We start from the raw sequence: 115,343 nt of genomic DNA on the forward strand, positions 1-115,343 counted from the left end.
AGTGAAGCGGTAACTGGTTTAACTGCATCCGCATTTACCTTGCAGAACGCTACTGCTTCTACTTTGCAGAGCGCCGATGGTATTACTTATACCGTATTAATCACGCCTGCTGCGACGGGCCAGGTAACCATTTCCTTGCCAGCTGATGTAGCGGTTAATGTCGGACGCAATGGTAATACAGCAGCTCCGGCTGCGGTAAATGTTACTGCCGATCTGACGATACCCGCTGTAACACTGGTTGCCGTACCAGCCGATGGGTATTACAACGCCACCCAATCGCTGAGCTTTACCGTTACCTATAATAAAGTTGTAACGGTGGTGGGTACTCCTTCCCTTCGTATCACCATTGGTGCGAAGACTGCAGATGCAGTGTATACCGTAGGTTCAGGTACGAATACCCTTACGTTTGCCTATGCGATTCAGCCGGGAGATAACGATATGAATGGTATTGCACTTGCGGCGAGTATACAACTGAATACTGGTAGTATCCGCGACCAGTGGGCAAACGACGCCTTGCTTCCTTTGAATAATGTGGCCAGTACTGCCAATGTATTTGTTAATACACAACATCCGTCGGTGTCGTTATCTACTGCCGCTGCCGCCACGGTCGGTAAGCCATTTACGGTAACGGCGGTATTCAGTGAAGTGGTAACTGGTTTAACCGCATCCGCATTTACCTTGCAGAACGCAACTGCTTCTACTTTGCAGAGTGCCGATGGTATTACTTATACTGTATTAATCACACCTGCTGCGACCGGCCCGGTAACAGTTTCCTTACCAGCTGAGGTAGCGGTAAATATCGGACGCAATGGTAACTCGGCAGCTCCTGCTGCGGTAAATGTTACTGCCGATCTGACGATACCCGCTGTGACACAGGTATTGGTACCCACCGATGGATATTACAACGCCACCCAATCGCTGAGCTTTACCGTTACCTATAATAAAGTTGTAACGGTGGTGGGTACTCCTTCGCTTCGTGTAACCGTTGGCGTGAAGAACGTAGATGCAATTTATATCGGAGGTTCAGGCACGACTACCCTTACGTTTGTATATGCGATTCAGCCGGGAGATAATGATATGAATGGTGTTGCACTTGCGGCGAGCATACAACTGAATGCTGGTAGTATCCGCGACCAGTGGGCAAACGACGCCTTACTTCCTTTGAATAATGTAGCCAGTACCAATAGGGTATTTGTAAATACAACCCAGCCAGGCGTGGTATTATCTACGTTTGCCGGAGCTATTGTAAAGGCACCATTTACGGTGACCGCCACTTTTACAGAAGTAGTAACAGGAGTGACAACTACCGATTTTGTAACCAGCAATGCCACTGTAAGCGATCTGCTGACCACTGATCAGATTACTTATACGATATTGGTTTCCCCTGTGGCTGATGGTCCGCTGAGCATTACGCTGCCAGCCGCGATAGCAGTAAATATTGCACAGAATCCAAACACGGCGGCCAATACTATTCAGCTTTCCGTGAGCACTACGCCACCTGTGGTTAATCAGCCGCCGGTCATGGATCCGGTTCCTGCACAGCAGATTTGCAGCACAACAGAGGCACAGTCATTGCAACTCACAGGTGCTTCTCCGGTGGAAACAGGACAAACCTTGTCATACTTTATCGCTGCGGATCAGCCTTATTTCAATTCTCTCACAGTGAGTAATACTGGTCTGGTTTCCTACAGTCTGAAAACAGGAATAAGCGGCGCGGTAAACATCTCCATAATCATAAAAGATAATGGTGGTACTGCCAATGGCGGTGTAGATTCCTTGCAGCGCAACTTCACTCTCACGGTGAACCCGCTGCCGGTTATCAGCATCAGCAGTGATAAGGGAACGGCTACTTTTAAAGGAGATATTGTTCTCCTGACCGCTACCGGTGGAAATACCTATACCTGGGCGAATGCAGATGGCATCATCAGCGGGCAACAAGAGGCCGCGTTGAAAGTGAAGATGCTGGCCAACACCACTTTCCAGGTGGCTGCTGTAGACGCAAACGGATGTGGTAATACCGCGAAGATCAGTATCAGCGTTAATGATGACTTTAAAGTGAAAGCCACCAATATTCTCACACCTAATGGTGATGGTAAAAATGATAAATGGATCGTGCAATACCTGGAGGCATATCCGGATAATGAGGTGAGTATTTATGATCGCCTGGGTCGCCTGGTATATCAGCGCAGAAACTACAGCAACGACTGGGATGGTACGATGAACGGTACGCCACTGGCCGAAGGCACTTATTATTACATCATCAATATCAAAGAAAACAATAGGGTGGTGAAAGGATTTATCACCCTGCTGAGAGATAGATAAAAATACTTGAAAACCCGGAACTGCCTTGTTAGCATTGTGTCTGACAGGGCAGTTTTTTATTTAACGGACAGCTGAGGAGGCCGATCTCAAATGAAGAGGAATTAAGATTTCATGTTCCAGATAAAGAAGACCCCCTGGAAAATCCAGGAGGCCGTTCCTATTATTACAAATCCACGTTAATAAGCTGATTACCATTCTCAAAGGTGGCCTGCAACACAGGACAACGCTCTGCGGGAATCGAGAATCCTTGCGGATCAAAGCGGGATATAGGTGAAAGGAAAGAATAGCCGGTTGACTCTAACGTTAGCGGACTACCGTTGACGGTTATACTCTTTTGTTCCCCAAATCCGTGGAGTAGTAATTTAATGTGATGAAATTTGGATGCATAGCTACCACTCACTTTTTCCAGGATCATTTTTTTATCTGCCGGACGATAAGTGATAGCACGCTGGTAGAACACGCCTTTTTCGTTATCAAAACTTTCTCCGTCGTCTTCATAGTAAACAAAGGTGTTTTGCTGATCTCCCTTGTAGAGATGGAGGAAAAGCGTGTCTGTTGGCTGCTCTGCAGTCGATTGTACCAATGATTGCATCGGGATAATACTGCTTTCTTTTACATACACGGGCAGGGTTTTGATATTGAGTGGTGTGATTACTTCCTGCAGACCGTTGGTAAGGGCATCGTTGTAAAGGTTATACCATTTCCCTTCCGGGAAGTAAATGGAACCAAATTCTTTTGTACTCTCGAAAGGTGCTATCATAAAAGAGCTACCATATCCATACTGGTTCTGGAAGCGGGTATCGTATACATTGGCATCGAAGGTATTGTTGAGTGCCAGCGTGCGCATAACGGGGATGCCTGTACGTGTGGCTTCATTTAGCGTGCTGTAGAGGTAAGGCAGTAGGCGATAGCGCAGGTTCACGTAGTTGCGGGATATTTCCAGTACTTCTTCTCCGTAAGCCCATGGTTCAGAAGATTTGGTATTTACGCCGGTATGATTACGGTAGTAAGGAATAAAGGCGCCTATCTGCATCCAACGGGCATAGAGGCTCACGGTGCCATTGCCGGTAAAACCGCCTATATCCATACCGGAGAAGGGCATACCGCTCACGCCTAAACTATTCAGCAGGCGAACACCCAGCAGCATGTGATCTTCCTCGGCGCGGTTATCACCGGTCCAGATGGCGCTGTAGCGTTGAGAGCCTGCATAAGCTGCCCTGGTTAACAGGAACGGGCGTTTCTTCAACTCTTCCCGGGCGCCATCGTAGCTGGCGCGTACCATTTCCAGTCCGTATACATTGTGTGCCTGCTGATGTGTTACCGGGTGACCTTCAAAATCGAAGAGGACGTTATTAGGCATTTTCTGTCCCCAGGTAGCAATTTCATTCATATCGTTCCAGATGCCGCGCACACCGTCACGCATATACGATTTAATCTGACCTTTCCACCAGTCGCGGCCCTTTACGCTGGTAAAGTCGGGGAAGTGGCACCAGCCGGGCCATACCTGGCCAGTGTAGTTTTGCCCGTCACTGTATTTAATGAAGATGTTTTCTTTTTTGCCATTTTCGTAAGCCGCGTATCCATCTTCTACTTTAATACCCGGATCTACGATAACGGTGATTTTAAAACCCATGCTTTCCAGTTGTCTGGTGAGTTGGGATGGATGGGGGAAACGTTCTTTGTTCCAGGTAAACAGCTTGTAGGCATCCATATAATGAATGTCGAGCGTAATACCGTCGGCGGGAATTTTTTTCTCCCGCAGGGTTTGCGCAATGCGCAATACTTCTGTATCCGGATAATAGCTGTAGCGGTTTTGCTGGTAACCCAGACTCCACAACGGGGGCATGTGAATACGACCGGTAAGCGCGGTATAAGAAGTAATAATATTGGCCATCTGCGGATGATAGATGAAGTAGTAGTTCATCTCTCCTCCCCTGGCGCTAAAGGATGAAAAGCGGTTGTTACTGGCTCCGAAGTTAAAGTCGCTCTGAAAAGTATTGTCGAAAAAAATGCCGTAGTTAAGATGATGATGTATGCCTACATAAAAAGGAATAGTGGCGTAGATAGGATCCTGGTTGGTCGCATATCCGAACTTATCTGAATTCCAGTTCGTATAGCCTTCTCCTTTGCGATCCAGGTTACCGGTTTTTTCTCCGAGTCCGATAAACCGTTCACCTTCCTGCATTTTCTTGTAGGTAGTTACTTCCTCTCCTATCCAGGAGGTAGTTAGTCCTTCTTCATCTTCATTAATCACTTCTCCCGAAGGGGTTAGAAAATGAACAGAGAATGGATTTTTTGTGATGCGCAGTTGCAGGGAGTCTGTAGTAATATTGATTTCACTGCTGTTTTGCGTCGTCTGTAACCGGGTTGTTTCGGGTTTGGCAATAACGGCGTACGAGAAATCTGCGGCAAGTGGATGCTGATCCATTCGTACCCGTATTACAGACGGGCTGTACACGGTTATTTCTGCGAACGCATTTTCTGCGTTGATTTTGATCTGTTGTCCGGAGATATTGACCGTGTTTACTTTACCGATCTTTTTAACCTGGTTTTGTGCCTGGGCCGACAGGCAGGAAAGCAATAGCAGCCATCCTGAGTGCTTCAGCAGAGCTTTTGTATACATATAGACGATTGAATTGCTGCGCAAAAACCTCCCCTGCCGCATCAGTTATCTGATGCGTGGAAATGATAGAAGGTAATTTGGGAAGAGGTTTTGCCGCAAAGGCAGGACCACTGGGATCCTGCCTGCGACAAAAAAGGAATTATCAGTAACCTGGGTTTTGTTTCAGGTTTGGATTTACAGCGAGGTCACTGGTAGGAATTGGGTATACCAGGTATTTCGGATCGCTGACAGTTTTCAGCTGCCATGCATCCAGGAATTTGCCAAAGCGGATCAGGTCTTGTCTTCTCCAGCCTTCCCAGTACAGTTCCCGGCCTCTTTCAGCCAGGATCTGGGTGAGGTCGGTGCTGCCAATCTGAGATGCACCACGTTTGCCACGCAGGTCATTCACAATAAGGAGGGCGGCGCCTGCATTGTTGGTTCTGATCAGGGCTTCTGCTTTCATCAGCACTACGTCTGCATAGCGGAAGAAGATGAAGTCGTTGGAAGCATTGTTACCGCTGGAACCCATATCTGGGGGATATTTCACAACTCTGATACCGGCCATTTCCACCTGGTCGCCAGTAGCGCGGAGCTCTACCTCACGGGTGAAGATCAGCGGGCGGCCGCTTCTGTCCAGGATCTTATCACCATTCTGGTTGTATTGCTGGCCTACAAGAAAGCCTACTTTTAAACCGGATACATTGGTTACGCCTGGGTAGTCGCCACCTCTGCGGGTATCTGAACTTTCAAATGAATCGTAGAAGTTAGATAAGGTGGTAAAACCATTCCATCCGCTTGGATTCATGCTATAGTGCAGGGTACACATCCAGCGGCAGTATACGTTGTTACCGGCGCGGGCAGTGCTCAGTCCGGGTCCGTTCTGCTGGGTGAAAATGTTTTCGGTAGATTTCGCGTCGTTATCCTTAGCGAAAGTGTCGAAATATTTGGTCTGCAAAGTAAAGCCACTGGCAGTGATTTCGTCGGCCAGTGCAATTACTTTTTGCATATCTGCTGCGTCGAAAGTGGGTGCTTTTCTGTTAAGGAAGGCGCCTTTATTCAGGTATACCTTCATCAACAGGAAGCGTGCAGCATCTTTACTGGCAACAAACGCATCCTTGGCGGTTACCTTATCCGGCAGGTTAGGCAGGATGGCATTCAACTCAGATACAATGAAATCCAGTCCTTCTGCCGGCTGGTATACTTTAGGTGCTTCCAGCAGGTTTTCACCTGGTTTGCGGAAAGGTACCTGGCCATACAGGTCAAGTACTGCAAACATAGAGTAGGCGCGCAGAAAGCGGGCTTCTGCATCCTGTCTTGGAGTTGGATGGAAATTTAATACGTTGGTGGCACTGAACTGGTTCAGCAACAGGGCGCTGAAAGTTGCCTGTACGTGTGAATGGTCTGGTGTCCACTGGTGTTGGTGCAGGGCACGCCATACACCGTTATCATCCCAGTCGCCGCCACGTGTGGGCCCGAGCGCTTCGTCTGTACTGATTTCAGACATACCCCAGGTCTGGGAGAAGTCCTGGTAGGCAAACTGCAGGTTGTCATAAGCTGTTCCCAATAGCTGAGACGCTTTGATGAGTGAATCTGCCTGCTGCTGATTAAGATTACTTCCAAGGTCTTCTTTCAGACTGCACGCTGTGAAACCCAGGGTGCAGGCTATTACCAATGCTGATTTAAATATATGTTGAGTCGTCATTGTAGTCTTTTTTTAGCAATAGATTATAAAGTAAACTGTACACCAAACATGAAGGTCCTTGCAGTTGGGTATGGAGAATACTCGATACCGAAAGAGCTAACACCATTAACATTCTTATCTGTATTTACTTCTGGGTCAAATCCGGTAAACTTGGTGATTACAAACAGGTTTTGTCCGGTCAGGGAAACGGCGGCACCTCTGAATACTTTACCTACAGGTCCGATATTGTAAGAGAGCGTCAGGTTATCCAGTTTCAGGAAGTTACCGTTTTCCAGGTAGCGGGAAGAAGCAGCTGGTGAGTTGGTTTGCGCTTCTCCGTTACCCACCAGGGCTTTGGCGATATTGCGGGAACCGAGGTTACCGATAGGTAATACGGTGTTGGCGGTGTTGTTATACACCTGGAAGCCGAATGCACCATGTGAGCTGGCTGCCAGTGCCCATTTCTTGTAAAATACTTCTGTGTTGATACCCAGCAGTACTTTAGGATTCGGGTTGGTCATGTAATACAGGGTGTTGCCATTATCTGAATAAATGCTCATTCCTTTATCATCAAAGCCTTCAAATCTGCGGAGGTAGAAAGTGTTCAGCGGATAACCATTGGCGAGGCGTTGTGACGTTACGCCGGTTACACCTTGTCCGTCGATAGAGCCGGTGTTAACAGTAGGACCGGAATAGCCAGACATTTCGTTTTTCAGCCAGGTAGCGTTTACGCCCAGGTTCCAGGCCCAGTTTTTCTGCTGAATGATATTGCCTTTGAGGGACAATTCCACACCTGTGTTCATTACTTTACCTGGTAAGTTGATCCAGTAGCTGGAAGCTGGTGCCGGTTGAATGGCAGGGAAGCTGAATAACAGGTTAGTGGTATTTTTCAGGAAGTAATCTACTGTACCGCTCAACCTGTTTTTCAGGATGGCGAAGTCGATACCAACGTTCAGTTGTTTAGATTCTTCCCATTTCAGATCCGGGTTAGGTACGTTGATCAGGCTGGCTTTACCGCCGGTGGTCAGTCCGTACTGGGCTTGTGCCGCACCTGCAGGGAATTCCTGGTTACCGGTAATACCATAACCAGCTCTTAATGCCAGGTTATTGAAGAAAGTACCATCTTTCATGAAGTCTTCCTGAGAGATATTCCATTTGGCCGCGAAGGAAGGGAAATAACCATAGCGGTTGTTTGCACCGAATTTGCTGGAACCATCTGCTCTCATGGTAGCAGTGAGGATGTATTTATCTCTGGCATTGATGGTTACCCTGCCAAAGAACGACTGTAACTCAGAGCTGGGGTTACGGAAGGAATTGATATTGGTATTTACCTGGTCAGGCGCCTGGAAGATATCAGTATAATCTACGGCGTTTGTAGGGAAACCATTGGCGCCGATGCCTACACCTGAGTAAGCAAATTTCTGGTATTCATAACCCACCATTGCGTTCAGGCTCCATGCGCTGGAAAACTGTTTATTATAGCTCAAGGTGTTGTTGAATAACTGGGTGGTTAATTCAGCGGTATTGTAAGCGGCAACACCCCTTCCCTGTACCTGGTCGATATTGATGGAAGAATCCAGGGAAGCCCTTCTTTGTCCTACCTGGTGATTCACGCTGTACATCATGCGGTATTCCCAGTTGTCATTGAATTTAAAGTAAGGGGAGATGCTGGCCAGGATGTAGCTGATATTAGCCTTATCATTATAACCCTGCGACATGTTGATCGGGTTAATTGCCTGGTTTTTGGCCAGTACATTCGGAGATCCGTCGGGTTTGGTAAGCGATAAAGTAGGATTCCACTGCAGCGCCTGACCGATGAGGCTTCCTGTAAAGCCGGCGTTATTGGAAATTGGCGCCAGTTGTTCGCTGGTTTGTGCCGCCATAATGCTGTAATCAACACCCAATTGTTTGCTTTCCAGGAATTTGTTCTGACCGCTGAGGGAGGCAGTATATTTTTTCATGCCTGTTTTCTTAACAATACCCTGTTGGTCCTGTAAACCGAAGGAAGCTCTGTAACGGCTGGTTTCATTACCACCACTCATGGCTACCTGTACGTTTTGTGTAACGCCGGTTCTGAGGATAGAATTGAGTCCGTTGGAGTTGCTGCCGCCGTCGCCGGTGAGGTTGTATTGTTTTAAGGCAGCGCGGTATTCATCGCCGTCTAATACGTCCAGTCTGCGCATGATGTTACTCATACCTACGGAGTAGTTTACATCTACCACAGTAGGACCGGCAACGCCTTTTTTAGTATTGATGATGATTACACCATTGGAACCACGGGAACCATAGATCGCAGTGGCAGAAGCATCTTTCAGTACTTCCATGGTAGCAATATCATTGCTGTTGATAAAGTTGAGCGGGTTGGCATCCGGTGTTTGTCCCAGGCCGGTGAGGCTTAATGAGGGACGGGCTACACGGCCATCCAGGGGAACTCCATCCACTACATACAGTGGTTGGTTACCTGTACGAACGGAAGATACACCTCTGATTCTTACAGTGGCGGAAGCGCCGGGTGCGCCGTTGTTATTTAATATCATCAGACCGGATACTTTACCCTGGATCAGTTGATCAGGGGCAGAAGTGATCCCCTTGTTAAAATCAGCTGCTTTTACCTGGGCGATGGCGCCGGTGATGTCTTTCTTACGGGTGGTACCATAACCTACTACCACCACATCAGTGAGGGTCGTGTTTTCCTGTACCAGTTGTACATTGATTTCTGTTTTACTACCGATGCTCAGTTCCTGGGAGGTATACCCGATAAAGCTGAAAATCAGTGCGGAGGCTCCGGCGGGGGCATTTACCTTGAAAATCCCATCGGCATCAGCGGTGGTCCCGCTTTTTGTACCTTTTACCTGAACAGAGGCGCCTGGGATGGCAACGCCGCTCTTGTCAGTGATCTTTCCGGTAATGGTCTTGACCTGTGCGGCTACAATACCTTGTATTGCTAACAGCAACGAACACAGAAAAAGATGCTTGATGGATCTTGTTTTAAACATAAAGTGGATTTTTTGAGCAGCTATGTAGTACTGCTTCCGTGGATTAAATGTTTTTCATTAAATTTTAGTAACGGAAATAAGGCGTTGGGTGCAGGGGGTAACCCGGCATTTGTCAACGTGGATAATGTTTGTCTTTAAGATTTAGAATCGACTTTGGTCGTTTTGTCTTTTTTAGTGGTTTTAATTTTCCAGTTAGAATTTTGGTTTCTATCATTCTACTGAATCAAAGTAAAAAATGAATCAGCAGGGCAACAACTTATACAGTTAAAATATAGAAAATAAAGCGGAATAATCCAAAATTATCTCATGAAGTGAGGTGATAATCAATTGATTATCATTATATATAAATTTATTATATATTAATGTTGTGAGACAATTTTAAGCCGCTTTTACAGGGCTTTTATACTCATAATCTGGTTTTCAAACTCTTCGCTGGGGATTAAAGCGCGTTTTTTAATCCGGGTTTTATAGGCATAGATGGTATTAACGGAGTACTCCAGGATGCGGGCAATCTTCTCATTATCATTTACACCGATCCGGATAAGGGCAAAGATCCGGATATCTGTATTCAACAATTCATTTTCTTTGAGGACCACCTGGTTCTCTTTATCAAACAGTGCATTGAACTCCGCCACGAAATGCGGGAATATTTTAAGGAAGATCCGGTCAAAATTGGTAAACAATTCTTCCCGTTCCTGCCGGATATTAATATTATTGACGAGATATTTCAGGTCAGAGGGTTTATTGTCAGACAGTTTTTGTTCCAGTTGCTGCTTTAGCTTTTCTATTTTACCGATGTAGGTGGCGTTGATATTAAAACAGTAGCCTACATACTCCTCTTTTATTTTATTGGCTTCCACCAACTGGTTATTGATTTCCTGTTGCCGCAGATTCGCTGCGGTAATAATGCGTTGCGCGGTTTTTAGTTTCTGTACCTGCCGGAATACGGTAATGGCCAGAATGACCAGGGCTACCAGCAACAGGGTAACAATGGCTGCATAGATCAGCAACGATTTGGTTCTTTCTTCCGCCGTATTGATCCGTTCATGTTCAATAATGGGTAAAATACTACTTACCATCACCTTCCGTTGCCGTGCGCCATAAAATACGGCTTCTGAAATAGCCCGTTCAATACAATGGGATGCGTTCTTTACATCTCCCCGTTCAAAAAGCAGGGTGGCCAGGCTGTAACTGGCCATGGTTTCTTTGGTAGAAGTCCGGATATCGGCAATAGCCGACCGGATCATCAGCATAATGGCCGTGTCCTTTTTGCCGGCGGCATCGTAAATGGCGCCCAGTGTACAGGCGGATACCGCCAACTGCCGCCCCGTGATCCCCGGTTGATCGAGGTCGGGGAAAATAGCCAGTGCGGCGGGTACATTTCCCAGCTTTGACAACTGTAATCCTTTATTATACCGGTATTCAAAGGAGCCCGGCTGCATCAGGCGAAGTGCAGAATCTATATAGGTGCTGGCTTGTTGGATATAGGAAGGGGTAAAATACTTGTCCTGGTTATAATCTGCCAGGTCAAAGTATAACCGGCTTTTCATGAGGAAAAACTCGATCCGGATACTATCCGGCGCTCCGGTGGCATCGATGGCATTTACAAAGGCGGCCGTTTCTGTAAACATCCCGGAGGATAACAGCACATAACCCAGTTTTATCCGGGCCGCAGTGATCAGCACCGGGTCATGTAGCTGACCAGCCAGCTGCTGTAATTGCTGTGCATAAATAAAAGCGGAGTCGAAGCTGAATACCTTATAGGCATTGTACAATTGCTGGCAGAGCAGGTATTGATGTGCCGGATCGTTGCCGGCAGCCAGCCGTAACCGTTTTATACTATCAATACCACGAAGCTTAATGGAATCATAAGTGGCCGATTTCGCCATCTCCTTATTCAATTCCTTGAGGAGACTGTCCGTAGGAGTCTTGCCAAAGGCATTAACAGAGAATAGTAAACATAAAACCAGGTAGCCCAGAATTCGATTCATAGCACGATAGAATGATAAAAGATCACAGGTCACCGCTAAATTTAAGCGACTTTTTTGATATAACATCAGGAGCCGGTTTATTTTAAACCGGCTCCTGATGTTTTCCTTTTATCTGCTTCTTTAATATTACAACACCTTCTTCAGGGTATAGTTATTTCCACTTTGAATCGTTTTCTGGTCGGAATCAAGCAATTTCAGTTCGTTGTCATCAACCTGCTGGTAATAACGTTGTAGATTTTTATCCTTGTCGGGATTCAGCTGGATTACGGTAGCTGCCGGATCGGAAGGAGAGCCGTGTACAATTTTATAAGTGCCTTCGCTGGGAAAAGTCTGATTTTTTCCCTGGTAGGTTTCTTTTAGCGAAAAATGATGGTCAGGTCCTTTTTGCAGGGTCAGTTCCGTAACGATACCAGAACAATCGGCGCAAGGCAGGGTACCCGAATAAGTGACCGAGGTAGCGGTGTCTGCATTGGTGTCCAATGCGGTACTATCAGATCGACCGGCCTTACCGGTACTCTGACAGGCAGCAAAAACTATCAACAACAGCAATAGCGGCAAGTGTTTCATATAGCAGGGTTTTCTGTTCTTAACAACCAATGGTCGTTATTGTTTTTATGGGATAATTTCGAATACAAAAAACTGGCTTTCCTCCTTTTCGGAGAAATTATTATCAGCTACGAATACCAGGCTTTGGTGTCCGTTTGGTAAAACCGGTCCGAAGGTTACGCCTTCTATATTATCTATGTATTTGCCGAGACTGGCAAAATCCAGCAACAGCTTTTTGGTAGCGGGTTTAAAATGAGTGTCCGTTTGCAGGGAATTAATATGGCTGATGTCTGTGGCGCCATCCAGATCTGTCAGGAAAACCTTGATGGTACAATCTTTTCTCCCGGTTGAGAAGGATCGCTCGATACTCAGCAGGGTATGATCCGAGAGTACCATGATATCGGAGATACCGTTTACGTTAAACGCCTGTGCCGGGATGGCGGGGTAAGCCACCGGTTCCAGTTTGTAGGCATACTGTGCTACCGGTTGCCGGGTGTTGTTATCAAATTTAATAAGGCGGGTATACGATCCTGCATTTACGGCTGCTCTTGGGCCGTCTTCATAACGGGGTTCTTCCAGGCTTACAAACATATATTTGTAACTGGGGGTAAATCCAAGGCCTTCAAATACGCCGTTGCGGCGCGGCCCATTTTCGGTGGCATGCATGATGAACTGCGCCGGCAATGCAAATGAATCCAGGTATTGACCGTTCTTGTCTATTTCATAGATGCCCGGGTTGGAGAGGATGGTATCTTTTTCATTGACGATGCGCTCTCCCTCACTGCTCCATACCAGCCGTTGTTTTTTGGGATTATAACGCAGTGCTTCGGGGTCTGGTGTGAGGACCGGATTGGTTTTCGTATCCGGGTAGGCTTGCCCGTTAGCTTGCCGCAGTGTGGTGACTGCTGTAAACTGAACGCTGTCGAACGATTTATCGGTGAAGTGCAAGCGGGCTGTGTAAAACCTTGCCGGGTTGATGGCAGAGCGATCATCGGAGATAAGATAATATTGGCCGGAGGAAGCATCGTAATCTATGCCGGATAAGCCACCGGTGATAGTACCTCCAAAAGGAAAATTATAGGGAACGATGTATTCGCCAATGAATTTTAATTGACCGATGTTATTTGCGGTGGTAGCCGCCTTGCGGGAGGAGGTGCAACTAAAAAGGCCTGCCAGCAGTGGGAAGGCCAGAAAAAGCAGGTATTTTTTCATGTCGCCAAGTTAGGAAATCTCCTGCATACGGGCGGCAGTGGTACATGAAGGATTTGTTACGCGTTTGTTTCAAACGGGAGGAATTATCAGTGCATGAGTAAGGCCGGCCCGGAAGAGCCAGCCTTTTCTCCATCTGACCAACTATATAGCGTACTTAAGATTTTATAAATAATGACGCAATCGGTAACACCTGTTCCATGCTCAATGGTTCGTCAAATGCTTCAGAGGCGCTATTGGCGCCAATGTTACCACCTAACGCGGAAATATCCACGCCAGCCTGTGTTGTTAACTCCTCTCCTGCATACGAAGGGTTAACGGCAGTAGTGGCAATACCACTCTGGTTCAGTGTGATCCATGGTTTCAGTGCGCTGGTAGCGCCCAGTGTACCCAATGCCCGGCGCATACCACGGATATGCGACGCGTGGCGTGCTTCCACAGAGTGTATGTTCAGTGCTGCAGTTAATACGGTAGCATTGCCGGAAAGGTTTCCTGCCTGGCCTTTGTAGGCGCGTACACCGGTATCTTCAAAGGTTTGTGCAATGGCGAGAAACATGTTATAGTCACTGAAAACAGTTGGGAAAGTACCACCTGCTGTGAAGTCGAACGTAGGACTGGCAGGAGCGCCACCCATGCTGCTCAATACACTTTTCAGGAAGTTAACGTGTGCTGTTTCGTGATTTCTGATTGTAGTAATGGCAGCAGTAGCAGCAGCTGTAGGAATTAAGCCGGGAGTAGCTACGCCTTTTACATAGAAGGCTTCTTCGAGGTATTCCAGGGTGAGTGCGTATTTGAGTACGCCTGTTACCGTGGCGCTGGAAGCCTGACCGTAGGCTTTGTTGAACATGCTACCCAGTGCAAATGGAATGGCTGCCAGTGCAATTTTACCGCTGATGTTGGTAAATTGTTTCATGGCATTGCGCCGGGAGTCCAGCCGGTCATATACTTCGGGATCGATTTTTTCGATTTCCTTAAAAATATTTAACAGATCCATATAATCAGATTTTTAGCAGATGAAATAAATGAACAGCGATGCTTACTTAGGTAATGTGTTGGTATCGATCTTGGTCTTGATATACGTTTTAGCAATATTGTAAACGTCTATCGGTGCCCTGGCTTTGTCCAGTCCATTTGCATCTATTACATCACTGTCGGCGAAAGAGCCTGGGGTAATCAGATCGCGGATATAGGCCGCGTGACGGGCTTCCACGGAAACGATTTTGCCGGCTAATCCGAGGTAAACCAATCCGGTAGCAGAAGAAGAAATGTATTGTCCGGCGCCGTTGTAGGCAGAAACACCCAGATCTTCAAATGCTTTTGCAGTAGCGAGTACGCTATCTCTTTTCGTGAAATCGATAGAGCTGAAATTTACTTCCAGACCTGCTATCGCATTAGCGGCCAAAGCTGCTTTAAAGAATTCACGGTGTCCGATTTCGTGATTGCGGATATCTTTGAAGAAGTCTAATTCTGTATCAGAAATGCCTGCATAAGGAGTGAGTACTACCTGTGTGTAGAAGGCTGCTTCCAGTTGCTCCAGCGCGTAAGCATAGTTCAGTACCGCCACGTCGCCGGTGCCCAGGCTCACCCCATTTCCACCCATATTGTTGTTATCATCATCTTTATGACAGCTGGCTGCCATGGTAGCCGCAGTAACTAATGCAGAGCCCATGCCGAGGTATTTCAGAAAGTTGCGGCGCTGCAAATTGGGCATAACTTCCTTACCCTCCTCCTGAGAGGGGTTCTTTAGAATGTGCATAAGGTAAAATTTTACGTGAATAGATAATACGAGATCACAATGCCCTGTTTTGTTGAACAGTAGCGGGTTTCATAGATGCCGGCAGGTACGCTCGCGCTGACACCTGATGAGCATATACGGGGACTTATAAAAAGCGGTTTTAAAAAGAGAAAAATAATTTCGGGAGATATAAAACGCAAAAAAAATCCCTGTCTAATTGGAGCGTTATCACCAACTAAACAGGGAAGAATAAAGTGCAGCGTAATCCTATAAAGCTCTGCCTCTGATTATATTTACAAGGATAGCAATGATTGCCAGCACAAGCAAGGCATGTATTAAACCACCTGCGGAATAAACAAAGAAACCAAGTATCCATCCTATAATGAGAATTACTGCAATTAAATAAAGAAGGCTGTTCATGTCTTAAGGATTTGATTCGTGAAATACTACTTAAAAATTTATGCCAATAAGATAATTGCCTTGTTTACAGCACCATTGCCATTGCAGACGCTGCTTTGCTGTGGAAGCTTCTCCACCATCCGAGAAAAAAAAGGGCGGGGAAGGAAGCGGTCTCTTGTCCGTAAATACTTCATCATAAAGGGTTTTAAAGTATGGATGCATTTTTGAAAATGAAATAGTTATATCTCATAGCACTCTTTTTTTAACCATAAATTTTTTGACATGTTACAACAAGAGGAAAAATTAGTCACACTTTTAAGCGATCTCGTAAAAATAAATAATGACCGGATTGAAGGATACAGGCAAGCAAAGGATGCGACCGATGATGCAGATGTGAAAGCTCTGTTTCAGCATATGATCAATGAAAGCCTAAAGTATGTAAGTGATTTGAACGGGCAACTGAAAGCGCAAGGTGCAGAAGCCGAAACAGATACTACCGTAAGTGGTAAATTATACCGCACCTGGATGGCTATTAAAACCACTTTCGCCGGAAACGACAGGTACTCCCTGTTTTCTTCCTGCGAATATGGAGAGGATGCCGTGCAGCGTGCTTATGCGGATGCATTGAGCATTGATGTATCTATGCCGTATAGCGTGAGGGAACTCATTGGCAATCAACAGGCAAATCTCAAAGAAGCACATGATACTATTAAGAGCTATCGCGACGTGGTGAGTCAGTAATCATCTGTGCAGCAGGAAGGGGGCTGTTCTTTTTGTTCATCTCCCTACCCGGAGCGGTTGTTCAGGATAGCCATATTACATTTGAAGTCATGAGATTCCAATCATACTTATATTGATAAGTAATATGGCAACTACGGGATTTTCGGTACAGGGCTGCTTCTTCATCGTTTGAAGCAGCCCTTTTTAATACGCGTGGACCGGGTGTTTTTGCCCGTCAGAAAGTGCCGGAATTACTGAACAGATAACGCGTTTGTTCATAGAAATAGTGGCTGTTCATTTTGTTCAGTTTACTTTACCCCTTCTTCAGTTCTGAGTAGTTTGTTAACTTTAGTATGATTGAGAGAAGTATCTCTTGTATTACTTTTAACCTCCCCATGAAAAACAACAATAACTATCAGGTGGCCTAACCAACCACCTTTTTTTATTGCCTTGAAAAAGCAGGATCCCAATCTTTCCAAACCGGCTCATAGCCCTGCTGTTTAAGCATATCAGCTATTGCTGCCGCACTCCGGTCATCCGAAATTTCGAACTGCTCCAGCGACTGAGGATCCACAGTATACCCGCCGGGATTGGTTTTCGAAGCTGCACTCATCGCTGTAACGCCCAGGTGTACCATATGATTTCTGAATTTTTCCTCTTCCCGGGTAGAAAGACTTAATTCTATTTCCTGGTTAAACAGCCGGTAAGCACAGATCAGCTGTACCAGTTCCCGGTCGTTCATCACCACTTTAGGAGTGAGTCCGCCGGAAAATGGCCGCAACCGTGGAAAAGAGATGCTGTAGCGGGTTTGCCAGTACTTCTTTTCCAGGTAGGCCAGGTGAAGGGCGGTAAAGAAACTGTCCGTACGCCAGTCCTCCAGCCCGATAAGCACGCCCAGGCCCATTTTGTGGATGCCCGCACGTCCCAGTCTGTCGGGCGTATCCAGCCGGTAGTCGAAATTGGACTTCCGCCCTTTGGGATGATGTTTTTTATAGTCGTCCTGGTGATAGGTTTCCTGGTATACCAGTACGGCATGCAGCCCGAGTTCGGTGAGTTCCCGGTAATCCTGTTCATCCATGGGTTGTACTTCCATAGAGATATTTGCGAAATGCGGCTTCAGCAGTTGCAGCGTTTTTTTGAAATAGTCGGTGCCTACCAGCTGATTGGCTTCACCCGTAACCAGTAGCACGTGCTCAAATCCCATTTCCTTGATGGCAGCCGTTTCCATTAATATCTCCGCAGGGCTCAGGGTTTTACGCCGGATTTTGTTGTCAAGACTGAAACCGCAATAGGTGCAGATATTCTGGCACTCGTTCGACAAATACATGGGGATATATAGCTGCATGGTATTACCAAACCTTTGCCGGGTAAGGCTGTTGCTGATCGCGGCCATCTGGGAGAGATAAGGCGCTGCAGCCGGTGAAATAAGGGCGGCGAAATCTTCCAGTGACCGGCGCTGGTTGTGCAGGGCCTCTTCCACATCCCTGGCTGTTTTAGCATAGATACCGGCCTTTACCTCATTCCATTCATACTGATCAAATATGCTTTTAAACATATAGTAGGATTAATAAGATGATAAAATAATTAAGCTTCATCCAGGAAGGCGATCAACGGACTTGATGCCACTGCCTGCTGACTGCTCACAGGTAAACCGGCTTCATAAGCCATGCGGCCTGCTTCTACCCCGGCCTTAAAGGCTGCCGCCATTTGCACCGGGTTACGGGCAACGGCAATGGCCGTATTCACCAGCACCGCACTGGCGCCCATTTCCATGGCCTGTGCCGCGTGGGAAGGACTGCCGATCCCGGCATCCACAATTACGGGAATGTTGCTCTGGGCAATGATGATTTCCAGGAAATCGAAGGTTTTAAGACCCTTGTTACTGCCTATAGGCGCGCCCAGCGGCATAACGGCCGCAGTACCGGCGTCTTCCAGGCGTTTGCAGAGTACCGGATCGGCATGCACATACGGCAGCACCACAAAGCCGAGTTTCACCAGTTCCTGTGCTGCGAGTAATGTTTCCACGGGATCAGGCATCAGGTACCTCGGATCCGGATGTATTTCCAGCTTGATCCAGTTGGTTTCCAGCGCTTCGCGGGCTAACTGTGCCGCGTATACGGCTTCTTTGGCGGTACGCACACCGGATGTATTGGGGAGCAGGTTGATCCTGGGGTGCGACAGGTGCCGCAGCATATCATCTGCCTTGTTATCCATTTCCACCCGTTTCAGGGCCACGGTTACCAGTTCGCTGCCGGAGGCCAGCAGTGCGTTTTCCATCATCTCCGTAGAAGAAAATTTCCCGGTACCGGTAAATAAACGGGAATAAAATTCCCTACCCGCAATAATTAATGGTTCCATGTTGACAACTCGTTTAACTGGTGATAAATTTCACGGACTACGGCCGGCTTATCTGCCGCCTGTGTAATGAGTCCGCTGGCAGCAATGCCATGTACGCCGGCTTCCATCAATGCCGGGATGTCTTCCAGCAGGATGCCGCCGATAGCAATCAACGGGATCGTGATGCCTTTTTCCTTTAATGCCTGCAGGATGGATTGATAGCCGGCTAATCCCAGGATGGGACTCAGATTTTGCTTGGTAGTAGTAAACCGGAAGGGGCCTACGCCTACATAACTGGCGCCGTCCTGCACATGTTGCAGGATATCTTCCAATGTATTGGCAGTACCGCCTACGATCAGGTCCGGGCCGGTAATAGCCCTGGCTGCGGCTACTGTCATATCCAGTTTGCCTACATGCACGCCTGTGGCTTCCACCGCTACAGCTACCTGTGGATAATCGTTGATAATAAGTGATGCCTGGTAACGCTCACAGATTTTTTTTACTGCTTCGGCTACCGGTAATACCTGCTCTGCCGATTGGTTTTTAATACGCAGCTGAATCCATTTGCAGCCTGCATCACAGGCCGCCAGTATATTATCGGTATGTGAAGGTTGTGATATGTAGTGTAAGTTGCTGATCATTGTAATGATAAATTTATGGATGATGATACCCGGTTAAGGAAGAATGACTGGCCAGTAATTTTTCCGTATATGCCTTTCCGTTATCACATGCTTCTTCCAGTGAAAGCCCGTTGGCCAGTCCTGCAGTGATGGCGGCGGATAACACGCAACCAGAGCCGTGTTTGGGAAATACTTTTGTCAGTAACGGCGGATAGGTATGAACAACGTCGTTGATATAAAGTATGTCGTATCCTGGTTTGTTTTTATGGTGCCCGCCCTTTAACAATACTGCGCAACCGCTAGATAGTTGACGTGCGGCGGCTTCCCCGTCTGTCAGTCCGGTTAACAGTAACGCCTCATCGTAATTGGGTGTGAGCAGGTAGATTTCGGCCAGCAGTTCTTTCCATGCCAGTTGATGAATACTGTTGTGAAAAGAAAAGCCGGAAGAAGCTTTTAGCACCGGGTCCAGGATGATTCGGATACCTGGCGAAAATTGCTTTACCTGTCTTACCAACGCCAGCAATGATTGTATATCCGGCATGATGCCAATCTTGCAATAGCTGACAGGATTGCCTGTCAGTAATGGTTTTGACTGTGCCAGTATACAGGTGAGCGGCAGCCATTCCACCGATACAAACTGCGACGGTGTTTGCACGGTAAGCGCGGTGCAAACACCGAAACCGTTTACCCGGTGCTGCTCAAATGTTTTGATGTCTGCCAGCAAACCTGCGCCCCCGCTGGGGTCCAGGCCTGCGATGCTCATTGCGAAAGGGCGTTGCTGTTCCATAATTCCTGAATACGTTGATAGTTTTCTACGGCATGCGCCGGTGTTTGCCAGATGGCACCCAGTAAGGCGGCGCCATCAAATTGCCATTGTTTTACCAGGTGAATATTGTGTTGATCCACACCTCCCAAAGCCAGTACCTGTTGTTGCCTGCTATGTGGTAACGGCACCCCAAATTTGCCCTGGTAGCCTGGTTTGGAGATACTGTTGAATACTGGACTTAACAGTAAAGTTTGAAAGCGTTTGTTCGTTAGCGTTATTTCATCTGTTGAATGGATGCCGGTGCTGTTTTCCTGAAATTTTCCGTGAGATGTGTAATGCATGGAGCTATCTGCCGGGAAAACAGACGTGTCATTTCCATTTGCCCCGGCATAGTTCACCGTAATTGCGGTTAATTGCTTTCTCCCCTCCCCGCTCCAATGTACACCCGCCAGGCCGTATTCGGTGGCCAGTGATGGCTGGTCGCGGATCAGTAAACGGGTATAATAGTTGGCCGGCAGTTGATTCAGCAGCGCGGCATACTGTTCTGTGGACCAGCCCGGTTTTCTTAACAGGATACGACCCACACCTGCGTTGAGCAGCCCCGTTATTATTTTTTCCTCTTCGTATACCCGTTCAGGTGATGTGATAATCCAGATCACGGCTGTAAGTTTTGATTGTTACTGATGGCCTGGCTTTGTTTTTCACGCAGGTAGCAGACCGGCAAGGGTTATCCTTTATAAATAGATTTCCCCACCCTGTTCTGCAAACGCGGCGGCTTTCTCCTGCATACCTGCACTTACGGCATCTTCCTCACCCATGCCATGTTCTGCGGCGAAGTCTCTTACTTCCTGTGTAATTTTCATGGAACAGAAATTCGGTCCGCACATAGAGCAGAAGTGCGCCACTTTAGCGCCATCAGCGGGGAGTGTTTCATCGTGGTAAGCGCGTGCTGTTTCCGGATCCAGCGCGAGGTTGAACTGGTCTTCCCAGCGGAATTCAAACCTGGCTTTGCTGAGGGCATTATCGCGGTGTTGTGCTCCCGGATGGCCTTTGGCCAGATCGGCCGCATGAGCGGCGATTTTATAGGTGATCACGCCTTGCCTTACATCTTCCTTATCTGGTAAGCCGAGATGCTCTTTTGGCGTAACATAACAGAGCATGGCACAGCCAAACCAGCCGATCATGGCGGCGCCGATGCCGGAGGTGATGTGGTCGTAACCGGGAGCAATATCGGTAGTTAAAGGACCGAGTGTATAGAAGGGAGCTTCATGGCAGTGTTCCAGTTGCTTATCCATGTTTACTTTGATGAGATGCATGGGTACATGTCCCGGACCTTCAATCATGACCTGTACCTGGTGTTTCCATGCTATTTTGGTGAGTTCGCCGAGAGTTTCCAGTTCCGCGAACTGCGCGGCATCATTTGCATCAGCGATGCTGCCGGGGCGTAATCCATCTCCCAGGGAAAAAGAAACATCATAGGCCTTCATGATTTCGCAGATCTCCTCAAAGTGGGTATAGAGGAAGTTTTCCTTGTGATGGGCCAGGCACCATTTAGCCATGATGGAGCCTCCACGGGATACGATGCCGGTAACACGTTTAGCCGTTAACGGTATATATCTGAGCAATACGCCGGCATGAATGGTGAAGTAATCGACGCCTTGTTCTGCCTGTTCAATCAGTGTGTCGCGGAATATTTCCCAGGTAAGATTTTCTGCTTTCCCGTTTACTTTTTCCAGCGCCTGGTAAATGGGGACGGTACCAATGGGTACGGGGGAATTGCGGATGATCCATTCCCTGGTTTCGTGAATATTTTTACCGGTGCTCAGATCCATGATGGTGTCTGCTCCCCAGCGGCAGGCCCATACGGCTTTTTCCACTTCTTCTTCTATGCTGGAAGTAACGGCAGAGTTACCGATGTTGGCGTTGATCTTCACGAGGAAGTTGCGGCCAATGATCATGGGTTCTATTTCCGGGTGATTGATGTTGGCGGGGATGATGGCTCTGCCGGCGGCGATTTCCTGGCGTACAAATTCGGGCGTGATATATTTCACCGGTGTATTGGCGCCAAAGGATTGTCCTTTATGTTGATGCCAGAGTGCATTGTTTTGTTCATATAACTGATCGGCGCACTGGTTTTCACGGATGGCAATGTATTCCATTTCCGGGGTGATGATGCCTTGTTGTGCGTAATACAGCTGGCTTACATTTTGTCCGGCTTTTGCGCGGAGAGGCTGATGGGTGCGGCTCATCAGGGGCATTTTACCACCTTCTTTGAGCAGGCTTCTCACAAACGGGCTGGAATACTGGGGTAGTGTTTCCACGTCGTTCCGTTCGCTGATCCAGGTTTCGCGGATGCGGGGAATACCGGTGCTTACGTCGATATTGATATTGGGATCGGAGAAGGCGCCGCTGGTGTCGTATACAATCACGGGTGCGTTGGGTACGGCTTCGCCGTTCTTTCCGTGTATACGTGTATCCGTGAGCGTTATCTTGCGCATGGCTACTTTAACGGGATGGAGTGTGCCATCTACATAGATTTTTTCTGATGCAGGAAATGGTGTGCGGCTGAGTGCCACCGGCTGATTATGCATGATGTCAGTTTTTTTTAGAGATAGAAATGCCGGTTCCGTAATGACTATTACGGAAAAGACTATACGAAATAAAAATAGCGCAGCGTTTAGCCGCCCTGGGTAGCCCTGATAATGGTAATGTTATCGGCTGCAGTCAATGATTGGTTTTCCCAGGCGGCTTTTGGTATCACCTGGTTGTTAATGGCTACTGCAATGCCTTTTTGAGCAGAGATCTGAATAAACTGTAAGAGTGCAGCGATGGTTGTTCCCGGCTGCACCGCATAAAGTTTATTGTTTACATGCACTTCCATGTTTGTTGGAATTTAAGTGAAACAATAAACTTTAAGGATGTGGAAGATGAGAAAGGTTCAGTTACTTTTCCCTACGGCAGTATGAACTGCTTCAGGTACTGAGGGTATCATCTCAGTTTATCCATCTATGTTAATATTGGATAAACACCCCTAAAGTGTAGATGTAAAAGTAATGGAAATATTTAAAAATTGCACATTACGAATGATGAATTGTGTATTTTTAAATTATGGTAAGATTCAGTTTAGTGTGTTTTCTACTGATGGCGGTTGCCTGTAATGGGAATAAGCATACGGTGGAGCAGGAAGAATTGCAGCACGACAGCAGCCTGATAAGTATCGCAGACAGCAGTAATGCCGGCATTACTGACAGCATCGCTGCTGTTGCGGATACGCTGCAGATTGATGCAGCTAAGCTCATAGGTAGGTGGATACAGCCCGTAGCGGGCCTGGATAAAGAAACGCAGGGTTTCCTGCTAAGAAAGAACGGAACAGCTAAATCCATTAATATGTACACATTGGTATATGAGAAATGGTTGCTGACGCACGACACCTTACTGTTATGGAATCATTCCGAAGGTGTGAAAGATACTTCCACGATTGTGGATACAACTATTATAAAAGAACTGTCAGATACTTCACTGGTATTATTTCCTGTAAAAGCCGCAGAAGGCTATGTGGAAAAATACCACAAACAGAAATAATCAGTTATATAGCTGCCAGAGTCCTACCAGGCAGGCTACCACGGCCATAAAAATACCGGCAGCAGCGAGCTGCATATCATCAATATTCTTTCTGCCCATAAACAGGGAAATAAGACCTATCAGGATAGCTCCGGAACCAGCGGTAACTGCATAGGAAGGAGTGTGTGTGCTGAACGCGAAAGCGGCAGACAATACACCAATGATGAGCGCTGAGATACAGGCCGTTTTTGTTAATGTTGTTGAGTGTTGTTGCATATGTATTCGAATTTTAAAAAAAGAGGTGAAGGAATAAGTGTTTGCAAATAGGTTATTTATGTTGACTGCTGATATTTTCCTTTATCACGGTGGCATGTTCCCAGGGTACTTTTAGGAGGGAACCAATTTCCTGGTAGCGGGTGTCCTGGTATTCATCCAGTCCGTATCTGATCGCCAGGGTATCCGGTACTTTTACAAAAGTGCCGAAGAGACGATCCCATATAGAGAAAATATTGGCATAATTAGCGTCCGTTTCGGGTTGGTAATGGCTATGGTGCACCTTGTGCATATCCGGCGATACAATGACCCAGCTAAGCGCATTATCCAGCCATTTAGGAAGGTGGATATTGGCGTGGTTAAACTGCGACAGGAACGCGGACAGGCTCTGATACAGCATCACCATCCAGAAGGGTACGCCGAGCACGATAATGGCGGCGAAAAGGGCCAGTACCCTTAACAGGCTTTCCACCGGGTGATGTCTGAGCGCGGTGGTTGCATCTACTTCCTTGTCGATGTGATGTACGCGGTGAAATTGCCACATCCAGGCGATCTTATGTTGTACCCAGTGAATAAGCCAGGCGCCGATAAAATCCATTCCCATAATAGCCAGCAGTGCGTGCAGCCATACCGGTAGTGAAACGAGATAGAGCAGGCCGAATGACTGATCGCTCGTAAAGCGGGAAGCTTTCAGAATAAGAAATGCCAGTCCTGTATTTACAATCGCTGTGGTGAGTGTAAAGAAAAGGTTGGTACCGGCATGTTTATAGCGGTGGCCACCGAAACGGAACCGGGGCGCCATGCCCTCAATGATCCATAACAGGAGGAGTCCGCCAACTAATATGGCAGTACGGTATACTGACGGAATATGTTCAAAAAAGCTTACCATAACTGGTAAAATATATATAACGGTATAAATGACGCTATGCTGTGGTTCTCCTTAACCAGGCCAACAAAATCTCTGCAGTGGATATGGGGGGATGTGATCTTTTATTATAATACACAGTAATCATATATGCATTACTGTTATTACCCTTGCGTTACTGTTCTGAATCTTTTTGCAATGTTTCCACCGCTGATTCCGCTGAAAAATTACAACTATTTGGGGAATAATAAAAGGCTCTTTTGAGCCATGGGCAAAGAAAAAAGCAACCTCTTTGTTAGAGATTGCTTTATGTATAAGTTTTTAGCTATAAGTATTTATCTTTTAGCATTTAGCTAACAGAAACAACTAGTTATTCAGCATCAGCGGCATTACCAGCATGAGCAGATCTTCGTTTTCTTCTTTTTCAGAAGGTCTGAGGATACCTGCTTTAGTGGCGGTGGCCAGGTCGATGGAGATTTCGTCGCCTTCAGCAGCATTGAGCATTTCGATGAGGAACTTTGCGTTAAAGGCGATCTGCATATCGTCGCCGGTGTACTGGCAGTTCATGCGTTCGTTACCTTCAAAGGAGAAATCAACATCCTGTGCAGACAACTGTAATTCGCTACCGGTGATGCTCAGGGCAACCTGGTTGGTACTCTTGTTCGCGAACACGCCTACACGCTTTAACGCGTTCTGGAAGTCGCTTTTTACCACGGTGAGGCGGTAAGGATTATCTTTTGGTATAACTACCTTATAGTCAGGGAAACGGGCATCGATGAGGCGGCAGATCATCTGGGCGCCTTCGTGTTGCACGAAGAAGTGGTTCTGGCTATAAGCTACTTTAATTTCGCTATCGTTGTCCGGCAGTGCAGATTTCAGAAGGTTCAACGGTTTCTTAGGCACGATGAAGCTGTCTGCTTTCGGGCAGGCTACGTCTGTTCTTACATATTTCACCAGGCGGTGTGCATCGGTAGCAACAAAAGTAAGGCTGTCTGGCGCCAGTTCGAAGAATACGCCTGTCATAGCAGGGCGCAGGTCGTCGTTACTAACAGCGAACAGGGTTTTGTTGATGGCAGTTACCAGTCCGGTTGCGGCCATAGTGAAAGAGGTAGTGTCGTCGGCAGCTGGTTCTTTCGGGAAGTTTTCCGGATTTTCGCCCATTACCTTATACTTACCGTTGTCTGAAGTGATCTCCACTGCATAGGAGTTCAGGTCAATGTGGAAAGTAAGCGGCTGGTCAGGCAGATTCTTGAGGGAATCCATCAGGATTTTTGCCGGGATGCAGATCCGTCCGCTTTCCTTGGCTTCCACCTCCAGCTTCACCCGCATAACAGTTTCCAGGTCAGTTGCAACTACAGTCAGTTCGTTTTTGTCAATCAGGAACATGAAGTCCTCCAGTATAGGCAATACCGTGTTTGAATTGATAACCCCGCTGATCTGTTGTAATTGTTTTAATAAAGTAGAGGAAGAAACAATAAATTTCATGGTTTATACAAGTTTGCTTATCATTTTTTGTTGATGGGTAACCTATAACGCACATCTGTTCATTCACATGTCACCTCGCATAAAAGGTCAAATGTACTGTAAACAAAGATAGAAAGTTTCGTCATTCTCCCTAATTTGATCACATCTTATACACTAAGATAACGTGGTTTTACACAACGATTTGCAGTCCTTCATATATTTCTTTTTAGTATAATACTATGCAGAAAGAATAAAAAAACAGCTTTTGCTTAGATGAGATGCAATAACTTGGGTTGTTTATTGACGAATGCGAAAAGAATCTGGTCATTCTTTCAAATTATGTTCAAATCGGTTACTTTTGCCGCGCTGAAAAATTATTACAAACCAATAAAAAAAAGCAGGTTATGAAACTGTCTCATTTAGCCGAAACACTGATTGGATCCGAAATCATCAAGTTAGCAGCTGAAATAAAGGAGAAACAGGCCAAGGGTGAGAAGATCTACAACTTCACGATTGGCGATTTTGACCCGAAGGTATTTCCTATCCCGGTTGAATTTGAACAGGAAATCATAACAGCCTATAAGGAGCACCTGACTAATTATCCTCCTGCAGATGGTATCGCAGAGTTGAGAACAGCAGTAGGTGATTTTATAGCTGAGCGTGAGGGTCTCTCCTACGATCCTGCAAAGGAAATCGTTATTTCCTGCGGCGGTCGTCCTATCATTTACGCTACTTTCAGAACCATTCTGGACCGTGGCGAAAAAGTTGTTTACGCTACACCTTCCTGGAACAATAACCACTACACCCACTTCCTGGAAGCGGAACACGTAGTGCTGGAAACAAAGCCGGAAAATGATTTCATGCCTACTGCGGCTGAATTGAAACCACTCCTGAAAGGTGCTAACCTCCTGGCGCTTTGCTCTCCGCAAAACCCTACCGGTACTGCTTTCGGAAAACAACAGCTGGAAGAAATCTGCGACCTGGTACTGGCAGAAAACAAAAGCCGTGGCGCCGATGAAAAGCCGCTCTACGTGCTGTTCGACCAGATGTACTGGGTACTCACCTTCGGTGAAACGCACCACTACAACCCGGTAAGTCTCCGTCCTGAAATGAAAGACTACACCGTTTTCATCGATGGTATGAGTAAAGCATTTGCCGCTACCGGTGTTCGCGTTGGTTGGGCTTTAGGACCCGCACATGTGATCGCCAAAATGAAATCCATTCTTTCTCATGTAGGCGCCTGGAGCCCGATGGCAGAACAGAAAGCTGCTGCCCGCTACCTGGTACAGAAAGAGAATGTGGATAAATACCTGGTTCACTTTAAAGGTGAAATCGAAGAAAGACTGGTAAAAATCGCTGAAGGTTTCAATAAACTGAAAGCTGCCGGCCATCAGGTAGATGCTATTGCTCCGCAGGCTGCTATCTATCTCACCATTAAATTCGACCTGGTAGGTAAAACAACGGCTGACGGCACTGCGCTGGCAGATCAGGCGGCTGTTACCTCCTACATCCTGAATGAAGCGAAACTGGCACTGGTGCCGTTCTCTGCTTTCGGATCTTCTAAAAATTCTCCTTGGTACAGACTGAGCGTTGGTACCTGCGTAAAAGAAGAAATCCCTGCGATGTTTGAGAAATTACAGGCTGCACTCGAAAAGTTGAAATAAACTACTTTTTGTAGATCTTTATAAAGAGCGAAGAGGGACGCGGGTTACGCGGCCTTCTTCGCTCTTCTTTTTATCCAGTATCTGACTTTTTGACTTTTGTCATCGAAAAGTTAAATAGCTGTTAAAAGGTCAACTATCGCTACTAATTCAAAAAATGTCCCTAATTTTGACCTTGAAACTAAAAAAGTCAAAAAGTTAATGCACACAGAAGCTAAAGATGAAATGAGGGATAAGATCCTGGAGGCGGCTCTGAAGCGTTTTACTCATTATGGCGCTTCTAAAACAACGATGAACGAAATAGCAGATGATCTTCACTGCTCCAAAGCATCGTTGTATTATTATTTCCCCGACAAGAAAGCGATGCACCTCGCCGTACTGGAAAGGATTGCCGAAAGTTATTTCCAGCAGATGGAGAAAGAAGCCGCACAGGTAAAGTCGGCATCGAAAGCATTATATAATATTATCGATCTGCGGAAAGACTTTATCAGCAAATTCTGCAGGCTCGAAATATTTCAAATATTACAGGATAACTCCGCCCTTTTCCTGGAAGAAAAGAAAAAGGCAAAACAACGCGAGTTTAATATCCACACAGAAATTATCAAAGCGGGTATTGTTTCCGGAGAATTTAAAGTGAAGGACCCGGCACAAACCGCAGAACTACTGGTGCTGGCCACCATGGGACTTCGCTTCTCCGTTCCGGACCATATCCGCGAAGACATGGACATGGACGAAGAAATGATGGACCAGGTAATTGAAAAACAAAAACAATTACTGGACATCTTTATAAAAGGAATAAAAGCATAAATGATGGTAGTGAGAGAAAGGATACTGGAAACGGCGCTGAAAATGTTCAGAACCTACGGTGTGAAAGGAGTGACCATGTTTGATATTGCCCGCGACTGTGGCATTTCGAAGAAAACAGTATACGAGCATTTTGAAGATAAACAGGCGCTGATAGACGAAGGGATGCAGCAATTGCTGAATAACCACATCAACTACTTCACCCAATGTCTGCAAACCACCGATAACGCCATTGAAGAAATGGTGCGCAACATGAAGTATGTCACCAACATGGCTAAAACCCTGAACCCGGTTATGCTGCATGAAATTCAGAAGTATCATCCGGATACCTGGCGCAGCATCGAGAGTTTTAAGTCGGATGGCATGCTCGGCAACATCAAAGAGAATTTAAAAAGAGGAATGGCGGAAGGCCTATACCGTCAGAACCTCCACATAGATATTGTAGCACGTATGCGCCAGCTGCAGCTGGAGGCAGCTTTCGACCCGATTCAGTACCCTGCAGATCAATTTGAAATGCATGAAGTAATGGAACAGGTAACCGCCCACTTTGTACTGGGAATTGCCACTATACGGGGACATAAACTGGTAAACCAGTACCTGCAAATAAAAGAAGAAGAATAAACTACTACGCTAACTGAATTAATTTATGAAGCGATTAAAGTTAACGCTTATCCTCCTCATGGGGATAGGGGTCTATAACGGCTATGCCCAAACGCAGCTAACCTTACAAGAGGCCCTGAAGTTTGCATTGAACAATAACAAGCAATTGGCCAAAACCAAGATGGACGAGGAAATGAGTAAATACAAGATCCAGGAAGTCCGCTCCCAGGCTCTGCCTCAGCTGAATGGTAACGCATCCTACACGGATAACCTGATGCTGCAGAAATCACTCATTCCCGGCGCTGTATTTGGTAAACCAGACAGCTCTATCCTGGTAGCCTTTGGCGTAAAATACAATGCGACCGTAGGCGCTGAACTGAGTCAGCAGATCTACAACCAGTCAGTATTTACCGGTTTGAAAGCAGCTAAAGCAGGTACAGAATATTATGTACTGCAAACGGAGCAATCGGCCGAGAATGTGATCTACAATGTATCACAGATCTACTATCAGTTGCTGGTGACACAGGAAAAAATTATCACTATCAATGGTAATATCGAAAAGCTTACCCAACTGGTAAGCGCCACCAAATCACAGTTTGATAATGGCCTCGCAAAGAAAATTGACCTGGACCGTATCAAAGTGAATCTTATCAATAACATGACACAGCGCACGCAGCTGCTGAACCAGTATGCGACACAGACCAACAACCTGAAACGTGTAATGGGCATGCCATTGCAATCCAGCTTCCTGTTGCCGCCTGCTTCGCTGAAAGATATTGAAACCAAAGCTGCCGGCGTATTGCAGTATGATGATATCAATCTCGCTAACAGAACAGAATATAAATTGCTGAAGAAGCAGGAAGAACTGCAACTTTTTCAGAAGAAAGCTTACCAGGCAGATAACTACCCTTCCCTGTCTTTGTTCGGAAGATATTCCTATAATGGAATGAGCCAGCAATTCGCTTTCTCCAAAGATCCTTCCAACTCTACCAGCTGGTTTGGCGCTTCCGCCATCGGTATCTCGCTGAAAGTGCCCATCTTCGATGGTTTCGGCCGCCGCTCCAAAGTAAGTCAGGCGAATGTAACCCTGCGGCAGATCGGCAAACAACTGGAAGATACTGAGCTGGCACTGAACACCGACTATGAAAATGCCAAACTGATGGTACGTAGCAATTTATCTACCATCACTACCCAGAAGGAAAACATGGACCTCGCCAACGAAGTATATTATTCTACACAGAATAACTACAAGCTCGGTCTCGCTGGTTTAACCGACCTGCTGAATGCAGAAACCTCCCTGGCAGATGCACAAAACAGCTACAACGAAGCCCTGCTGCAATACAAATTGGCAGAGCTGGAAATTATAAAGAGTAAAGGAAGTCTGAAAGATCTTCTCAATTAATCGTATAAACGAAAACAAGGATAGAACACACAAACTATTTTGCAGATGAAAAAGTTTATAATCTGGGGCTTGGTGACAATAGGTGCAGTAGTACTGATCATGTGGAAACTCAACGCCAACAAGAAAGCGAATGAGGCCAAAACAGAATTCGTAAAACAAAGTAATATCGGCGATATCCCGGTGCTGGTACAGAAAGTAAACCGCAACGATTTTGCCAACGGCTTCCTGGCCAACGGTAATTTTGCACCGGTACGCGAACTGTCGTACCTCGCGGAAACTGCCGGCCGTATTACCAAACTGCTGGTAGATGAAGGCAGCGTGGTAAGACAGGGACAACCCATTGCCTATATAGATGGTCAGATCGTTAGCACCGACCTGGAATCTGCAAAAGCAAACCTCAACCAACTGAAAGTTGACAAAGAAAGATACGAAAGTGCTTTCCAGACAGGTGGTGTTACCCAGAAACAAATGGATGATGCCCGCTTACAGTACGACATCGCCAAAACCCGCTACGAGGCTGCCAGTCGCCGCGTAAGTGATACTTATGTTAAGGCGCCTATCTCCGGCATTATCAACAAAAAATATATCGAGCAGGGTGCTTATCTCTCTGTCGGCAATAAAATGTTCGACATCGTAGATGTATCTCACCTGAAACTCGCCGTATCTGTACCGGAAGGACAGGTAGTAACCCTGAAGAAAGGTCAGAAAGTGGAAGTTACTTCCAATGTATTCCCTGAAACCAAATATGAAGGTACCATCACCTTTATTGCTGCGAAAGGCGACAACTCCCTCAACTACCCGGTAGAAATGGAAGTCAATAACATTGCCGGTAAAGACCTGAAAGCAGGTATGTACGGCACCGCGCATTTCGTGGACCCTAATGCTTCCCAGACTATTTTCATCTCCCGTACAGCATTCGTGGGTGGTGTAAACAGTAATACCATTTATGTAATGGAAGGCAACGTAGCGAAGAAACGCACTGTTGTTGCCGGACGTATTGTAGGCGATAAAGTGGAAATACGGGAAGGCCTGAACGAAGGTGAAACCGTAATTACCAGTGGTCAGATTAACCTGACAGAAGGCGCTACAGTAGCGGTTCAAAGCGACAAGAAGTAAGCGAGGAAATGTATCTGGTGTTTGACCAAATTTTTGCAACATGAAGATTACTGAAGTATCAATTAAGCGACCTACGATTGTGGTGGTGGTGTTTACCATCCTCACCCTCCTGGGCGTGATGAGTTATAAATCGCTGAACTACGAGTTGTTACCGAAGTTCAGTTCCCCGATCGTCACCATTGCAACGGTGTACCCGGGCGCCTCTCCCAATGAGGTAGAAAGTACCATTACCAAGAAGATTGAAGATGCGGTAGCATCCATGGAAAAGATCAAGAAGATCATTTCCAAATCTTCTGAAAGTCTCTCTGTTATTACGGTGGAGCTGAACAACGATGCGAATGTGGATATTGCTTTGCAGGATGCACAACGTAAAGTAAATGCTATCCTGGCGGATCTGCCAGGTGATGCGAAGCCGCCATCTCTCAACAAATTCTCTATCGATGACCTGCCGATCATGACGCTGTCTGCCACTGCTAAAATGGACGACAAGCAGTTTTATGACCTGGTCGATAAGAAACTGCAGCCGTTATTATCCCGTTTACCGGGTGTGGCGCAGGTTTCCCTCATTGGTGGCCAGGAACGTGAGATACAGGTAAACGTAGATCCTAAGAAAATGCAGGCGTTTAACCTGTCTATTCTGCAACTGCGTCAGCTGATTACCAATGCCAACCTGGACTTCCCGACCGGTAAAGTAAAAACCGCCAACGAACAGATCCTGATCCGTTTGGCGGGTAAGTATAAGAACGTAGATCAACTGCGTAACCTCGTACTGAAAACCACTGAAAACGGCACCCAGGTACGTTTATCAGATGTAGCTGATGTACAGGATTCCCAGAAGGATGCAGAACGTATTGCCCGTGTAGATGGGGTGAATGCGATTGCCCTCCAGGTGCAGAAACAAACGGATGCCAACGCGGTAACCGTGAGTGAGGAGATGAAAAAAGCGATTGCTAAAATTGAAGCAGACTATAAAGCCAATGACCTGAAGATGCTGGTAGCGAACGATTCCTCCGACTTTACGCTGGAATCTGCCGACTCCGTAATTCATGACCTTATCCTGGCGGTAGCGCTGGTGGCGATTGTGATGTTGTTGTTCTTACACAGTATCCGTAGTGCGATCTTCGTAATGATCTCCATCCCGGCCTCCCTGATAGCCACTTTCATTGGTATGAAGATGATGGGCTTCTCGCTCAACCTCATGTCATTGCTGGGTTTATCACTGGTGGTAGGTATCCTTGTGGATGATGCGATTGTGGTACTGGAAAATATTTACCGTCACATGGAAATGGGTAAGAACCGTGTCCGTGCTGCATTCGACGGTGTAAAAGAGATAGGCTTTACCGTTACCTCCATTACGCTCGTAATTGTGGTGGTGTTCCTGCCGATCTCGTTAACCAATGAACTGGTATCAAAAATTCTGCGTGAATTCTGCGTGGTGGTAATGATTTCAACCATGTTGAGTTTGCTGTCGTCGTTCATGATCGTACCATTATTATCGTCCCGCTTTGGTAAGCTGGAACATATTACCGGTAAGAACCTGTTCGAAAAATTCATTCTCTGGTTTGAAGCACAGCTGCAGAAATTTACCGACTGGATGACCAGCATCCTGAAATGGGCGCTGACACACAAAAGATGGACACTGCTGGTATCTATCGGCTTACTGGTATTGTCTTTCATGCTGGTAGGTAAAGGCTACATCGGTGGGGAGTTTATTCCTAAAGGTGACCGTGGACAGTTTATCGTGATGCTGGAAATGCCGAAAGATGCGTCTGTAGAGCAAACCAACCTGGCTACACGTACTGCTGAAAAGTACCTGAACAAGAAACCGGAAGTAACCCGTTTGATCACTACAGTAGGTCAGACCAGTGAAGATGGTTTCGGTACTTCTCAATCCACTGCTTATAAATCTGAGATCACCGTTATGCTGGTAGGTCCGGAACACCGTCTGGATGCCTCCGATATCTACGCCGCTAAAATCAAGAAAGAATTAAAGAGCATTTTACCGGGTGTAAAAGTAAAAACCACGGATGTGAGTATCCTGGGTACTGCGGAAAGAGCGCCGGTAGAACTGATCGTGATGGGTACAGAACTCGACAGTGTAATGAACTACGCCAAGAGAGCCATGGATACCCTCAAAACCATCAGTGGTGCTACTGAGGTGAAGCTGTCTGTAGAAGATGGTAACCCGGAAATTAACGTGCAGGTAGACAGGGATAAAATGGCTGCACTGGGCCTCACCCTCGATGCCGTGGGTGGAACCATGCAAACCGCTTTCAGTGGTACGGCAGATGATTCCAAAGTGAAGTTCCGTCAGGGCGATTATGAATATGATATCAACATCCGCTTTGATGACTTCAGCCGTAAAAACGTAGAAGACGTATCCAATATACAGTTCATCAATGATAAAGGCCAGCTGATCAAACTGTCGCAGTTTGCAGCCGTAACAGAAGGTTCCGGACCGAGCCACCTGGAAAGAAGGGATAAAAATACCTCTGTGTCTGTACAGGCGCAGGTAATGGGTCGCCCTTCCGGTACAGTAACGCAGGAGTTCACAGAGAAACTGGCGAAGATGGGTAAACCCACCGGTATCAGCTACCTCTTTGGTGGTGATGCAGAAAACCAGGGTGATTCCTTTGGTACCATGGGTGCGGCGTTGCTGATCTCCATTGTACTGGTATACCTGATTATGGTGGCGCTGTACGACAACTATATCTATCCGTTTGTGGTATTGTTCTCTATTCCGTTGGCGATTATCGGAGCCTTGCTGGCCCTGGCGCTGACCAACAATACGCTGAACATCTTTACCATCCTGGGTATGATCATGTTGATCGGTCTGGTGGCGAAGAATGCGATCATCCTGGTGGACTTTACCAACCAGATGAAAGAACAGGGACAAAGTACTTACGAAGCGCTGATCCATGCGAACAACGCACGTTTACGTCCTATCCTGATGACCACCATCGCAATGGTGATCGGTATGTTGCCGATTGCATTGGCAACAGGTGGTGTGGCCTCCACTAAGAATGGTCTGGCCTGGGTAATCATCGGAGGATTGATCAGCTCCATGTTCCTGACCCTGATTGTGGTACCGGTGGTATACATGATTGTGGATAAGGGTATGGCTAAGCTGGGCATCGGTAAGTTGTCGACCAAACGCTATATCAGACAGCGTATGGTGGCTCCTTATGACGAGGTGTCGTTACATGATAAAGTTCATGCGAATTAAAGATATGTTACTAACAGTGTAACAGTTGTAGGTTTAGGTAATAGCCGGAGTAATCATACTCCGGCTTTTTTTGTCCGGTGTTCGCTGTTCGCGAATTGCGAGCACTAGGAATGCGGGTGAGGTTATCCGCACTTTTCTTTGAAATTAACAAGTCATTCTTTCCTTTTCACATTCCACATTCCCTTTCCGCTGATTACTTTTGCATCAAATACCCCCTCCCATGAAAATGTTGTTCCCTGTTTTGGCAATATTGTTTGCCCCCTGCGTACTTCATGCGCAAAAAACGATTAGTGGCTTAGCCTCTCCGGAGAGTGCAGTGGCCTACAAAGACGGTTATTTTGTTTCCAATATTGGCGTTAATCTGGATGCCATGGCGAAAGATGGAGATGGAAGTATCTCCTACATTAATAGTAAAGGAAAACTGGAAACGCTTAAATATTTTGATGATGTACTGCATGCTCCAAAGGGGCTGGATATTATCGGGAATGTAATTTATGTAGCGGACATCGATCATGTGAAAGGGTATAATATTGCCAGCAGGAAGAAGGTGTTTGATCTGAACCTCGAAGGGGGGAAAGCGGCGTTGCTCAATGATGTAACAGGGATCAATGATAGTTTGCTGGTAGTAACAGATTCCTTTAAGGATCATGCGTTACTGGTAAACGTGCAAACGGGAACCTACACAGAGCTGAAAGGCAATATGGTAGTGCCTAACGGCGTGGTGTACAACGCAAAAACGGATGAGATCTTTGTGTGTTCCATGGGAGCCAACCTGGACGGCACCGGTAAAATATTCTCAAAAAAGCTGCATGATCAAAACGCTGCTTTTACACCGCTGGAGAATACGCCTACCGGGGTGTTGGATGGAATAGTGTTGATAGATGATCACCGTTTGCTGGTATCTGACTGGATCGTGATTAAAGAACCTACGAAAGGTAATTTGTATGTGTACGATCTGGATAAAAAGCAATACAAAAAAATAGAAGTGGAACGGGCGCCGGCGGATATTGCTATTGATGTGAAACAGCGCACGCTGTTGATTCCACAGCTGTTGGATAACCGCCTGAAGATAGTTCCATTGAAAGAATATGGATTATAAAATGAGGCCGGAAAGTGATTTACAGCCGCTCTCCGGTGACATCTTTATTTTCTTGCTAAAAGCAGCATATGCGATACAGGAAAAGGAATGGGTAAGGGTACATTATTTTTGCACGGGCGCATCAGTTGTACCTTACCTTCCAACCTGTTATTCACAATCCATTCATTACGCCAGGTCGTAGAGAGCGCATCCAGCCGCAGGCCTGCTTCTTCCAGTGCCGATTTCCAGTCTTCATAATTCCAGAAACAGAACGTTTCATGCATTTCACTGAGCCAGTTGTCGTGGTAATCTTTTTTGAAAAGAAACTCGCAGGCATTTTGCATGGATAACTGTGCATAAGTTTTCCCTTCTATGGTTACCCATTCGTGCGGGAGCTGAAATCCTTCGTGGTGACGAAAATCCAATGCAAATCTTTTGAAGAGCGACAGGGTAGATAATTTGCCCAGGTACTCCGCCAGTTCGTGTGTAGTGGCGTTTTCCGGCATGGGCAGATCATTTTCTCCATCTGTATCATTGAGCCAGAGCAAAATTATTTCTTCTTTATTTTCCGGTCCTACTACATCGCGGTTAATCCATACGCCACCGGGGACGAGCTCGTTATAACGGTTATGTATAAACTGGATCAGGTCTTCCCGGCTGCCATAGGATTCTATTTCATGGGTGAGTGAAGATGTGTGAATGGTATTCATGCTGCCGGCTTCAAAAACGAGGCTGGTCACCGCATTTTTCTGGGAGAAGAATACCGAAGGATTGGCAAATTCACCATTATGTTTACGTTGCAGGCAGATATCGTAGAGATGGCGGGATACTTCGATGCCGTAGAAGTCGCACTCATGGAGGCGATCATCCTCACAGGCCATTTTGATCCAGGAGCCCACGGCGCAGCCGATGTCGCCGATATTGCCGGGCTGGATGTATGGCGCTGTTTCCTTGTACTTCTGGGCGGCGATATCGTCCATCTGTTTTACGTATACGTTATAGTCGCGGGTGGCGGTTAAGTCGCCATCAGCACCAATGATAGGATCTTTCAGGATGTGTTGCACCTTCTCTCCTACCCGGTACCGCGACCATATTTTAAAAGATGCCGGATGCATCTGGTCGAGCACGGTTTTATTTTTGCGCCATTCGCCGGTTTGCGCTACGAGTTTCACGATATCCCAGGGCATGGGTTGGGTGAACTGCTGGCTTGCAGGGTCCCACTCTGCCGGCAGGATGGTGTAGCCGTGCTGGAGATACATTTCCTTTACGCCGGTGGAGCAGATCACCAGGGTATTGGCCGGGGTGAGGGCGTGTACCCCTTCGCTGGAATGCCGTATAGTCTTTACCGTATATTCAGGAAAATCGGTGATTACACCTACATCGTCGATACCATATACGTACACCGGCACATCGAGGGAGTTGGAAAATTCCTGGATGATCATGGCGCGGAGATAAAATGGCACCGGATTTCGTTTGGTACCCAGGTGATTAGCCGAGGTAACGGCGAAGATCACGCCTTCTATTTCCTGTGCGGCTAACGGGTTGCCATATACGTCTTTTTCGCCTTCGAGTTTGCATTTGATAAGGCGGTTCAGGTATTTGAACTGGAAATCTGTGAGCAGGTGGTGCCGGCCGGGTATAAGTAAATACATATCATGAAGTTAAGGAATGCCGTGATTTTTTGTATGCGGGATGATACAAAAATAACAAAGGGTGTATCGTGGAATTGATACACCCTTTTTGAGGCAACAGGGTTGGAAGAAATAAGAATAATTTAAAGTGCTGCGGTTTTCCGGACTTCGTCAAACGTATAGCTGTGCACCACTTCACCGTTTTCAAAAACCGTGTGGAGTAAATCCGCTGATGCGGGCGCTTCTCCTTCACCGACAGTTTTGAAGGTGTTATTATCTTTTATCAGCCGGAGTTTACCGGCTTTTGATTTTTTGAAAGAAGTACGTAACTGGCCGGTGGCGTCCAGTTCAACGGGCATTTTCTGTACGTTGATGGCTTCACCATTTACCACGGCGTAGGCACATTTGAGAGCGAATTCCTGCGTGTCGCGGTTTACACGTTGCAGTAAGGCGCCGCCCATACCCAATACCAGGTTTTCTGCACTGATGCCGGCTTGTTTCAAAGCTTCGAATATACCGGGAATAGAAGAGTAGCTGATGCCATCGCCTTGTATAACGCGGACTTGTGGCGGCAATACTTTAAATCCTTTTTCATTGGTAGTGTATCCGAATTTATCCATGAGGATATTAAATATACGAAGCAAAGTCTGCACCGGATCTCCACTATCGGGACGAATTACTAAAGTTCCTTCTCTTTTTAAGATCTGTTCTTTTAATTCGGTGCCCCAGTATTGTTCGCAGGCCCGGAAAATATTGTAAGAGTCAGATACACAGGCAATGGTGCCGGTAGGGTAAGTATCCAGGATGTGCTTGAATATTTCAAGTTCTCCTTCTTCGCCGAGAAGCGTTACCACAGAGTGTTCTGTGGCGGGTATAGATAACCCGGGGGCAGTGGTTGCGCCATAGTATCTTTTGGCAAATACAGAACCGGGGATAGTATCGCTGCCCGCAAAGTTTACCAGGTGGGCGCTACCGCCGATGCCGGCGCTTTCTACAGAGCTGGCGCCCCGGAAACCAAAATCGTTCAGTACAAAGTCGATGCCTGTAAAGGCTTCCTGGCTGGCGGTTGCTTCATAATATTGCTTTACAACCTTTTTTATCTCCCGGGACACAGATGCTACGGTACACGGGTACCATACCTGCATGAGCAGTGTTTCGAGGAAGTTGGTGAGCCAGAAGCATTCAGGATCAGTGTTTTCGATTGTCATCAGTACATTTCGTACAGGCACTACCGTACCTTCTGCCACTGCTTTGATCCGAACGGGGAGCTTGCCGCCATATTTATCGATGATGTATTCAAAACGGCTGCGGTCAAATACGTCTGAGCGTCCAAAAACCTCTGTGAGCATGGTTTCTGCTTCGTCCAGTTTTTCTTTGGTGAACACTACGCCGCTCAGGTATTCTTTCAGGAAATATTGTAAGCCATAAAAAACGGTTTCTTCAAATTTGCCACCCCGGCTTTCCAGGTAGGAGTAAATGAATTGTGTGCCTGGGATATACAGTTTGTGGTGGGAATATTTATAAGCATCGGCGAGGAGGATGAGGTTTTCCTTTGTCATATCTCAATGTTTTAGTCTTAGTAAGAATATTTTTCAGTCAGTTTGGCCAGTAAAGGAATATGTGTATCGTTGATTTCTCCTTTGGCGATTAATGTGGGTATATCCGTTAACGTTACCCAGCGTACTTCTTCCAGATCGTCGCCGGCGGCGGGTTCACCATATACCAGGTCTGTGCTGAACAGCGTGGTAATGATTTTGTTTATTTCGCTGGCATAGCGCCAGTCGTTTACCCGGAGGGAAGCTACATATTCCATGGGGCCGGTTTCCACGGCGCCGCATTCTTCCTGTAACTCCCTGGCGGCGGCCATTTCGAAGTTATCATCTGTGGGGTCAGAAAATCCGCCTGGGAGCCGCCATACGTTTTCGTTAGGCTTGCGACCTAACAGCAATTCTTTCTTATCGTTTCTGAACAGCGCAATGTCGACGGTTGCGTAAACGGAAGGAAAGAGATTATAGGTATTGTAGATGATGCCGGCGCGGAATTCTTCCGTATCAAACACCTTATCGGAAATCGCTTCCCGCATGGCGGTGGCGTTGTAATCCTGTACTGGTGGCAGTGCTTCAGTTCTATATTTACCGGTGTAGGTATCCATGAAGCTGTTGCGGCTGCCGTATAATAAAAAGCTTTCGTGCGGAAAGTTGTTGCTGAGCAGTTCGTCCAGTTTCTGTGACCATACGGCATCGCTTTTCTGATCGCTCAGTGGCAGGACGATGATTTCCGGGAACTGTTGTTTGATCATCCGTTCGCGGGTGTAATAGTCCAGCGGATTTTTGCGGCTGCCTCTTACCGGGCTAACGCCTAGTATGATGAGCACGCGGTTGTGCTTTTGCTTCACCTGGCGGATCAGCTCCAGGTGGCCTTCGTGGAGGGAAGGTGTCTGGAATCTTGCGATAATAACTCCTGTGGGCTTTGTGTTTTGCATATCCGAGCTATTTTGTGTCATTGTTACACAAATGTATAAACCGTTTTTGTATCTGCCAAATATTTATTGTAAAAATTACACAAAATAAAAAAGCGGTGTTTATGGGATATTAATATAGGTAATATAAAAGGGAAAGTTGAGGGGCGGTGTTTGAATTTTAGAAATGAGGTGAAATGAGGCGATTGGTGAGACCGGTAAGGCTCAATTTCAGAAAGAGACGCTGAGAAAGGCTATGGGGTTACGTTTAGGAAGAATGTTTAACAATGAATATCGGTATCCTTTTTAAAAATGGCTGCTGAAATGGCTAAGGATTCACGTTTAGGAAGATTATACTTTAAAACAACGAATATGGGTGTCCCTTTGCCTTCTTATCTCAAGAAAGGATTAAAAACAGCTGTGGGTCTGCATTTGGGAAGAATGAGGTTTATATAAAGGACTTATAGAAGAGAATACCTGATTCTGTTGATCCCGCACCAGGGCAGGCAAGGCTACCGGAATATTAGTTCCATACTACAAAAAAGAACAGCAGGAAAACAAAGGGTGCACCTGTCCCTGATCAATCAACGAAGTAGCTTAAAAAGGCTTTATATCTATGATCAATAACGATTTGCGCTCATAGATATAAAGCCTTTTTTGTTAAAGCAAATCTTTCAGATCTTGTTGTACTTCCCAGGCCAGGTCTTTAATTTTTTCACTTTCAGCAATGCTGATCGTATTGATCATGCGTCCGGGACGATTAGGATCTTCGATCTTGCCCTGTCTCATTTTTCTATAAAAGGTGGATTCACTCCAGCCGCATTCTTCACATACTTTTTCACGGAACTTAACGCCACTGGCACAGAAGCCTTCAAAGAGGTTGCGGAGGGAAATAGAGCGTGAGGTTTCAATTGTTTGCATGGTGTACGGTTAAGGTTTTACAATGAATGTTTATGCAAAGGAAAAGATATATTCGCAATATGTTGACACCATATATGAAGTCAATTTAATTATGTTGAAGCATGGCTAAAAATAGAGATGAACTGTCATTGGAAAAGCTGGGAAAGAAGATACGCCAGCTAAAAGAAGCAAAAAATATTACGGATCGTGAACTAGCTAAATTGGCTGGGATTAGCTCTTCGCAAGTGTGGCGGTTACTGGATGGACAGGTAAACCCTACCTATTCCACATTAAAAGCAATTGCAGAAGTACTGGACGTACATCCTGGAATTTTCTTCGATATCTAAAAACAAACACAGGAAAAATCAGAATAATCCCCAAAATCATCTTAATCCTGCAAAAAGACAATCGCCGAAGGCGATCCCTCCGCTATATCTCAAATGTCATCCCTTCTTTCTTCAACTTAAAATACCGTGCCTCATCAAAGCTGAACAACTTCGCCGGTCTGCCCTGCGATACCTGTTTCTGCTTTTCATTATGGGCGATCAATATCCCCAGGTGATTGATCTTTTTCTGGAAATTGCGGCGGTCTATAGGCCGGTCCAGCAGCGTTTCGTAGAGCTTTTCCAGGTCGGCGATGGGGAATTTATTATCGAGTAGTTCGAAGCCGATGGGTTCGTAGCGGATCTTGCTGCGCAGTCGCTGTACAGCGAGGCCGATGATGGTAGCGTGATCGAAGGCCAGTGCGGGCAGGTCTTTGATATTGAACCATTTGGCGTCTTCGGCGTCGGAACTGGCTGCCAGTTTGAAGTTGGTAGGATTTACCAGTCCGAAGTAGGCGATAGATACTACCCTGCCGCGTGGATCACGACCGGGAAGCCCGAAGGTATACAACTGTTCGAGGTAGTTGATATTCACGCCTGCTTCGGTGAGCAGTTCCCTGGTAACGGCTGTTTCCAGGGATTCTTCGTCGAGTACAAAGCCGCCGGGCAGTGCCCAGCTATGCAGATAAGGTTCTATGGTACGCTTGATAAGCAGTACCACAATGCCTTCTTTGGGAATGTATCCAAATACTACCGCATCTACGGTAAGTCTGATGTTTTGTATGATCGGCAAATGCTTATCTGATTATTTTGTAAGGTAATGGTTTAACTGGGTAGTGTCTTTGTGCAAATTTACGAACAAAGGATTTTTCAGCGGATCAAAAACGATGATGCTGCTCCGCTCCCAGATATCCTGTGGGGCTGGCAGGTCGATGATCACTTCCTGGCCGTTTTCACGGTGAAAAAGGAGGCTGTCTTTACCGGCCATATGTCTTTTGAATCCTTGTCTGTCGAGGTAGTCGGTCATTTGTTGCCTGAGTTGCAGCACGGAGTCGGTGAGCGGATCGGAGGCTGGTTTGAACTCCCGGTATACATATACCTTTTCGGTGATCACGTCGTAGGCGGACCGGTCGGTTTTCTGTTCGTCGTTACGGGTAGGGTTACACGCAAACAGTAAGGAAGAAACAGTAAGGAGTGATAATATTTTTTTCATGATCTCATAGCTTTAATGTTCGTAGCAATCATAGTTTCTTTGCCGGTAAATTTTCCCGTCCCGGAATTCAATGATGGTGCAAATAAATGCTTTCATTACTTGTCCACGGCGGAATTGCCCGGCATCTACGCCGATTTCCCCGGTCCACTTGGCTTCTACCACAAGGGTATTTCCCGATTCCACCACCTTCAGCACACTGAAGTGCTGTGATTTCAAAATTATTTTATTGGTCACCATGCTTTCCAGCATGATGTCAAAATTTCGTTGTTTGATCTCGTTCGAGAGCTGATTGGGGTATTCAGTCTGGATGATATTCGGATGAAAGATCCTGGCAAATTCAACGGGATCTGCTGAAAAGCTCTCCAGCAGTTGGAAATACCGGTATATAAGCGCCAGTTTCTCGTCCATTTAAAGGGATAAATTGAAAATTTTACGAATGACGTATTTACGCGAAAATATACATTTCGCACTTATATGTAACCCGCAAATTTTGAAGCATCTTAATTCTGTACGCTGCTGAAGGCGAGTTTATCTTTATTATTTGTTTTATCAATGATGTTATATACCAGTTTGAGTACGTGCAGGGTGCCGTCGTAACTTACCTTGTAGGCGGCGGTGCTGGTGGGTTTGCAGAAATAGAGTACCGGTATATTTTTTCTATAGAAAGATGCATGATCAGAATTGCTGATGCCGCTGGAATCATATACCAGTGGCAGCTCTTTGGTAGCTGCTTGCTGGAGAATGGCCGACCATCCGGGCGAAGTGCCGGTGCCGCCTATCTGCAGTGCAGTGCCGGGAGGCAGTTGACCGATACCGTCCATATTAATCATGTAATTTACCTGGGAGAGGTCTACCGTGCTGTGGGCAGCGAAGTAGGAAGAGCCGGACAGGCCCTGTTCTTTCCCGGAGAAGGCAACAAGTACATAGTTGTTGTTCTGGAGACGGGAGCCGGCCAGTAAGCGGGCTATTTCCAGCATGGCGGCGGTGCCGCTGGCGTTATCGTCGCCGGTGTCGGTGGCTTCCCAGCCGCGATAGTCGTAGTGTGCGCCTATCACAATAGTGCGGGCGGCTTTATTATTGATATAGCCGATCACGTTGGTGCCTTTGCGTTGGATGGTGTTAAACGCTACCTGTACATGAATAGGAAATCCGTCGGCATCGTCTGCGCTTAGTTTCTGGCTGAGGGCTGCGTTGAGCCACACTGCCGGAATACCGGAGGCTTTGGGGTGAAGGTCCAGCCACTTCATCACTTCGGCGATAGATTCTTTCCCGTTATAAAATACCACGGCAGTAGCGCCGGATTTTTCGGCTACCTGGGTTTGATGTAAATATTGTTCGTACATGCTTTTCCGGCCGTCGCTGTCCAGTTCGGCCACGTTGATCAGCCAGATATTGTCTGGTTCGTTGACGCCGGGAATGGGTTCGCCTTTGGCGGATTTGTCGGCGCTGAAGGGAAGCGGCGCGAAATGTTTGCCAGGTTCCAGCTGGTGATCGCCGATGCTCATTTTGCAGGATGCGGCCGGTTCACGGATTTCTTTTACGGTAAATGCCTGTAAAAAGCCGGCTTCGCCCATAGGCGTTAAGCCCATCTGCTGCATTTGTGCAGCAATGTAAGCCGCGGCGAGTTGTTCGCCGGGAGCGCCGGTACTGCGGCCTTCCAGCTTATCGCTGCTCAGGTAACTGATGTGAGCTTGTAGGTTACCAAGGGTTTTTCTATCTTCTTTCTTCTGCGCTTGAACGTGTATGGTAACAATTACCAGTGGTAACAGCCAGGTTATCTTTTTCACAGCAAACTGATTTGGGTGTTGGGGCAAAATTACGAATTAGGACCGGCCCAAAGCGCATTGGCTCCCAATTCTTTTGACTATATCATTGTATTTTAAGTATTTATAATGTAACCCTTTCGTCTTAAAACAGTCATACGGCGGTTTATGTTTTCGGTTCATCCATCCCAATTCGCTATTTTTGCCCCGTTTTAAAAACAAAGTATGAAAAACACGCCTTTTACTGAGAAACACATTGCGCTGGGCGCCAAGATGGCCGCCTTTGCGGGTTACAACATGCCAATTTCCTATACCGGTATTAACGACGAGCACCAGGCGGTGCGTACCAACGCCGGCGTGTTTGATGTAAGCCACATGGGCGAATTTATTTTAAAAGGCGAAAACGCACTGGACCTGATCCAGCGTGTTACCAGCAACGATGCTTCCAAACTCACTGTAGGAAAAGCGCAATACAGCTGCTTACCAAACAATGAAGGCGGTATTGTAGACGACCTGCTCGTTTACTGCATTGAAGAAAACAACGTATACATGCTGGTAGTAAACGCCAGCAATATCGAAAAAGACTGGAACTGGATCAGCCAGTTCAACACCAAAAACGTGGAAATGCACAACATTTCCGATAAAACCTGTCTGCTGGCCATCCAGGGACCAAATGCTACCAGCATCCTGCAACCACTCACAGAAACAGACATCATCAACATGAAATACTACACTTTCACCAAAGGCACTTTTGCAGGTGTTCCTAATGTGGTGATCAGCGCAACCGGCTACACCGGCGCGGGTGGTATTGAAATTTATTTTGAAGATGTAGACGGCGCAGCAGATAAAATCTGGGATGCGATTTTCGCCGAAGGCGGACCTAAAGGCCTGAAACCTATTGGTTTGGGCGCCCGCGATACCCTTCGCCTGGAAATGGGCTTCTGTCTCTACGGTAATGATATCGACGACACTACTTCCCCGATGGAAGCGGGTCTTGGCTGGATCACCAAATTCACCAAACCATTTACTTCCAGCGAGTTATTCGCAAAACAGAAAGCAGAAGGCGTTAGCAAAAAGCTGGTTGGTTTTGAAATGATCGACAAAGGTATTCCGCGTCACGACTACGAAATCAAGGATGCAGCAGGTAATGTGATTGGCCGCGTAACTTCCGGTACACAATCGCCTTCCATGCAGAAAGCTATCGGTCTTGGCTATGTGAAAACAGCTTTCGCAGCGCAGGATTCAGAAATTTTTATTGCGGTGAGAGACAAGTCCCTCAAAGCAAAAGTGGTAAAAGTGCCTTTCCTGAGCTAGGAATATGTATGAATAGCCGGTTAAAGTTGTTAATTTCGGTGCCCGGAACGTATCCGGCGCACCGGAATTTTTATATTTTATTACCATATCTATGCCTACTATTCATTTAACTACCGTTATCTATGCTCCCCTGGAGCGGGTCTTCGACCTGAGCAGGAGCATCACGCTGCATAAGCGGAGTATGTCGCACAGACAGGAAGATGCGATAAAAGGCCGCACCAACGGACTGATATCCTATAATGAAACAGTAACCTGGAGAGCCAAGCACGTGGGGAAGATGAGAGAACTGACGACAAAGATCACGGCGATGCGTAAGAATGAGTTTTTCAGTGATGAAATGACCGAAGGGGATTTTACCCATATGAACCATGAACATCATTTCAAATCCATTGAGAATGCTACGGTGATGATCGATATTATGGATTTCGGTACGCCCTATGGCTGGTTCGGAAGAATGTTTGAGCGGTTTTATCTGCATAAATATATGATCAGTCTCCTGCAGGAAAGGAATAATACCATCAAGGATTATGCAGAGAGCGAAAAGTGGAGAGTTATCCTTGATTAAAGCAAAAAGCAACTAATGACAGAAAGCAACAAACCCAGCCTGGAAGTATGTTTATCCCCGGCTTTATTACACTTGTTTGATGTAAAAAACAGTATCGTAGTTATTATTGATGTGCTACGCGCCACCTCTACTATCTGCACCGCGTTGTACAATGGTGCTTCCCGGGTAATACCGGTGGCAAGTGTGGAAGAATGTGTGAATATCGGTCGCGCTATCGGTGGTATCACTGCCGGAGAAAGAGATGGCAGAGTAGCCGAAGGATTGGTACATGGCAATTCTCCGTTCGAATATCCCCGTGAGTTCGTGGAAAATAAAACGCTGGTACTCACTACTACCAACGGTACCAAATTACTGCACATGGCTAAGGATGCCATTCAGATTGTTACCGGCTCCTTTCCTAATATCAGTGCCGTTTGTGATTACCTGATCGCACAAAATCAAAATGTAATCCTGGGTTGCGCCGCCTGGAAAGACCGCGTAAACATGGAAGATACCCTGTTTGCCGGCGCTGTGGTAAACCGTATCAAAGCGCACTTTGATGTGAACTGCGACTCCGCCATTGCTGCGGAAACGCTTTACGAAACCGCTAAAGGCGACATCTATACTTTTATGACGCAGGCTTCTCACTACAAGCGCTTAGCGCAGTATGGCCTGGAAAAAGATATTCATTACTGTCTTACACCGGATGGCGCCAACGTGCTGCCGCTGTTTAAAGACGGAGAACTGATTGCAGGGTAAGCGGAGGGATCGCCTCCAGCGATTGTCTTTTTGCAGGATTAGACTGATGGAGATGATTGTACTGATTTTTCCTGCCGTTTGTTTTTATGATTTTGGGAGATAGAAAGCGGATATTTTCGCTGCTGTTTCCCAATTTTTTTTAGATGCTTTTTAAGCGGGCAGGTATTTATGAAGCATTTTACCGCTTTTGAAAGCAATGGAGTTTTCTAATTTTAATACTTTCCTTTCTTTAAAAATAGAAAGACCGCTTCCGATAGCAACGGGATTGCTGATAATGTAATATTCATCAACAAGGTTCTGGTTGATCAGTGAGGTGGCAAAATCGGCGCCGCCGTATACCAGAATGTCTTTACCGGATTCTTCTTTCAATGCCTTTACTACCGTTGCCAGGTCTCCATTTTCCACTTCCAGGTTCCTGCCGGCAATCGCTGTTTGTGTACGGCTGAAAACAATCTTGCGCATACTTACGATTTGTTTCGCCAAAGGATATGTAGGGTTTTCAGGAAGATTGTCGGCCGTATTTTCCCAGTGCTTAATGAAACTTTGGGTCATTTTGCGTCCCAGTAAAATAGTATCGCTGCTGTTGGCAAGATCCAGTATTTTCTGAAAGCCAACTTCATCCGGGCCGGCCAGCCATACCCAGTCCTGCTCGCCGTTGGGGCCTGCAACAAAGCCATCAAGGGTCATCTGCATCTGTAATTTCAATTTTCTCATAGAAGCTGTTTTTAAATGTGGTAGCGTTTTTTCTATCACAAATATCCGCAGGTTACTTAAGATTGGGAGGGTATAATCACGACAATCCGGAGGTGATTTGTGACATTATTGCAAAACAGGATGAAAAACTAGTTGGCTTCTATGGCGGTGCATAGGAAGTACCTGACCATAGCCACAAAAATTATTACACAGTATAAAAAAATATACGCGCTTCCATCTCCCCAAATCATAAAAACAAGCGGCAGGAAAAATCAGCATAATCATCTTCATCAGCCTAATCCTGCAAAAAGACAAAGGCCGAAGGCCTTCCTACCCTTTCGATGCAAGCTCCCGGAATTGCTGTGGTGCTATGCCTACATTCTTCTTAAAAAAGCGGTTAAAATAGGCGGGATCTTCAAACCCAATCTGGTAGCCTATTTCCTTGATGCTAAGCTTATCAGCGAAGAGCAACCGCCGCGCTTCCAGTAGTATCCGTTCTTTTATCAGCGTGCCGGCGGTTTTACCGGTGAATTGTTGAACGAGGGCATTGAGTTGCCGGGGTGTAATGTGTAATAATGCAGCGTAGTCCTGTACCTCATGATGTTTCACAAAATGTTGATGCAACAACTGTTTGAAGGCAAGTAGTTGCGACTGCCGCGCACCGGGTTGCAGATGGGATTCCTGCAATTGTTGTTTGCGGATACGCAGGATTTCCATGAGAATCACCCGGATGTAGGAAAACAGGATTTCCCCACTCCCACTGGCGGCACTGTCGTATTCTTCCAGTGCCAGTTGTATCAACGATTGCAGACGGTTAAAGGCGGCCGGTTCCAGATGAATAACCGGGTAGGACTGCAGGTTGTCGAACAGGAAGTGTGCGTATAGCTGCCGGTCCGGATCATTGCCACTACTAAAGAAGGACGGATTAAATTTTAGGGAGTAGCCATTGCTGCCCTGGTGGCGCTGCAATTCATGAACCTGTTCGGGCGACAGCAGGAATACTGCCGGCCCATTGAACGGGTAAGTGTTGAAATCAATATGATGAATGCCCTCTCCTTCCTCGATCAGTGTGATTTCGTAATAGTCATGCCGGTGAGGATATTGCCGGGGCATGATTTTTCCTTTATCATTCACACTGGCTACCAGTACATCCGGCAATTGCTGCGGTACCTTTGCAGTAACGCCGTCGGATATACGGTGAGAAGGAATGTGTTTAGGTTGCATGTCCAAATGTACAAGAAATAGGGTTGAATATCCATTGAGGCGGTCAGGCGGGTGGACTAGTTTTGTGGTCATAAATAACAGTATATGTCTACAGATACTACCCGGAGAAACTGGATAAAGCAGAGCAGTCTTGCGTTGATGGCCTTACCCGCTTTGGCCGGAAATGCCTATATTTTACCTGGCAAAAAAGATGTTGTTATGACCCACTATCTCTGCACCACCTGCGGGGTGCAATATGAAGCTTCCGAAAAAGCGCCGGCGCATTGCCCTATCTGTGAAGATGAGCGCCAATACGTGAATCCGGGCGGCCAGAGCTGGACTACCCTGGAACAGGTGCAGAAAACACATAAGAATATCATAGAACTGGTGGCGCCGGATCTGTATGCTATCTATACCACCCCGGATTTTGCGATCGGGCAGCGGGCGCATTTGCTGATCACTCCTTCGGGAAATATCCTGTGGGACTGCATTGCTAACCTGGACGCCTCTACGATTAATATTATCCAGCGGCTAGGAGGAATCAAGGCGATTGCCCTCTCCCATCCGCATTATTTTTCCACGATTGTTGAGTGGAGTCATGCCTTTGGTGAAGTGCCGGTATATGTGCACGAGGCAGATGCACAGTGGCTGCAACGCCGGGACCCGGTAATTAAATTATGGTCCGGGAAGGAACTGCCGCTATGGGATGGTATTAAGCTGGTGCTGTGTGGTGGCCACTTTGCGGGTGGCAATGTGTTGTATTCCCCGGCGGGTAAAGGATCTTTACTGGTGGGCGATGTGATCCAGGTATCTTCCGACCGGAAAACGGTATCGGTGATGTACAGTTACCCCAATAATATTCCGTTGTCGGCAAGAGAAATTGATACCCTGCATGCGGCGGTAAAACCATTACAATACGATGCGATGTATGGTGCTTTTGGAAAATATATCAAAACCGGTGCGAGGGAAGCAGTAGATTTTTCACTGGAAAGGTACCGGAATCGTATCCGATAAACAATTGATAAACAGGCATCTATATTTGAAAAAAAATAAGTTGAAAAATTGGGCCTACTCCGCCATGGCAAAAGGGAGCCGGTTAATGGCTTGTTAATGGGTGGCCTGCGGGTTATTAGAAATTTTCTGCTTACTTTTGTGGATTGCCTTTTTATCAGCTGTTAAGTTTTTTTGATATATCTATTAACCCTTTTGCTGATAATAAAAGCGGGCAACAACGTTAGTATGTCGCTACCCCATTTGCTAAAATATGTTTACAACAACGGCACTGATGAAGTGATCCGCAGGGGGAAGCGTATTTTTTCGGCCGGGGGCGTTGAACTCATCGAGGCAGACCCGGTGCTGAAAACAGCTACCTTCCGCGTTAAGAGCGACACACATGCCAATTATTACCGTGTTTCCATCAACAAGTATGGAGAAACAACCGGTATGTCCATCCGGTGTCAATGTCCTTACAATTTGGGAGACATCTGCCGGCACGAAGCCGCTGCACTGTTCCAGCTCCAGGAAATGCTGGATAAGAATCATTTCGAGAGCTTCGACACACAGTTTGATCAGCAACATACGCTGATTAAAATGAAGTCTATCGATATCAAATCCATTAAACTGCTTACTTCCGGAGCCATACTGGCCGAAGCAGAAGAAATTGCCAAAAAACATCCCGCTAAAATCAACCTGGCGAAAGATGAAAAGGTAGAAGCCCTGCTAAAGCTGAATGGAGAAGAGTTTCCGCTGATCATTCAACGGAATGAAGAACGGTTTTTTGACACGCATTGTACCTGCGACGAAACAGAACACGCGCTGTGTGTCCATAAAACCGCCCTGTTCCTGCAACTCCTGCAGAAAAACGGACCGTTTTATTTCGATACCCTCCGCAACTGGGACAAGGAAAAGAATAAGCTGCTCTCCTTATACGGCTATTCCCTTTCCGATGACCTGGACGGTAAGTTTGCCTTTTCCTATATGGACGGCAAACCATTTTTACGTGTACTGGACCCTACCATCAAACGGGTAGATGGCGCTGCTGCAGGCCGGCAGCCGGTTACGGCTCCCCCGCCTCCGGAAGAAACCATCACCATTACACAACGACTCGCAGCAGTATTCAATGCCAACGAATCGTTATACCCTTATTTTAAAATAGAACTGGTCAGCGGCGAAATCAACGAGGAACAGAATGCCTTCGTTTCCCTCGCCAGCAAACTGGATCTCACCAAATATGTTGACTTCTACCAGTTCAAGGAAAAAGACCGGGAACTGATAGCGCCTATACGAAAATTGCAGGGCAGCGAAGTCAGCAAATTCCTCAGCAAAAATTCTCCGTTCGCCGGTATCTGGGAAAATATCACGCATGAAAATGCGGAGGAACTGCCCACCGAAACAAAAGAACTGATGCTGGAATACCTGCATCCCAAACTGGCCAAACTGTTCCCACAGCTGGCAGAGCACGGACTGGTATTCGAACTGCCCAACAGGCAGGCATTTAAAACAAAGAACCTGCAATTACTGCAGATAGGCGCCGACAGGCTCAAACTGGTGATCAAAACCAATACCGGCGATACCCACGTAGAAATCAATTGCTATGTGAACATCGAAGGAGAACTGGTAAATGTGGCGGAGAATGAATGGGAAAGCCCGTTGTTATTCCTGCACAAACAAGTGATCTACCTGTTTGAAAGTCCGCAGGATGCCCTGCATGTAGAACTCTTCCGCCAGAATGGACAGTTGCGCGTTGCCAACAATGAATGGCCTACCTATCTGAAGGATTACCTGCTGCCGCTCAGCCGTCAGTATGATATCCAGTTCGACAGAGGCCTGCTGGCAGAACTGAAGGATGTAACGCCCGAACCACGCGTATTCCTGAAAGAACTAGGCGAAACCTTTATTATACAACCCGGCTTCGCTTACCGTGGCCAGGAAGTAGAGTGGAACGATGAGAGCAAGATCACTGTCCAGGAAGGCAATAAAGTGCTCATCATTCACCGGAATAAAGAAGCAGAGGAAGCCTTTGTTAATAAACTCCGCACCTTACATACCAACTTCTCGCAACACGATAACCACAACTATTTTTATCTGCGTGCAAAAGAAGCGCTGAAAAATAACTGGTTCTTCCTGTTCTTCGATGCACTGAAGGAAATGAATGTGCGCGTATTCGGATTTGATTCCCTGCGCAATTTCAAATTCAGTTCGCATAAGCCGGTCACTAATTTACAGATCAGTTCCGGCATCGACTGGTTCGACGCACAGATCGAAGTATTATACGGTGATCAGAAAGTAAGTATCAAGGATATTAAAAACGCGCTGGCCAACAAGCAGAACTATGTGCAGCTGGCAGACGGCTCCCTGGGCCTGCTGCCGGAAGAATGGCTGCGTAAATATTCCCTGCTCTTTAAAGTCGGTGAAGAAAAAGATAAAGGTCTTAAACTCAGCAAATATAACTTCAGTGTAATCGATGAACTCTACGAGTTTATTGATGATGAAGCAGTAGTACTGGAACTCGAACAAAAGCGCCGTAAGCTGCTCCAGTTCGATGAGATCCGCAATATTGCGCTGCCGGAAAACCTGCAGGCAACCCTGCGCCCGTACCAGGAAAGTGGCTTCCAGTGGCTCAACTACCTGGATGACATCAAATGGGGCGGTATCCTGGCGGATGACATGGGGTTGGGTAAAACCATCCAGGCCCTCACCTTCCTCCAGTATTACAAGAATAAGAACGGTGGTAAAACCATGGCGTTGATAGTTTGTCCTACCACGCTGATTTACAACTGGGAAAATGAAATCAGGAAATTCACACCGGATATCAAACATCATATCCACCACGGTCCTGCGCGATTAAAATCGTCGGAGGAACTGGGGAAATTTGATGCCATCATTACCACTTACGGTACGCTTCGCAGTGATATTCAACTGCTGATGAAACTGGAGTTTGACTATGTCATACTGGATGAATCACAGGCGATCAAGAATCCGCAATCGAAAGTGACCAAAGCCGCACAGCTCTTGCAAACAAAGAACAGGCTGGCATTGAGTGGTACGCCGATGCAGAATAATACCTTCGATATTTATGCACAGATGAACTTCCTGAACCCGGGAATGCTTGGTAGCGTTGACTTTTTCCGTAACGAATTTGCAACGCCGATCGATAAATTTCAGGATGAAGAAAGAAAAGAACACCTGCGTAAACTGATCTATCCGTTTATCCTTCGCCGTACCAAAGAACAGGTGGCGAAAGACTTACCGGAAAAAATTGAAACGGTGATCTTCTGCGAAATGGATGCGGAACAACGGCATATCTATGATGCCTACCGTAATACTTACCGCTCCAAGATCCTCGGTGTTATTGAAGATCAGGGTATGGAACGTTCCCAGCTCACTATTCTGCAAGGCCTGATGAAGCTGCGTCAGATCTGTGATTCACCAGCCATCCTGAATGATACGGAACAGTATCCCAACCATTCTGTAAAGCTGCATGAGCTGACCCGTGAGATCTCTGAAAATATCGGCAACCACAAAGTGCTGATCTTCTCCCAGTTCCTCGGTATGCTCGGCCTGATCCGCGACCGGATGCAACACCTGAAAATTCCTTACGAATATTTCGATGGTAGCACGTCCACCGTAGATCGTGAAAAAGCTATCCAGAACTTCCAGCACAACGATGAGTGCCGCGTGTTCCTCATTTCACTGAAAGCCGGTGGTGTGGGTCTGAACCTTACCGCAGCCGATTACGTGTACATCGTGGATCCATGGTGGAACCCGGCTGTAGAGCAACAGGCGATTGACCGTACTCACCGTATCGGGCAAACGAAAAACATCTTTGCTTACCGCATGATCTGTAAAGACACGGTGGAAGAAAAGATCCTGCAGTTGCAGGAACGAAAGAAATCGCTGGTGAAAGAGATTATTTCGGATGATAGTGGCTTTGTGAAGAAGCTGACGAAAGAAGATGTATTGTACTTGTTTAGTTAGTTGTTGTTGACTTTCTTATTATGATTTAAATTAGAGGAATGACACTTTCGCAAAACGATATAAAAATAATTCAGCAATACTTCTCAGATAAACCTGTGAAGAAAGCCTTTATTTTTGGATCACATGCGAGAGGCACAGCCGATGATCAAAGCGACATAGATATATTGGTAGAATTGGATTATACTAAATATATAGGTCTGGGTTTTGTTACAATGCAGCAAGATCTTGAAGATAAGTTGCACAAGAAGGTAGATCTGATTTCAGAAAAAGCTGTTTCAAAATATATTTTACCCTTTATTAAATCAGACAAACAATTGATTTATGAAAGGTAAGATGGGTGATAAGCAACGATTACAGCATATTGCTGATGCAATACTAGAAATTGAAACTTATACCACAGGTAAATCACTTGCTGATTTCATTGAAAATTCTATGATGCGTTTTGCTTCGGTAAAGCAAATTGAGATTATAGGTGAAGCTGCTAACTTGTTAACACCTGAGTTAAAAGAACTTCATACCGATGTTGCGTGGAGGCAGATCATTGGACTCAGGCATATCCTTGTACATGAGTATTTTGGAATAGATGCAGAGTTGATCTGGCAGATTGTTGAAAGTGATATTCCTGTTCTAAAGGAAAGGATTGAAGAGATATTAAATAACCTGGAATAATAGTAAGTTTATTAGTGGGATGTTTTGCAAGCTTGCAAAACATCCCTTTTTTTTGCCCTCCACTTTCACCTAAACAACGCCCCCTACTCTTTCATTTCTGCACACACCCTACCATTTCTGCATGGTTTTCCCTTCGCTCATTTTCTTCCTATCTCCCTGTATTGTAATTTAAATAACTGATTAATAAATAGTTAGGTAGTAATTGCCCGCCGCAAAAGAACGCTGGCACTCCGCTGGCATTACCCTATTTGTATCAAAACAATTGATCCATATGCTACCTGACTCAAAAATCTCTCAACTGATTGGTTTACAGATTCCGGGATTAACATTTCCCGCTGAGCAACAACAACCTGCCAAAGGCAGCATCAGTAAAGTGATCCACACTTTTGCCGATTATACCGGCCGTATGATCAGGAATGAACAACTTCACGAGGTGAAACGTTGTTTCAATGTGGCCGCTGTATTGTATCATAATGGAAGCAGTGCCTTACGTAACGCTATCGAAAGCGCATTTATGTATACCCTGTCTCCCCTGCTCTGCGGAAAGCATAAGGAACTACTTCCCTTGTCTTTGAAAAACGTAAGGATTCAGCATTTACAAACTATAGCACTTTAAAACCTCTTTTATGATCATGACTATTCTTCTGGTGCTCGCAGGACTGGCCTGCTTCGCCTTATTCTTCAAATCGGTGGACTATTTCGAAAAGATCTAACTAAAACACCTGTAATTATGAACGCATTATTTGTTTTATCACTTTTCGTTTTCGGCTACATGATCTATGTACTGTTGAAACCTGAGAAATTCTGATTGGAGTATCGCTCCCGCCTATACGCAAAAGCTTATTTAACTGACTATAGAAATGACAACAGAAATTTTAGGCGTAATCGCCACCTACGGCATCACGCTGTTACTGGCCTGGCCACTGTCGAGATACATTGTAAAGGTATTCCGGGGTGAACGCACCTGGTCCGATTTTATGTCGCCACTGGAGCGCCTTTTCTTTAAAATTTCCGGTATCAATCCTAAAGAGGAAATGGACTGGAAACAACATATGAAGGCGCTGCTCACCATCAACCTCGTGTGGTTTGTATACGCATTCTTTGCCCTGTTCTTCCAGGACAAACTGCCACTGAACCCGGATGGGAATCCCGGCCAGTCGGCCGATCTGGCGTTTAACACCGCCATCAGCTTTGTAGTAAACTGCAACCTGCAACACTATTCAGGTGAAACTGGTGTTACTTATTTCACCCAGTTATTTGTACTGGCCTTCCTGCAGTTTGTGAGCGCCGCTACCGGTATTGCTGCACTGATCGTGGTTTTCAAAGCCATGAAAGAAAAAACGACCACTAAGTTGGGTAACTTCTGGGATATTTTCCTGAAAACGATTACCCGTATTTTATTGCCTATCAGCATTGTGATTGCACTCATCTTTGTTTTCAATGGTATGCCTGCCAGCTATGCCGGTAAGGAAGCCATTGTGTCCATGCAGGGCGATACTGTAAACGTATCACACGGACCCGTTGCAGGGTTTGTGGCGATCAAACACCTCGGAACCAATGGTGGTGGCTTCTTTGGCGCCAATTCCGCCCATCCGCTGGAAAATCCTAACTATGTTACCTGGATGACAGAAATGGTAGCACAGGTGATTATACCTATTGCCATGGTATTCGCGCTGGGTATGTTTATCCAACGGCGAAAATTTGCGATGGTCATCTTCGGTATTATGACCATCGGGATGATCTGCCTGCTGATCCCTTCCATGCAGCAGGAAATGGCCGGTAATCCTGCCATTGCGCACATGGGTATACAACAGGCCACAGGGGCCATGGAAGGTAAGGAAGTGCGCTTTGGCGCCGCTGCTACGGGCTACTGGAGTACCGTTACCACTATCATCTCTACGGGTTCTGTATGCGGCTGGCACGATAGCACCATGCCTATGACCGGTTTAATGCAGTTGCTCGGTATGATGCTGAACTGCCTGTATGGTGGTTGCGGCGTGGGTATCCTGAACTACTACATCTATATTATCATCGCAGTATTCATCTCTGGTCTCATGGTAGGCCGTACACCTGAATTTATGGGGCATAAACTGGAAGCCCGGGAAGTAAAGATTGCAGCGATTATCACGTTGTTATCGCCTTTCCTGATCCTGGCCGGTACTGCTTTATCTGCATGGGTACTCTCGCATCATCCGGATGCGGATTGGGCGGTGAAGCCATCCGCCTGGTTGAACAACCCGGGGTATCACGGTTTCTCTGAAATGCTGTATGAATATACTTCTGCCAATGCCAACAATGGTTCTGGTTTTGAGGGTCTGGGAGATGGAAATATTTTCTGGAACGTATCTACCGGCTTTGTACTGATCCTCGGCAGGTTCCTGCCGATCATAGGACCGGTAGCGATTGCAGGTCTGATGGCTTCCAAGAAGTATGTGCCTGAATCTGCCGGTACACTGAGAACGGACTCCATCACTTTTGGCGCCATGACTTTTGCAGTGATCGTAATCCTCACCGCTTTGTCTTATTTCCCTGCACTGGCACTGGGACCCATCGCAGAGTATTTTTCCCTGTAATATTTTAATGACTGACGACCATGAAGCATGATAATAAATTGTTTCCGAAAGAACTGGTGATGGAAAGCCTGAAGCAGTCTTTCGTAAAACTGAATCCGAAACTGATGATTAAAAACCCGGTGATGTTCACCGTGGAAATAGGTACTGCCGTAATGCTGATAGTGGCACTGTATGCGCTGTTTACCGGCAACAAAGAACAAGGCAGTGCTGCATATAACGTTTCTATTTTCCTGGTGCTTTTCCTCACCGTTATCTTTGCCAACTTCGCGGAAGCCATTGCGGAAGCGCGTGGTAAAGCACAAGCCGAAAGCTTGCGTAAAACGAGAGAAGAAACACCTGCGAAGAAAGTAGAACTGGTAGGTGAAATATTCACCAACGAAATCAAGATCGTATCTTCTTCTTCCCTTCGCAAAGGCGACATCTTCGTATGTGAGCCCGGTGATATTATTCCTGCCGATGGAGAAATTGTGCAGGGCCTGGCGAGCATCGACGAATCCGCTATCACCGGTGAAAGTGCGCCGGTGATCCGGGAAGCCGGTGGCGATAAATCCAGTGTGGTAGGCGGTACAAAGGTATTGTCTGATCATATTAAAGTACGGGTAAGCACAGAACCGGGAGAATCTTTCCTGGATAAAATGATTGCCCTCGTAGAAGGCGCCAGCAGACAGAAAACACCCAATGAAATTGCACTGACGATCCTGCTGGCCAGCTTTACCCTGGTGTTTATCATTGTATGTGTAACGCTGAAACCATTTGCCGACTACGCCCAGACGCCCATTACTATAGCGGCCTTTATTTCCCTGTTTGTATGTCTGATTCCCACTACTATCGGCGGTTTATTATCAGCCATCGGTATTGCGGGAATGGACCGTGCCCTGAGAGCCAACGTGATTACCAAATCCGGTAAGGCCGTAGAAACTGCCGGTGATATTGATGTGCTGTTGCTGGATAAAACCGGTACCATCACCATCGGTAACCGCAAGGCCACTAACTTCTATGCAACCAACGGTGTAGCTACGGCAGACTTTATCCGCCTCTGCGCCTTAAGTTCTTTATCCGATGAAACACCGGAAGGTAAGTCTATCGTAGAACTGGCCGGCAAGGAAGTGGTGAGCAAATTATCCGTAAGTGGCGCCAGCCTGGTGAAATTCACCGCTGAAACCCGCAGCAGTGGTATCGACTTGCCGGATGGTAGCCGCATTCGTAAAGGTGCTTACGACGCCATCCGCCGCCTGGCAGAAAGAGAAGGATTTACTTTCCCCGCAGAAACGCTGGCCAAAGTAGAATCTATTTCCAACGACGGTGGTACACCACTGGTAGTAGCATTGAACAGCAAAGTACAGGGCGTTATTGAACTGCAGGATATCATCAAACCTGGTATCAGTGAACGTTTCGACCGCCTGCGTAGAATGGGAGTGAAAACGGTAATGGTAACCGGTGATAACCCACTGACTGCAAAATATATTGCTACCAAAGCGGGTGTAGACGACTTCATCGCAGAAGCGAAGCCCGAAGATAAAATGAGTTATATCCGCAAAGAGCAGAACGAAGGCCGTCTTGTAGCGATGATGGGCGACGGTACCAACGATGCGCCTGCCCTGGCCCAGGCCGATGTAGGTGTGGCGATGAACAGCGGTACACAGGCTGCCAAAGAAGCCGGTAACATGGTGGATCTGGACAACGACCCTACCAAGCTGATTGAAATCGTGGAAATCGGAAAGCAGTTGCTGATGACACGTGGTACACTTACCACTTTCTCTATCGCTAACGACGTGGCCAAATATTTCGCGATTGTGCCTGCGCTGTTTGTGACTTCTATCCCCGCTTTGCAGGGTATCAATATCATGAAGCTGCATAGCCCTGAAACGGCCATCCTCAGTGCGGTGATCTTCAATGCGATCATCATCCCGATGCTGATCCCACTGGCCCTGCGCGGCGTGGCTTACAAGCCTATCGGCGCCAGTGCGTTGCTTCGCCGCAACCTGCTGATCTATGGCGTAGGTGGTATCATCGCTCCTTTCATCGGCATCAAGCTGATTGATATGCTGATTGCGCTTTTTATGTAATTCTAACTGGTTAAAATTTAAAGAGATGAAAAAGTATCTTTTGCCTTCTATAAAGCTCACTGCATTACTCGTTTTGTTATTGGGCGGATTATATCCGTTGTTCCTGGCAGGCGTGGCTAAACTGGCTCCCGGTAAAGGCGATGGTATCAAAGTAACACACAATGGCCGCGTGGTAGGCTATGAAAATATTGCACAAAAATTCAGTGACGATAAATACTTTCAGCCCCGTCCGTCTACGGTAGATTATAATGCTGCCGGTTCCGGTGGTTCCAATAAAGCTGCCGGTAACCCTGATTATTTGAAAACTGTACAGGAAAGAATTGATTCCTTTATGGTGCATAACCCGGATGTGAAAAAATCGGATATTCCGGCAGAACTGGTCACTGCTTCTGCGAGTGGACTGGACCCGCACCTCACGCCTGCTGCGGCTTATGTGCAGGTGCCACGCGTAGCTAAGTTAAGAAACATCCCTGCTGATAAACTGAAACAATTAATCGATGCCAACACGAAAGGCCCTTTAATGGGACTGTTTGGGTTGTCTACCGTAAATGTGCTGAAATTAAACATCGCACTGGACGACCTGAAATAGATTGCCGTCCTCTTATCCTTTGCCTCATGAACGTCTTATGAAAAAACCGCTGACTTTAAACTGGTAGTCTGTCGCAGCAGATTACCAGTCATTGTACCATCACTGAACCTATATATTTAAAAATGAAGAAGATTTTATTACTGGCCGGGGCCCTGGCAGCAGCTATTACTATGTTCGCTCAGGAAGCTCCTTCCCAGGAAAAAGAGAAAGGAAAAGTCACCTTTTCCGGCTATGCCGAAGCATACTACAGTTATGATCTGAACAATCCGGCCAATCATACCAAACCGGGATTTCTGTACAACTTCAACCGTCATAATGAACTGAACCTGAACCTGGCGATGGTAAAGGCCAACTACAGCTCCGACCGGATACGTGCCAACGTTGGCTTGATGGCGGGAACCTATCCACAATACAATCTCGCCGCAGAACCCACGCTCATGCAATATGTATATGAAGCCAACGTAGGTATTCGTATAGGCAAAAACGTTTGGCTTGATGCGGGTGTGATGCCTGCGCACATCGGCTTCGAAAGCGCTATCGGAAAAGATTGTCCTACGCTTACCCGGAGCATGCTGGCAGAGAATTCCCCTTACTATGAAACCGGTGCAAAAGTAACCTGGACACCTAACGACAAATGGTCTTTTGCCGCCATGTACCTGAACGGATGGCAGCGGATAAAGAAAGTGGATGGTAATCAGACTCCTGCTTTTGGTACCCAGATCACCTTCAAGCCAACGGATAAAATATTGTTGAACTGGAGTACCTATATCGGTAATGATCTCCCGGACAGCATACGCCAGATGCGCTATTTTAATAATGTTTATGGTACCTTTAGTATAACAGATAAATTCAGTTTAATCGGCGGACTAGACTACGGATTACAACAGAAAGCCAAAGGTTCATCCGACTTCAACAGCTGGTATAGTCCTATTGTGATAGCCCGGTATGCGTTTACAGATAAATTCGCCATGGCAGGCCGTGTGGAGTATTATAACGATGAACATGGCGTAGTGATCAACAGCGGTACGCCAAACGGTTTTCAGACCACCGGCTACTCCCTGAACCTCGATTTTACACCGGTAGATCATGTGATGTTCCGGCTGGAGGGCAGAACATTTAACGGGAAAGACAAAACATTTATAAAAGGAACAGAAGTGAAAAATACCAGTACCGCTATCACTGCTTCGCTGGCAGTATGGTTCTAATGAAATAATGATGGCAGATAAAGAACAGTCCGTACAGCATTTCCTGAACCTGGCCAATCGTGCCGGAAGAGGTAAGTTTAAAATCTACATCGGCATGAGTGCCGGTGTAGGTAAAACTTACCGCATGTTGCAGGAAGCACATGCCATGTTAAGAAATGGGGTGAATATCCAGATCGGGTATATCGAAACCCATGGGCGCACAGAAACACATGCCCTGCTGGATGGATTGCCCCAGATACCGCGCCGGCAGGTATTCTACAAAGGCAAGATGCTGGAAGAAATGGACCTTTCCACCATCCTGCTGTTGTCGCCGGATTGGGTAGTGGTAGATGAACTCGCGCACAGTAATATCCCCGGCTCAAAAAATGAAAAGCGCTGGCAGGATGTGGTGGATCTGCTGAACGCAGGGATCAATATTATTTCTGCGGTGAACATTCAGCATATTGAAAGCATTAACCTGGAAGTAAAGTCCATTACTGGTGTAGAAGTACAGGAACGCATTCCTGACCTGGTGCTGCAAATGGCCGATGAGGTAGTAAACATCGATCTCACCGCCGATGAGCTGATCACGCGTTTGAAAGAAGGCAAGATCTATGACCGTTCCAAAGTAGAGAGCGCCCTCAGTAATTTTTTTCAGGCCGATAAAATTCTACAGCTGCGGGAGCTGGCGTTGAAAGAAGTGACTACTCAAGTGGAGAGGAAGGTTGAAACTGAGATCCCGCGTAATTTGCAGATGCGGCATGAAAGTTTCCTGGCTTGTATTTCCACCAACGACGAAGTAGCGCGGAAAGTGATCCGTAAAACAGCCCGACTGGCCGCTTACTATCATGCCGATTGGTTTGTGCTGTATGTGCAAACGCCTGGCGAGAGTGCGGATAAAATAGCCCTGGCTGCCCAACGTCATCTTATTAATAACCTGAAACTGGCTACAGAACTGGGTGCAGAAGTAATACAGGAACATAACGCCAAAGTTTCAGAAGCGATCATTAACATTGCATTGGAGAAAAGGGTCACCACTATTTGTATGGGAAAACCGCATATCAGTCTTTTCCGTATCATTTTGCGTACGAATGTGTTTAACCAGTTGCTGAAAACACTTTCTGCGAACGATATTGACATTATCATATTATCATGAGTACGTTCAGAATAAAAACAAAGATCACGCTCGGCGTATTGTTCCTCTACATCATGCTATTGGTGGTGAGTATACTGGGCTATTACTATCTGAACCGCCTGAACGAAAAGGCGAAATTTATCCTGAAGGATAACTATGAATCGCTGGAGTATTCCAAGAATATGCTGGTGGCTTTGGAAGACCTGCCCGCCCACCGTGCAGCGGCGATGCAAACATTTTCCCTTAACCTCAGCAGGCAACAGGCCAACGTAACGGAGCGGGGAGAAAAAGATGCGACTGCAGCAGTAGCCCGCATCTTTGTGTTGTTACAGAAAGATTCTACAGTAGATGTCAGCGCGATTAAAAAGAACATCTATACCATTATGGATCTTAACATGGCAGCGATTGTGGGGAAGAATGAAAAGGTAAAGAAAACGGCAGATAACGCCCTGCTTTATATTGCTATCATCAGCGGACTGTGTTTCGTACTCGGCTTTACCTTTGTGTATAATTTCCCGGGGTATATCGCCAACCCTATCCATGCGCTCACAGAAGGGATCAAAGGCATTGCCAACAAGCAATACAGCAAACGGTTGTACTTCAAAACCGGTGATGAATTCGGCGATCTGGCTACAGCTTTTAATACCATGGCACAGCGGCTCGATGAATATGAGCATAGCAACCTGGCGCGGATTATGTTTGAAAAACAACGTGCAGAAGCCGTGATCAGCAGTCTGAAAGATGCTACCATCGGGTTTGACGTCAATAACATTATCCTGTTTGCTAATACCCCTGCTTTGCAGTTGCTCAATATACCCGAAAAAGAACTGATCGGACAGGCAGCCGGCGATATTTCCAAGCGCAACGACCTGCTGCGTTTCCTGATTAATACCGCCGAAACAGCACCACTCAAAATAGTGGTCGATGGCAAAGAGTGTTTCTTTACCCGTGAAACAACGGATATAAAACATGAAGAAAAGCGTATAGGCTACGTCGTTATTCTGAGAAATATTACCACTTTCAAAGAACAGGATATTGCCAAAACACACTTTATCGCCACCATTTCACATGAACTGAAAACGCCGCTGGCCGCATCTGACTTCAGTATCAAGTTACTGGAAGATGAAAGGACCGGCACGCTTAGTACCGAGCAAAAAGAATTGGTGGACAGTCTTAAACAGGACAACCGGCGCATGATCAAAATTGTGAGTGAATTGCTGGACCTGTCGCAGGTAGAAAGCGGAAATATACAGCTGCAGCCACAACCCGTGGCGGCGTTGAATATTGTGCAATACGCCATGGATACCGTACAAAAACAGGCCGCACAACGGGAAATTAACATCCGCACCCAGGTGTCGGATACCTTACCTAAAGTATTGGCGGATGTGGAGAAGACTGCGTGGGTGCTGGTAAACCTGCTCACCAATGCGATCCGTTATTCTGCGCATGGATCAGCCATTGATCTAACGGTAACGCCTACTGGCACAGAGATGCTGTCTTTTGTAGTACAGGATTATGGAAAAGGTATCCCGGAAGCCTTCCGGGGCAAAATCTTTGAACGTTTTTTCCAGGTACCCGGTATGAAAGGACAGGGAAATGGGCTGGGACTGGCTATTTCAAAGGAATTTATAGAGGCGCAGGGCGGCATTATCGGTGTGAATAGCGAAGAAGGAAAAGGCAGCCAGTTTTATTTCACATTGCCGGAAGCATAATAAATTATTTTTCTCCTTCTATTTCGTTGATGTGCGCTTTGATAAGGTGTACATGTTTAAAATAGATATCAGTTATTTCCCTGAGCCTGACGGGAATGGTATCAAGATTTTCTTCCCGCCGCGTATCCCGCTCAATGGTATGGGCTACGTCGGAGGCATATTGCATCCCTGCCATGTTCAGGTTGAATTTCATCTGGTGAGCCAGCATAAATAATGGTTCCCAGTTTTTTTCTTCCAGTAACCGTTTCATTTCGGTAAATTTTGCGGGTACACTGTCCAGCAATTCTTCCAGCAGTATTTTCACATGTTCCCGTTCGCCGGACATCATGCCGTAAACACTTGAAAAATTGAGTTCTGTGAGTGACGAAGTGGGATCTTCTTCCGCAAGAGGAGGATGCAGGACAGGCTGCTCTCCTACTCCTCTTAGAATTTTATGAAAGAGGTCTGCGCGTTCAAAAGGCTTGGAGACATATTCATTCATCCCCGCCTGCAGGCAGCGTTCTTTTTCTCCTTTAAGGGCGGAGGCGGTCATGGCGATCATATAGGTTTGTATACCTTTCTGACGGATGGCCTGGGTGGTCTGGTAGCCGTCCATTCCGGGCATTTGTATATCCATGATGATGCAGTCGTATGATTTGTAATCCAGCATTTCGAGTGCTGATTTTCCGCTGTTCACGACATCAGTTCTGGCGCCGGCATTGCGGAGTGTATGAAATACAACCTGTTGGTTGATATCGTCGTCTTCCACTACCAGTATAGTTTTTCCTTGCAGTGGTTTATCGCTGTGGTGCAGGTGTCCTTTGTCATCGTTACCAGTAATAGCCGCGTTGTTGCGTACAAAAGGCAATTCAAAATAGAAGGTGGCACCTTCATTCAGGCGACTGTCTACCCGTATAAAGCCCTGTTGCAGGGTGATCAGTTCGCGTGTGATGGCAAGTCCCAGTCCGGTACCTCCAAATTTGCGGGTATTGTCGGCATGGGTTTGAGAGAAGCTCTGGAAGATCAGCTCATGTTGCGACGGATCGATGCCGATACCGGTATCTTTTATTTCGAAACCCAGTTGAAGTGTGGACGTTTCTTTATTTTCCTTTACCAGCGATACTTTCACCGTAATTTTTCCCGTGGGGGTGAATTTGATCGCATTTTCCACGAGGTTGGTAAGGATCTGGATCAGTCTTGTTTCATCGCCCAGCAGATATGCAGGGATATTGTTGTCGATTTCATCGAAGAAGGATAAGTCTTTTTGTTGCGCCTGCAGTTTTAGGGGGAACAGGGCGTTGTCTATCAGTTCATAGATATCGAACGGTTCTTGTAGCAGCAGGAGTTTGCCGGCTTTTATTTTGGAGAAGTCGAGGATTTCGTTGATGATGACCAGTAGCCGGTTGGCGGAAGTTTTGATGGCGCTGGTATATTCGAGTTGAAGGGATGATAGCTGGCTTTGCTGCATCAGGAGGTTTGTCATGCCGATGATACCGTTCATGGGCGTACGAATTTCGTGGCTCATATTGGCCAGGAACATTTCCTGTGCATTAATCGCTTCCTGTGCGAGGTTATTGGCATTCTCCACCGCGGTGATGTAATTCGTTTTTTCGGTGAAATCCTGTCCTATTCCGCAGATGCCGATCATTTCGCCTTCCGCATTGCGCAGGGGGAATTTTGTAATGAGAAAATGATAAACTTTACCGTTTACGGTATAGCTTTCCTCCGATTTCACGCGGGTACCGGTAACTGCTACCTGTCGGTCCATTTCGGTGTAACGGTGTACCCAGTCGTAGGGCAGTTCGGCATCTGTTTTACCGATAATATCTTTTTTATCTCCTTCATGGATGTCGGAGAAGCGGTTATTGATCAGCAGGTATCTGCCGGGCATATCTTTGATAAACATCATCGAAGGCATAAAATCGAGGATAGCGTCGAGGCGTTTCTGGAGGTATAGTACCTGGTCTTCGCTGCGTTTTTCCTTATCGATATCCCGGACGATGCTTTGAAATTCTTTCACCTGGCCATCTTCACCGTAGATCAGGGTGACCATTTGTTCCACCCATTTTTTGGCGCCTGATTTTGTAATAATTTCAAACTCCTGGAAGGTGTAGTCGTCGCGGGTTTTCACCTGGTTGCTGTAAAATGTATCCAGTCTTTGAAAGGTTTCATCATCGAGGAAGAGCGAGTAATGTTTGCCGATCAGTTCAGTATTCGTGTATCCGGTCATATCGGAAGCGCGTTTGCTGACAGCCGTGAAAATGCCATCCAGCCGCGATTTATAGAGGATCAGTTCTGTTTCTTCGGCCAGGCGCATGAAAGATTGTTCTCTTTTGTATAGTTGGTTGGCGCGGCTTTTCAGTTTTTTAAACAGCCGGTAAATGTAGCGTGATTCGCCGAGTAGCAGCACCAGCGTAAAGAGGCTGATGATGATGGTAGTCCAGAAAGAGTAGAGGGTGTAGGTATTATCTTTCCCGATGCGGGTGGCCAGTTTTGCCTGGTTTTCATGCAGGAAGTCCGTCACGCCTTTGCGGATGCTGTCTCTTAGCTGGGAGTTGAGGGGAGCGGTAATCATTTGCCTTGCCAGGGCGGGGTTTGCCGGGGCTGTTTCCAGGATCTGCTGTGTATAATTAATTTTTTTCCGGAGGATGTGATGATAATCGGTCAGTATTTTTTGTGCGGCTGTATCACCGGGCATACTGGCTATTACGGTGGTCAGGAGGTGAAGGATGCTATCCGGTAGCTGTGCGGTTCCTGCCGGAAGGCCGGATTGATCCATGAGCAGCATATCGCGGATACTGTTGGTATAATTGTTTTCCAGCAGGGCTATCAGTCTGACTTTATCATTCAGTGCGTTGGTCTGTATAATTGTTTCGGAGGCGCTTTTACTTCTTTTCTGCACCATCCATGCGTAGTAGCTAAACCCAATGAGCGCCATCAATACCGCCAGGATTAATGCCAGAACTGTATTTAGGATTTTTTTCATGCGAAGATTTTCAACGACTCATTAAAAGCTTTGGCAGGGGTTATGGCCTTAATGATGGATTATTTATTCAAATTAGGATATTTTGCGCCAATATTGTTATTCATCTTGTTCAATATCCGGAGGGGGCATCAGGAAAAGATTATAGTGGTCAATATCTGTTTTTCTGTTACTTTCGGCCTGTCGATGTATTATCTGGTGAATGTTTTTGCAATATTTTAACCAATTGGGTTACAATCATTCCATTATATTTGCCTAATATTCTTTTTCCTAAGTATGTATAATATATGAAGAAAATAATTTTTACCCTTGGTCTGATAGCTGTTTCTATTGGAGTTTTTGCACAGGATGGCGGCTCACCGATGAATAAAGCGGTTAATAAAGTTACCCATTCCAATGACTTTTTGATGATACAGTTGTCGTACGATGGCTGGGCAGGTGCGCCTGACAGTATTAAAAGCGGCCTTAACAGGGGTTTTAATGTTGCCCTGATGTATGACTTCCCGTTCAAGAAATCCAAAATGAGTCTGGCGGCGGGTTTAGGTGTCAGCACCAGTGGTGTTTATCTGAAAGATCACTATATGGACATACAGGGAAAGCTGAATCCTAACCAGGTATCTTTCCCGACCACGAACGCTAAGAAGAGCAAAGTGGCCACTACTTACCTGGAAATTCCTATTGAATTACGGTATCGCAGTGTGCCGGACAATGCCAACAAAGGTTTCAAAGCCGCTATTGGTGTGAAAGTAGGTGCCCTGGTAGACGCACATACGAAATTGAAATACACCGGCGCCAATGGCAGCAAGGATATTGATAAAGATGCCAACAGGGGATTCTTTAATCCATGGCGCTTTTCTGCAACAGCCCGTGTAGGTTATGGTAACTTCGCCCTGTTTGGTGCGTATTCCCTGAATCCATTGCTGAAAGACAATAACAGCAATAATCTGGATATCAGACCTTACTCTATCGGTATTGCTTTAAGCGGATTGTAATCGCCTCCGGGCTTTATATAAGAAAACGGCCATGGTTTCTACACCATGGCCGTTTTTATTTTTGTGAGATGATATTATGAACGGGGCGCCACTGGCGCCCCGTATTATTTATCGGTTATTCGCCCTTGAACACCGGCTTCCTTTTTTCGAGGAAAGCCTGTATCCCTTCTGCGTTATCGGCCGAGTTGCCGGCAATATCCTGGCAATAGGCTTCATACTCGAGTACTTCATCGAGGTTATCGGTCATGCCTTTGGTCAGCATTTTCTTCATCAGTGCAATGGCCTTCGTAGGTGCGGCAGCGTAGTAGGCGGCTTCCGTCTGCACGGCGGCATCCAGTTCAGCTGCGGGTACTACTTTGTTGACCAGTCCCAGTTTCAGTGCTTCCGCCGCAGGAATCTTGCTGGCTTTGGTGGCCAGTTCAAAGGCGCGGTGGTAGCCTACGGTGCGGGGCAGGAAATACGAGGAGCCCGAATCCAGCACCAGTGCGATATTCACAAATATTTCTATCATGGTGGCTTCTTCGCTGGCAATGATCAGGTCGCAGGCCAGTGCGATGGAGCAGCCCGCGCCGGCCGCTACGCCATTGAGCCGGCAGATTACCGGTTTAGGCATATTGCGGATGGCGCGTATAATCGGATTATAGCGTTTGCGCAGCGATTCGCTCAGGTCGCGTTTCCCGGACTCCATAGATGCCTTGAGGTCCTGACCACTGCTGAATGCTTTCCCGGCGCCTGTCAGCACTACCACTCTCACTGCCGGATCTTTTTCTGCCGTTTTCAATGCGTCCTGCAGTTCATAGCTGAGTGGGTCATTGAAGGCGTTGTATACTTCAGGTCTGTTTAAAGTGATGGTCGCAATGCCATCCTGGATATCCAATAATAAAGCAGCCATGGTAATGTGGTTAATAGTGAATTACAGGGTTTCTTTCAGCCAGTTAAAGAACTCACGCTGCCATGCGAGGGCATTCTGTGGTTTCAGTACCCAGTGGTTTTCTTCCGGGAAATAGAGCAGTTTGCTTTTGATCCCTTTCAGTTGTGCCAGCTGGAAGGCCTGTAAGCCCTGCTCGATAGGTACGCGGAAGTCGATACCGCCCTGGATAATGAGGATAGGCGTATTCCATTTATTGGCGTATTCACTTGGATTGAAATGCTTGTAGGCATTGGCATTCGCCGGATCCCAGTAAGCGCCGATGTCCCAGTTGGCGAACCACAGTTCTTCGGTGGTACCGTACCAGCTTTTCAGGTCAAACAAGCCATCATGCGCGATAAAGCTTTTGAAGCGGTTTTCATGAACGCCGGCCAGCATATACACGGAGTAGCCGCCGTAACTGGCGCCTACCGCCCCGAGGCGGGATTTATCTACATAACTTTCTTTGCTCACATCATCAATGGCGCTCAGGTAATCTTTGATCGGCTGACCGCCCCAGTCTTTACTGATGGAAGCGTTCCATTCTACGCCATGACCCGGCATGCCTCTTCTGTTGGGCGCTACCACGATGTACCCCTGGGAAGCCATCAGCTGGAAGTTCCAGCGGTAGGAATAAAACTGGGAAACAGCCGACTGAGGGCCGCCCTGGCAGTACAGCAGGGTTGGATATTTTTTAGCAGGATCAAAGTCCGGCGGGAAGATCACCCAGGTGAGCATATCTTTTCCGTCGGTTGTTTTTACCCAGCGTTTTTCAATTTTGCACATGCCTATTTTATCGTAGCTGGCTTTGTTGACACTGGTAAGCGGTGTTACAGCGCCTTTTTGCAGGTCTACGGTAAACAGTTCTGCGGCATGATTCATATCCGTGCGGGATACTACGAGGGTATTGCCGGATTGGGCCAGCATATCGTTGATATCAAAATCGCCGGTGGTCACCTGGCGTATATGCTTCTCCGTTGTTTGTGCGATATTTTTCTGCAGGGAAATTTCCAGCAGCTGTTCGGTACCTTTTATCACAGCGAGGAAGTAGATCTTTTTGCCGTCGTTGCTGAAGCGGGAAGAAGCGGCGGTGCCATCCCAGCCTTTGGTGAGGTTGGTGATAGTGCCGGTAGCGCGGTCCATGATGATCACATCATTTTTATCTGCTTCGTAGCCGTCGCGGGCCATGCTTAACCAGGTGAGGTATTTGCCGTCGGGGCTGAAGGTGGGTGATACATCGTAGCCCATCATTCCTTGTGACAGGTTGCGGGTGGCTTTGGTATCGAGATTATATTCGTAGATGTCGGTATTGGTGCTGATAGCGTACTCTTTCCCGTATTTCTTTTTACAAACATAGATCACGCTCTTTCCGTCCTGGCTCCAGATCATGTCTTCAGGGCCACCGGAGGGCATCTGCGGACAATCATACGGTTCTTCCGCCATGATATCTATGGGAGTGCCTACTTCGCCATTGTTATACGTGGCATAGAACACATGTGAGAAATTGCCATCTTCCCAGGTATCCCAGTGGCGGTAGTTGAGGTTATCATAGATCTGTACGTTGGATTTGGTGAGATCTGGGTAATGATCGCTGCCGGAGATCTTTTTTACTTTTACTTCTTTCGAAAACAGGATATGTTTTCCATCGGGGGAAATGCGGATATTCTGCATACCGCCGTCTACATTGGTTTTCTGCACCGGATTGGAGCCATCGGTATTCATTTCATACCATTGTCCTTTCAGGGAAAAGCCAATTTTATTACCGGGTAAAACGGCTACATCGCCCTCTGCTCCTGGTGTTTGGGTCAGTTGCTTTGGAGTGCCGCCTGCCAGTGGGATCGCGTATAGGTTTTTTTCGCCTTTATTTTCTGCTATATTGATCTGAGATACGCCATAGATAACGGTTTTGCCGTCAGCACTCAGCGCCTCTCCACTTACCCGACCCAGTTGCCATAGCAATTCGGGTGTCATCTTATCCTGGGCTACTGCCATAGTTGATATTAATAGTCCTGTCAGTAAAAAAGGTTTATACATGATATCGAAAGGTTGTTTTGGATCGGGTAAATGTAGGAAGAAATGGCTTAGCGAGTAAATTCTCTGTAAATTTGCTCCAAATTCTGAAATAACTTGATTGAGAAGAAACAAGTCGTACAAAAAGAGGAAAGAGCCGTCATTGTTGGTGTGATCACCAAGGACCAGACAGAGCGCCAGGTAAATGAGTTCCTGGACGAGCTGATGTTCCTGGCAGAAACCGCAGGGGCTCTGGCCGTTAAGCGCTTTACCCAACGCCTGGCACACCCCGACAGGGCCACTTTTGTAGGTAAAGGTAAGCTGGAAGAAATCCATCAGTATATTGCTGGCAGGGATATATCACTGGTTATATTTGATGATGAGCTGACCGGCTCACAGATCGCCAATATAGAAAAGGTATTGAAGGTAAAAGTGATTGACCGCAGTGACCTGATCCTGGACATATTTGCCCGTCGTGCCCGCACGGCCCAGGCGAGAGTGCAGGTGGAGTTGGCCCAGTATCAATACATCCTGCCACGTTTGCGTGGTATGTGGAGTCACCTGGAAAGACAGGGAGGTGGTATTGGTAGCAGGGGACCTGGTGAAACGGAAATTGAAACGGACCGTCGTATCGTAAAGGATAAAATTGCGCTGCTGCGCAAAAGGCTGGAAGATATCGACCGCCAATCCCTTACCCAGCGCCAGGAACGCGGCGAATTTATCCGGGTAGCCCTGGTAGGATATACCAACGTGGGCAAAAGCACTATCATGAACCTGCTCAGCAAAAGTGAGGTGTTTGCAGAAAACAAACTGTTTGCAACTCTGGATACTACCACCCGTAAGGTTGTGTTTGAGCAGACTCCTTTCCTGCTCAGCGATACCGTAGGATTTATCCGTAAACTGCCGCATCACCTGGTGGAAAGCTTCAAATCCACGCTGGACGAAGTACGCGAAAGCGATATCCTGATTCATGTGGTAGATATTTCCCATCCGCAGTATGAAGAGCAGATTGAAGTAGTAAACCGCACCCTGCAGGAGTTGAAAGCGTTTGAGAAACCCACCATCCTGATCTTTAATAAAATGGATCTGTATGAGGCCAACACTTTTGATAAATGGCTGGAGCCGGAAATTAAAACGGATATTCTGAATAACCTGAAACAACACTGGGAAACGAAGTCCCAGGGAAACTGTGTATTCATTTCTGCATTGGAAAAAAGGAATATCGAAGAACTACGTAAAACCATCCTGGACAAGGTTTCTCAACTGTATAAGGACCGTTTTCCGTATAAAACCGAATTCTTCTACTAATGGCCAAAGAATACTCCTGGTATAAATTGGAAGAGGGCCGCTTGCCCTTTGCAGAGAAAGAAATCAGTGTGATAGAAGTGAATGGGAAAAAGATTTGCTGCACCCTGCACCAGGGGCAGCTTTTCGCTTTTGCATATAAGTGTCCGCATGCCGGTGGCATTATGGCCGATGGGGTAATAGATGCCGCCGGTAATGTGGTATGTCCATTGCACCGGTATAAGTTCAGTTTAAAGAACGGGTACAACAGCAGCGGGGAAGGATATTACCTCAAAACCTATCCCATAGATCAGCGTGAAGACGGCCCGTGGCTGGGCATGGAGAAAAGCGGATGGTTCTGGTAACCCAGTTATTTTTCTGTTAAGAGTGACCGTCGTATTTGAAGTAACCGGTATATGCCTGTAACTTTTCATCATGCTGACTACAACTGGAACACGCTCATTTGTTCTCTCTGAAAAACAAGTATGGCTGCTCATTACCGCTATGGTAGTATTATTGCAGTTCAGTGCCTTGTTCGTACCTATCCTGGAACCCGACGGTGCGCTTTATGCCGGAATCGCCAAAACGATGGTGCTTAAACATGACTACTGGAACCTCTATGCCGATGGTCATGACTGGCTCGATAAGCCCCATTTCCCTTTCTGGATGGCTGCCATCAGTTTCCAGCTTTTCGGAATCCATACCTGGTCGTATAAATTGCCCGCCATCCTGTTCCTGTTGATGGGGGCCTGGTATACCTATCGTTTTGCCCTTGCACTATACGACGAAAAAGTAGCCCGCTGGGCGGTTTGTATTTTACTTACAGCCGAACACCTGGTTATTTCCAATAATGATGTGCGTGCAGAGCCTTATCTCACCGGGTTGATCATTGCCGCCGTCTATTATTTTTATCGCCGGGGAATCCTCCTGGGAGCCTTTTTTACGGCCTGCGCCATTATGACGAAGGGTTTGTTTGCATTAGTGCCTGTTTGCGCCGCTATTGGCGGCCATTTGCTGTTTACACGCAACTGGAAGGAAGTGTTGCACCTGCGCTGGTTGCTGGCCGCCTTATTGATTGCCCTCTTTATTACCCCGGAATTATATTCGCTATATCAGCAGTTTGATGCACATCCGGAGAAAATAGTGTTTGGTACCACCGGCGTATCCGGCCTGCGCTTTTTCTTCTGGGACAGCCAGTTTGGACGATTCATGAATACCGGTCCCATTAAAGGTAGTGGTGATCCGTTTTTCTTTTTCCATACGCTGCTATGGGCGTTTCTGCCCTGGTCTGTAATGTTGTACGCAGCCGTGATCCTTTTTATCCGGAGATGGAAACAGCAAAAGGAGTATTACTGTATCTGCGCCGCCCTGGCCACTTTTGCCCTGTTTTCGCTTTCCCGGTTCCAGCTCCCCCACTACCTGAATATTATCTTTCCTTTTTTTGCCATCCTGACAGCGCAGTATATTTTATCGCTGCAAACGGAAAAGGGATTGAAATTTTTCCGGATCACCCAGTACACCATCATCATACTGGTAGCAGTAGCAGGTGTGGTAATTGATCTTTTATACAAGCCAGCCATGCACTACGCCTGGTTATTGCTTGCGGGAGCCCTGCTGCTGCTGTATCTGCTCCTGCACTACTGGCTGGATAAATCCACCAGGCAGGCCGTATTTTACCGCACCATCGCCATCAGCATCCTGCTGAATTTGTACCTGAATACGATCCTTTATCCTGATATGATGCAGTACCAGAGCGGAAGTACAGCCGCTGCTTACGCCAATGCCCATCTTCCGGGCAAGCCCATTGGTTTGTACCAGGCAAATTCCTATGCGTTCGATTTTTATCTGCAGGCGCCGGTATTACGACCGGATTCCGCCACAGGCCTCATTTTTACCACACCGGAAGCGGTAGCTTCCCTGCAGCAACAGGGATATACCTGTACTGTTATTCAATCTTTTCCTCATTTCTATGTGAGTAAACTGGATCTGCCATTTGTCCGAAAAGCGACGCGGGCGGGTGCTTTGGGGGAACGTGAACTGGTGTCAGTAAAAAAGTGATTTTTGAAATGCGCTGTGGTATTGAGTTATAGCCCGTTTTGAAAAGTTTTTTATAAAAAAATGAAATAAGATTTTGCAAAAATGAAAATTTACCTATTTTTGCAATCCCAAATCGCGTAAGCGGCACGGGAAACACTCCTCCTTAGCTCAGTTGGTTAGAGCATCTGACTGTTAATCAGAGGGTCGCTGGTTCAAGTCCAGCAGGGGGAGCGAAAAGAAATAGCTTAGCAATTTTGCTAAGCTATTTTTGTTTTTGGAACATGCCAAGCTACTTAAACTATATGCTTTTAGATATAGTTGTCGGGATATGCGCTATTCTATATCTAAATACATATAAAACCAATTCTCAGTGATAATGGAGAAAAACTCATCGCCCCAATGTTTTCGTCTCCGGATCATACATCAACAACCGTTTTCGCTGTGTCAGTATCTCCATATATTTTCCTTTAGCCTCTTTACTTAAAAAGCTACGTTGCACCAAGGCTTGTGCGTCAGGTATTTTGCGGACGATTTTATCGATTATCTGCCGGGCGATCGCCTCAGGGATCCCCGCTTTCCGTGCAAACACAATAAAGGATTCTCCGGTATACATGCCCACATCATAATAGGTGGCCTCGTCATAGTCTCCTTCATAGAGGCCGTTGTGAAGCCCGAGATGATTATCGTCGAGATGCAATTTTGTGCACAACAGGTCGTATGCCGGTGAAAGGATATAATCACCCTGTTGGGTTTCCATCAGGGAAAAGTTTTTCAGATGAGCGTCTCCGTTAGCAATCAGGTAGTTTACGATTAATAGCTGGAAGAACTCCATCAGTACAACCGGGACTGCCACTGTATATTGTTTGATCAGATTTGCGATATCGAGATAAGAGGCGTTGTATTTGAAATTGAGACCTTCTCTTTCCGGTGATTTGCCCATCAGCGTAGCGAAATCTTCCAGCTGGTAGTTGCCTGTGCCATCGGGTTTGTAATCGAAGCGTTTGGTTAAATAGGCAGGTGATCCATCTTCAAAAAATATCATACCACATGCTGCTGTGTTGATGTTAAATACCTGTTTGGCGATCTGCATACTTAGATGTTCATTGGCAGGCAGATCTTTTAATCTTTCCAAGCGCTCATTGGGTATAGGTTTCAGGATGTGAGTCCCTCCCCTGTCAGTTAGTATGAGACTGTTTTTTTCCTGGCGTAAACTATATTTTTCCTGTACACCACTGATGCTGATATGTTTTCTTTTCTCGTTGTATTCTCTTGTAAGGATTGCATTTTTTCCCGGAGGGCCAAACGGCAGTATATGTGAAATTTTCCTGGCGCGGCTGCCAAATAGATTCGCCGCTGCCATCGGACTATAGGTAGTAAATCCAGGCCGGAGCGTTGAAGGGCAAACGTTAATTGCTGGCAGACGCATGATCTTCTTTTATAGTTAATGGACCGATATGATCGCCACCAGCGGTGGCTAACAAAAGTCCGAAGTAGTCGTTTTCATCAACTCTTAACAGCCGGTTTTGTATAGCCTTGTTAGCCCCCTCACTTAAGAGGTTTACAAAGACCGGGAAAAGTATATCACTTTCGTAAGGGGGTTCGCGAAGGGGAAGCGTGATACTGACCGGCCGGCTAGTAGTATCAGCCAGGTATTGTTTATCATACACAAAACGATATCTGTTTTCGTTTTTAGACAGATATCCTGCTAATTTACTATTGTAAAAAACCTGCACTGTTTTCATTATCCAGCTGTTTTAATAACAGATCAATATGCAAACCCAATGGATCGGTAAGTTGTACCAGTGTTTGTAAGGAAGGATTACCTTTACCCTGCTCCACCAACTGGATTGTACGGGTGCTGACACCCGATAGCGCTGCCAGTTGTGTCTGCAACAGGCCAAGTAATTCGCGGCGTTGCTGTATCTTTTTCCCCAATTCAATAACCTCGGTGCGCATTATCCTTCGCTTTTATGTGAAATTACAGGAAAAGTATCAAAATATCAATAAAAAGCGCAGTATATTTTGCTTTTATATGATTTAAACGAAAATCGAAGGTTATTTCGTATCGGAAAAGACAAATCTACAGCCAATTCAGGATAACCTCCCCCTGATAATCCCCAATATCCCCTCATTCTCAATAATCACCATCCCCTGCTTATCCGCCGTAATCCCCTTTGTTAACTGATAAGTATACCTCGGCACATTTCCCTCCATCACCGTAGGCAGGTACACAAATTCAAAATTGCCGGTCGTAGCGCGAAGCGCCTCTCCTACTTCTGTGATATGCGTAGAAATCATAAAGAAGCAGGTATCTGTTTCGGAAAAAGCCTGTGTAATAGAAAGTGTAGCATCGTAGGCATCTTTTACATTCGTGCCTTTAAATAGTTCATCGAAGATGACAAAGATATCTTTGCCGGCAGCTACTTCTTCGGCTACCTTTTTTACCCGCAGCACTTCTGCATAAAAATGGCTGTAGCCAAGATCAATGTTATCGGGAACGTTGATGGAGGTGTAAAGACCATCTTTCACGGAAAAGGTCATGCTGCTGGCGGCAACAGGAAATCCCATGTGTGCGAGATATACGTTGATGCCGAAAGACTTCATCAGCGTAGATTTACCCGCCATATTAGCACCGGTCAGGAAAATCACATTGCTTTGCTGGCTCATCGATAAATCATTACCCACGGCGTTTTCCAGGGCAGGGTGATAAAGCCCGTTTATATGTAAGCAGTTTTGTTCTTTGGAAAGAGCGGTGGCATAAGAAAAACCACGTTTAGCCGCTACCTGTGATACTGCGATATACACATCCAGCTGAAATATCGCTTCCATTAATTCCTGCATGGCGCTGTGTAGCACATTTTTCAACAGGTAGTCGTATCGGGTCAGTTGGAGGAGGGAAAGCACTTTCACAGACCGTTGCGATAGGAGCACTTGCAATTGCGGCCGACTGAAAATAGCCATCATCCGTTCCCTGGTTTTGCAGTAGGGATTATTCTCTACAGGTAGTGTTTGAAGGAAATCGTGGAAAATGCCCAGCAGGTGAATGGTTTGAATCACCTCTGCCTGCAGCAGTTCTACCTCTTTACTGTTGGCAACAACTTTTAAAATCTTCTTATAAACAATGGATGTTCCTGTTTCTATAAAATTTTTTTGCTGCGCAGCAGCAAGATAGTTTTCTACGATCGAAAAATTTTCCGGAGAAAAAGGGAAAGCAACGGGATGTGCAGAAAAATATTGAAGAATACTGCTACGTTCATTGATCAATACGTGATCTGTTAATGGATTTTTGAACAGCTGCTCCATTAACTTCCTTCCACCAGTGGTAACTACCTCGTTAAAAAGACGGGCAATCGAATTGTTTTTATATCGATCCAGGAGATTCAGATCTTCCAGGGTCTGTTTATCGGCGTAAAAACTCATGTGGTAGTGGTTTTTTTTTTCTGCTCCTGATGATTTCCAGTATGCGTTCGTTGTTGATAATGATCATGCCGTGGCGATCGGCGGTGATGCCAGCTGCCAGCTGGTAGGTATATTTCGGTGTATTTCCTTCCATGATGGTGGGGAGATACACAAAGTTGATATTAGCGCATCGCTCTTTAAGTACATCTCCGGCTTCAATGATATGCGTGGAGATCACAAACATGCAGTTCTTTTTTTCTGCGAAAGCCTCCGTAATTGCGATAGTACCTTCATATGCATCTTTCACATTGGTGCCTCTGAAAAGTTCGTCAAAAATGACAAAGATATTTTTCTCAGCACTCAGTTCTTTCGCTACTTTTTTCACTCTTAATACTTCGGCGTAAAAGTGACTGTTACCGGAACTAAGATCATCGGGCAGGTTGATGGTGGTGTAGATGCCATCCCTTACAGCAAATTCCATTTTCTCCGCTGCTACCGGAAAACCGAGATGCGCTACGTAAAGTGCAATGCCCAATGATTTCATGAAGGTAGATTTACCCGCCATATTGGCCCCCGTCAGAAAGATGATATTTTGTTCCGGTGTAATCTGAATGTTATTGGCTTTTGCATTTTTAACCAGCGGATGATATACCTGTTGCAGGTGTACGGTATGATCATTTTTTGGCAACGCCACAGGAAATACGAACCTGTTTTGTGTGGCTACTTTAGCAACAGACATGTATACATCCAGCCGATATATATGTCCAAGGATATCGGTGATCCTTTCCCTGATCTGGAACCGGAAAAGCCCGTCCAGTTGCACCGCCCTTTCATAGGGCATTTTGCCGGAGGTATCCTGCATGGCTTCGTGAAGTGCCTCGTTGTTCAGCAGTTCCGCGATCATTTCCGCTTCTGCATGATAATAGCTATCGGAACCGATTTCTTTTAGAAAGCGAAACAGGTCATTGCAGATGTCAAGTATCGCGGCAATACCTTTTGAGATGGATTTATAATCGCCATCGGCAGCAATCAGCTGGTTGAATTTTCTTTCCAGGTTGTTGTTATCCATGGTCAGCCGTGTGCGCGGATCGGTCATTCCCATATAGATTTCAGCGCTGCTCAGGTGTTCCGTTCTGATGGGAAACGGCCGGTTCAACGCGCTGAAATATTGGATGGTGGCACTCCTGTTATTGATGGCGGCAGCATCATACAGCGGGTAGAGAAACATTTTTTCCAACAGCGCTGCTCCACCACTGGTACTGGTATTATTATAAATACTGAAGATGGATGCTTTGCCAGGCTTACCAAAGATATTCAGGTCATCCAGCGTTTGCTTATCTGTTTTAAAACTCATCTTGGGTAGGAATGATGTGAATCAATGAGAGGCTTCCCAAAAAAGGAAGCCTCCGCTAATGGTTGGTATTTAATTGCTGCGTCTTCTGAACAGCACAATGATGCCTGCCAGCACTATAAGCGCCGGGAGAACGAATTTGACAATAATATTGATCACCGAAATCTGTTCTTTCGAAACATTTAAATCGGTATCCTTAGATTCCGGACGATCGTATGGAATCGGGAAGTTGCCATTGGTAAGCCATCTGAACAACAGGTCTACACTGAATTGTCTTTCGCGCACTGCTTTTGTTTCCTTACTGAATTCCACATTGCTGATATAATCGGCATCGCCGGAAACGATGATGCGTTGTTCTTTGTTATTGATCTTTCTTTTCATCGTCACAGAAACGGGGAATACACCTTTTTCATCACCCGCAATGTCATTGAATACCAGCGATGCTGCGTTTTCATCAAGTGGAGCTACTTTATTCCATCCGTTGGCAGGACTTTGCAACAACGGCTGCACCTCAAACGGACCCGCGTTACTATAGGCCAGGGCGGCGGCGCCATTCAATACCACACTTCTTTTTGCTTCCTGGATCATGGCTACGTTCTGATCAATGCCGGTGGCCTGTGTGGCGTATACAGATGCAATCTGATCTTTGGCCAGGTCTTTATCCGGATTCACCAGCATACCGGGTTTCACCTGGATATTTAAGGCTGCTAAAACCGGGTTGATGATGGCTTGCCGGCCTGGATTAGTGGTGATCAGCATATTACCCCCTTCGTTGATATATTGTTTTAGCTTCTGCAATGCAGTATCGCTAAAAGAAACGGTTGGATCGGCCAATACGAGGATATCCACCTTTGAAGGGATGGCTTGTTGCTCCAGGTTGATAGTATCTACTGAAAAGCCCTGATTGATCATGGCGCCCCTGCGGGTTCTGGTAGCCAGGATGTCTGTATAGGCACGGTCATTTTTATCAGTGATGCCGGCTTCATTATTACCAGATACGAATAAAATACGCGGAGCATCGCCGGTTAAGCGCTTTAATGCGGCCATCCATTCACGTTCAAACGGGTATGGACCGTATTCATCGTTAGTGTAGAAACGGAGGAAAGTGCTTTTACCATTGTATTCCAGCTTTCTTACCTGGAAATATCCTTCCGGACGCAGATCAATTAATTTATCTATCTGTTCAGCTGGCATAAAATCTTTTATATCAAGATCACTTGACAGCGCTACTTTTTCTGCCAGTTCATGGATGTTTTTGATGCCCTGGAAATTCGGATTCCATTTGGTAACGGATAAATTGGAGTCGGTTACTTCATGATAATAATATACGTATTCATTTTCTATACCTGGAATAAAACGGCGGTACATACTCTGAGATTCCAGATCCCCATTGCGGAATACCGGTAACAATGCGTACGGATTGGGTGCCAGTATATTCACATAGGTCGTTATTTTCAGCTTGCCGTTTATCTTTTTAGCAATTTCCTGGCTGGGCTCAGAAATAGTCATCTGCTTTCCGGCAGACAAATCCAGGTAACCGGTGAGTGATGGACGGGAGGTAAGATAGCCTGCAATCAACACAACAACGATCAATGCAATATAGCGCCCAGTCTTTACCTTCCAGGTTTTCAGCTCACGCTGATTTTTCAGATAGAGTACACTCAGCGATAAAAATAAACTGATGATGATGATATAGTAGGCAACATCTTTAGAAGAAATTAGTCCTGTAATCATGCTGTCTGTTCTTCCGGAGATGGAAAGGAAATAAGTCAGGTCACGTATAAAATCGGTGCCCTGTCCCACTGAACCTATAAACCGTAACGCAGAGAATACAGCCAGTGTTGCAATAGCTGCTACAATCTGATAATTTGTGAGGCAGGACATGAACAGGCCGATGGCGGCATAAGTGCAGATCAGCAGGAATAACCCGAATAATCCGGAGGTAAGCATCCCGGCATCTGCATCTTTAATGGAGTACACGCCTAGCGCTGCAAACAACCCCAGGATAGCCATGAAGGCCAGTCCCAGTGCTACCATAGCCAGGTATTTACCCAGGATGATCTGCCTTAGTTTTACCGGCGACGACAACAGCAATTTAATGGAACCACTGCTGGTTTCCCGGCTCATAATGCCCATCGTTAAAATAGGTAGGTATAGATATAATGTTTGCTGTATGCTCACAAATAATCCCGCCGGCATGCCGAATATATTCCGGGTAATTTCACCAGCGGAGCCTGGTCTGAGCGACAGCGCATTCCGGTAGCCTTGCAGTGCCTCAATAAAGTTCATGCTGCACAGCACCAGGAATATAGGCAGTACTAACCATACTACCGGGGAGTAAATCAGAATGCTCAGCTCTAGTTTGGCAATTTTAAATATCTTTCTCATTGCGTGCTTTATCGTTTTGATTTGTTGGATAATTGCGCGAAAACTTCATCCAGTGAAGTTCTCTCCTGTATCAGTTCCGTTAATTCCCACCCGCGTTGTACAGCAGCAGTGATGAGGCGTTTGGGCACATCCTTGTCGGTAGCGAATTGTAAGCGGATGCTTCTGTCGCTCAGGAATTCCACACGGTTGATACCCGGGAAGGCCATCAGTTCTTCTTCACCAGGCGGATTATCCATCATTACCAGCATGGTATCCGGCATCACGTAGTTGTTGAAAGCCTCCATAGTGTCGGCAAATACCATCTGGCCGCTTTCTATCATTTTGATGTCTTTACAGATGGCCTGTACTTCTGAAAGTATGTGTGTAGAGAAGATAACGGCCCGTTCTTCTCCTATTTCCCGGATCAGTTTCCGTACCTCCAGTATCTGGTTGGGATCGAGGCCATTGGTGGGTTCATCGAGTACCACCAGTTTCGGTTTGTGTATGATGGCCTGGGCAATACCGGCACGCTGGCGGTAACCACCGGACAGGTTTCTTAATAGCCTGTTGGAGAAGTGCGTCAGACCACATTTTTCCATCACTTCTTTCACCGCATTTTTTACCTGTGACGGCGCAATATCCCGGATGCTGGCGCAATAGGTAAGATATTCCTCTACGGTCAGTTCCAGGTGAAGCGGTGCATTCTGGGGCAGGAAGCCGAGCCGTTTTTTGGCTTCTTCCGGTTTTTCCCTGAGATTGATGCCATCAATGTAAACATTGCCTTCTGTTTGGTTCAGTACCCCGCAAAGGATGTTCATCGTGGTGGATTTGCCGGCTCCGTTGGAGCCCAGTAATCCGAGTATGCCCACTTTGTCGATCTCAAAACTTATATCACGTATGGCCCAGTCGCGGGTGTACCGGTGTGACAGATTTTCAATTTTTACAATGTTCTGCTTCATGATGATAGTATATAACTTGTCCTGTGGGAATAGCCGTTATAGCTATTCCCATAGGTATTAGTCAGAAAAACAGGTGAGTGATCAGGGATTGTCTACCATGTCGGGGTGTGCCGACAGATAAGTTCCCGGTAATTTTAATGTAAGTCGTTCTGGTGTGAGTGTAAACGTTTTGCTAACGGCACCGTCTACACCGTAAAGAATATGTTTCGGTGCAGGCTGACCTGCAAATACCGGATCGGCCGACAGGCGGCGCATATCAAACCAGCGGTAGCCTTCTCCTGCAAATTCACGGATACGTTCTTCGATAATGAATTTTATCAATGCGGTACGGTCGCTGGCGATGTTCGCCGGAACGGATGCATCTGCGGCCGGCATCCTGTTGTTACGTAATACTTCCACATCGGATTTTGCGCCGGTGAGGTCGTTGGCCCTGGCGCGGGATTCCGCCCTGAGCAGATATAACTCTCCGAGTTGCATACCGATACGGGAAAAAGTAACGCCATACTTTCTTAACCGCTCCTGCTGGCCCGGCGCCACCGGTATCGGGTTTTGATTTTTTTGCAGGTTGGTAAAGAAAAGAAGGCGCAGGTCAGATGATTTATATAAGGCAACGGTTTGCGGCGTGATGGTCATAAAGTCATTCGCATAGCCATTTCCGTTATAACCTCCTGCGTAAGACATCTTTGCTACCACTGATTCTGTTAAGTCAGTGATACTGTTGAATGGCAGGCTGGGGCCGGATTGTGGGTTGATTGGCAGGAAAGCACCACCAGCAGCGAGCGTCTGGTTATAATCGTATAACTTCGGAGTCTTGCTCATCCGGGCAATATCACTAAAGGCATCGTTGAACATTTTCAGCGCTTCGTCGTTTTTACCCATGAACAGGTACACTTTGCCAAGCAGGGCTTCTGCAGCGGCTTTCGACATACGGGTAGCAAGAGGTGGCTGAATACTCAGGTTCGGAATCGCGGTTGTGAGGTCGTTGATAATCGCATCGTACGACTGCTGTACCGTGCCGCGTTTAAAATCGGTATTAGTGGCATCCGGTACGGTGATTACCGGGAAGCCCGGATCAGAGGCGGCGGTTCCGGCATTGTATGGTTTGGTGAAATAATTCACCAGCTGGAAATTCACAAAGGCGCGGGTAGCTTTGGCCTGTGATTGTATATCCAGTTTTTGTGCAGTAGTCCCACCGGTTGCATTATTAACGTTGTTAATAATGAGATTCAGACTATACAGATCGCTCAATGCGCTGGATAAAAAGACAGGCTTATCACTGCTGCTGCCCATTTGTGTAGATGGCAGGAATATATTGGCTTCCCATTGGAAAAATAACTGCCCCTGTTGCATACTGCTGCCATTATAGGCGGTACCTTCTGCGGATATTTCATCTCCCATGAGCATGGCGGGTTGCCATATGCCTGTCTGGTAATAATAGTATCCTGAATAATTCATCAGCTGATCATAATCCTCGTAAGTGGTAGGAATCAGAAATCCCTTTGGTGTTACATCAAGAAAGCTCTTCTTGCAGGATACCACCGCTGCTGAAAGCAGCAGGATTAAGATGACTTTAACGTGAATAAATTTTCGCATGTCTAGTATGATTTATTACGTTTTTAAAAGTTAATATTTGCCCCTACTGCAAAGGCATGTTCTCCTACCCTGATATTACGGTAGCCGGTTTTATAGGTGTAATACTCCGGATCAATGCCAGCATTGTTGTTTTTCCAGAGCATTACATTATTTACCTGTACTCTCAGGCTGGCGCTCTGAATTTTCAGCCAGTTCATGAGAACGGAAGGCAGGTCATAGCTGAGTGTCGCCTCTCTTAATTTGAGATAAGAGGCACTCAGGATATTGATATCTGACTGGGTATAGAAATTGGTGTTTCTATCAGTATAGTTGTAATTAATATCCGGTGTGTAGGAAGGGATATTGGTGATTTTTTCATCACCTGGTTTTTTCCAGCGGTTCATAAAATCAGGTGAATCGTTGTGGGCATTCAGCAGACCGGTGTAAAAGCCATTCACATCACGGCGCATCACGGCGCCCAGGCTGTATACCATGTTCAGCGACAGCGTGAACTGTTTGTACGAAAAGGTATTGGTAATACCGCCGTTAAATTTTGGAACTACAGAACCCATGTATACCAGGTCTTCTGCCATAGGCGCCTGTGGGTCTTTGGTAATTTTACCATTCGCCAGTTTAATCTGTGGATCTCCTACGTTATCAAGACCGGCGTATTTAAAGGCAAATACCGGTTCCATAGAATATCCCACCACATAATTCGCGATGGCCCTGAAATAAGCCTGGCTTTCGTAACTCTGGGGAGCAGTATAACTAAGCAGTTTATTTTTGTTAAAGGCAAATACCACGGAAGTATTCCAGGTGAAATTTCTTGATTTGACATTAACGCTGTTGATATTGATATTTATACCCTGATTGGCCAGGTCGCCTATATTGGCGGTAATAGTGCTAAGTCCGGTGAAAAGGTCGGTAGGCACAGATCCAATGAGATTGCTCGTTTTCTTATTGTAGTACTCGATACTTCCTGACAAGCGACCATCGAGTACGCCGAAGTCCAATCCAAAGTTTAATGTTTTACTGGTTTCCCATACCAGTTTGTTGTTGGCCGGACTGTTTAATCGATAGCTTGGACCACCTATCTGTGGATAAGACAGGTATTGTTCAGGAGCGATCACATCATAGCTGGTGGCAGAGCCGATATAAGGAGAGTTACCTGTTACGCCATAGGTGGCTCTGATGGCCAGTTGATCAATCCAGGAAACGGATTTAAGGAAATCTTCATTATTGATGCGCCATTTACCACCGATGCTGTACACCGGTTTATTCTGCGCAGAAATATCACTGCCGAAAAGATTGCTGTGATCAACGCGCCAGCTGGCGTCTACACTGTATTTGTGATCTAACTGGTAGCTGGCGAGTGCAAAGTAAGAATTGAACCGGGACCGTACTTCATTGGAAACATAAGGTCTGCCGTTAAAGAATCCACTTCCGGTAACTGTATTGAATACACCTTCTGAGAGTTTTTTATAGTCTACATAGGGAGCCGTTTGCAGTTGCCTGTCCCAGCCGAGTACGGTGGTTTCTATACTGGTGGTCAGCGACTCATTGGCCTCATGCCCTACCTGAAGGTTAACCAGGTCTTTTCCATCCCTGCCGGAGTAATTATAGAGTAACTGGTTACGGACAGTCCAGTTTCTCTGGTTGGCATTATTGGTGATCAATGTGCCACCGGTGAGCGGAAGATACGAAGGCGATCCATCCAGAGGAATGAACCGGATAGAGTTGTTACGCTGGTTATAGGTAGTGTGATCTTCGTAATACTGCATCGTTCTTGGCGAGGTAGAATAGCCATAAGTGCCTTTAAAGCTGATACCTTTCCACAGTTTCACACCAATATCCCCTACCAGGTTGGCCATCAGGATATTGGTGGTTGAATTGGCATAATTAAATTCATCCAGCGGGATATAGGTCTGAAGATCTACACCGCTCAGGTCCTGGTAAATCTGGCGCTGTTCTCCGGAATAATAGGATACCATGTAAGGCATACTGAGATTATTCCCGTTTGCACCCCTGAAAAGCTGGTAAGGCACCATATCCGAATTGTAGTTGAAATTATTTTTACTACTTCCTTTTGTATTGGATAATTGTGCATTTACGGAAATGGATAACCGGTCGTTGGGCGTATAACTCTGGTTTAATCCCAGCCGGAAAACGTCGTTCTTTTCGCCTGGTAAGCCACCGGTCGTTCCGGTATAACCCAGTGAAGAATAGAAGCTATAGGCGCCACTACCGCCTGATGCGGAGATATTATGATTGGTAGTAACGGTATTGCTGAAAAGCAGGGATTTTATCTGGGAGGTATTGTCAAGATTAGCAAGACTATCCAGGCTGGCATTTGCCTGTGCAGCGCTTATTTTCCCGAGGTACTGGTCGTACATGATCTGTGTATGTGGCGCCACCTGGTCGAAGCTGAGATAATCGTAAGGGTTAGCCACAGGGTCGAATGTTTCCCTGGCTGCCTGGATAAACTGTTTGCTGTTCATGAAGTTCCGGTAACCCATGTCAGGCCTGCCTTTCACCTCAGTGAAACCATTATAGGAAAACTTTACTTTCTGGTTCTTCTTACCGGATTTGGTGACTACTACTATTACGCCGTTAGATGCCTGTGCGCCCCAGATGGCTGCTGCAGCAGCATCTTTCAGCACAGTGATATCTTCCACATCGTCCATGTTTACCAGGCTGAAATCTTTAATTACCACGCCATTCAACACATACAGCGGTTCGGTAGACAGGCTTACGCTGCCGGTACCACGAACAAGTGCTTTCTGCGTGGAGGCTTTGGTAAAGGCATCTGTGTTAAAATCCCGTCTTACGGTTAATCCCGGTATCTGTCCGTCTAACCGGCCGATCAGGTCCATAGAACTGCTGCGCTGTGAGAATACTTTCATATCCGGTTTGGAGAAGGAGCCGGTGGCTCTTTCTTTTGACAGCGTCTGATAACCTGTTTGAACAATCTCCACGTTGTCCAGCCGGATAACGGATGGTTGCAAGCCCACTACGAGTTTGTTGGAAGCAGCCAGCATTTCACCTGTAATCACGATGCTACGGGTTTCATATCCTACAAAAGATACCATCAATACATCGCCTTCCTGTAGTTCCGTATCGAAAATCCCGTCGCTGTCTGTTACGCCGGAAATTGACCGGGTATTGTTTTTTACGGCTACAGAGGCGCCGGCCAGCGGTTTTGATTGATGTCCTATCACTTGTATTTTCAAACGGCGTTCCTGGCCTACGGTATAGAAGTCCGGTTGTTTGAGCGGCGCAACAGGAGCTTTGCCGGAGAGAATAATGGTTTTATCCTGGATCACATAATCCAGGGATTGGTTTTTAAGCGCCAGATCCAGTAAGGTGCGCAATGGCATATCCTGCGCGGTTAATGTAACCGGTTTAGCATCGGTAAGCAGTGCTTTTTTACTGAAAACAACATACCCTGTTTGCTTTTTAATGGCAGAGAATACTTCCTTCAACGTAAGATCTTTGCCGGTAAGCGTCACATTTTGTGCAACGGCATTGGCTTTGACCTGGAGAAAAGCGACTGTTAATAAAATGGCGGTTAATCTCATAACCTTCATGATTTTGGTTAGGCTCCGGTGTCCAGCCGGACAGACGGGTGGGCAATAGCATTTTTTTTGCATAGATTGCAAGTGATTTGGTTGTTAAAAAAGTGGTTGCGAGACCGTTTTTCCTCAACTGATTCTATTAGCCGCCACGGGTCCGAACCGGGGCGGTTTTTTTATGAAAAAGTTGATCTGATTGGCATGTGCAGGCTGATCAAAAGAACAACCTGGAATAATGTGAAAGGTTCATTCTGTATAGGCAATACCTTCCCCTTCCGGCGCTTTGGCCGTTGCTGTTTTTTTATGATGAATAAATGTTGAGTGTCCGTTTATGGCAGCACTATCAGTTTCCTGCCTTCCAGTCTGAAGTGCACATCCGATTTTTCCAATGCAATCAATACCCCCTTCAGGGAAATGCCTTTTGTCATTTCACCGGTAAATTCAATGTTGGGGATACCTTTCTCATATACCACTTCTATGTCGTACCACCGTTCCAGCTGTCGCATTATTTCCTCCAGGGAGGAACCTTCAAAATTGAATACGCCATTTTTCCAGGCCATTACTTTCTCTGTATCGGCATGATTGGTGACCGTAATATCTTTGCCGGGGTTAATCTGTGCCTGTTGGCCGGGTTGTAATACCTTGCTCTGCGCCGCTTTCCGCACTTTCACACTTCCTTCCAGCAGGGTTGTTTTTATATTGACTTCATTGTCGTACGCATTCACATTAAAATGAGTGCCCAGTACTTCTATGGTGGCTTTGTTATTCACATTTACTTTGAATGGCATGGACGGGTTCTTTGTTACTTCAAAGTAGGCTTCCCCGGTAACTTCGACTTCGCGCTCTTTGCCTGTAAAAGCAGTAGGGTAACGTAATGAACTGGCCGCATTGAGCCATACGTTGCTTCCGTCTGGTAAGGTAAGCTGAAACTGCCTGCCCTTGGGAATCCGGATGGTATTATACGCCACGGCTTCGCCGGATGTGCCGGTAGGGTCATAGCTGAGTTGTCCGCTTTTCAGCACCACCTGTGTGCCGTTCTGGGTAGTCACCAGGCCGTTGCCAAGACTATCCAGCACTACCTGTGATCCGTCTGCCAGCGTGAGTACGGCTCCTTCTTTACCAGGCGCAATATCATTGCTCACCGCTACTCCGGGCGCCGGGGTATTTTTTTTATTAGCATTCAGGAGATAGATACCTATACCGAGTACAAGGATGACGGAAGCGGCTGCCCAGCCCCATTTGTAAAGGGGACGTACCTTTGTATCCGCTGTCTTTACCGGTGTTTCATGGTGAATTTGCTGACTGATATGTTGCCATACTTTCTGCTCCCGCTCCTCTCCTGCATTGGCATCTGCCTTAAAATCCTGCAATTCCCGGGAAAGCTTATCTGTTATCAATGACTCAAAGGAAGGATCAGCTGCGGCATCCAGAAAAGCATGTAGTTCGCCGGCAGATAACTGCTGGCGATGGTACTTCTCTAATAAGGCAATAAATTGATCTTTTGTCATAGCAAATACTGGTAAGCTCCTTCCTTTTTATGACGGCCCTATAATAAGGATGCGCGAAAAAAGAAAAAGGAGGACATCGGTTTAAAATAAATTTCGCAACAGGAGCATCAGTAGCAAAAACTCCTGGCTGTGATCAAGGATAAATGTGCGTATCGACTTTAGCGCCCGGGACATGTGTTCTTTTACGGTAGTGGGTTCCAGCCCCATTTTTCCGGCGATTTCGGCATAGGTTAATCCTTCTTCCCGGCTCAGCAGGTAAGCCTGTTGCTGTTTGGGCGATAGCCCATCCAGCGCTTTTTTCAGAATGGCCTGTTGCTGTTTGGAAATCAATAGTTCTTCCGGAGATCCATACTCTTCCTCAAATACTTCCGTCAGGTATTGCCGGTACTGGTCAGATACCCTCGACTTACGGAAGCGTATCCGGAATTCGTTGATAGCAACAGTAAAGAGCCATTTATCCAGTCTTTCGATGCCCACCAGCAAATGCCGTTTCTCCCATACGTTCACAAAAGCCTGCTGAACGATGTCTTCCGCATCGCTGTGCCGGTTGGTATATTTCAGCATCAACTGGTATATATGATGGAAGTATTGTTTGAACACCATCGCAAATGCCTGTTCATCCCCCTCCGCGATGCGTAAAAGCAATTCCTTTTCGTTGTATGGCTGGTTGATCGACAATCTGTATTTTCTTTTTAACCCTGACTGCAAACTATAGCAAAATTCTATAAGAAGGTAGTGTTGATATTAAACTATTGATAATGAATTTTTTATAAGATTGTTTGAAAGACATTTTTTTGCTATTGACAATCTGCAACAGCAGCTGTTCCTTTATTTTATTGTAGCTTGCGTAAGAGACCAAATCTATTCCATACTCATTGTCTGCCGGGTACACATATAACGAAAAAGACCTGCTCATGCTTGTGGCAGCCGGAGACAGGCAGGCATTTTCTCTGGCCTATAAGCTTACTTATACACGACTTTACTACCTCGCCAAACGCTTCGTAAACGAAGAAGCCGCCCGCGATATTGTAGCCGAAACTTATGCCCGGCTGTGGAAACAGCCAAAGTCATTCGACAATATGGGGCATATGGCGGGTTATCTGTCCAGCATGACCCGCAACGCCTGTATCGATTTACTCAAGCGGGAAAACAGGGATAAAGCCCTGCAGGAGGATTTACACTACCTGTCCGATTCCACTACTGATGAGCAGGATGAAATCAGGGCCGCTCTCTATAAGATGGTTCTGGATGAAATAGAGAAGCTTTCTCCCCTCGTAAAATCCATTTTTAAACTCAGCTACCTTGAAGGCAAATCCAACGCAGAAATCTGTGCTATCCTTGGACTGAAGGATAAGACCGTGCGTAATAAAAAGGCCGAAGCCCTCAAGGCTATCCGCATCGGGTTGGGCCGTTTCAGCTTTCTGTTGGGTATTCTAAAAAATTTCTCAGGATTTTAGGGGACAAACAGCGCTTCCCGCAGTATATATATTATCATGGAGAATACATTTGACCGTGAACGCATCGCAGCGTTGATGTTTAAGTCGCTCAACCAAACGCTATCCCCCGAAGAGGAGCAAACGCTGGAGGCATGGAAAAGCCTGCAGCCGGAGAACCGTGCGCTGTTTGATGAGCTGACAGATCCGGAACGGCTGCGCCATGAGCTGCAGCAACTGGCTGCAGTAGAAGCAGCGATCGAAGCTAAGCTGGGATGGCACGAAGCACATCTCCCCGAAAAAAAGATAAGAAAATTATATACCCGGTGGAGCTGGGCCGCCGCTATCCTATTGTTGTTATCAGTAGGCGCCTATGTATGGCTGAAACCCGCGAAGCAGCAGGTAGCGGAAGTGATACACCCGGGAGGCAACAAGGCGGTGCTAACATTGGCCGATGGCTCCCTTGTAACGCTCGACAGTGCCGGTAACCAGGTGATTGCGCAGGGAAAGGCCTCCATTCATCAGCAGGGAGGGCAGCTTACTTATGAGGGAGCCGGCAGCGGCGATAATGCGGGTTTCAATAAATTAAGTACTCCCGCAGGCGGACAATTTAAAGTGCAGCTTCCCGATGGTAGCACCGCCTGGCTGAACGCTGCTTCATCTATCCGCTACCCGGTTGTCTTCTCCGGAAAAGAACGACAGGTAGAAGTAACCGGTGAGGTATTCTTCGACGTAGCACAGCAGGCAGACAAACCCTTTAAAGTAATTGTTAATAAGGGGGTAGAGATAAACGTGCTGGGCACACAATTTAATATCAATGCCTACAACGACCGCCCTTTTGTAAGCACTACCCTGATCCAGGGTAAGGTGAGCGTATCGAAGAATGGCCATCCGGCTATATTGCAGCCGGGAGAACAGGCACTAACAGACAAGGATACACGCGTAATTAAAAATATAGATGTTGATAAAGTGATGGCATGGAAGAATGGTATGTTCAACTTTGAGGATGTAAGCCTTCAGGAAGCAATGGGGGAAATAGAACGATGGTATGATGTAAAAGTTATTTATGAAAATGGTGTACCTGATATTCCTTTTTCAGGAAAAATCAGCCGCGATACCAACCTGAATGATCTGCTGAAAGTACTCGGGGAAACAGCACTGAAATTTCGCCTGGAACCAGGCCGCAGACTAGTTATTACAAAATAAAGGAACAGCTGTAAAGTAAATAACAAACCGGAAGTGCGACTAACACTTCCGGCGATGTTCAGCTGATCTGAAGCGACACGGATATATCCCTTTTTTATCAACCAAACCAATGCAATTTATGCAAAAAACTGCGTATTGTTTCGGTGCAGGAGTCTTTATGCCTAAACGCAGCCCTGCCCGGTATTCAACCATTATCAAAATTCTTCTGGTCATGAAACTGGCGCTTCTGATTGTCATTACTACGCTATGCCAGGCATTTGCCTCCGTTGAGGCGCAATCAGTTACTTTTTCAGGGAAGGATGTCGCCCTGAAACAGGTGCTTACCACGGTGGAGCAACAAACCGGCTTTGCGGTTTTTTACAGTAACAAATCGATACTGAATGCGTCGAAGCCGGTTACGGTAACAGCACATGCAGAGCCACTCACTGATTTCCTGGAGGGGGTATTAAAGAACCAGGCTATCACGTATAAGATCACCGGTAAAACAATTGTGTTGTCAGAACGGGTGGCAACGCCCGCCCATATTGCTCCCGCTGCTGCAGATGCCAATCCTCCTTTGAACGGCCGGGTAGTAGACTCTATGGGCGTGCCACTGAGTGGTATTAACGTCAGGATAAAAGGACAGAAAAAAGGCACGGTTACAGATGCCCAGGGTGCATTTACCATCGATGTTTTATCATCGGAAGAGGTACTTGTTTTTTCCTGTATTGGTTTTGAAACAGTGGAGATGACAGCCGGAAAACTGGCTACCGGCGCTACCATCACGCTTAAGCTGGTCAATAAAGGATTGAAGGAAGTGGTAGTGAGTAAAGGTTATTACAATACTACCCAACGTCTCAATACCGGTAATGTGAGTAAAGTAACGTCGGCCATCATTGAAAAGCAGCCGGTGAGTAATCCGCTGGCCGCCCTTACCGGCCGCGTAGCCGGCCTGGATATCGTACAGCAAAGCGGTCTTCCCGGTACGGGGTTTACCATTCGTCTGCGTGGCTTAAATAGCGTAAGACCGGAGGCCAATTCACCGCTGATTATCGTGGATGGTTCGGCCTATCCTTCCGGTTCTTTCAATACAGTAGGCAATCGTGGCCCGCTGGGCTATGTGGATATTAGTCCGCTGAACAGCCTGAATCCGAATGATATTGAAAGCATTGAAGTATTGAAAGATGCAGATGCTACCTCTATCTATGGAAGTCGTGGTGCAAACGGAGTCCTGCTGATCACCACTAAAAAAGGGCATTCCGGCAGAACGATGGTGGATATTAATATTTCCTCCGGCTTTGCCAATATGGTACGTAAGCAACGGGTACTCAACCGGCGCGAATACCTTGATATGCGGTATGAAGCCATCCGCAACGATGGACAAACGATCGCCACGGCGCCGGCCAGCAGTGTATATGATCTCACGAAGTGGGATACTACGCGCAGTACCGACTGGCAGGATGTATTACTCGGAAACACCGCGCGCTACGATCGCGCACAGGTATCGCTTTCCGGCGGTAATGCCAATACTTCTTTCGGATTTAATGGAAGTTATTCACGCGAAACGACCATCATGCCTATTGATCTGGCAGATGTGAAATACAGCGGACGACTGAGTGTGAATCATGTTTCCAACAATAAAAAGTTCGTTGTACAATTAGGCGTTACCTATGGGATGGATAACAACCGGCTTCCCGGATGGAGCATCGCCAGTTTTACACTGTCGCTGCCGCCTATTGCACCACCCTTATATGATTCTTTAGGAAAGCTGAACTGGGGCCCCAGCGATGCCTCTTATCAGAACCCGATCGCCAGGCTGAAGGAAATTTATAATGGGAAACTGAGCAGCCTTGTGAGCAATGCTACCATCAGTTATGAACTGGTGAAAGGATTACGGCTTAAAACCAACCTTGGATACAATGTGGTACAAAATACCACTTCATCACGCCGGGGCCAGGATTTCTTCAATCCTACCGAATGGTTGGCGAGGGGTCAGTACCTGCGTCAAACCATGGATATGAACCTGGTGAGCACCACCTGGAACGTAGAGCCACAGGTAGAATGGGAGCATTTCGTGGGCCCTGGTAAAATGAATGTGATTGTGGGTACTACTTTCCAGCAAACGCAAAGCAACGGCACATTCCTTTCCGTGCAAGGCTATGCCGACGATGGACTGATGGGGAATCCTGCATTTGGTACTATCCGTGATCCATATGCCCAGAAAACGAATTACCTGTATAACGCGGTATTTGGACGTATCAACTATAATCTCAACGAGAAATATCTTCTGAACCTCACTGCCCGCCGCGATGGCTCCAGTCGCTTCGCTCCGGGTAACCGTTTCGGGAACTTCGGCGCCATAGGTGCTGCCTGGATATTTTCTGATGAAAGATGGATAAAGAATTTCCTGCCTGCATTGAGCTTCGGTAAACTGAGAGCCAGCTATGGTACCAGTGGGAATGACGTGATACCGGAGTATGGTTATATGTCGTTGTACACTGCTTCTACTACTAACTTTGCGGGCGCTATTGGTCTCGCGCCTTCGGGTCTTGCCAACAGTAAATACAGCTGGGAGACCACAAAGAAGGCGGAAGTAGCATTGGAACTGGGTTTTCTGCAAGACCGCCTTTCCTTTACCACCAGCTACTATCATAACAGTTCCTCCAATCAGTTAGTAAATTATCCGCTTCCTGCATTCGTAGGTTTTACCGGTGTACAGGTAAATCTTCCTGCAATAGTGCGTAATACGGGGCTGGAGCTGGAACTCAGCAGCACCAATATCCAACGGAAAAATTTCCGGTGGACAACCTCCTTCAATATTTCTTTTCCACGGAACACGCTGGTCCGCTATGATAATCTCGCAGGATCTTCTTTTGCCAACGACTATATCGTGGGCAAGCCGCTGAATATTCAGAAAGCATTTGATCTGGTAAGGGTAGACCCGCAAACAGGTTTGAACGTATGGCGTACAGCCGGTGGAAAAGATACCACTAATGCCACCGTGCTTTCTTATGCTGATCTGACCGTACCAATAGATCTTTCGAAGAATTACTTTGGCGGTATCAATAACAGCTTTTCCTACAAAGGGTTTCAGCTGGATGTCTTCTTCAACTTCGCCAAACAGACAGGCCCATTTGCTTATTTTCCGGCGAATACGATGAGAGGGGGCATTGCCAATATGCCGCTGGATCTTTATGAACGCCGCTGGAAGCAACCCGGCGATGTGACCGATATGCCTAAACTGTTTAACAATCCATCTTCGCCCATTGGTAATACTTATGTGGGTTCAGGTTATAGCAGAAACTATTACACAACGATCTCGTTTATCCGTTTGAAAAACATATCGCTCTCTTATTCGCTGCCGGCCAAACTGATGAAACGCTGGAATGTACAGGGCATAAGGGTATATGGGCAAGCACAGAACCTGTTTACCATTACAGGATACAAAGGATGGGATCCTGAAAACGTGTCCGGCAATATTCCTCTGTTACGGGTAGTTACAGGAGGTATTCAACTCACTTTATAAAACAGCCATATGTCAAAATATATCATCGCATTTTTTATACTCTGCACCGCCGCTTCCTGCGAGCGATTTGTAGAACTTACGCCACCGGATACTTCCTTAGAGGCTGAAAAGGTTTACCAGTCCGATATTTCGGCTACATCTGCGGTAACCTCTATTTTAGGGGAACTGGGTACTTACTCCGCTTTTTCACAAGGATATGGAGGGATCAGTATTGTTTCCGGTCTTACGGCTGATGAGTTGAACACCGTTTCCCAGCAGCTTTCCTATCAGCAGGTATATACAAATACCTTACTGTCTAACAATGCCATCACCGGTGATCTGTGGACCAGGGCTTACAAACATATCTATGCTGCAAATGCCATCATTGAAGGCGCTACTAAATCCACTTCGTTATCGGATAAGGCGAGGAACCAGGTATTGGGCGAGGCTTATTTCCTGCGCGCCTTTATGTACTTCCAGCTGGTGAATTTGTTTGGGGAGTTGCCCTTAATTACTGGTACTGATTACCAACAAAACCTGGTGGCCAGCCGTCAGCCGGCGAATAAGATCTTTCAACAGATGGAGGAGGATCTGAAACAGTCGCAATCCATGCTCACAGCAACTTATTCCAATAACACCAATCTGCCTACCACTGCCAGGATACGGCCTAATAAATGGGCTGCCACTGCGTTGCTGGCAAGGGTATATTTGTATGAACAAAAGTGGCAGGATGCGGAAACACAGGCTACCGCCGTAATTGCTCAGAATGCTACTTATGTGCTTGATCCGAATCTGAATAATGTATTTAAACCCTCTTCCCCGGAGGCCATCTGGCATTTACCTCCGGGCGTATCCAACTCCGTACAGTATACGTATACCGGTGATGGATACAGCTTTTCTGTGACCTACATCAAAAGCTTTGGTTTGGGGCCGCAATCGTTCGGATTTGATCTGAGCAACTATCTGAGCAACGACCTGGTGGCGCTTTTTGAGCCGGGAGATAAACGGAGAACCAGCTGGATAGATTCGCTGAGTGATGGAACGAAGAAATACTACGAGCCTTTTAAATACAAAAACGGCGCTGATGGCGGCGGTACCCTGGAATACCTGATGGTATTGCGATTGGCAGAGCAATACATGATCCGGGCAGAAGCGCGGCTGAAACAGAATAATTATGGCGGTGCTATCCAGGATATTGATGCCGTGCGCGCCCGTGCAGGACTACTGGGCACTACAGCTACCACGCCAACGGAAATCATGGCGGCCATTGAAAAAGAAAGACGGCTGGAACTATTCCTGGAATGGGGCCAGCGCTGGATGGACCTCAAACGCTGGCCTGGGATCAACAATCCCGGTGTTTCCAGGGCAGAAGAAGTAATGGCCGTAGTGACGCCTAAAAAAGGCGGAGTGTGGAGCAAGAACTGGCTGAAATTTCCGATCCCGGTCAATGAGATCCGGAATGGGTCTAATATGAAGCAGAATGATGGGTATGCACAATAAAATAACATGTAACACGTACAAGCCGGAACCGGTCCGGTACAAAACAACTAAAAAACAGATAGCGCCTGAATCATCAGGCGCTTTTTTTTCGGGTGTTTATCATTGAAGGGGACCTGTCTATACATTCCGCAATAAAAATCTATACAATGCGCACGTTTTATCAAATATTTTACTAGATTTGCCGCCGATGTTCACAAAAAGGTGCGCATTTATAAGACATCCTTATCTGAATGGGCTTATAGTCATATTCCTCCTTAGCTCAGTTGGTTAGAGCATCTGACTGTTAATCAGAGGGTCGCTGGTTCAAGTCCAGCAGGGGGAGCAGAAAAGACCACTAACGGTCACTAATGGTACTAAAACCCGCACACAGTGCGGGTTTTGTCATTTTATCAATTAGGCTTAATACCATTAAAAACCGGTAAAAACCGATAAAAGTGTTACACTTCATGTTTCAGGTCATGTTACACTTTTTGTTGGCCTACATAGATCTATTCCCGTAATTGCAAGCACCAGGATGCGCGTAAAAAATAAAAACGCAAGTCTATGGGTACTACTGTAACGCCTCTTCACAACTGGCGCAATAAGAAGAACAAAAGCGGATGCTACAAAATTCACCTCCGTGTATACATTGATGGCCTCCGGGATTATTATGAAGTAAAGTCCCCCAGGAAAATTCCCGAAGCCGATTGGGCGGACAAGTCCGGAATGTGGGTGAAAAACACCAATCCTTTCGCTTATGAAGTCAACCAGGAAATCAGACGGATGATCGGGGTAATTGAAGAGCTGGAGCGGCGCCTGTTACAACAGGGTAGAAAACTTACCTTCTTCCACCTTGATAAGGAGTTTGGCTTTAAGGGCAACCGCGAGATATTCAACGATTATTTTAAAAACTACATGAAAAAACCACCTCCCACCGCCGTACTAACCGACGTCACCTGGGAGAAGTATTCCGGCTTTGTCTACCACCTTGATCAGTTCAACCCTGCTATTCGGTTCGATGAGATCGACTGGGAAATGGTGGCCAGGATTCGCAATTTTATGGTAGCCCAGCGTAACGATAAGGGCAACCTATTGGCACCCTCTACCGTAAAGTCCTACTTCGATAAATTTAAAGTAGTCCTGGAACATGCTGCAAAAAAGGATGGGTACCTCGACATCAAATTAGTGGAAAGTTACTTTGAGGAAGTAAAGGTAATCGTGCCAGAGCGAAAGGAGGGGCGACATTTGGAGATTACCGAATTGTTGCTGTTTAAGGACGTAGAAACCGATCCACGTTATCCGACGCAAGATCGGGATCGAAAAATTTTTATGTTACAATGTTATACCGGATTTTATTATACCGACATGAAAAAACTCTTAAAGACGGATGTTCGCCTCGACTTTGAGTATGGCTACTATATCTTAGGGGAACGTTATAAAAATGGAAAGGCCAATATTATACCACTATGGAAGTTTCCCTCCGCAATTGATTATATGAACGAGTTTAAAGACAATGACCACGCAAGTCCTTACTTTTTCCGCCGAGATATATTCGTCCATGAACAAACCTATAATAAAACACTTAAAGCCTTGGCAACTGCCGCAGGAATCGTACGTGAGGTGTCAAACCGGGTTGCCCGTCATACCAATATCCAGATGTGGATACGGTTGGGCGCTGACAAACCTGTAGTCAAGAAAATGGCCGGGCACTCCAGTGAATCCACTACCGAAAATTATTATCGGGTACAAATCGCGGAAGTAATTGAGGGCACCAACCGGGTAGATTTTAAGAAAATTGGCTTTTAAGAGGGTGTTGTCCATCTTTGTTTGATTTCAAAGACCACAAATACTACAAAACCTACGTTGATCAATGCTGGGAACTGCAAAGTTTTGATGTTATTGCCGATTTATAAAAGTGGAGCTGGGTGCAGTGAAAAATTTAATTTCTTATTAAAATTATATGTCACCCGATATAAACTGACAGTTTTGTTAACAGGTGTTTGGGAAGTTTGCTGTAGAAAACTATGGCAACATGAACACCGAAAAATGCACAACATTTGTCATCCTGCCGGAGAGCGATCTAATTTCGCTTAGGAAGCTAATGGAAGATGTGAGGGCAAAAATTGATACGACATTTACCAGCAATATCTCACCCAGCAGAGAACCGGACTACATTTTGAAAGCCGAATTTATGGCCGCCACTGGTATGAAGCGATCCAAATTTCAGGAGTTAATTAACAGCTCTGCCATCAAAACGGTTAAAAAAAAACGCAAGGTCTATGTGCTGGCTTCCGAAATTAACCGCTATTTTACCGATCCTTCCATCCAATAATTATGTTTCACTGATCCGTATTTACCTCAAATTATTAGGATATGAAACTGTTCAATACTTTAATTAAGGAACACCTAAGCATTCTTCTGCGACTGGGGTTTGATGAGAAAAATCTCCAAAGTCCTTACAGGGAGGGCTGGTTGGCCCAGGAATTTAAGCTCCATCTTGAAAAGGCCATCCGCAATATGCACTATGATCGGTCTTGCTCCGATTTTGTGCTGTACCCAGTGGCCGGCCAGGATGTAAAAAGCCGTATTAAATTTGATCTTCACTACCATTTCGATCCAATTGCAAAGCATTTGATTTTGGTAAATGCCGGTGCTCAATCTGGACAATCCAGAATTTCCGTTCAGCTTCATCCTACCGCTATCATTCCCACAGCCCTCCAGCTTGCTCAATTTTTAAAAATGAGTGCCCAACTTATTGATTGAGGATTTCCATTTTTGGTGTTAACTGAAATAATAACCAATATTAGTAAGCCAGCCAATAGCCGGGTAGCTATAGCCACATTTCAATGAGCTATGATTATTATAACGCCTTCCCCTTTGTATTGACCAGGTACAGGGAAAACTCGCTTCGGGAGGAAGAAACATTCATATACAAAAAGGAAGGGAGGAAATAGGTAAGAGCGAGCAAAGAACACCTATGCTCTTTGAGATTTTGCTCCCACTCAGGACGAATAACTAATCTTAAATTGTTGTGAGAGCAACTTTGCCGCAGGTCGAAATGCTGAAGGTAATTGGGTGCGCCGTACATCACCCGGTCAAGCCGTAGGTTTTCGCCTTGATATATCGGATAGTTTATGCTATCGAGTATATACTTCATAGTCTTATAATCATAGGTCACGTCAAAGAATAAACCCTCATTGCCTTTCGCAGATATTCTGAAATGAAAGCCCATTCCTTCCGGTAATCCAGATCGGAAAGCGTACTCCCCAATAATTACAGCAAAATTTGGTAAATAGCTAACAGCTTGTTTGTATTCCTTATTGGGCCATTCAACGGCTGTGAATAGACCATTATCAATAATCTGGAACCTGCAACCTTCGCAAATGGCTCTTTTAATTTCATCCAGTTTTATCATTGCTGTTGTGGTGTCCATCCAGGGATCTTCGTTAGCATTTGCTAAGTAGGTGGATGCGGAGATTGTAAACTTTGTGGATACTTTTTGCTTACACCCTAATGCCAAAAGGCTGACAATTATAAAAAGTAGGCGTTTCATAGTGGATCAATTTCGGGTTAATTTTTAAGTGGGGCGGCGGGATACAATAAAGCTAAACATAATAACTCGCTCGTCCTAAACTTCACCGGCTCTGACTTTTACTACTGATAAAATAGTTCATACTTCTTTGCCTGTAATAATTCTAAGCAGTAAACAACTATCAAGTGCGATTTTTAATAAGAGTGCCATTTAATTCTTAAAGGCCGACTTATTGGCTCGTTCGTTTACCTTATCTACTTAGGACGATCCGGTGCCTTCCCAAAAGGGGGATAAATTCGGTTGTCCGTATTATATGTCCCACCTCACTAATCCCTACTTTGGTAGCGTCGTTGATCAGGGCCTTGCTGATGATCCAGTTTAATTCATGCTCTTTTTTATATACTGGATCGTTTTTGGGAGCATAAAACCTTACTTCAACATGCCGGTATTGGAGATAACAAATCAGTAAAATCAATGGCCCTGTATCCGTATGTGATAGAAGATATTCGGCGGTTTCATATTTTTGATTACCCACTGTTTCCAGTTCGTAGAACATTCCTTTGTGACCTGGGGCCTGATAATTGAACAAACTGCCTGCCCACTCTCGGCGGATGCTTGCCGTGATCATACTACCTCCCATAAAAATAGTTGGTAGTAAATCCTCATAACTGGCGTCAGGAGCCAGCCTTTTTCTTAAAGTAAACTCACTTCGCACTGCCAGTTCAACCCCAACAAGGTCGGCTACCATATGTAGGTCCTTAAATTTTCTTGCTGCTGACATACCCTAAATTTCGGGTAAAATGCTCCCTTTTTACAGGTAAGTCCAGTATTTTTTTTCCCCAAATGGACATTTTTGTTGTATACAGATTTTAAAGGGGTAATCGTATACATCAATGGCTGAGAGAGAATTGCTTTAATGGTATTGGAGAGCCTCTTTTTAATATTAAACTGGACTTCGTTCTATTAAAAGCGCTTTTTGCGGCCATCTATGGCTATCTGTTTCAAAAATCACTGCCGGAATACTTGCAAATAAAAACCTCGTTACTATACGATACTGTTTTAAGCCTACACTATAGAGGGCATTCTCCCACCTACTACCATCCTCATATTTAGCCTTTGATTAAATACGGTTCCAACTCCTGACCCAATCGGTCATAAAGTATCACCCAAACATATTCGACAATCTCTCCTCCCACCCCGTCGTCAGTGTTAATCTTTTTGCCGGTATAAGATTCGTAATACAAAAATTTGGTATGTAGAAGACTCGGAAAGGGTTTTCGATAGCTACGCCGGTAATGCTCTAGGGTTTTACCGATTTCAAATACAGGCGAGTCATAGCCCGACATTTCCACTATGGTTGCCGGTCTATCATATATCAGTAACATATCCAAGTCCATTATTTCTATAACGATAGAATCCAACAGTATTTTCCAGTACGGGCAGAAAATTCACCAAATTTCTGCCGGCTATTAGCTTCAATGAGAATTTTTTTTTATCTCCTGACTATTTCTGTCATATACCTGCTATTGTTGTGCGCATTTTTGTACAGTGTTAGAAATTATGGTCCATGAAAAAGGATAGTGCAAAGATTTTTGGATACCTGGAGTATCAGCTCTGTCTTACCGGTGGCGACCCGGTAATGGCGATTCCTGTTCCAGTGTCCTCTAAGGAAGAAGCGGATAAGATGCGCAAAATTAAGATCAAACAGAACACAAAAACAATTTCTCACTCTGGTTTTAGGGTATTATCACCCGACAAAAGGAAGGTGCTGCATGACTACGAAGGTACCCAAGAGCTAACCTTACCCACTGGTAAGAAGCCGCAAAGAACTGTGGTAAGAGGTGAAAAGAACCGCAAACAAAGGCCATCAATTTGATCCTTCTCGCAAAAAACTTAAAAAACTCACATCATTAAACAGTAAAAATTAGACGATGGCTATCTACAATTTAAAGAAAAGACTGCTGGTCTTTGATAGTGGCAGGGAAGCTAAAATCACTGGATTGTGTATTGGGGTTACACCAGATTTACAACTCGGTGAGATATATTCTCCCAACATTATTGACTACTCCGAAAACGGCGCCTCAAAAAAGGATGAGGACAAAATTGTTAATCCTCTTAGACTCTCCTACGAAGAACTGGATGAGCTTATTGATTTGCAGATACGATTATGCCTGGATGCTAAGAAAAAGTTGAAATCTTTTTTCAAGGCTGAAGGGGCTGGCCGTAATGAGAAAAGGCCACAAATTAGTCAGCCATAGCCATGCCAATATGGCAATGTCCTTCTCTTACTTTGTATTCCCTCTTTTATCGGTGGTCTACGCTAAGGGCTATGGGTTAGGAGTCGTACTATTAGACGACTCCCGCAAGATTTATTGTTGTGCTCAACAATGTTTTCTCAGCCTCCAGTGTCGGCTTCGGTGGCAGGCCACCAGTAATGTAATTATGTCATAGCGCATGTATTATAATTATGGGAAGGAAGAAATTAAATGAGGTTGACGGCCTGTTATATGATGTAAAAACACGCATTAACCAGCAGCATTTTGATCGGCTTAATAAGCAGCTTGCAAGTTCTCCGTACCGGAAAATGAGTGAATTGTTGCGGGATATAATTTGTAACCGGCCCATTACGGTGTATACCGTTGATAATTCTTTGCCGCAGGTGATGGAAGAACTTACCCGTATTCGTAAGGAATTAAATTCAATTGGGCGAAATGTTAACCAGGTTACCCGCGAGTTTCATACGGCGGCTGGGCGAGCGGAACGGGTAAGTTCGGTGTTCCAACTGTTGGAGTATTCCAAGAAGGTGGACCAAAGGCTAGAGATTATTTTTCCTATCATATCCCAACTTTCTGAAAAATGGTTACGCGGGTAAAGTTCCGGAGGGATATGTACGATGCCATTTATTATAATGAGGACAAGGTGGCATTGGGAGAAGCCAGGTGTATAGATGCCATAGGATTTGGGAAGGAAGCCGCAGATCTTACTATCCGAGAAAAGAACAACCGGTTTAAGGCATTGACGGAAAAAAACAAGATAACAGAAGTTAATACCCTGCATGTATCGCTGAGTTTTCATCCGGGCGAAGATATTTCCGACCAGCTCATGCGCGATATTGCCGACGATTATATGCAGCAGGTTGGCTATGGTGATCAACCATATTTATTATACCGGCATACCGATACCGGCAATGATCACATGCACATTGTCACCACTAATATACAGCCTAATGGTGACCGTATCGAAAGTCATCGCTTCGTTGAAGACCAATCCGAACCGGCAAGAAAGAAAATTGAACTTGATTATGGAATCGTTCAGGCAGAAGGACATCACCTAAAAAATGGTGAACATCTTTCCAGGATAAATATTGAGGGGAAAGATCCCAATAACCGGCGCCAGGTAAAGCGTGACATAACCAACGTAGTGCGAGAGGTATTCAACTCTTATAAATATGGTTCGTTGGCGGAATACAGTGCTATTCTTTCTCACTTTGGAGTTATGCTTGATAATGGAAAGGAAGGCTCTGTACTAAACACCACTGGCGGTTTGTTGTACAGTATTATAGATGAAACGGACAGCAAATGGAGTATGCCGATTAAAGGAAGTAAGCTGGCGGATAAGCCAATTCTAAAAAGACTGGAGGAAAGATATGATAGTAATCGTGAGAACCGTAAGCGTTACCGCGCCAGGATCATCAGGGTGATTGAGGATTCTCTAAAGACAAATTGCAGCCGGCAAGAGTTTGAAAAATTGCTGGAAAAGGATAACATAGCAATTATCTACCGCAAGAATGAGAACGACTTCACCTATGGTGTAACCTTTGTAGACACCCTCACTAAGGTTGCCTACAATGGCCGTGATCTCGGAAAAGGCTACAGCGCCGGCGCACTTTTACAGCGCATTGAGGCTGGGCGAAACCCCGAACTGCATTACAACCAGATATTGATAGCGGATATTCTGGCAGGTGTTGATTATCGCCGGCGCCCACAAACTATCCTCCGTTATCTGGATAAACATAATATCGGTATAGAGATTTCCGGCACTAGTAAAGGCAAGGTATTTTACCGGCTCGGCCACCGGGGCACTTCCCCAGATGCGTACGTTAATGCGCCTTCGTCATTTAATAATTGGTTAAATACAGCCGACTTTGGCGCGGTTAACAATCAGTCCGAAACCTTACTGGAGAAATTATTGAGCCGTACAGCCCACGACCTGGCCGAAAGTATAGATCAGCATTTATACGATGATAGTCTACATTATTTTGAAAAAGTGGCGGATGATATTTTAGGTTACACCTACACATCTAGCTATGTTCCTGGTCATTATAAAAGAAAGAAAGGGCAGAAGAATGGCCCACGGCGATAACTAAGTTGCCCTCTCTACTAATTGTTCCCTCCAACTATTACTGGGCCACTCCCTCTGCGGCCTAAACACTGAGCTTTTCCCTCCTAGCTCAGATCAATGGTTTGCCGCAACGGCAAGCCAGATTTTATCACGTTAAAATTCGAATTTATGAGCACAGGAGAAAACGAGCAGGGCCTACGGGTCCTTATCGACCTTATCCGAAAGTGCAGCATCGTTTTGCTGGGCCTGCACTTCTACTATTTCTGTTATGCAGTCTTTGAACATTGGGGGCTTACCATACCATTTGTTAAAACAATGCTTTTAGGATTTGCCCGGATGGGGATTTTCAATAACATTTTCCTTTCAAAATTATATGTGCTGCTTACTCTGGCAGTTTCCCTGATTGGGGCATTGGGAAAAAAAGACGAAAAGATTGCCAAAGGGATGGTTGCCGGTCTAATTGGAGCAGGGCTGCTGTTGTTTTGGGGTAGTAATCTTTTACTTTATATGGCGATGGCTCCGGAGGCCGCCGTCATCGCCTATATGATCATTACTTCTCTGGGCTTTCTCTGTTGCCTGGCAGGTGGTACAAGATTATCCCGGCTCATTCGCCTGCAGCTGCGAAAAGACATATGGAACTCTGCGAACGAGACTTTCCCACAAGATGAGGTGCTGCGCCTCAACGAACATAGCGTCAACTTCAAGGCGATATACAAATTTGGCAATAAGGTCCGTCGCTCATTTGTGAATATAATAAATCCATACCGGGCATGTCTACTTGTTGGGCTGCCCGGTTCGAGTTGGGGAAAAGTTATTACCTGGTTCGCGAAGTCATAAAGCAAAATTGTCAGAAGGGTTTCAGCGTCTTCGTTTATGATTTCAAGTACGACGACCTTACCAAGATTGTATATAATGAACTGTTAAGGAATAAGAAGGCGTATAAAGTTCCGCCGAAATTTTGTGTGATCAACTTTGATGATCTGTCGTATTCGCACAGGTGCAATCCGTTAGATCCTCAGATGATGACCGACATTACTGATGCCGCAGAGTCAAGTAGGTCACTACTTTTAGGGTTAAACCGAAGCTGGGTTGCGCGTGGTGGGGATTTCTTCGTGGAGTCCCCAATAAATTTTATCACTGCGGTAATTTGGTTTTTACGGCGGTATAAAAATGGGAGATTTTGCACATTGCCCCACGTGATAGAGATAATTTCTCTAGGCTATGAATCACTCTTTCCTATGCTCGGGGTTTTCGATGAACTGACCTCGTTAGTCGATCCGTTCATCCAAGCCTATTGTAATAATGCCCGAGAGCAACTTGAAGGTCAGATAGCATCTGCAAAAATTGCGCTGGCACGACTATCCTCACCGCAGCTTTACTATGTCTTATCGGGCGACGACTTCAGCCTGGATATTAACAATCCAGATGAACCAAAGGTGTTTTGCGCGGGCAATAACCCATTAAAAATTCAGACTTACGGCGCTGTGCTCTCCCTGTACACAAACAGGATGCTGAAGTTGGTAAACCGCAAAGGACAGTTAAAATGTTCACTGATCTTCGATGAGTACCCTACGATTTATTGTCCACTACACGTAACCGTTAGTACCGGCAGGTCGAATTTGATACAAACCTGGATTGCAGTTCAAAGTATCGAGCAGGTACGTATGGATTATAGCAAGGAACAGGCAGAAGTTCTATTTAGTGTTTGCGGAAACATTATCAGCGGCCAAAGTGTTGGGGATTCCGCTAAAATTGTAAGTGAACGTATCGGTAAAATCGTACAGGAGCGCGAAAGTGTTAGCATCAACAGAACAGATACTTCCGTGAGCCGAAATACCAACCTGGAATATGCCGTACCGCAATCCAAAATCTCGAATCTTACTGCCGGTGAATTTTGCGGCGTGGTGGCTGACAATCCCACAGAGCCGATTGAACTGAAAGCCTTCAATGCGCAGTTCGTCAATGATCATAAAGCGATCAAGGATGAGCAGGATAGCTACGTTCCGTTACCGAAAATTCGAGATGTAACAGAGGAAGAAGTGATGGAAAACTATAACCAGATAAAGGCAGATATTATCGAGATGGAACAGGATGTAATGGCAATGATAAAAGGAGATCCGAATCTAGCTCACCTATTATTTGTCCATCCGGATAATAAGTAACAGTAATTACGGTGTGTCGTTGATCTGGCCAGTATTGGTCGCATAATTCCATAATAGTAGCTGATTTCGGTGAATAATACCGACTTGCTTGAACTTTCTTTTTGAACAGTAATAAAGCAGGCTGCACACATCGGCAGGGCTGATCGGAGAGATTTCATCGCATTTGTATGCCAGAGCCGAATCGGTGTAGAGCTTGCCGGGGGGAGTTGAACTTGTGTGTAGTGGTCGCATGTAAGTTACGGAGTCCGGGGTGGTGAACTGATATTGAATATCATTTTCTACGTTCAGTTCTTCATCTTCCGGCGCAAGAGCGAGGCTGTAGCCATACAGGCTGGCGCCCTTTTTCATTGGGATTATATAGGTGTCAGCATTGTTACGAAGGTTGCGGCGTAGCAAAGTTTGACCAGCATGAAGGATGGCCTGCTGCATCCTAAGTAAAGTGTCCTCAGATAAACTGGGGACACTTTTTCTTATATACACGAAAGGGGTTAAAGACGTATTATAAATATTATGTACCTCTACGGTCAACACAATTCGATTTTGAAAATGGCTGCTGAACCCGACTGCCCGGTAGCAGGTGTCATTTATTTTATAGGGTAGGATATTATCAACCGGTCCAAAGAGATTTTGGGAGGTATCGGCAGCCTGCTGGGCTATTTGATAAACCTGTACCAAGTTATAAAGCTCACTCCCCGTTTTAAGTATTTCCTGTACTGTATCCTGGTGGCAAGATGAATCAGAGATGATTATCCGTGTGCAGTGATTGTTGTAAAGGAATGCAGGAATGATCAATAAGGCATATCTCATCAGAAAAGGTTTTTAAAATTGCCAGGAGGGCAATACCTCCCGGCCTGCTGAAACCACCCCTTTAATAACCTAAATAACCTAAAGGGTCATAAGCTTTCACCCGATATAGTATTGGGTGGAAAAAAATCACCGCCCAGTAGACACCGGGCGGTAGTGAAATTCTATAAATGGTTAAACCACCAAATAAAATCCCACACTAAAAGAACATACACGGCGCGGTCGGCGCAGTCTTTAAATATAGTTTCGGAACACTGACCATTTCTTTCCGTAACAGATAGCCTGCACCCTCCAATTGCGACTTTAATTCTTCCAGGTTTTTTGCTACTGTAAGTAGTTTTATGATAAGGTCCGGTATATCTGAAAATAGGGCAAACGGTAGTTGTTTTTCTTCTGGCAGGTGTTTACTTAACTCTACTATCCTGGCCCTAAGTAAGAGTATCCTGGGATCATGGAACCTTTGTGCAGGGGATTCCAATTCAGAACTGTTCAAAGTCGGTTTTGCTCGTAAAACAAGGTGTTGTTTCGGTATGTTTAAGATATTACCCGATACCTTGTATTTAACGCCGAAGTAGTTGTTAATGTCCTGCCAAAACATCCTGGTCAATAGCGGTTTGTAAAGACTGGTAACGGCGAGTTGGTAACAATAACAGTGCTGCATTCGCCATTCCTTCACCAAAGATGCTTTTGTTCTGTTACCAGGAAACCGGAAGTCTGGTTGCCGAAGTTGGTCGATTATTTCAGGTTTGAGTTCGTAGGCTATTTCAGGTTCCATTCCGTATACCAGATTGAAGGCGTGTCGAAAGAAATCTTCGGCACTGCCGTTCAGTATTTGCACACCCGACCCGATCTGCACTATTTCCAATTTGTAATCGTTTGTCTCATGGCTTACCGTAAAAAAATGACTGCCGGTAGCGCATACCGCATCACGGTTTGGAATTATCACATTATTATCCACCACCAGGGAAACTGGTATTTGCTCTGTATCCTCTTCAACGATATGTTGCTTTACTCGCTTCTCCCCCTTCATAATATCAATAGTTTGATGTTTTCAGTGTTCCTTCTGCAACTCCAATGCGTAATGACAACAGGTTAGGTTGTCGCTACCGCAAAGCGCTGCCAGTAGCCCCCCCGAGGGCAATTGTAATGTTAACGTATTGATGGATTTTTATAACCCTCCGCTACCAGAAGTAAGGCATTAGACGCCAAACTCCAATGACGGGAATTACGCAAAAGCGGTAGCTGTAAGTGCTTTAAACCTACATAGTTTGATCTTTGGTTGGGTGATTGCTACGGCTAATGCCCAATTGTGGCGTCGGTTGCCACTTCAGGCAACTGACCTCGATCTTTTAGTGTGGGACTGAATAGAATTTTCTTATGTATGCAATATATGGTTATGAAGATATTCCACCAATAGTGATTTCCTGTTTTTTTACTGATTCGCAAAAAAAAGCGGAGAATGGCAGGTTTGCTTAATGTTTGGGAGGTTTTTTTGAAAAAAATTCAATTAAGATCACCCGCTACCCAAACCGTTGTAGGGCAGCAGGCGTGATTCTTCATGAAAATTTTAAACGGTAGGCCGAACAGTTCGTATTTATGCAGTCAACCTATGATAAATCATTACAATTTATTGATAGGCAATATTTAAGACACCCATTGCTGAGAATGATTTTTTTTCTATTTTGCGCGTGTAAAATGTTGCTACTACACAGAGGAATGGTAATTTCCCAAATTATACCACACCGGCATATTAATGGCGCCGGCATATGAAGAGATTGGAATCACGCTTTCACCGTTAAACTTGTATCCACCATCCAGAATCCCAGTAAATGTTTTGAGGTTTTCGGTTTTCGACGACTAAGCAACTGGCATTGTCCTGTCCATAACTGTACTTGAACATTTGGGTTACGTAGCACTTATTTAAACCGGTCGGCTTACATGGAAATTACTACTAAAATAGTAGCTGGAATCAACGAACAGGACGATACTGCCTTTACTGCAGTTTTCGGCGCGTTCAATAGAGAGTTGCATTTGTTTGCGTTTCGCTTTACTAACAGCCAGAAGCGGGCCGAAGATTTTGTACAAGACACTTTTATTGAACTGTGGAATTACCGCAGCTTTACCAGCCCGGATCATATTCGTGCCTTTCTTTATGCAGTTCTGAGAAATCGTTGTTACAATTACATCACTAAACAAAAGATCGAAGAAAAGGCTAGGGCTGTACTTCTGAGCCGCCTGCAAGACCAACAGGACAGAGGACTTGAGCATGATCAGCTCACCCTTTCCTTCTTTGAGGAATTTGAAAAAGACCTGGAGAAATTATCAGAAAAACACCGCCAGGTGTATCGCCTTCATCACAAAGAAGGTTTTACGCTAAAGGAAGTAGCTGAGATCCTGAAGCTGAGAATAAGGACGATATATAACTACAACAACGAAATCACCACATTTTTAAGAAATCTCTATAAGCACCGTACTACCTCATCATGGTTGATTACTATTGTGTCAATAAGCAATTTATTATCAATGCTTTAAGCCTATACTCAAAAAAACGCTAAACTTTTCCTAAACTTTTTTTCAAATCTTCAGTAAAAACAGGGGTGGGAGTTTGTTGTATTTGTATGGGGAACTTGACGAGGTGAAAGCGTCCTCCCTATACCTGGTGGTTAAGTAGTAGCGCATTTTTTCGAATTAAAAGTTTAACTGCCAATGGATCAAGAAAGCCTTGCAGGTATTTTTTCCATTCTTAAAAAGAAAAGGGAAAATCCTGACAACGACGAAGCCCTAACTCCTGAAGAACAGGTTGCTCTTTCGGTTTGGCTTGAAGATGTTCATAACCTTCAATGGTATGAAGAATACATCTTAAATAAAGAGGGAGCTATGAATGCTCTTTTTCTCCAAACCCTTGACGCCGAAGAGAACACCAGAAAGCGGTTGAAGGGGTTTACAAGATCACGTAAAAGTAGCATGATCCGAAGATTATCTTATGCTGCAGCAGCAGCCGTGGTTGCAGGACTGGTTTTCGTTTCGATTTTAAACAGGCAGTCAGTTAGAGATAAGTATACATCATTGCCGGCATCCGGCGCCATGCAGCCTGGCAAAGATCGGGCATATCTCACACTGGCTGACGGCTCCATCGTTGATTTAGATACGGCTACTGGCGCAGCAATAGCCCGACAAAAAGGCGCTGTTATCTCTAATCGTGGTGGAGAGGTTACATACAACGGTACGGGTATTCATGAGAACGAGTTTAATTCTATTTCAATTCCGAACGGCGGTCAGTACCGCCTGCAGCTCCAGGATGGGAGCAAGATTTGGCTCAATGCCGCCACTACTCTACGGTTTCCGGTGCAATTCGGCGAAGTAGAGCGGTCAGTAGAACTGGATGGCGAGGCGTACTTCGAAATCACCAAAGATCGGCGGCCATTTCGTGTAAAGTATCAGAGTCAAAATGGACGCAATTTTACAGTAAATGTCCTGGGTACACATTTCGTAGTATCTGCCTACAAAGACAATACTACAGCCGCTACGACGCTGGTTGAAGGACGCGTCAGCCTGGGGATCGCGGGTAAGGATGTGTTGCTGTCCCCAGGCCAGCAGGCGACAACTGTTAGCGGGTCCGATAGGATTGACTTAAAAACAGTGGACACGGATGCTGCTAAGGGATGGGTAACTGGTAGCTTCTATTTTATAGACAGCGATCTACGGACAATTCTAAGCAGTATTGGTAGGTGGTACAATGTTCCAGTCCTTTACGAGAAGGACTACGCCGGGGAACTTTTTTCCTGCAAACTAAGCCGATCAGCACCGTTAGATAGCGTCCTGGTCAGCTTGCGACAGTTTGATGTTAAAGCGGACGTAATTAATAATAAGATAGTAATCAGATAGTTGTTGAAATTTAAGAATCAATTTTCTATTTCGTTGAATAAGTAACCTTGCGCTGTTTTTACCGCACAAGCCGTTTTTCGTCAATAAGCAAATAGATGGTCTATCAAAAGGAGGTGGGTTCGTCCTTCCTCCGACCATAAGGGCAATAGATTTTGAGGGAAACGTAGCATGAAGAATAGTTTTATTAGTAGTCATAAAATATAACTAAGAAAATAGGCGCAGGTTAAATATACTGCCAGGCGCCAGAACGGAAAGCCGCAGTCATCTTTTGGTGGGTGGCCACCATGAGAGCGCTTTCCCTTTCATCTAATGTAAAGTTAAGCACGTAAAATAAAGTCCTTCACCACACTAAAAGAACCAAGAAACACAGAAAGAAGAAGGCTTTTCGAGTGTCCTTTATATAAAGGTCCCGTTCCTTTTACGGTTGTTGCAGCCGACGCTTTTGCGTATAAAGGACCCTCGATGGCCTGAAGGGTACGTGTGGATACATTCAACTCCGTTACTGTACGTGACCAGTTTGCTTTATCCTATCACCTATCGTTGATTCCTTGTCCATATGAGTGTTAGCCCCAAAAATGTTGGTGCAGTAGCCTCTTCGCGCATCCATGTGTGAAGAGCTATTGATCAACATCGCCGTCTCCTATTATCACTAATTAAAACTCAATTCGGGTCATGGAAAGATCTCTAAAGCGAACTGAAGGCCATCAACTTACCTACCGCCTTACTGCTATGCTCTTCATCTGTCTGCTGCTATCTGCGCCAGGGATAGCCAAAGGGTATGCCCAGGTAATTACCCTCAAATACAGTAGAGCACCGATTGCTCTTGTATTCAAAGATTTCGTTAAACAGAGTGGATATGATTTCACTTATAAATCGGAGTGGCTCAAAAGCGCCAATCCGGTAACAGTGGATGTATCTAGTTCCGATATAGTAAAAGTCCTGGACCTGATCTTTAGCGGACAACCCCTTTCCTATACTATCGCTGGAAAAACGATTGCTGTTTCCCCTGCTAAAATCCGCACACAGGAATCGCCCTTGGCCGACACTGGACGTAAACAACTCACCGGCATTATTACTGACACCCTCGGCAGACCATTGCCGGGCGTTTCTGTGCTTGTTTCCCCTGGCAAACTGATGGCACAGACCGATGATAATGGCCGTTTTGTGGTGAACAACGCTCCTGCTGGCGGCCGTATCACCTTCTCTATGATCGGTTATGCTCCTGCTGATATTCGATATCAAGACCAGGTATTTTTCAAAACCGATCTAAGACAACAAGCTACCGCTCTGGGGAGTGTTCAAATCAATTATAGTAGCGGTTTCAGCCGCATCTCTAAGGAGAGGGCGCCAGGATCATACGCTTTCATAAGCAACAAGATATTAGAGAGAAATGTCAACTCTAACATATTGGCTAAGTTGGACGGCGTTACACTAGGAACATATTTTAATCCAGATGCGACATCAAATTCTAAAACTGGTATAACAGTACGCGGACAAAGCACTTTTAGTCCAAACGTAAGCAAGGACCCCTTAATTGTATTGGACAACTTTGCGTATGAGGGAGATATAAATAATATTAACCCAAATGATATTGAAAGCATTACACTACTAAAGGATGCGGCAGCTTCTTCTATTTGGGGAGCCAGGGCTGCAAATGGGGTCCTTGTAATTATCACTAAAAGAGGTTCGGCAAATCAACCTATAAGAGTTTCGCTTAATTCTAATGTAACAATTTCCAACAAACCCAATTTGATAAGGGACAATAGATTTATTCCTGGGGTAGAATTTGCGAAAATTGAAAAAATGGCGTTCGATAGTGGTTATTTTAATTTTACCTTAAATGATAGAGTAAGTTTTCCAGCAATTTCGCCTGTAGTTTCATTACTTGATATGGCTGCAAAAGGCAGTATTTCCAGAAGTTTTGCCGATTCTGCAATAACCGAAATATCCCAACATGACTATAGGGTGGACATGATGGAAAATGTCTACCAAAATCCAGTAACCCAACGCCATTTTTTAAGTCTAAATGGAGGTAGCTCTAACTTCTTCTACTATTTAGGGCTTGGATATGATAACTCCAAAGATCAGTTAAGAAGGAACGGGGCTGAACGGTTATCAATTACTTCTACAAATGTCTATACACCAAAACAATTCCTTGAGTTAACGACTACAATGATTTATTCAAGACGGGACGTTCGAGCGAATAATTCGATAGGGTATGGATCTATTACATCTCCTTATTCACAGTTATATCCATATGCCAGCTTAGTTGACAATGACGGTGGCCCAGGAGTCATAGCGAGAGAACACTCAGGTTATTTCAATGATAGTTTGAGGCACCTGGGATTCATGGATTGGAATTATCGACCACTTCAAGAGTTGGACTTAGCTGATAATAGCCAACAATCAAATAATATATTATTGAAGTTTGGAGCACGGGTTAAAATCACAAAGGGACTTGCGTTGGACTTGCTGTATCAGAATGAAAGAGAATCAAACGAAAGGCGAATATTTCAAGACCCTAAGAGCTATATAGTACGATCGCTTGTAAATAGCTATGCTCAATATAATGCCAGTACTAAAACTTTCAATTATCCATTCCCCAATGGAGGAATATTAAGGTCAAGTTATGGAACATTGATGGCCACCAATGCCAGGGGTCAGATCAATTATGGGAGGGATTTTGGGAAAAGCAACTTCACGGGAATTGCTGGTATTGAATTGAGGGAGACTGTTGCAAAGGCGAACGATCAAGTTTCTTATGGCTATAGTAATGATTTCGGCACCTCTGTTTCAATCATTGATTTTCTAACTTACTTTCCTCTAAATGGCGGTGGCTCTTCAACGATACCGCCATATCCATCAGGTAGAACTGAACAGACACAGAGATTTCTATCCTATTATTCAAACCTAAGCTATTCCTATGACGATAAATATACCATTACAGTAAGTGGCAGAAAAGACGGCGCCAATCTATTTGGCGTGAAGACAAATGATAAGATCACTCCCTTGTGGTCAATTGGTACTCTTTGGAATATAACCAAAGAAAAGTTCTTTAATATCAATGGAATTGATTATTTGTCTCTACGCTCTACATATGGATCAAATGGCAATATTTATAATGGCGGTGCGTACCTTACCTCGACTTATACTTATATCAGTGGCTATACAAATTTACCGTTTGGCACGATAGGTCAGCCTCCAAATCCATCTTTACGATGGGAAAAAGTTAATACTTTTAATTTAGGTCTTGACTACAAATTATTTAAGAATCATTTGAGTGGGAGTGTTGAGTATTTTGTTAAGAAAGGCAATGATCTTATTCAAGATATTTTATTACCCCCTTCAAATGGTTTTCAATCTTTTAAAGGAAATGCTGCCAGATTTAGGAGCAGTGGTTTTGAGGTAACGGCATCTTCGAATCTTAAAATCGGACCAGGTTCATGGTCTCCAACAATTATTTTTAATACCCTTAAAGAAAAAGTATTAGAGTATTCTACAAATTACACGGCCCTTGACCTCGCACAAGCGAGATCGGGAACACCCGTTCTTGGGGGACCAACTGACGGTATTTATAGCTATCAATATCTTGGAATTGATCGCGTAGGTGATCCAATTGGAGTTATAGGTAAATCCGCTTCAAAGGACTACTCCCAAATAATTAACACGACAAGTACAGATAGTCTTATTCTAAACGGGACTTCCAGACCGCGCTTTTACGGATCGTTAAGGAATAGTTTTGTATTTGGAAGGTTCGCCTTTTCCTTTATTATTCAATACAAATTCAAATATGTATTTCGGCGACCAACAACGACATTAAACCTTCAGGACTATCTCATTTCCACATCCTCGGTGAGTGGCCCCCATGAGGATTATTTCAAATCCTGGAAAAATGCCGGAGACGAAAATTTTACAGATGTTCCCAAAATAAATTATGTGACGGACATAAATAGGAACCTTCTGTATCAATTCTCAAGCACTTTAATAGAGCCCGGAGATAACATTAGGCTTCAAGATATTTCAGTGAGTTATGATCTTCCATTGGGTAAAAATCGAAATATCAATACTTTGCAGATATATGGTTATGCCTCAAATCTTGCAATTTTATGGCGAGCAAATAATCGCCGAATTGACCCAGACAACTATGGAACTCAAATACCGCTCGTCCGTTCATTTTCATTAGGTATTAAAGCAAATTTTTAAAGCATGAAGAAGATAGCTTATACGATCGCTGCTCTCATAATCATTTCTGGATGTAAAAAGCAGGACGAATTTCTTGACAAGAAATATAACCTCGGTGACGTAGTACCCAAAACTTTAGAAGATTTTCAAGGATTACTAAATAATGATGGCGTCTTTAATGCCACTTATTCTTCACTTGGAAATATTTCATCAGATTTCTATTTTTTAAATGATG

At 45.8% G+C, this 115,343-nt stretch carries 93 protein-coding genes, 2 tRNA genes and 1 riboswitch (1 of these 96 running past the window's edge); of the genes, 48 read left to right on the plus strand and 47 right to left on the minus strand.

Annotated features, from left to right (window positions below; genetic code table 11):
• Positions 1 to 2,322 (plus strand): T9SS type B sorting domain-containing protein (locus BMW79_RS34070; protein WP_218150276.1); only part of this gene is annotated, 2,322 nt, incomplete at its 5' end.
• Positions 2,323 to 2,485: 163 nt separating this feature from the next.
• Here BMW79_RS34070 and BMW79_RS03810 read toward each other — a convergent pair.
• The 9 genes from BMW79_RS03810 to BMW79_RS33685 form a co-directional block, all read right to left on the minus strand.
• Positions 2,486 to 4,945: a glycoside hydrolase family 31 protein gene (locus BMW79_RS03810; RefSeq protein WP_089890793.1), complete on the minus strand. Its 2,460-nt coding sequence runs from the start codon at positions 4,943 to 4,945 to the stop codon at positions 2,486 to 2,488.
• 142 nt (positions 4,946 to 5,087) lie between these two features.
• Complete coding sequence (locus BMW79_RS03815) at positions 5,088 to 6,626, minus strand: RagB/SusD family nutrient uptake outer membrane protein (protein ID WP_089890796.1); 1,539 nt, start codon at positions 6,624 to 6,626, stop codon at positions 5,088 to 5,090.
• Between the two features lie 23 nt (positions 6,627 to 6,649).
• The gene (locus BMW79_RS03820) at positions 6,650 to 9,601 is read right to left on the minus strand and encodes a SusC/RagA family TonB-linked outer membrane protein (RefSeq protein WP_089890799.1); all 2,952 of its coding nucleotides are present in this window, start codon (positions 9,599 to 9,601) and stop codon (positions 6,650 to 6,652) included.
• A 389-nt stretch (positions 9,602 to 9,990) separates the two neighbouring features.
• Entirely contained in the window at positions 9,991 to 11,592 is a 1,602-nt protein-coding gene (locus BMW79_RS03825; RefSeq protein ID WP_089896767.1) for a DUF6377 domain-containing protein, read from the minus strand.
• A 126-nt stretch (positions 11,593 to 11,718) separates the two neighbouring features.
• Positions 11,719 to 12,159, minus strand: coding sequence for a copper resistance protein NlpE (locus BMW79_RS03830; protein ID WP_089890802.1), 441 nt, complete (start codon positions 12,157 to 12,159; stop codon positions 11,719 to 11,721).
• Positions 12,160 to 12,204: 45 nt separating this feature from the next.
• Positions 12,205 to 13,350, minus strand: coding sequence for an esterase-like activity of phytase family protein (locus BMW79_RS03835; RefSeq protein ID WP_245752371.1), 1,146 nt, complete (start codon positions 13,348 to 13,350; stop codon positions 12,205 to 12,207).
• A gap of 154 nt (positions 13,351 to 13,504) precedes the next feature.
• A complete protein-coding gene (locus BMW79_RS03840) occupies positions 13,505 to 14,341 on the minus strand; it encodes a ferritin-like domain-containing protein (protein WP_089890805.1) in 837 nt (278 codons plus the stop codon).
• A 42-nt stretch (positions 14,342 to 14,383) separates the two neighbouring features.
• Entirely contained in the window at positions 14,384 to 15,103 is a 720-nt protein-coding gene (locus tag BMW79_RS03845; RefSeq protein WP_089890808.1) for a ferritin-like domain-containing protein, read from the minus strand.
• A 246-nt stretch (positions 15,104 to 15,349) separates the two neighbouring features.
• Positions 15,350 to 15,502 (minus strand): lmo0937 family membrane protein, encoded by a 153-nt coding sequence (locus BMW79_RS33685; protein ID WP_142684433.1) that lies wholly within the window; start codon positions 15,500 to 15,502, stop codon positions 15,350 to 15,352.
• Between the two features lie 261 nt (positions 15,503 to 15,763).
• Between BMW79_RS33685 and BMW79_RS03850 the strand changes: the two genes are divergently transcribed.
• A complete protein-coding gene (locus BMW79_RS03850; protein ID WP_089890810.1) occupies positions 15,764 to 16,222 on the plus strand; it encodes a ferritin-like domain-containing protein in 459 nt (152 codons plus the stop codon).
• Between the two features lie 421 nt (positions 16,223 to 16,643).
• Here BMW79_RS03850 and thiH read toward each other — a convergent pair whose 3' ends face one another.
• The 7 genes from thiH to thiS form a co-directional block, all read right to left on the minus strand.
• Positions 16,644 to 17,756 (minus strand): 2-iminoacetate synthase ThiH, encoded by a 1,113-nt coding sequence (gene thiH / locus BMW79_RS03855; protein ID WP_089890813.1) that lies wholly within the window; start codon positions 17,754 to 17,756, stop codon positions 16,644 to 16,646.
• A gap of 29 nt (positions 17,757 to 17,785) precedes the next feature.
• Positions 17,786 to 18,559 (minus strand): thiazole synthase, encoded by a 774-nt coding sequence (locus BMW79_RS03860; RefSeq protein WP_089890815.1) that lies wholly within the window; start codon positions 18,557 to 18,559, stop codon positions 17,786 to 17,788.
• A complete protein-coding gene (locus BMW79_RS03865) occupies positions 18,547 to 19,179 on the minus strand; it encodes a thiamine phosphate synthase (protein ID WP_089890817.1) in 633 nt (210 codons plus the stop codon). Before BMW79_RS03865 ends, BMW79_RS03860 begins: the two co-directional genes overlap by 13 nt.
• A gap of 13 nt (positions 19,180 to 19,192) precedes the next feature.
• Positions 19,193 to 19,945: a hydroxymethylpyrimidine/phosphomethylpyrimidine kinase gene (locus BMW79_RS03870; RefSeq protein WP_089890820.1), complete on the minus strand. Its 753-nt coding sequence runs from the start codon at positions 19,943 to 19,945 to the stop codon at positions 19,193 to 19,195.
• On the minus strand, positions 19,918 to 20,583 hold the full coding sequence (locus tag BMW79_RS03875) for a thiamine phosphate synthase (protein ID WP_089890823.1): 666 nt from the start codon (positions 20,581 to 20,583) through the stop codon (positions 19,918 to 19,920). The genes BMW79_RS03870 and BMW79_RS03875 overlap by 28 nt, the downstream gene beginning before the upstream one ends.
• A 75-nt stretch (positions 20,584 to 20,658) precedes the next feature.
• On the minus strand, positions 20,659 to 22,515 hold the full coding sequence (thiC, locus tag BMW79_RS03880; protein WP_089890825.1) for a phosphomethylpyrimidine synthase ThiC: 1,857 nt from the start codon (positions 22,513 to 22,515) through the stop codon (positions 20,659 to 20,661).
• An 86-nt stretch (positions 22,516 to 22,601) separates the two neighbouring features.
• Positions 22,602 to 22,805, minus strand: a complete 204-nt coding sequence (gene thiS / locus BMW79_RS03885) for a sulfur carrier protein ThiS (protein ID WP_089890828.1) — start codon at positions 22,803 to 22,805, stop codon at positions 22,602 to 22,604.
• A 51-nt stretch (positions 22,806 to 22,856) separates the two neighbouring features.
• Positions 22,857 to 22,967, minus strand: a riboswitch (TPP riboswitch).
• 65 nt (positions 22,968 to 23,032) lie between these two features.
• Between thiS and BMW79_RS03890 the strand changes: the two genes are divergently transcribed.
• Complete coding sequence (locus BMW79_RS03890) at positions 23,033 to 23,506, plus strand: lipocalin-like domain-containing protein (protein WP_143059064.1); 474 nt, start codon at positions 23,033 to 23,035, stop codon at positions 23,504 to 23,506.
• Here the strand turns inward: BMW79_RS03890 and BMW79_RS03895 are convergent, their stop codons facing one another.
• The 3 genes from BMW79_RS03895 to dnaN form a co-directional block, all read right to left on the minus strand.
• The gene (locus tag BMW79_RS03895; protein WP_089890833.1) at positions 23,507 to 23,761 is read right to left on the minus strand and encodes a hypothetical protein; all 255 of its coding nucleotides are present in this window, start codon (positions 23,759 to 23,761) and stop codon (positions 23,507 to 23,509) included.
• A 52-nt stretch (positions 23,762 to 23,813) separates the two neighbouring features.
• Positions 23,814 to 24,647 (minus strand): sterol desaturase family protein, encoded by an 834-nt coding sequence (locus tag BMW79_RS03900; RefSeq protein ID WP_089890836.1) that lies wholly within the window; start codon positions 24,645 to 24,647, stop codon positions 23,814 to 23,816.
• A 342-nt stretch (positions 24,648 to 24,989) separates the two neighbouring features.
• Positions 24,990 to 26,108 carry a DNA polymerase III subunit beta gene (gene dnaN, locus BMW79_RS03905; RefSeq protein ID WP_089890838.1) on the minus strand — a complete coding sequence of 373 codons (1,119 nt, stop codon included), beginning with the start codon at positions 26,106 to 26,108 and terminating at the stop codon, positions 24,990 to 24,992.
• Positions 26,109 to 26,491: 383 nt separating this feature from the next.
• Here dnaN and BMW79_RS03910 point away from each other — a divergent pair, with 383 nt between their 5' ends.
• The 7 genes from BMW79_RS03910 (at position 26,492) to BMW79_RS03940 (ending at position 35,995) form a co-directional block, all read left to right on the plus strand.
• On the plus strand, positions 26,492 to 27,751 hold the full coding sequence (locus BMW79_RS03910) for a pyridoxal phosphate-dependent aminotransferase (protein WP_089896769.1): 1,260 nt from the start codon (positions 26,492 to 26,494) through the stop codon (positions 27,749 to 27,751).
• Between the two features lie 198 nt (positions 27,752 to 27,949).
• Positions 27,950 to 28,555 (plus strand): TetR/AcrR family transcriptional regulator, encoded by a 606-nt coding sequence (locus tag BMW79_RS03915; RefSeq protein ID WP_089890840.1) that lies wholly within the window; start codon positions 27,950 to 27,952, stop codon positions 28,553 to 28,555.
• A complete protein-coding gene (locus BMW79_RS03920; RefSeq protein ID WP_089890843.1) occupies positions 28,556 to 29,173 on the plus strand; it encodes a TetR/AcrR family transcriptional regulator in 618 nt (205 codons plus the stop codon).
• Between the two features lie 25 nt (positions 29,174 to 29,198).
• Positions 29,199 to 30,554 carry a TolC family protein gene (locus tag BMW79_RS03925; RefSeq protein WP_089890847.1) on the plus strand — a complete coding sequence of 452 codons (1,356 nt, stop codon included), beginning with the start codon at positions 29,199 to 29,201 and terminating at the stop codon, positions 30,552 to 30,554.
• 45 nt (positions 30,555 to 30,599) lie between these two features.
• Positions 30,600 to 31,670: an efflux RND transporter periplasmic adaptor subunit gene (locus BMW79_RS03930; protein WP_089890850.1), complete on the plus strand. Its 1,071-nt coding sequence runs from the start codon at positions 30,600 to 30,602 to the stop codon at positions 31,668 to 31,670.
• Between the two features lie 40 nt (positions 31,671 to 31,710).
• Positions 31,711 to 34,896: an efflux RND transporter permease subunit gene (locus BMW79_RS03935; RefSeq protein WP_089890853.1), complete on the plus strand. Its 3,186-nt coding sequence runs from the start codon at positions 31,711 to 31,713 to the stop codon at positions 34,894 to 34,896.
• Between the two features lie 220 nt (positions 34,897 to 35,116).
• Positions 35,117 to 35,995: a hypothetical protein gene (locus BMW79_RS03940; protein ID WP_089890855.1), complete on the plus strand. Its 879-nt coding sequence runs from the start codon at positions 35,117 to 35,119 to the stop codon at positions 35,993 to 35,995.
• A 44-nt stretch (positions 35,996 to 36,039) separates the two neighbouring features.
• Here BMW79_RS03940 and BMW79_RS03945 read toward each other — a convergent pair whose 3' ends face one another.
• The 4 genes from BMW79_RS03945 to BMW79_RS03960 all read right to left on the minus strand — a co-directional run bounded on the left by BMW79_RS03945 (position 36,040) and on the right by BMW79_RS03960 (position 40,984).
• On the minus strand, positions 36,040 to 37,626 hold the full coding sequence (locus BMW79_RS03945) for a class I SAM-dependent methyltransferase (protein ID WP_089890858.1): 1,587 nt from the start codon (positions 37,624 to 37,626) through the stop codon (positions 36,040 to 36,042).
• A gap of 122 nt (positions 37,627 to 37,748) precedes the next feature.
• Positions 37,749 to 39,164 carry a nicotinate phosphoribosyltransferase gene (locus BMW79_RS03950; protein ID WP_089890861.1) on the minus strand — a complete coding sequence of 472 codons (1,416 nt, stop codon included), beginning with the start codon at positions 39,162 to 39,164 and terminating at the stop codon, positions 37,749 to 37,751.
• A gap of 17 nt (positions 39,165 to 39,181) precedes the next feature.
• Positions 39,182 to 40,087 (minus strand): NUDIX domain-containing protein, encoded by a 906-nt coding sequence (locus BMW79_RS03955; RefSeq protein WP_089896770.1) that lies wholly within the window; start codon positions 40,085 to 40,087, stop codon positions 39,182 to 39,184.
• 636 nt (positions 40,088 to 40,723) lie between these two features.
• Positions 40,724 to 40,984, minus strand: coding sequence for a hypothetical protein (locus tag BMW79_RS03960; RefSeq protein ID WP_089890864.1), 261 nt, complete (start codon positions 40,982 to 40,984; stop codon positions 40,724 to 40,726).
• 101 nt (positions 40,985 to 41,085) lie between these two features.
• On the opposite strand from BMW79_RS03960, the gene BMW79_RS03965 reads away from it, so the two are divergent.
• Positions 41,086 to 41,310: a helix-turn-helix domain-containing protein gene (locus tag BMW79_RS03965; RefSeq protein WP_089890867.1), complete on the plus strand. Its 225-nt coding sequence runs from the start codon at positions 41,086 to 41,088 to the stop codon at positions 41,308 to 41,310.
• A gap of 82 nt (positions 41,311 to 41,392) precedes the next feature.
• Here BMW79_RS03965 and BMW79_RS03970 read toward each other — a convergent pair whose 3' ends face one another.
• The 4 genes from BMW79_RS03970 to BMW79_RS03985 form a co-directional block, all read right to left on the minus strand.
• The gene (locus BMW79_RS03970) at positions 41,393 to 42,079 is read right to left on the minus strand and encodes an NUDIX hydrolase (RefSeq protein ID WP_089890869.1); all 687 of its coding nucleotides are present in this window, start codon (positions 42,077 to 42,079) and stop codon (positions 41,393 to 41,395) included.
• A 12-nt stretch (positions 42,080 to 42,091) separates the two neighbouring features.
• Positions 42,092 to 42,499, minus strand: a complete 408-nt coding sequence (locus tag BMW79_RS03975; protein ID WP_089890872.1) for a hypothetical protein — start codon at positions 42,497 to 42,499, stop codon at positions 42,092 to 42,094.
• A gap of 12 nt (positions 42,500 to 42,511) precedes the next feature.
• Positions 42,512 to 42,907: a nuclear transport factor 2 family protein gene (locus tag BMW79_RS03980; protein ID WP_089890875.1), complete on the minus strand. Its 396-nt coding sequence runs from the start codon at positions 42,905 to 42,907 to the stop codon at positions 42,512 to 42,514.
• Between the two features lie 92 nt (positions 42,908 to 42,999).
• Positions 43,000 to 44,286: a M28 family peptidase gene (locus tag BMW79_RS03985; protein WP_089890879.1), complete on the minus strand. Its 1,287-nt coding sequence runs from the start codon at positions 44,284 to 44,286 to the stop codon at positions 43,000 to 43,002.
• 201 nt (positions 44,287 to 44,487) lie between these two features.
• Here BMW79_RS03985 and gcvT point away from each other — a divergent pair, with 201 nt between their 5' ends.
• From gcvT to BMW79_RS04000, 3 genes are all read left to right on the plus strand, one after another.
• Positions 44,488 to 45,576: a glycine cleavage system aminomethyltransferase GcvT gene (gcvT, locus tag BMW79_RS03990; RefSeq protein WP_089890881.1), complete on the plus strand. Its 1,089-nt coding sequence runs from the start codon at positions 44,488 to 44,490 to the stop codon at positions 45,574 to 45,576.
• Positions 45,577 to 45,667: 91 nt separating this feature from the next.
• Complete coding sequence (locus tag BMW79_RS03995) at positions 45,668 to 46,141, plus strand: SRPBCC family protein (RefSeq protein ID WP_089890883.1); 474 nt, start codon at positions 45,668 to 45,670, stop codon at positions 46,139 to 46,141.
• 15 nt (positions 46,142 to 46,156) lie between these two features.
• A complete protein-coding gene (locus BMW79_RS04000; RefSeq protein ID WP_089890885.1) occupies positions 46,157 to 46,879 on the plus strand; it encodes a 2-phosphosulfolactate phosphatase in 723 nt (240 codons plus the stop codon).
• Between the two features lie 150 nt (positions 46,880 to 47,029).
• On the opposite strand, the gene BMW79_RS04005 is transcribed toward BMW79_RS04000, so the two are convergent.
• Together BMW79_RS04005 and BMW79_RS04010 are read right to left on the minus strand one after the other, a co-directional pair.
• Positions 47,030 to 47,593: a dihydrofolate reductase family protein gene (locus tag BMW79_RS04005; protein ID WP_089890887.1), complete on the minus strand. Its 564-nt coding sequence runs from the start codon at positions 47,591 to 47,593 to the stop codon at positions 47,030 to 47,032.
• A gap of 309 nt (positions 47,594 to 47,902) precedes the next feature.
• On the minus strand, positions 47,903 to 48,796 hold the full coding sequence (locus BMW79_RS04010) for a helix-turn-helix domain-containing protein (protein ID WP_177192032.1): 894 nt from the start codon (positions 48,794 to 48,796) through the stop codon (positions 47,903 to 47,905).
• An 84-nt stretch (positions 48,797 to 48,880) separates the two neighbouring features.
• On the opposite strand from BMW79_RS04010, the gene BMW79_RS04015 reads away from it, so the two are divergent.
• From BMW79_RS04015 to BMW79_RS04070, 11 genes are all read left to right on the plus strand, one after another.
• A complete protein-coding gene (locus BMW79_RS04015; protein ID WP_245752372.1) occupies positions 48,881 to 49,789 on the plus strand; it encodes an MBL fold metallo-hydrolase in 909 nt (302 codons plus the stop codon).
• Positions 49,790 to 50,014: 225 nt separating this feature from the next.
• Entirely contained in the window at positions 50,015 to 53,752 is a 3,738-nt protein-coding gene (locus BMW79_RS04020; protein ID WP_089890893.1) for a DEAD/DEAH box helicase, read from the plus strand.
• 38 nt (positions 53,753 to 53,790) lie between these two features.
• Positions 53,791 to 54,084, plus strand: a complete 294-nt coding sequence (locus tag BMW79_RS04025) for a nucleotidyltransferase family protein (protein WP_089890897.1) — start codon at positions 53,791 to 53,793, stop codon at positions 54,082 to 54,084.
• The gene (locus tag BMW79_RS04030) at positions 54,074 to 54,421 is read left to right on the plus strand and encodes a HepT-like ribonuclease domain-containing protein (RefSeq protein ID WP_089890899.1); all 348 of its coding nucleotides are present in this window, start codon (positions 54,074 to 54,076) and stop codon (positions 54,419 to 54,421) included. Before BMW79_RS04025 ends, BMW79_RS04030 begins: the two co-directional genes overlap by 11 nt.
• A 271-nt stretch (positions 54,422 to 54,692) precedes the next feature.
• Positions 54,693 to 55,037 (plus strand): DUF7674 family protein, encoded by a 345-nt coding sequence (locus BMW79_RS04035; RefSeq protein WP_143059065.1) that lies wholly within the window; start codon positions 54,693 to 54,695, stop codon positions 55,035 to 55,037.
• Between the two features lie 244 nt (positions 55,038 to 55,281).
• Positions 55,282 to 56,994: a potassium-transporting ATPase subunit KdpA gene (gene kdpA / locus BMW79_RS04045; protein WP_089890905.1), complete on the plus strand. Its 1,713-nt coding sequence runs from the start codon at positions 55,282 to 55,284 to the stop codon at positions 56,992 to 56,994.
• A gap of 20 nt (positions 56,995 to 57,014) precedes the next feature.
• Complete coding sequence (kdpB, locus tag BMW79_RS04050; protein ID WP_089890907.1) at positions 57,015 to 59,060, plus strand: potassium-transporting ATPase subunit KdpB; 2,046 nt, start codon at positions 57,015 to 57,017, stop codon at positions 59,058 to 59,060.
• 25 nt (positions 59,061 to 59,085) lie between these two features.
• On the plus strand, positions 59,086 to 59,649 hold the full coding sequence (gene kdpC, locus BMW79_RS04055) for a potassium-transporting ATPase subunit KdpC (RefSeq protein WP_089890910.1): 564 nt from the start codon (positions 59,086 to 59,088) through the stop codon (positions 59,647 to 59,649).
• A gap of 122 nt (positions 59,650 to 59,771) precedes the next feature.
• A complete protein-coding gene (locus BMW79_RS04060; RefSeq protein WP_089890913.1) occupies positions 59,772 to 60,854 on the plus strand; it encodes a porin in 1,083 nt (360 codons plus the stop codon).
• 10 nt (positions 60,855 to 60,864) lie between these two features.
• Positions 60,865 to 61,989 (plus strand): histidine kinase, encoded by a 1,125-nt coding sequence (locus BMW79_RS04065; protein ID WP_089896772.1) that lies wholly within the window; start codon positions 60,865 to 60,867, stop codon positions 61,987 to 61,989.
• Positions 61,986 to 63,680: a HAMP domain-containing sensor histidine kinase gene (locus BMW79_RS04070; RefSeq protein WP_089890916.1), complete on the plus strand. Its 1,695-nt coding sequence runs from the start codon at positions 61,986 to 61,988 to the stop codon at positions 63,678 to 63,680. Before BMW79_RS04065 ends, BMW79_RS04070 begins: the two co-directional genes overlap by 4 nt.
• A gap of 4 nt (positions 63,681 to 63,684) precedes the next feature.
• On the opposite strand, the gene BMW79_RS04075 is transcribed toward BMW79_RS04070, so the two are convergent.
• Positions 63,685 to 66,645, minus strand: a complete 2,961-nt coding sequence (locus tag BMW79_RS04075; protein ID WP_089890918.1) for a hybrid sensor histidine kinase/response regulator — start codon at positions 66,643 to 66,645, stop codon at positions 63,685 to 63,687.
• 284 nt (positions 66,646 to 66,929) lie between these two features.
• On the opposite strand from BMW79_RS04075, the gene BMW79_RS04080 reads away from it, so the two are divergent.
• The gene (locus BMW79_RS04080; protein WP_089890921.1) at positions 66,930 to 67,634 is read left to right on the plus strand and encodes a porin family protein; all 705 of its coding nucleotides are present in this window, start codon (positions 66,930 to 66,932) and stop codon (positions 67,632 to 67,634) included.
• A gap of 115 nt (positions 67,635 to 67,749) precedes the next feature.
• Here BMW79_RS04080 and BMW79_RS04085 read toward each other — a convergent pair whose 3' ends face one another.
• A complete protein-coding gene (locus tag BMW79_RS04085) occupies positions 67,750 to 68,526 on the minus strand; it encodes an enoyl-CoA hydratase-related protein (protein WP_089890924.1) in 777 nt (258 codons plus the stop codon).
• A gap of 21 nt (positions 68,527 to 68,547) precedes the next feature.
• Positions 68,548 to 70,533, minus strand: coding sequence for a S9 family peptidase (locus tag BMW79_RS04090; RefSeq protein WP_245752373.1), 1,986 nt, complete (start codon positions 70,531 to 70,533; stop codon positions 68,548 to 68,550).
• A gap of 135 nt (positions 70,534 to 70,668) precedes the next feature.
• Here BMW79_RS04090 and hflX point away from each other — a divergent pair, with 135 nt between their 5' ends.
• From hflX to BMW79_RS04110, 4 genes are all read left to right on the plus strand, one after another.
• Entirely contained in the window at positions 70,669 to 71,859 is a 1,191-nt protein-coding gene (gene hflX / locus BMW79_RS04095; RefSeq protein WP_089890930.1) for a GTPase HflX, read from the plus strand.
• Positions 71,859 to 72,200 carry a Rieske (2Fe-2S) protein gene (locus tag BMW79_RS04100; RefSeq protein ID WP_089890931.1) on the plus strand — a complete coding sequence of 114 codons (342 nt, stop codon included), beginning with the start codon at positions 71,859 to 71,861 and terminating at the stop codon, positions 72,198 to 72,200. Before hflX ends, BMW79_RS04100 begins: the two co-directional genes overlap by 1 nt.
• 70 nt (positions 72,201 to 72,270) lie before the next feature.
• Positions 72,271 to 73,893: an ArnT family glycosyltransferase gene (locus BMW79_RS04105; RefSeq protein WP_177192033.1), complete on the plus strand. Its 1,623-nt coding sequence runs from the start codon at positions 72,271 to 72,273 to the stop codon at positions 73,891 to 73,893.
• 136 nt (positions 73,894 to 74,029) lie between these two features.
• Positions 74,030 to 74,103, plus strand: a tRNA-Asn gene (locus BMW79_RS04110).
• A 157-nt stretch (positions 74,104 to 74,260) separates the two neighbouring features.
• Here BMW79_RS04110 and BMW79_RS04115 read toward each other — a convergent pair.
• The 11 genes from BMW79_RS04115 to BMW79_RS04165 form a co-directional block, all read right to left on the minus strand.
• Positions 74,261 to 75,298: a HipA domain-containing protein gene (locus BMW79_RS04115; RefSeq protein ID WP_089890932.1), complete on the minus strand. Its 1,038-nt coding sequence runs from the start codon at positions 75,296 to 75,298 to the stop codon at positions 74,261 to 74,263.
• Positions 75,279 to 75,614, minus strand: a complete 336-nt coding sequence (locus tag BMW79_RS04120; protein ID WP_089890935.1) for a HipA N-terminal domain-containing protein — start codon at positions 75,612 to 75,614, stop codon at positions 75,279 to 75,281. Before BMW79_RS04120 ends, BMW79_RS04115 begins: the two co-directional genes overlap by 20 nt.
• Positions 75,586 to 75,828, minus strand: coding sequence for a helix-turn-helix domain-containing protein (locus BMW79_RS04125; protein ID WP_089890938.1), 243 nt, complete (start codon positions 75,826 to 75,828; stop codon positions 75,586 to 75,588). The genes BMW79_RS04120 and BMW79_RS04125 overlap by 29 nt, the downstream gene beginning before the upstream one ends.
• A 135-nt stretch (positions 75,829 to 75,963) precedes the next feature.
• Positions 75,964 to 77,292, minus strand: a complete 1,329-nt coding sequence (locus tag BMW79_RS04130; RefSeq protein WP_089890939.1) for a MutS-related protein — start codon at positions 77,290 to 77,292, stop codon at positions 75,964 to 75,966.
• Positions 77,273 to 78,625, minus strand: a complete 1,353-nt coding sequence (locus tag BMW79_RS04135) for a MutS-related protein (RefSeq protein WP_089890941.1) — start codon at positions 78,623 to 78,625, stop codon at positions 77,273 to 77,275. Before BMW79_RS04135 ends, BMW79_RS04130 begins: the two co-directional genes overlap by 20 nt.
• Before the next feature lie 69 nt (positions 78,626 to 78,694).
• Positions 78,695 to 81,010, minus strand: coding sequence for a Gldg family protein (locus BMW79_RS04140; protein ID WP_089890944.1), 2,316 nt, complete (start codon positions 81,008 to 81,010; stop codon positions 78,695 to 78,697).
• Between the two features lie 8 nt (positions 81,011 to 81,018).
• On the minus strand, positions 81,019 to 81,948 hold the full coding sequence (locus BMW79_RS04145) for an ABC transporter ATP-binding protein (protein ID WP_089890949.1): 930 nt from the start codon (positions 81,946 to 81,948) through the stop codon (positions 81,019 to 81,021).
• A gap of 81 nt (positions 81,949 to 82,029) precedes the next feature.
• Entirely contained in the window at positions 82,030 to 83,541 is a 1,512-nt protein-coding gene (locus BMW79_RS04150; RefSeq protein ID WP_089890951.1) for a RagB/SusD family nutrient uptake outer membrane protein, read from the minus strand.
• A 23-nt stretch (positions 83,542 to 83,564) separates the two neighbouring features.
• Entirely contained in the window at positions 83,565 to 87,098 is a 3,534-nt protein-coding gene (locus BMW79_RS04155; protein WP_177192034.1) for a SusC/RagA family TonB-linked outer membrane protein, read from the minus strand.
• 323 nt (positions 87,099 to 87,421) lie between these two features.
• A complete protein-coding gene (locus tag BMW79_RS04160; protein WP_089890955.1) occupies positions 87,422 to 88,600 on the minus strand; it encodes a FecR family protein in 1,179 nt (392 codons plus the stop codon).
• An 81-nt stretch (positions 88,601 to 88,681) separates the two neighbouring features.
• Positions 88,682 to 89,278 (minus strand): RNA polymerase sigma factor, encoded by a 597-nt coding sequence (locus BMW79_RS04165; RefSeq protein WP_089890956.1) that lies wholly within the window; start codon positions 89,276 to 89,278, stop codon positions 88,682 to 88,684.
• Between the two features lie 236 nt (positions 89,279 to 89,514).
• Here BMW79_RS04165 and BMW79_RS04170 point away from each other — a divergent pair, with 236 nt between their 5' ends.
• From BMW79_RS04170 to BMW79_RS04205, 8 genes are all read left to right on the plus strand, one after another.
• Positions 89,515 to 90,057 carry an RNA polymerase sigma factor gene (locus BMW79_RS04170; protein WP_143059066.1) on the plus strand — a complete coding sequence of 181 codons (543 nt, stop codon included), beginning with the start codon at positions 89,515 to 89,517 and terminating at the stop codon, positions 90,055 to 90,057.
• A 36-nt stretch (positions 90,058 to 90,093) separates the two neighbouring features.
• Positions 90,094 to 91,239 (plus strand): FecR family protein, encoded by a 1,146-nt coding sequence (locus BMW79_RS04175; RefSeq protein WP_089890962.1) that lies wholly within the window; start codon positions 90,094 to 90,096, stop codon positions 91,237 to 91,239.
• A gap of 211 nt (positions 91,240 to 91,450) precedes the next feature.
• Complete coding sequence (locus tag BMW79_RS04180) at positions 91,451 to 94,744, plus strand: SusC/RagA family TonB-linked outer membrane protein (RefSeq protein WP_177192035.1); 3,294 nt, start codon at positions 91,451 to 91,453, stop codon at positions 94,742 to 94,744.
• A gap of 9 nt (positions 94,745 to 94,753) precedes the next feature.
• Positions 94,754 to 96,223 (plus strand): RagB/SusD family nutrient uptake outer membrane protein, encoded by a 1,470-nt coding sequence (locus BMW79_RS04185; RefSeq protein WP_089890971.1) that lies wholly within the window; start codon positions 94,754 to 94,756, stop codon positions 96,221 to 96,223.
• Between the two features lie 248 nt (positions 96,224 to 96,471).
• Positions 96,472 to 96,545, plus strand: a tRNA-Asn gene (locus BMW79_RS04190).
• A gap of 221 nt (positions 96,546 to 96,766) precedes the next feature.
• Positions 96,767 to 98,008 carry a phage integrase SAM-like domain-containing protein gene (locus BMW79_RS04195; protein WP_089890972.1) on the plus strand — a complete coding sequence of 414 codons (1,242 nt, stop codon included), beginning with the start codon at positions 96,767 to 96,769 and terminating at the stop codon, positions 98,006 to 98,008.
• 226 nt (positions 98,009 to 98,234) lie between these two features.
• Complete coding sequence (locus tag BMW79_RS04200) at positions 98,235 to 98,534, plus strand: hypothetical protein (RefSeq protein WP_143059067.1); 300 nt, start codon at positions 98,235 to 98,237, stop codon at positions 98,532 to 98,534.
• Between the two features lie 41 nt (positions 98,535 to 98,575).
• On the plus strand, positions 98,576 to 98,965 hold the full coding sequence (locus BMW79_RS04205; RefSeq protein ID WP_089890976.1) for a hypothetical protein: 390 nt from the start codon (positions 98,576 to 98,578) through the stop codon (positions 98,963 to 98,965).
• A gap of 97 nt (positions 98,966 to 99,062) precedes the next feature.
• On the opposite strand, the gene BMW79_RS04210 is transcribed toward BMW79_RS04205, so the two are convergent.
• Positions 99,063 to 99,755 (minus strand): hypothetical protein, encoded by a 693-nt coding sequence (locus BMW79_RS04210; protein ID WP_089890978.1) that lies wholly within the window; start codon positions 99,753 to 99,755, stop codon positions 99,063 to 99,065.
• A 229-nt stretch (positions 99,756 to 99,984) separates the two neighbouring features.
• Positions 99,985 to 100,515 (minus strand): hypothetical protein, encoded by a 531-nt coding sequence (locus BMW79_RS04215; RefSeq protein ID WP_089890981.1) that lies wholly within the window; start codon positions 100,513 to 100,515, stop codon positions 99,985 to 99,987.
• A gap of 786 nt (positions 100,516 to 101,301) precedes the next feature.
• On the opposite strand from BMW79_RS04215, the gene BMW79_RS04225 reads away from it, so the two are divergent.
• The 6 genes from BMW79_RS04225 (at position 101,302) to BMW79_RS04245 (ending at position 106,237) form a co-directional block, all read left to right on the plus strand.
• On the plus strand, positions 101,302 to 101,610 hold the full coding sequence (locus BMW79_RS04225) for a hypothetical protein (protein WP_089890985.1): 309 nt from the start codon (positions 101,302 to 101,304) through the stop codon (positions 101,608 to 101,610).
• A gap of 55 nt (positions 101,611 to 101,665) precedes the next feature.
• Entirely contained in the window at positions 101,666 to 101,992 is a 327-nt protein-coding gene (locus BMW79_RS04230) for a hypothetical protein (RefSeq protein WP_089890987.1), read from the plus strand.
• Positions 101,993 to 102,201: 209 nt separating this feature from the next.
• On the plus strand, positions 102,202 to 102,606 hold the full coding sequence (locus BMW79_RS04235; RefSeq protein ID WP_089890990.1) for a plasmid mobilization protein: 405 nt from the start codon (positions 102,202 to 102,204) through the stop codon (positions 102,604 to 102,606).
• A gap of 14 nt (positions 102,607 to 102,620) precedes the next feature.
• On the plus strand, positions 102,621 to 104,096 hold the full coding sequence (locus BMW79_RS04240; protein ID WP_177192036.1) for a relaxase/mobilization nuclease domain-containing protein: 1,476 nt from the start codon (positions 102,621 to 102,623) through the stop codon (positions 104,094 to 104,096).
• A gap of 147 nt (positions 104,097 to 104,243) precedes the next feature.
• Positions 104,244 to 104,912 carry a YWFCY domain-containing protein gene (locus BMW79_RS34075; RefSeq protein WP_218150277.1) on the plus strand — a complete coding sequence of 223 codons (669 nt, stop codon included), beginning with the start codon at positions 104,244 to 104,246 and terminating at the stop codon, positions 104,910 to 104,912.
• Positions 104,846 to 106,237: a type IV secretory system conjugative DNA transfer family protein gene (locus BMW79_RS04245; protein ID WP_218150278.1), complete on the plus strand. Its 1,392-nt coding sequence runs from the start codon at positions 104,846 to 104,848 to the stop codon at positions 106,235 to 106,237. The genes BMW79_RS34075 and BMW79_RS04245 overlap by 67 nt, the downstream gene beginning before the upstream one ends.
• A 6-nt stretch (positions 106,238 to 106,243) precedes the next feature.
• On the opposite strand, the gene BMW79_RS04250 is transcribed toward BMW79_RS04245, so the two are convergent.
• Together BMW79_RS04250 and BMW79_RS04255 are read right to left on the minus strand one after the other, a co-directional pair.
• Positions 106,244 to 107,044 carry a hypothetical protein gene (locus BMW79_RS04250; RefSeq protein ID WP_089890996.1) on the minus strand — a complete coding sequence of 267 codons (801 nt, stop codon included), beginning with the start codon at positions 107,042 to 107,044 and terminating at the stop codon, positions 106,244 to 106,246.
• 196 nt (positions 107,045 to 107,240) lie between these two features.
• Positions 107,241 to 108,071: a hypothetical protein gene (locus tag BMW79_RS04255; protein ID WP_089890999.1), complete on the minus strand. Its 831-nt coding sequence runs from the start codon at positions 108,069 to 108,071 to the stop codon at positions 107,241 to 107,243.
• Positions 108,072 to 108,979: 908 nt separating this feature from the next.
• On the opposite strand from BMW79_RS04255, the gene BMW79_RS04260 reads away from it, so the two are divergent.
• The 4 genes from BMW79_RS04260 to BMW79_RS04275 all read left to right on the plus strand — a co-directional run.
• Positions 108,980 to 109,573, plus strand: a complete 594-nt coding sequence (locus BMW79_RS04260; protein ID WP_089891003.1) for an RNA polymerase sigma factor — start codon at positions 108,980 to 108,982, stop codon at positions 109,571 to 109,573.
• A gap of 174 nt (positions 109,574 to 109,747) precedes the next feature.
• Entirely contained in the window at positions 109,748 to 110,926 is a 1,179-nt protein-coding gene (locus tag BMW79_RS04265) for a FecR family protein (protein ID WP_089891006.1), read from the plus strand.
• 672 nt (positions 110,927 to 111,598) lie between these two features.
• Positions 111,599 to 115,129 carry a SusC/RagA family TonB-linked outer membrane protein gene (locus BMW79_RS04270; RefSeq protein WP_089891008.1) on the plus strand — a complete coding sequence of 1,177 codons (3,531 nt, stop codon included), beginning with the start codon at positions 111,599 to 111,601 and terminating at the stop codon, positions 115,127 to 115,129.
• Positions 115,130 to 115,132: 3 nt separating this feature from the next.
• Positions 115,133 to 115,343, plus strand: the beginning of a protein-coding gene (locus BMW79_RS04275; protein WP_089891010.1) for a RagB/SusD family nutrient uptake outer membrane protein. 1,163 nt of this gene lie beyond the right edge of the window; the window shows 211 of its 1,374 coding nt (coding positions 1-211); the start codon lies at positions 115,133 to 115,135; its stop codon lies beyond the right edge, outside the window.

Origin of the sequence: Chitinophaga arvensicola (genome assembly GCF_900110835.1) — a bacterium.
Lineage (GTDB): Bacteria > Bacteroidota > Bacteroidia > Chitinophagales > Chitinophagaceae > Chitinophaga > Chitinophaga arvensicola.

Excerpts from the sequence above, each read along its gene's own strand:
- BMW79_RS03810 (WP_089890793.1), bottom strand. The coding sequence starts at position 4,945 with ATGTATACAAAAGCTCTGCTGAAGCACTCAGGATGGCTGCTATTGCTT.
- BMW79_RS03815 (WP_089890796.1), bottom strand. The coding sequence starts at position 6,626 with ATGACGACTCAACATATATTTAAATCAGCATTGGTAATAGCCTGCACC.
- BMW79_RS03820 (WP_089890799.1), bottom strand. The coding sequence starts at position 9,601 with ATGTTTAAAACAAGATCCATCAAGCATCTTTTTCTGTGTTCGTTGCTG.
- BMW79_RS03825 (WP_089896767.1), bottom strand. The coding sequence starts at position 11,592 with ATGAATCGAATTCTGGGCTACCTGGTTTTATGTTTACTATTCTCTGTT.
- BMW79_RS03830 (WP_089890802.1), bottom strand. The coding sequence starts at position 12,159 with ATGAAACACTTGCCGCTATTGCTGTTGTTGATAGTTTTTGCTGCCTGT.
- BMW79_RS03835 (WP_245752371.1), bottom strand. The coding sequence starts at position 13,350 with ATGAAAAAATACCTGCTTTTTCTGGCCTTCCCACTGCTGGCAGGCCTT.
- BMW79_RS03840 (WP_089890805.1), bottom strand. The coding sequence starts at position 14,341 with ATGGATCTGTTAAATATTTTTAAGGAAATCGAAAAAATCGATCCCGAA.
- BMW79_RS03845 (WP_089890808.1), bottom strand. The coding sequence starts at position 15,103 with ATGCACATTCTAAAGAACCCCTCTCAGGAGGAGGGTAAGGAAGTTATG.
- BMW79_RS33685 (WP_142684433.1), bottom strand. The coding sequence starts at position 15,502 with ATGAACAGCCTTCTTTATTTAATTGCAGTAATTCTCATTATAGGATGG.
- BMW79_RS03850 (WP_089890810.1), top strand. The coding sequence starts at position 15,764 with ATGTTACAACAAGAGGAAAAATTAGTCACACTTTTAAGCGATCTCGTA.
- thiH (WP_089890813.1), bottom strand. The coding sequence starts at position 17,756 with ATGTTTAAAAGCATATTTGATCAGTATGAATGGAATGAGGTAAAGGCC.
- BMW79_RS03860 (WP_089890815.1), bottom strand. The coding sequence starts at position 18,559 with ATGGAACCATTAATTATTGCGGGTAGGGAATTTTATTCCCGTTTATTT.
- BMW79_RS03865 (WP_089890817.1), bottom strand. The coding sequence starts at position 19,179 with ATGATCAGCAACTTACACTACATATCACAACCTTCACATACCGATAAT.
- BMW79_RS03870 (WP_089890820.1), bottom strand. The coding sequence starts at position 19,945 with ATGGAACAGCAACGCCCTTTCGCAATGAGCATCGCAGGCCTGGACCCC.
- thiC (WP_089890825.1), bottom strand. The coding sequence starts at position 22,515 with ATGCATAATCAGCCGGTGGCACTCAGCCGCACACCATTTCCTGCATCA.
- thiS (WP_089890828.1), bottom strand. The coding sequence starts at position 22,805 with ATGGAAGTGCATGTAAACAATAAACTTTATGCGGTGCAGCCGGGAACA.
- BMW79_RS03890 (WP_143059064.1), top strand. The coding sequence starts at position 23,033 with ATGGTAAGATTCAGTTTAGTGTGTTTTCTACTGATGGCGGTTGCCTGT.
- BMW79_RS03895 (WP_089890833.1), bottom strand. The coding sequence starts at position 23,761 with ATGCAACAACACTCAACAACATTAACAAAAACGGCCTGTATCTCAGCG.
- BMW79_RS03900 (WP_089890836.1), bottom strand. The coding sequence starts at position 24,647 with ATGGTAAGCTTTTTTGAACATATTCCGTCAGTATACCGTACTGCCATA.
- dnaN (WP_089890838.1), bottom strand. The coding sequence starts at position 26,108 with ATGAAATTTATTGTTTCTTCCTCTACTTTATTAAAACAATTACAACAG.
- BMW79_RS03910 (WP_089896769.1), top strand. The coding sequence starts at position 26,492 with ATGAAACTGTCTCATTTAGCCGAAACACTGATTGGATCCGAAATCATC.
- BMW79_RS03915 (WP_089890840.1), top strand. The coding sequence starts at position 27,950 with ATGCACACAGAAGCTAAAGATGAAATGAGGGATAAGATCCTGGAGGCG.
- BMW79_RS03920 (WP_089890843.1), top strand. The coding sequence starts at position 28,556 with ATGATGGTAGTGAGAGAAAGGATACTGGAAACGGCGCTGAAAATGTTC.
- BMW79_RS03925 (WP_089890847.1), top strand. The coding sequence starts at position 29,199 with ATGAAGCGATTAAAGTTAACGCTTATCCTCCTCATGGGGATAGGGGTC.
- BMW79_RS03930 (WP_089890850.1), top strand. The coding sequence starts at position 30,600 with ATGAAAAAGTTTATAATCTGGGGCTTGGTGACAATAGGTGCAGTAGTA.
- BMW79_RS03935 (WP_089890853.1), top strand. The coding sequence starts at position 31,711 with ATGAAGATTACTGAAGTATCAATTAAGCGACCTACGATTGTGGTGGTG.
- BMW79_RS03940 (WP_089890855.1), top strand. The coding sequence starts at position 35,117 with ATGAAAATGTTGTTCCCTGTTTTGGCAATATTGTTTGCCCCCTGCGTA.
- BMW79_RS03945 (WP_089890858.1), bottom strand. The coding sequence starts at position 37,626 with ATGTATTTACTTATACCCGGCCGGCACCACCTGCTCACAGATTTCCAG.
- BMW79_RS03950 (WP_089890861.1), bottom strand. The coding sequence starts at position 39,164 with ATGACAAAGGAAAACCTCATCCTCCTCGCCGATGCTTATAAATATTCC.
- BMW79_RS03955 (WP_089896770.1), bottom strand. The coding sequence starts at position 40,087 with ATGCAAAACACAAAGCCCACAGGAGTTATTATCGCAAGATTCCAGACA.
- BMW79_RS03960 (WP_089890864.1), bottom strand. The coding sequence starts at position 40,984 with ATGCAAACAATTGAAACCTCACGCTCTATTTCCCTCCGCAACCTCTTT.
- BMW79_RS03965 (WP_089890867.1), top strand. The coding sequence starts at position 41,086 with ATGGCTAAAAATAGAGATGAACTGTCATTGGAAAAGCTGGGAAAGAAG.
- BMW79_RS03975 (WP_089890872.1), bottom strand. The coding sequence starts at position 42,499 with ATGAAAAAAATATTATCACTCCTTACTGTTTCTTCCTTACTGTTTGCG.
- BMW79_RS03980 (WP_089890875.1), bottom strand. The coding sequence starts at position 42,907 with ATGGACGAGAAACTGGCGCTTATATACCGGTATTTCCAACTGCTGGAG.
- gcvT (WP_089890881.1), top strand. The coding sequence starts at position 44,488 with ATGAAAAACACGCCTTTTACTGAGAAACACATTGCGCTGGGCGCCAAG.
- BMW79_RS03995 (WP_089890883.1), top strand. The coding sequence starts at position 45,668 with ATGCCTACTATTCATTTAACTACCGTTATCTATGCTCCCCTGGAGCGG.
- BMW79_RS04000 (WP_089890885.1), top strand. The coding sequence starts at position 46,157 with ATGACAGAAAGCAACAAACCCAGCCTGGAAGTATGTTTATCCCCGGCT.
- BMW79_RS04005 (WP_089890887.1), bottom strand. The coding sequence starts at position 47,593 with ATGAGAAAATTGAAATTACAGATGCAGATGACCCTTGATGGCTTTGTT.
- BMW79_RS04010 (WP_177192032.1), bottom strand. The coding sequence starts at position 48,796 with ATGCAACCTAAACACATTCCTTCTCACCGTATATCCGACGGCGTTACT.
- BMW79_RS04015 (WP_245752372.1), top strand. The coding sequence starts at position 48,881 with ATGTCTACAGATACTACCCGGAGAAACTGGATAAAGCAGAGCAGTCTT.
- BMW79_RS04020 (WP_089890893.1), top strand. The coding sequence starts at position 50,015 with ATGTCGCTACCCCATTTGCTAAAATATGTTTACAACAACGGCACTGAT.
- BMW79_RS04025 (WP_089890897.1), top strand. The coding sequence starts at position 53,791 with ATGACACTTTCGCAAAACGATATAAAAATAATTCAGCAATACTTCTCA.
- BMW79_RS04030 (WP_089890899.1), top strand. The coding sequence starts at position 54,074 with ATGAAAGGTAAGATGGGTGATAAGCAACGATTACAGCATATTGCTGAT.
- BMW79_RS04035 (WP_143059065.1), top strand. The coding sequence starts at position 54,693 with ATGCTACCTGACTCAAAAATCTCTCAACTGATTGGTTTACAGATTCCG.
- kdpA (WP_089890905.1), top strand. The coding sequence starts at position 55,282 with ATGACAACAGAAATTTTAGGCGTAATCGCCACCTACGGCATCACGCTG.
- kdpB (WP_089890907.1), top strand. The coding sequence starts at position 57,015 with ATGAAGCATGATAATAAATTGTTTCCGAAAGAACTGGTGATGGAAAGC.
- kdpC (WP_089890910.1), top strand. The coding sequence starts at position 59,086 with ATGAAAAAGTATCTTTTGCCTTCTATAAAGCTCACTGCATTACTCGTT.
- BMW79_RS04060 (WP_089890913.1), top strand. The coding sequence starts at position 59,772 with ATGAAGAAGATTTTATTACTGGCCGGGGCCCTGGCAGCAGCTATTACT.
- BMW79_RS04065 (WP_089896772.1), top strand. The coding sequence starts at position 60,865 with ATGGCAGATAAAGAACAGTCCGTACAGCATTTCCTGAACCTGGCCAAT.
- BMW79_RS04070 (WP_089890916.1), top strand. The coding sequence starts at position 61,986 with ATGAGTACGTTCAGAATAAAAACAAAGATCACGCTCGGCGTATTGTTC.
- BMW79_RS04075 (WP_089890918.1), bottom strand. The coding sequence starts at position 66,645 with ATGAAAAAAATCCTAAATACAGTTCTGGCATTAATCCTGGCGGTATTG.
- BMW79_RS04080 (WP_089890921.1), top strand. The coding sequence starts at position 66,930 with ATGAAGAAAATAATTTTTACCCTTGGTCTGATAGCTGTTTCTATTGGA.
- BMW79_RS04085 (WP_089890924.1), bottom strand. The coding sequence starts at position 68,526 with ATGGCTGCTTTATTATTGGATATCCAGGATGGCATTGCGACCATCACT.
- BMW79_RS04090 (WP_245752373.1), bottom strand. The coding sequence starts at position 70,533 with ATGGCAGTAGCCCAGGATAAGATGACACCCGAATTGCTATGGCAACTG.
- BMW79_RS04100 (WP_089890931.1), top strand. The coding sequence starts at position 71,859 with ATGGCCAAAGAATACTCCTGGTATAAATTGGAAGAGGGCCGCTTGCCC.
- BMW79_RS04105 (WP_177192033.1), top strand. The coding sequence starts at position 72,271 with ATGCTGACTACAACTGGAACACGCTCATTTGTTCTCTCTGAAAAACAA.
- BMW79_RS04115 (WP_089890932.1), bottom strand. The coding sequence starts at position 75,298 with ATGCGTCTGCCAGCAATTAACGTTTGCCCTTCAACGCTCCGGCCTGGA.
- BMW79_RS04120 (WP_089890935.1), bottom strand. The coding sequence starts at position 75,614 with ATGAAAACAGTGCAGGTTTTTTACAATAGTAAATTAGCAGGATATCTG.
- BMW79_RS04125 (WP_089890938.1), bottom strand. The coding sequence starts at position 75,828 with ATGCGCACCGAGGTTATTGAATTGGGGAAAAAGATACAGCAACGCCGC.
- BMW79_RS04130 (WP_089890939.1), bottom strand. The coding sequence starts at position 77,292 with ATGAGTTTTTACGCCGATAAACAGACCCTGGAAGATCTGAATCTCCTG.
- BMW79_RS04135 (WP_089890941.1), bottom strand. The coding sequence starts at position 78,625 with ATGAGTTTTAAAACAGATAAGCAAACGCTGGATGACCTGAATATCTTT.
- BMW79_RS04140 (WP_089890944.1), bottom strand. The coding sequence starts at position 81,010 with ATGAGAAAGATATTTAAAATTGCCAAACTAGAGCTGAGCATTCTGATT.
- BMW79_RS04145 (WP_089890949.1), bottom strand. The coding sequence starts at position 81,948 with ATGAAGCAGAACATTGTAAAAATTGAAAATCTGTCACACCGGTACACC.
- BMW79_RS04150 (WP_089890951.1), bottom strand. The coding sequence starts at position 83,541 with ATGCGAAAATTTATTCACGTTAAAGTCATCTTAATCCTGCTGCTTTCA.
- BMW79_RS04155 (WP_177192034.1), bottom strand. The coding sequence starts at position 87,098 with ATGAGATTAACCGCCATTTTATTAACAGTCGCTTTTCTCCAGGTCAAA.
- BMW79_RS04160 (WP_089890955.1), bottom strand. The coding sequence starts at position 88,600 with ATGACAAAAGATCAATTTATTGCCTTATTAGAGAAGTACCATCGCCAG.
- BMW79_RS04170 (WP_143059066.1), top strand. The coding sequence starts at position 89,515 with ATGCTTGTGGCAGCCGGAGACAGGCAGGCATTTTCTCTGGCCTATAAG.
- BMW79_RS04175 (WP_089890962.1), top strand. The coding sequence starts at position 90,094 with ATGGAGAATACATTTGACCGTGAACGCATCGCAGCGTTGATGTTTAAG.
- BMW79_RS04180 (WP_177192035.1), top strand. The coding sequence starts at position 91,451 with ATGAAACTGGCGCTTCTGATTGTCATTACTACGCTATGCCAGGCATTT.
- BMW79_RS04185 (WP_089890971.1), top strand. The coding sequence starts at position 94,754 with ATGTCAAAATATATCATCGCATTTTTTATACTCTGCACCGCCGCTTCC.
- BMW79_RS04195 (WP_089890972.1), top strand. The coding sequence starts at position 96,767 with ATGGGTACTACTGTAACGCCTCTTCACAACTGGCGCAATAAGAAGAAC.
- BMW79_RS04200 (WP_143059067.1), top strand. The coding sequence starts at position 98,235 with ATGAACACCGAAAAATGCACAACATTTGTCATCCTGCCGGAGAGCGAT.
- BMW79_RS04205 (WP_089890976.1), top strand. The coding sequence starts at position 98,576 with ATGAAACTGTTCAATACTTTAATTAAGGAACACCTAAGCATTCTTCTG.
- BMW79_RS04210 (WP_089890978.1), bottom strand. The coding sequence starts at position 99,755 with ATGAAACGCCTACTTTTTATAATTGTCAGCCTTTTGGCATTAGGGTGT.
- BMW79_RS04215 (WP_089890981.1), bottom strand. The coding sequence starts at position 100,515 with ATGTCAGCAGCAAGAAAATTTAAGGACCTACATATGGTAGCCGACCTT.
- BMW79_RS04225 (WP_089890985.1), top strand. The coding sequence starts at position 101,302 with ATGAAAAAGGATAGTGCAAAGATTTTTGGATACCTGGAGTATCAGCTC.
- BMW79_RS04230 (WP_089890987.1), top strand. The coding sequence starts at position 101,666 with ATGGCTATCTACAATTTAAAGAAAAGACTGCTGGTCTTTGATAGTGGC.
- BMW79_RS04235 (WP_089890990.1), top strand. The coding sequence starts at position 102,202 with ATGGGAAGGAAGAAATTAAATGAGGTTGACGGCCTGTTATATGATGTA.
- BMW79_RS04240 (WP_177192036.1), top strand. The coding sequence starts at position 102,621 with ATGTACGATGCCATTTATTATAATGAGGACAAGGTGGCATTGGGAGAA.
- BMW79_RS34075 (WP_218150277.1), top strand. The coding sequence starts at position 104,244 with ATGAGCACAGGAGAAAACGAGCAGGGCCTACGGGTCCTTATCGACCTT.
- BMW79_RS04245 (WP_218150278.1), top strand. The coding sequence starts at position 104,846 with ATGTCTACTTGTTGGGCTGCCCGGTTCGAGTTGGGGAAAAGTTATTAC.
- BMW79_RS04250 (WP_089890996.1), bottom strand. The coding sequence starts at position 107,044 with ATGAGATATGCCTTATTGATCATTCCTGCATTCCTTTACAACAATCAC.
- BMW79_RS04255 (WP_089890999.1), bottom strand. The coding sequence starts at position 108,071 with ATGAAGGGGGAGAAGCGAGTAAAGCAACATATCGTTGAAGAGGATACA.
- BMW79_RS04260 (WP_089891003.1), top strand. The coding sequence starts at position 108,980 with ATGGAAATTACTACTAAAATAGTAGCTGGAATCAACGAACAGGACGAT.
- BMW79_RS04265 (WP_089891006.1), top strand. The coding sequence starts at position 109,748 with ATGGATCAAGAAAGCCTTGCAGGTATTTTTTCCATTCTTAAAAAGAAA.
- BMW79_RS04270 (WP_089891008.1), top strand. The coding sequence starts at position 111,599 with ATGGAAAGATCTCTAAAGCGAACTGAAGGCCATCAACTTACCTACCGC.